This is a genomic window from Streptomyces sp. NPDC057253 (assembly GCF_042669125.1).
GTDB lineage: Bacteria > Actinomycetota > Actinomycetes > Streptomycetales > Streptomycetaceae > Streptomyces.
Window position 1 is genome coordinate 1 of record NZ_JBHUXV010000018.1, and the last position, 112,595, is coordinate 112,595.

Below are 112,595 nucleotides of genomic sequence, written 5' to 3' on the forward strand. Positions count from 1 at the left end.
GCCGGACACACCGTCCGGCACCACGGCGGAGCCTGAGGGAGGCAGCGATGAAATACGACGGATTCCTCGCCCGTGTGCGCGAACGAGGCGAATACAACGACCAGGAAGAAGCCGCGGACGTCACCAACGCCGTGCTGCACGTCCTGGCCCAGCGCATCAGCCCGGGAGAGATCAAGGACCTCGCGTCCCAGCTGCCCGATCCGCTTGGACACGTTCTGAACGAGGCCACGCCTGAACAGGCACGGGGCTTCGGAATCGAGGAGTTCTACCGCCGGGTCGCCGTGCGTACCGGTGCCCGGCCGCGCACGGCTCAGTGGGACGCCAGTGCGGTCCTGACCACCGTCGCCGACGCCGTCACCGGGGGAGAACTGAACCAGATCATCAGCCAACTCCCCTCCGGCTACGCGGTCCTGTTCGGCAAGGCCGACCTCGCGGACTGAACCTCCGAGCTCACAGCAGGAGGTCGAAGACGGCTCGGGCCTCGTCCCAGTGCTGGGTCTGAGGGTTCTTCAGGTCGGGGTGGAGAATCTTGAAGCTCTGGGCAAGGGCCAGACTGAGACCGCCGACGATGTCCGGGTAGGCCGCCTCGGTCTCCTCGTCGGGCGTGCGGTCCAGAGCGGGGTGGGCGGCGATCTGCTCCAGGATCGGCTTGAGTTCGACTTCCTGGTCGATCTTCCGGAAGCGATGAATGCTCTCCTGGAGACCCTTTGTGATCGGCAGGTCACTGGTCCTGATGACATCGCGCCCATTGGCCTTGGCAGTGGCCTGGGCGACGACCAGCAGATCGTAGAGCTTGGCGTCGACGAAGTCGCTGTAGCGCTTGAGATCGTTCTTGTCGACGTCCAGCCCCGCGGCCGCGCGGAAAAACCTCTCGAACCTGGCGATGGACATCACGGTCATGACGGTAACCTCCGGCAGCGGACGCCGGGGTGGCCCCCGGCCCCCTGGGCTTCCTGGTCAGCGTGGCCGACGGGGTGCGCCGGACGCATGCGCATGCCGGGCCCAATCGGCCTCCTCGGATCGCCCTGCCAGGCCCAGGCGTACGACTGGCCAGGGAGTTCGCGGGGACGCGGATCGCGGGAGGCGGCGCCGCGGCCGACGCGACCCGGCAGGGCATCCCGGTTAGGCTCACACCGTGAGGTGGCTGCGGGCCTTCGCGGAGGTCGTGCGATCAGGGCTCACGATCGAGGAGACGCGGCTGGAGCCCCTGCTCGCGCTGCGCACGGCCGCCGGCGTGGCGATCGTCGTCGGTTCGGCGCTGTGGCTGGTCTCCCCTGCGTACGCCGCGTCCGCCGCCCTCGGCGCCTTCTCCGCGGGTGGGGCCACCTTCCAGCGCACCTGGCGTCCGCGCAAGGTGATCGCGCTCGGTGCGGGCGCGGGTCTGGCGCTCAGCACCTTCGTGGGCTACCTGGCGGCAGGACGACTCGTGACGTTCCTTCCCCTGCTGGCCGTATGGGCCTTTGCCGCGGGGATGGCGTGGGCTCTCGGATCGACCGCCGGCATCGTCGCCGCGACGACGGTCGGCAGCATGCTGGTGACCATCACCCTGCCCACGAGTGTCGGGCGCGCCCTGGAGCATGCCGGGGTCATCGCACTGGGGGGCGTGGTGCAGGCCGTACTGATCCTGCTCTTCCCGGTCCGGCGGTGGGGAGCGCATCGTGACGCGCTCGCCGACGCCCTGGCGGCCGTGGCGGACTACGCCCGCAGGCTCCGGCACGACCCCACCGCGCCGTTCGAACCGGAGCCGTTGATGACGGCCCGGGACGCGGCTGCCGTCACCCCGTCACAGGCCCGCACCCGGCCCCCCGTCCTGCACGGCCCCCGGGGCCTCGCCGAGCGCATCGTGCCCGTCGTCGCCGCGCTCGCCGACCCCGACGTCGGCGCCCCGGCAGAGGGTCCCGGGCGGGACCGCGCACGGGAGTTGCTCGCCGCGGCCGCCGAGGTCCTGGACGCGGCCGCCCGTACGGTCCGACGCGGCACTCCCGCCGAGGTGCCGGCCGCGATCGCGGAGGCCCTGCACGTCGACGAGGAGCACGAGGTGCTGGAGGGGCCCGCGCGGCAGGCCGCCGAGCGGCTCGTGGAACTGCTCGGCGAGGCGTCGGAGATCGCCGTGAGCGGCGGCGCACGCGGGAAGACGTCCACCCCGACCGGCCCCGCGGGCGCCCACTTCCTGAGGCGCCCGACCATGTTCCGGCTCCTCCCGGTCGTCGTCCGGGGCGTCCGCCGTGAACTCCGCCGGGACTCGCCCGTGTTCCGGCACGCCGTCCGGCTCGCGGCGGTGGCGACGCTCGGCTATCTGATCGCCTCCCGGCTGCCCCTGCACCACGGCTACTGGGCGCCCATCGCCTCGGTGATGGTGATGCGGCCGGACTTCCACCGCACGTACGCCCGCGCGGTGGCCCGTCTCGCCGGAACCCTGGCGGGGGTCGCGCTCGCCACCGGCATGGTGCGGGCCCTGGGACCGGACGCCCAGGTGTTCGGCGCGCTGGCGGTGGTCTCGGCGGGCCTGTCGTACACGCTGATCCGTACCGGCTACGCCTACTCCCAGTGCTTCACCGCCGCGTACGTCGTCTTCCTGCTCGGCATGGGAGGCCAGGCATGGGAGCAGACGGTCCCGGAACGGGTGGTGCTCACCCTGCTCGGCGGGGCTCTGGCCATGCTGGCGTACGTGGTGTTCCCCGCATGGGAGACCCCCCGGCTGCCGGGCCGGCTGGCGCATTGGCTCGCCGCCAACGGCCGCTACGCGGCAGCGGTGCTCCGCAGCCACGCCGAACCCACCCGGGAACAACGCGCCGACGTGCGCAGGGCCCTGCTGGCGAGCAGGGAGGCACGTGCTGCCTGGAAGGAGGCCTACGAACAGGCACGGCAGGAACCGGTCCGCCCCCGAGGTCTGACGTCGCGCGAGGCGCAGGAGGCGGAGGAAGCGCTCAAGAGGTTCGACCGGGCGGTGATGGTCATGGAGAGCCATGCCCCGCAGGTCGACAGCCGTTCCGCCCCCGAGGCCGAGAGGCTCGCCGAGGCCCTGGAGGCGGACACCGCACAGGCGGCGGCCGACGTGCGCGAGCACAGGAACCCGGACTGGGGGCGCGTGGAGGAGGTGCTCCACACGTGGCAGGGCACCGCAGGGGACCGCAGCCCGGTGCTACGGCGCGGCGCGGAACTGCAGAAGCGGGCTCTGGAGGATCTCGCCACGGCCGTAAGCCGCACCCCCCTGGAACGGGACGTCGGCTCCGCTCGCGAGGAGCAGCGGGTACGGGCGGCCATGGCTGCGGAAGACGAGGGAACAGGACCTCGGAACCAGGGCGGCTGACGACGATAAAGTGCACATCCCTCGTACGGTCCGAAGGCGTAGGAGTTTGCGCTATGCATCACTCGCCCGAAAAGGGCCTGGTTCTACGGGAGTTCCGGACGACGGATGTGGACGAGGCTCGACAGGTCATCCAGGAACGCTTCTACGCCAACTCCATCGACGTGCCCTGCGGAAGCGCCGAGTTCATGGCTCGGTACGACATCGCCACCCTCGGCCCGCTCACCCTCGGACGCATCGCTTTCGGCACGGAGGTGCGCATCGAGTTCGGGGAACTCGGTTCCTACCACGTGGACATACCTCTGGGCGGCCGGCTGGTCTGGCGACAGGGAAGGCACACCGACGCGGTGGCGACCACCGCGACCGCCGCCGTCTTCCAGCCGCACGGCGACACGGTCCTCGATCGAGTGAGCACGGACTGCTCCATGCTGGCCGTGAAGATCGACCCCGAAGCCCTCAACGATCAACTCGAACGCCTTCTCGGCCGACCGCTGCGCACGCCCGTCGCCCTCACTCCGGAACTCGACATCGCGCACGGCGCGGGCCTGAGTTGGGTACGGATGATCCGTTCGGTGTTCGACGAGGTGCAGGCCGGCGGGCTGGTCACGACCCCGATGGTCGCCCGCCCGATCCAGGAGGCCCTGCTGACCGGGCTCCTCCTCGCCACCGGCCACCGCTACCGCGACGAACTCGACCGACCCCACCTCGCCCTGCGCCCCGGCCCCGTCAAGCGCGCTGTCGAGGCCATGCACGGCATGCCGCAACACCCTTTCACGGTAGGGGAGTTGGCTGTGCTCGCCGGGGTGAGCGTGCGGCGGCTCCAAGAGGCCTTCCGGCAGTACGTCGGCATGACCCCGCTGGCCTATCTCACCGACGTCCGCCTCGCCTGCGCCCACGACGAGCTGAGCCGCGGCACACCCGGCGAGGTGAACGTGAGCGAGGTCGCTCATCGTTGGGGCTTCGGCCACCTGGGCCGCTTCGCGTCGCGTTACCAGGCGCGCTTCGGCGAGTTGCCCTCACAGACACTGCGTTCCGGGTGACCACGTCCGCGCCATCGCCCCGCGCTGTGCGGACAGTGACCGCGCTCAGTGGATCGTGCACGGCAGCGAACACCCTCTAGGGTTCCGGGTGTTCGCGCGTCCGCTCTCCGGTGCCCCGCGCGGACATCGGCCGCCCCTGCTCCACCCGTGGGGGCCGGTCACCGCCCGTCGGCACCCCCGAGCCGCGGGCGGGCCGGCAGCGCACACGCGGCCTCCACCCCGCCGCGGAGCACTGCCCGACACCGGAGAAGGTCCGGGCCGGTGTCGCCGCCGGCCCGGACCTTGGCAGCGCCGAGGGCCCACCGATGAGGCAGAACCGGGCTTTCCGCCCGTTGCCGCCCGGTCGGTTGTTGACCCTCACGCGGCGTGAGGCTGCATAGTCGGGGGCGTGGAGGATCACTGGACCGTGGGGCACGTGGCCGCAATGGCCGGTGTGAGTGTTCGTACGCTGCATCACTACGACGCGATCGGGCTGGTGCGTCCGTCGGCGCGGACCGCGGCCGGGTACCGGGCCTACTCGGCGGGCGACGTGGAGCGGCTGCGCGAGGTGTTGGCCTATCGGCGACTGGGCTTCGGGCTGCGGGAGATCGCGGCACTGGTCGGGGACCCGGCCACCGACGCGGTCGCGCACCTGCGCCGACTGCGTGGCCTGCTGCTGGAGCGTCGTGATCGCGCCGACGCCATGGTGGCGGCCATCGACAGGGAACTCGAGGCACGGGCGAAGGGACGGGACGTGACACCGCAGGAGCAACTGGAGCTGCTCGGCGCACAGTTGTACGACGCGATCGGCGGCGCCTACACCGCGACACGGCGTACGGAGCCGCGGATCGCCGCGCAGATCTGGGACGCGCTCGGGGACGCGCAGACGGTGTTGAACGTAGGAGCCGGCACCGGCTCCTACGAGCCACCTGATCGCGACGTGACCGCGGTGGAGCCGTCGGCGGTGATGCGGGGGCAGCGGCCCGCCGGGTCGGCGCCGTGCGTGGCCGCCGCCGCGGAGAACCTGCCCTTCGAGGACCGCTCCTTCGACGCCGCGATGGCCGTCTCGACCGTTCATCACTGGGAGGACCCGACAGCGGGGCTGCGCGAGATGCGGCGCGTCGCCCGCCGCGTGGTCGTGCTCACGTTCGACACCGACGGGCCCGGCTGGCAGGACCGCTTCTGGCTCACCCGCGACTACCTTCCTGAGTTCGCCTCCGTCCTCGAAGGATTCCCTTCGCTGGCCGGGATGTCCGCCGCGATCGGCGCCCGCGCCGAGCCGGTGCCGATCCCGTGGGACTGCGCTGACGGACTGTTCGAGGCGTACTGGCGCCGACCGGGGGCGTATCTGGAGGAACACGTGCGTCGCGCGGCGTCGGTATGGACGAGGGTCGGACCGGAGGCCGAGGAGCGGGCGGTGCGCAGCCTCGGCGACGACCTGGACTCCGGCCGGTGGGCCGAGCGCAACGGCGACCTCGCCGGCCTCGACGCCGCGGATCTCGGCCTCCGCCTGCTCATGGCCTGACCGCGTCGGCCGTACTCGTCGTCACTTCCCGCTGTAGACCGGGAAGACCGTGTGCTCGCCGTACTCCACGTCGCGCAGGCTCCGCAGGGCCTCCATGTCGGCGTCGGAGATCTCGAAGTCGACAGCGGCGTTGGAGCGCATGTGCTCGGGGTTCGCCGTCTTGGGCAGTGACACCGTGCCCAGTTGCAGGGTGTAGCGGATGCACAGCTGCGGGACGGACACGCCGTACTTGTCGGCGATCGCCTGGACCTCTGGGTTCTCCAGGATCGCTCCGTGGGCGATCGGCGAGTACGCCTCGACGAGGATCTGCTTGCTCGCGCAGTAGTCCAGGAGTTCCGAGGGAGTGTTGCCGGCGTGGACGAGGAGTTGGTTCGCGTGCGGCGCCACGGTCGCGGCTTGCAGGATGTTCTCCAGGTCGTGCTGCTCGAAGTTGGACACCCCGATCGAGCGGATCTTGCCGGCCTGATACGCCTCTTCGAGCGCGCGCCATGCCGCGCGGTTGCCCTCGGAGTAGTCACCGCCGCGGAAGTCGTTCCACGGCTGCGGGCTGTGAATGAGCATCAGGTCGATGTAGTCGGTGCCCAGTTTCGCGAGTGACCCGTCGATCGCGGCGACCGCCCGGCCGTAGTCCTTGATCTCCGCGGCGAGTTTGGTCGACAGGAACAGCTCGTCGCGCGGCACGTCGGCGGTGCGCACGCCCTCGCCGACGCCGCGCTCGTTGCCGTAGGCCTGGGCGGTGTCGATGTTGCGGTATCCGATCTCGACGGCGGCCCGGACGGCGTCGGCGGCCTTGTCGTCGTCGATGAACCAGGTGCCGAGCCCCAGCTTGGGGATCTCGACCCCGTTGGACAGCGTGTAGGTCTCGTTCAGGACGGTCATGCGGTTGCTCCGTTCTTCGGCAGCCTGCCGTACACCTCGTCGGTGACGGGTTCGAGCCATTCGTTGCTGACGCCCTCACCGGGGGTGATGAGGGCGACGTGGGAGAACCACGCGTCGGCCTTCGCGCCGTGCCAGTGCTTCGTGCCCGCCGGTACGCGTACCACCGTTCCGGGTTCCATGCTGACGGGATCCTCGCCCTCGGCCTGGTACCAGCCGCTGCCCGCGGTGCACAGCAGGATCTGGTCGCCGCCGCCGTCCCTTCCGTGGTGGATGTGCCAGTTGTTGCGGCAGCCCGGCTCGAAGGAGACATTGCTGACGGGGACGGTTCCCGAGGCGAGCGGCGCCAGGTAGCTCTGGCCGGTGAAGTACTGCGCGAAGGCGTCGTTCTTCTCCCCGAGCGGGAAGATCTGGTCGAATCCGTGGACGGTCATGTCCTGCTTTCTCACTAGCGATTGACGTAGCCCATGTGCTCGGCGTTGTAGCGGTCGCCGCTGACGCCGACCCGTCGGGCGAGTCCGTCGAGGTCCGCGACCTCGTCCGCCGACAGGGCGACAGCGGTCGCGGCGCTGTTCTCCCGGATGCGTGCCGTACGGCGAGTGCCCGGAATCGGCACGATCCATGGCCGCTGCGCGAGGAGCCAGGCCAGGGCGATCTGGCCCGGCGTCGCTCCCTTGCCCGCGGCGAGCCGGCCGACATGGTCGACGAGTGCCTGGTTGGCGGCCAGGTTCGCCGCCTCGAAGCGTGGGACCCGCCGACGGATGTCCCCGTCGGTGAAGGCCGTGGACGTGTCGACGGTCCCGGTGAGGAAGCCCTTGCCGAGGGGGCTGAACGGCACGAACCCGATGCCGAGCTCGGCGAGCGTGGGCAGCACCTCGGCCTCGGGATCCCGTGTCCACAGCGAGTACTCGCTCTGGACCGCGGTCACGGGGTGGACGGCGTGGGCGGCGCGAATGGTGGCCGCGGAGGCCTCGGAGAGCCCGAAGTGCCTGACCTTCCCCTCGGCGATCAGCTCTCCGACCGTGCCGGCGACGTCCTCGATCGGTACATCGGGGTCGACACGGTGCTGGTAGAACAGGTCGATCACATCGGTGCGGAGCCGCTTCAGGGACTCCTGCGCGACGTGGCGGATCTGCTCGGGCCGGCTGTCGAGGCCCACCATGCGGCCGTCCTGGATGTCCCATCCGAACTTGGTGGCGATCACGACCTGGTCGCGGATCGGCTCGAGCGCCTCGCCGAGCAGCTCCTCGTTGACGTAGGGGCCGTAGACCTCGGCGGTGTCGAAGAAGGTCACGCCCTCGTCGGCCGCGGAGCGCAGCACCGCGATCATGTCCTCGCGGCTGCCGGGGTTGGGGCCGTAGCTCTGGGACATGCCCATCACACCGAGCCCGATGGCGGAGACGTCCAGGCCTTGTCCGAGTGTCCTGGTGTGCATGGTCATCCTTCGTGGAGCGTGGTCGTGTGTCCGCTGCGGGGCGGTGCTGCGGTGGCCGTCGCGGCGAGGCTCGCGAGCAGCTGAAGCCGCTCCTGGCTGGGGGAGCCGGGCTCCGCGGTGTAGATGAGCAGGGACAGCCCGGGCTCGGCGGTCAGCTCCATCGCCTCGTAGGTCAGGGTGAGGTCGCCGACCTCGTGGTGGTGGAACGTCTTGGTGCCCGAGCCGTGGCGGCGCACATTGTGTGCTCCCCACCGGGTGCGGAAGGCGTCGTTGCGCGTGGACAGCTCGCCGATCAGGTCGTGCAGCTGCTTGTCCCGGGGATCCCGGCCGGCCTCGGTGCGCAGGATCGACACGGTGATGTCCGCGGCCGCCTCCCAGTCGGGGTAGAAGGTTCTGGCCCGTTCGTCGAGGAAGCAGAAGCGCGCCAGGTTTCCCTGTCCGGGGCCCTCCAGCACCTCGTCGTAGAAGACGCGTCCGAGGGCGTTGGTGGCGAGGATGTCCATCCGTCCGTTGCGCACGAACGCGGGCCCGAGGACGACGGCGTCCAGCGCACGGGTCAGGCTGTCCCTGGGCACCCACTTCTTCGGCCTGCGCCTGCGTACGGGCCGGGCGGCGCCGCTGGCGGCCCGAGCGAGGTCGAAGAGGTGCTCGCGCTCGGCGTCGTCCAGCCGCAGCGCCCGGGCGACCGACTCGAGGACGGCGTCGGAGACGCCGGCCAGGTGGCCGCGCTCGATCTTGGCGTAGTACTCCGGGCTCACGTCCGCGAGCATCGCCACCTCGCCGCGGCGCAGGCCGGCGACCCGCCGGTGTCCGGAGACGGGCAGGCCGGCCTGCTCGGGCGTGAGGTTCGCTCGACGGGACATGAGGAACTCTCGTGCTTCGCTCCTGGTGTCCATGCGCTCCACGCTATGTCTCGGAGCGCTGATGAGGGATGCCCTGCCAGTACGCCCCTCACCGGGGACTCCCTCGCCCGGCAGGGCGGCGATGTCATGGCCTCTGCACCTTCGGAGAGCGATCGATGGACATCGACGCAGGTAGGGAGAGCCCATGATGGAGAACACGGGAACCGGCTGGACCGGCGGGAAGAACGCCTTCGGCGACTTCGCACCGGGGATGGTCCACTACACCGACAGGGTCCTCTTCGACGAGGTCTGGGAGCGCGAGGGTCTGTCCAAGCGCGACCGCAGCCTCGTCACCATCGCGGCTCTGACCGCACTCGGAAAGACGGACCAGCTGCGTTTCCACCTCCGCTTCGCCCGCCAGAACGGCGTCACGGACGAGGAGCTCCAGGAGGCCCTGCTGCACTTGGCGTTCTACTCCGGGTGGCCCAACGGGATGGGTGCGACGGGCGTGCTGAAGGACGTCGTCGAGGAGGAGGACTGAGTACGACCCCGGTTGCGGACGCTGTGTCGGGCGGGAGGCCGGTGGCCGGTGCGTTACCCGGCCAGCTCCTTCGTGATGCGGTCCAGCATGAACGCCGAGGACTCGCGAGCCCGCTCCTCCCAGGCGAAGACACACGCCGTGGCGACGCCGTCGAAGTTCAGCTCCCGCAGGGTGCCGAAGAAGGCGTCCCAGTCGACCTCGCCCTGGCCGATGTCCAGGTGCTGGTGGATGCGGGCCGCGGTGCCGGGCGGGTTGAGGATGTAGCGCAGGCCGCTGGAGCCCTTGTGGTTGAAGGAGTCCGCGATGTGCACGTGCTGGAGCTTGTCACCGGCGTAGCGCATCATCGCCGCGATGTCGGCCGTCGGGTCCGCCCCGGACAGGTGGAAGGAGTGCGGGGCGCAGTACAGGTAGTTGACCCACGGCTTGTTGATCGCGTGGACCAGGTCGACCGCGGGGGTGTTCTCCTCGCAGAAGTCGTCGGGGTGGGCCTCCAGGTTCAGAGCGATGCCTTCGCGCTCGAACAGCGGGAGCAGCTCCTCCAGGGAGCGCCAGAACGCGGCCTCGCTCTCGGCGGCGCGCTCGGGGCGGCCGTTGAACTCCGAGTTCATCAGCGGGCATTCGAGGTCCGCGGTGATCTCGATCATCCGCTTCCAGTAGCGGACGGCGGCCTGCCGCTCGCCCTCGTCGGGTGAGGACCACTTGTACAGCGGCAGCACCGAGGACAGCTTGACGCCGTGCCTGCGCAGGGAGTTCTTCAGCTCGGCGATCCGCCGGTCGTCCGCGCGCGGGTGCAGGAAGAACGGCATGAAGTCGTCGCGCGGCGACAACTCGATGTACTCGTAGCCGAGTTCGGCCACCGTGCGCACCATGTCGTCGATCGGCAGGGCGCGGAACATGTACGGGTCGAGGGCGATCTTCACGCGGTACCTCCGTAGAAGGCGGGACGGGGCTTGAGGTCCGTGGCGACGACGTGGCCGGACTCCAGGGCCTCGACGGTCGCGGCGGTGATGACGGTGGCGGCGTATCCGTCCCAGGCGGACGGCCCCGTGGGCGCGTCCCCGGCGGCGACGCCCGCGATCCACTCCCGGAACTCGGTGTCGAAGGCGTCCCGGAAGCGGCCGACCCAGTCGGTGAGCACCTCGGTGCTGTGCGAGGCGGCGGTCCGCACCCCCACGGCAGCGGGGTCGGGCAGCCGTACGAGGCCCTCCTCGCCGACCGCCTCGCACTGGATGTCGTAGCCGTACTGGCAGTTGACGAAGACCTCCAGGTCGATGCGGACGCCCTTGGCGGTCTCGAAGAGCATGATCTGCGGGTCCTTGAGAGGGGCGAACCGCCTGCTCGTCGCGCGCGGGGTGAGCACCTGGGTGGAGACGATCTCGTCGTCGAGGAGCCAGCGCAGTACGTCCACCTCGTGCACGGCGGTGTCCAGGGCCGCCATGGCGGAGGTGTACGACTCGGGGACGGTCGGGTTGCGGTGGGCGCAGTGCACGATCAGCGGCTCACCGATCCGGCCGGAGTCGATGACCTGCTTCATCTGCCGGTAGCCGGTGTCGTAGCGGCGCATGAAGCCGACTTGGACCAGTCGGCTGCCGCGGGCCTGCTCGGCCTCGACGATCCTGAGGCAGTCCTCGGCGGTGGTGGCGAGGGGCTTCTCGCAGAACACCGGCTTGCCGGCGGCGATCGCGTTCAGCACGTGCTCGGCGTGGGTGGGGCCCCAGGAGGTCACGAGGACGGCGTCGACCTCTTCGGAGGCGATCAGGGCGGCGCCGTCGGGCAGGACCCGGGCGCCGACCGGGGCTGCCGCGTCCTGGGCGCGGGCGGTGTCGATGTCGGTGACGGCGGTGACCCGGGCGCCGGTGACGGTGTGGGTGAGGCGGTGGATGTGCTCCTGGCCGATCCAGCCGGCGCCGATGACGCCTACGCGTACGGTCATGTGATTGCAACCTGTTTCTGAACTAGGAGAAGCGCGTGCGGAGTTCGGCTTCGAGGGTTTCGAGGGAGCGCCCCTTGGTCTCGGGGACGCAGAGCTTCACGAAGGCGATGGCGAGGATGCCCAGCACCGCGAAGAGGAAGAAGGTGTTCGACACGCCCACCCCGTCGACCAGGGAGGGGAAGGCGAGCCCGATGGCGAAGTTGGTCAGCCAGAGCACGACGGCGGCCATGCCCATCCCGAACGCGCGCATCCGCATGGGGAAGATCTCCGAGAGCATCAGCCAGGTCACCGGTGAGATCGCGCCCTGCTGGAAGGCGAGGAAGGTGACGGTCATCGCAAGCACGAGGTAGGCGCGGGCGTCGCCGGACGGCAGGAGCAGCGAGAAGACGCCGATCAGCACCAGCGCGGCGGTGGTGCCGAGCTGTCCCGTCATCAACATCGGGCGGCGGGGCACGCGGCCGAGCAGCCAGATCCCGGCGAAGGTGGCGAGTACGGAGATGACGCCGTTGGCGATGTTGGCGGTCAGTGCGCTGTCGGAGGTGAATCCGGCGTCGGTGAGGATCTGGGTGCCGTAGTACATGATCGTGTTGACACCGGTGACCTGCTGCACGATCGCGATGCCGAAGCCCACGAACATGAGCCTGCGGATCCAGGGCGTGGCCTTGATGTCCGCCCAGCCTCCGAGCTGCTGCTCGGCGTCCTTGACGGCGAGCGCGGCCACCTCTTTGAGCTCGGCCTCGGCCCGCTGCCGGGTCCGGACCTGCTTGAGGACGTCCAGGGCCTCGTTGAAGCGGCTCTTCGAGGCCAGCCACCTGGGACTCTCCGGCATCACCAGGACGCCGAACCAGAGAGCCACGGCTGGCAGGGTCGCCACGACGAGCATCCAGCGCCAGACGCCGCCGGACTCGTCACCCACCCGTGCGATGACGGCGTTGCAGGTGAACGCGGTCAGCTGCCCGGTGACGATCATGAGTTCGTTACGGGTGACCAGTGCGCCCCGCCGCTCCGCGGGGGAGATCTCCGCGAGGTACACGGGCACGGTGACCGACGCACCGCCGACCGCGAGACCGAGCACGAACCTGGCCACGACCATGACCGCGGTGTTCGGGGCGAGCGTGGCGGCCAGCGCGCCGACGAAGAACAGCACCGCCAGCGTGAGGATGCTGCGCCGTCGGCCGCGTGCGTCCGAGAGCCGTCCTCCGAGCACCGCTCCGAGCGCGGCGCCCAGCAGGAGGGAGCTGGTGACCATGCCCTCGGTGAAGGGGGTGAGGCCGAGGTCGTCGGTCATGTAGGGCAGGGCGCCGTTGATGACGCCGGTGTCGTAGCCGAAGAGGAGCCCGCCGAAGGTGGCGACGACCGTGATGAGCCGCAGCCGACGGGACACCACCGCGGGGGGTGCGTGGTCCGTGCGGGGACCGGTGCCGAGCTTGACGTCCATGGCGCCTCCTAACCGAGCTTCGGGCGACGTGTACCCGTCAGCCCGCAGCTAGCCAGGTGCTCACGGGTGCTGATCGCGATGGGCAGCGGCACCTCGGGCGCACACGGATACAGGTCCTGCTCGACGATCACGAACAACTCGGCGTCCAGCCTGGCCAGTTCGGCCACCACGTCGGCCGGGTTCGGGACCCCCGCGGGCGGTGAGACACACACCCCGCGCTTGACGGCCTCCCCGAAGCCCAGGTTCTCGGCGGCGACCTGGGCGAGGATCTCGGGGTCCATCTGCTTGATGTGGACATAGCCGACCCGCTCGCCGAACCGGCGGATCAGATCGAGGTTGTCGCCGCCGCCGTAGGCCACGTGCCCGGTGTCCAGGCACAGGTTGGTGTAGCGGGCGTCGGACTCGTTCAGCAGCCGCTCGATCTGCGGCTGGGTCTGGATGTGGCTGTCGGCGTGCGGGTGGACGACCAGGCGTACGTCGTACTCGTCGAGCAGGAGCCTGCCGAGCCGGTCGGCGTTCTTGCCGAAGCCCGCCCACTGCTCGGCGGTCAACTCCGGGGACTCGGTGAAGGCGCCGGTTTTCTCGTCCCGGTACATGGGCGGTATCAGGACCAGGTGGTGCGCGCCGGCCGCGGCGGTCAGGGCGGCCACCTGGCGGACATGGGCCAGCATCTCGTCCCAGGCCTCGGGCCGGTGCAGAGCGCCGAACGCGGTGCCCCCGGAGACCTTCAGACCCCTGGCGTCCAGCTCCTCCTTCAGCCGCTGCGGGTCGGTGGGCAGATAGCCGTACGGGCCGAGTTCGAGCCACTCGTAGCCGGCCCGTACGAGCTCGTCGAGGAAGCGGGTGTGGGGCACCTGGTGCTCGTCCTCGGGGAACCACACGCCCCAGGAGTCGGGCGCGGAGCCCAGGCAGAGATTGCCGACGGTGGTGCGCAGGGGGGTTGGCGCCGTTGCCATGGTGTGTCCTTCGGGGAGGGGACTCAGTTGGACGTGGGGAAGGTGAAGCCGGCGGTCACCTGCTGGGCCTGTGCGGGCCAGCGCGTGGTGACGACCTTGGGGCGGGTGTAGAAGCGGATGCCCTCGGGGCCGTGGATGGGGGAGTCGCCGATGAGGGAGTCCTTCCAGCCGCCGAAGGAGTAGTAGGACATCGGGACCGGCACCGGCACGTTGATGCCGATCATGCCGACCTTGATCCGGCGCTGGAAGGTGCGGGCGGCTTCGCCGGAGGCGGTGAACAGGGCGGTGCCGTTGCCGTACGGGTTGGCGTTGACCAGGTCGATGGCCTGGTCGAGGGAGTCGGCGCGGACGACGGCGAGGACCGGGCCGAACAGCTCCTGCTGGTACGCCTCCATCTCGGTGGTGACATGGTCCAGGAGGGAGGGGCCGGTGAAGTAGCCCTCCTCGTGTCCGTCGATCTTCAGACCGCGGCCGTCGACGACGACGGTGGCGCCCTGGGCCTGCGCGGTGCCGACGGCGTTCTCGACGCGTTCCTGGGCGGCCCTGGTGACCAGCGGTCCCATGTCGGTGCCCGGGGCGTCACCGGGTCCGACCTTCACCTCGTTCGCCTTGCGCCTGAGGATGTCCACCAGTTCGTCCGCCGCGTCGCCCACGGCGACCGCCACCGACACGGCCATGCAGCGCTCGCCGGCCGAACCGTAGGCCCCGGCGGTGATGTGGTTGGCGGCGAACTCCAGGTCCGCGTCCGGGAGGACGACGGCGTGGTTCTTCGCGCCGCCGAGGGCCTGGACGCGCTTGCCGTGCGCAGTGGCCCGCTCGTGCACGTACTTGGCGATGGGGGTGGAGCCGACGAAGGAGACGGCCTCGATGCCGGGATGGGTGAGGAGGGCGTCGACCGCGTCCTTGCCGCCGTGCACGACGTTGAAGACGCCGTCCGGCAGACCCGCCTTCCGGTACAGCCCGGCGACGAAGTTGGCTGCGGACGGGTCTCGCTCACTGGGCTTGAGGATGAAGGTGTTTCCGGTCGCGAGGGCGATGGGGTGCATCCACAGGGGCACCATGGCGGGGAAGTTGAACGGCGTGATGCCCGCGACGACACCGAGCGGCTGGCGGAAGTTGTGCACGTCCACGCCGCGCGAGACCTGGTCGGAGAAGGCCCCCTTCAGCACGTCGCCGAGACCGCAGGCGAACTCGACGACCTCACGGCCCCGGGTGATCTCGCCGCGGGCGTCGTCGACGGTCTTGCCGTGCTCGGCCGAGATGATCCGGCCCAGCTCCTCCTCGTGCTCGACCAGGAGTTGGCGGAAGGCGAACATCACCTGGGTGCGCTGAGTGAGGGAGGACTCGGACCAGGTCTCGAACGCGGCGGAGGCGGCCTGGACGGCCGCGTCCACGTCCGCGCCGCCGCCGAGGACGACCCGGGCCTGTTCCTGGCCGGTGGCCGGGTTGAACACCGCCTGGGTGTCCGTGCCGGTGACGGGTGCGCCGTTGATCCAGTGGGGAATGGTGTTCACGGGAGCGGTGTCCTTAGAGGTAGTGGCGCTGGGCCTGCTTGTGGGCGGCGTAGGTGTCGTAGGCGGCCTGCGTGCTGTCGAGTGCGGAGACCTCGCTGACCGGGACGTCCCACCAGCCGTGGCCGGGCGGGTTGGGCCCGTACAGGTCGGTCTCGACGTGGACGACGGTGGTGCGGGTGGCGGTCTTCGCCTTCTCCATGGCCGAGCGGAACTCCGCGACACTGGTGGCGTGCAGGACGTCCGCGCCGAGGCTCGAGGCGTTGGCGGCGAGGTCGACGGGCAGGACCTCGCCGTCGAGTAGACCCGAATCGTCGTTGCGGAAGCGGTACTTGGTGCCGAACCGCTGTGAGCCCAAGGACTCCGACAGCGAGCCGATGGAGGCGAAGCCGTGGTTCTGCACGAGGACGACGATGACCTTCAGCCCCTCGGAGACCATGGTCACGATCTCCTGGGCCATCATCAGGTAGGAGCCGTCACCGACGAGCACGACGACTTCACGGGTGGGGTCGGCCATCTTGGTGCCGACGCCGGCCGCGACCTCGTAGCCCATGCAGGAGTAGGCGTACTCGACGTGGTAGGCCTTGGGGTCGCGGGCCCGCCACAGCTGCTGGAGGTCACCCGGCAGGGAACCGGCCGCATTGATGACGACCGCGCGGTCGTCCAGGACGTCGTTGAGCGCGCCCAGGATCTGCGTCTGGGCGGGCAGCCCACCGGCGTTGCGGTCCGGGGCGAAGCAGGTCTCCTCGATCTCCCGGGTGCGGGCGATGAGTTCACGCGTGCGTGCCCGGTACTCCGGAGTCACCTCCCAGCCCTCCAGCGCGGCCGAGAGGGCGTCGATGCCGAGCCGGGCATCGGCCACCAGCGGCTCCGCGGAGTGCTTGACGGCGTCCAGGCGGGCGACGTTGAGGTTGACGAAGGTGACCTCGGGGTCACCGAAGACGGTGTGGCTGGCGGTGGTGAAGTCGGAGTACCGGGTCCCGATACCGAGGACGACGTCGGCTTCACGGGCCAGTTCGTTGGCCGCGTAGGAGCCGGTGGAGCCGATGCCGCCCACTGCGCAGGGGTGGTCCCAGGGCACCGCGCCCTTGCCCGCGTGCGTGTCGGCGACCGGGATGCCGGTGGCGTCGGCGAACGCGCGCAGCGCGGTCTCCGCACCCGAGTACACGGTGCCGCCGCCGGCCACGATCAGCGGCTTTCTCGCGTTCTTGAGGAGGGCCGCGGCCCGCGCGACGGCGGCTGCCTCCGGCGCCGGGCGGCCGACATGCCACACCCGGCGTCGGAAGAAGGAGAGGGGCCAGTCGTACGCTTCGGCCTGCACGTCCTGCGGCAGCGCCAGGGTGACGGCCCCGGTCTCCACCGGGTCGGTCAGCACCCGCATCGCCGCCAGCGCGGCCGGGATCAGCTGCTCGGGCCGCTGGATCCGGTCGAAGTACTTCGATACGGCCCGGAAGGCGTCGTTGACCGTGACGTCGCCGCCCCGGGTGTCCTCCAGCTGCTGGAGCACCGGGTCGGCGGCCCGGGTGGCGAACATGTCCGAGGGCAGCAGCAGCACCGGGATGCGGTTGGTGGTGGCCAGGGCCGCACCCGTGATCATGTTCGTGGAGCCCGGGCCGGTCGAGGCCGTACAGGCGAAGGTCGCCAACCGGTCACGCATCTTCGCGTAGGCGACGGAGGCGTGCACCATGCCCTGCTCGTTGCGGGCGAGGTAGTACGGCAGATCCGCCTCGCCGGTGACGGCGGCCTGGAGCAGGGCCTGGCCGACTCCGGCCACGTTGCCGTGCCCGAAGATGCCCCACACCCCGGGGATCAGACGCTGTTCCTGGCCGTCCCGCTCGCTGTACTGGTGGGCCAGGAACCGCACCAGGGCCTGCGCGGTGGTCAGTCGTACGGTGTTCATCGGCTCTCTCCGAAAGGCAGGCGGTCGTCGACGTCCTGCGTGTCCCAGGTGGCGCGCACCCAGCCGTGGGCGGGGTCGTCGCAGATCAGCCAGGCCTGGTCCGGGCCGGGCCCCGCCATGACGTTGAGGTGGTGGAGGTCGTAGCCGTGCCGGCCGTGCGGGATCAGCACGGTGTCCCCGGAGCGGATCTCGGCGAGCAGGTCGATGGGCCGCTGGTGCGTGCCGTGGACCCGCTGACAACCGAAGCCGTGCTCGCCGCCGGAGATCTCGAAGTTGTAGGTCTCCTCCAGCTGCCACTTGTTGACCTGCCGGGAGCAGGCTCCGGCACCCCGCACTTCGACGGGGACGTCCTCCTTGCGCCCGTACCGAGCCGAGTGACCTCCCTGCTCGATACGGGCGGAGGGCAGCGCGAACGAACCTCCCGTCGCGCTGCTGATCAGGGCCTCCGACGCGCGCGGAACACAGGCGAAGTCGGTGACCGAGGCGAACACGTCTGTCCGACCGACGAGTTCGAAGGAACTGCCGCCCGTGGTGACGGTGCAGGAGCCCGTCAGCGGCAGGACCAGGAACTCGCTCTCCCCGGTGGACAGAACGTGCTCGCCACCCGGAACCAGGGTCAGGACCCTGAGTCCGGAGTATCCCCAGCCCGCCGAGTCCGGCGTGACCAGGAGGCCGTAGGGCCCGTCGGTCGAAGTCCCCTTCGGCACGTACTTGGCGGAGCGGCTCACAGCAGGCTCACCGCCCGGTCCACGGCACCGGCGACATCGCCGTTCGAGGGGTAGAGCAGGGAACGGCCGACGACCAGGCCCTGCGCGGTGGGCTGCTTCAGTGCCTTGCCCCAGGAGGCGAAGGCCGCGTCGGCGTCCTTGACCTCACCGCCGAGCAGCAGTGCCGGGAGGCTGGAGGAGGCGAGGACCCGTTCCATGTCGTCCACGACCGGCAGCTTCAGCCAGGTGTAGGCGGTGCGGCGGCCGAGCCCCGAAGCGATGGTGACCGACGTGACGACGGCGTCGGTGGACAGGTCGTTGCGGATCCTGCCGTCCTCCCAGACCGAGATGAACGGCTCGACCATCGCGATGAGGTGACGGTCGTTGAGTTCGTCGACCGCGCGGGCGGTGTTCTCCAGCACGGACGGGGTGACGGGGTCCTGGAGGGCGATGCGGGTGAGCATCTTGCCGCCGTCGAAGCCCATCGCGGCGACGGTGGCGGCGTCGTAGCCGGTGAAACGGTCGTCGATCTCGAAGACGGAGCCCGCGAGACCGGCGCGGTTCATGGAGCCGAAGACGCTCTTGCCGTCGAGGACGCCCAGCAGGAGCAGGTCTTCGAGGATGTCGGCGGTGGCGAGTACGCCGGTCACGCCGGGGCGGTCCAGTGCGATGCACAGGCGGTCGAGCAGGCGGGAGCGGTCGGCCATGGCCGAGGGGTCGGCGCCGACGCGGTTGGCGCCCCGTGCCGGGTGGTCGGCGGCGACGATCATGGCCTTGCCGTGCTCGCCCATCGGTGAGGCGGCCTTGACGCGTCGCGCGGCGGCGGCCGCGATGGCACCGGGGTCGCTGACCCGGGCGGCCACGATCCGGCTGAGGTGGTCGGACATCTGGTCGTCAGGCCTTTCGTTGCGGGCGGGCGTCGGCGGGGCCGGCAGCTGCCTCGCGGAGCTTGGCGTCGACCTCGGCCTGTCTGGGCATGGCGTCGGAGCAGGACAGCCGGGACGCGACGATGGCGCCGGCGGCGTTGGCGAAGGCGACCGTGCGGTGGGTGTCCCAGCCGGACAGCAGCCCGTGGCAGAGCGCCCCGCCGAAGGCGTCACCGGCGCCCAGGCCGTTGACCACGTCCACCGGGACGGGCGGGATCTCGGCGGTCGAGCCGTCGCGGTCCATGGCCAGGACGCCCTTCGGGCCCTGCTTCACCACGGCCAGCTCCACCCCTGCCGCCAGCAGCGCCTTCGCGGCCGCGTACGGCTCCCGCTCCCCGGTGGCGATCTCGCACTCGTCGAGGTTGCCGACCGCGACCGTGGCGTGCCGGAGCGCCTCCGCGTAGCAGGCACGCGCCGCGGACGGGTCGGCCGTGCCGCTCCAGAACATCGGCCGCCAGTCGAGGTCGAAGACCGTCGGTCCGGACTTCGCCCGGTGTGCCAGCGCGGCCAGGGTCGCCGAACGACTCGGCTCCTCGCTCAGCCCGGTGCCCGTGAACCAGAAGATCGCCGCGTCCCGCACCGCGTCCAGGTCCAGTTCGTCGGGCCGAATGTCCAGGTCAGGGGCCTTCGGCAACCGGTAGAAGTAGAGCGGGAAGTCGTCCGGCGGGAAGATCTCGCAGAACGTCACCGGCGTCGGCGCGATGTCCGAGGTGCCCACGTACCGGCTGTCGACGCCGTACCCCTCAAGGGCGGTGCGCACGAACGCGCCGAACGGGTCGCGCCCCGTCTTGGTGATCACGGCCGCCGAGCGGCCGTACCGCGCCGCTGCCACCGCGACATTCGTCGGGCTGCCGCCGAGGTACTTGCCGAACGAGGTGACCTCCGCCAGCGCCACACCGGTCTGGAGCGGATACACGTCCACTCCCACACGGCCGATGGTCAGCACGTCGAAAGGCATCACGCTGGTGCCCCTTCGCTCCGGAGGATGGGTGGGAGCCCCTGTGAAGGACTCCCTGCCGCGCTCTACTAGCGCGCTCTAGTTCGAGTACGATGACCCCAGTCCAAATGTCCTGTCAATACCTCGTTGCTGGAAGATTTCGAGCTCCCGCCGTGGCGGGAGCGCTGGAAGGGCGGGTTCAGTGGGTGCATCGGGCAAGCAGCGGCCCACGATGGCGGACGTCGCCGAGAAGGCGGGCGTCTCGCGGGCACTTGTCTCGATCGTGTTCCGCGGGGAGGTGGGCGCCGGCGAGGAGACACGACGGCGGGTGCTGCGGGTCGCCGACGAGATCGGCTACCGGCCCGACAGCGCCGCCCGGCTCCTGGCGCGCGGTCGCAGCCGCACCCTCGGCGTGATGTTCACCCTCCAGCAGACGTTCCACACCAACCTCATCGAGGCCATCTACCCGGAGGCCGAACGCCTCGGCTACGAGGTCCTGCTGTCCGGCGCCGCACAGAGCCGCAGCGAGGAGAAGGCCGTCGAGGCGCTGCTCAGCCACCGCTGCGAGTCGGTGATCGTGCTCGGCTCCTTCGCGAAGCCGTCCTTCCTCGGCGAACTGGGGCGGCGCACGGTCGCCGTCTCCGTGAGCCGCCGGGTCCCGCACGCGCACGTGGACTTCGTGCACTCCGCCGAGGCCAAGGGAGTCCACCAGGCGATGGACCACCTCGTAGGGCTGGGACACCGCAGGATCGTCCACATCGACGGCGGCCGGGGGCCGGGTTCGGCGGAACGGCGGCGCGCCTACCGGGCGGCGATGCGCCGGCACGGACTCATGGCCGAGGAGCGGGTCATCCCCGGTGAGCACACGGAAGCCTCCGGCATCGAGACCGGCCGTCTCCTGGTGGCGGAGCACGACGAGGGGCGGCCACTGCCGACCGCGGTCCTGGCCGGCAACGACCGCAGCGCGATGGGCCTGATGATGTCGCTGACCCGGGCCGGCGTCGAGGTCCCCCGTGATCTGTCGGTGGTCGGATACGACGACAGCCACCTCTCCCATCTGATGCCCATCGGCCTGACCACCGTGCGCCAGGACGCGGGGCTCATGGCCCAGCACGCGGTGCGCTTCGCGGTGGAGCGGCTGGAGGACCCCGAACGGGAGCCGCAGGAGGCGGTGTTGGAGCCCGAACTGGTGGTGCGGGGGACCAGCGGGCCGCCGCCGAAGGAATGAGCGGTACTCCGGCGGTGACATGAGGTCGTCAGGTGTCTCCAGGAAAGGTGATGCCGGGAAAGGTGATGCCGCACTGCCGGCGGATCTCGTCCATCGCGCGCAGCGTGTTCACGGAGTCGGTCAGCGGGCGCAGCGGTGACTGGAGAAGGCCCGCGCCGATACAGCGGGCTACCTCCGCGGCTTCGTAGTGCAGCGCCTCGTGCGCGGTGTGCGGCTCGGTGCGGGTCAGGGGGGTGCCGCCACCCGCCGGTGTGAGCACCACCTCGCCCGGCTGGTAGAAGGGGCCGGGCAGGCTCAGTGTGGCGCGGCTGCCGGCGATCGTGGCCGCGGTGGGGGTGTCGCTGAACAGGGTGGTGTGGACGACGCCCTGCCCGCCGTCGGCGGTCCGCAGCAGGGCGGACACCTGGCCCGCGACGCCCCCGGGATGCGGCGCGGCGAAAGCCAGCACTTCCGTGGGGGCTCCGAGGACCCGCACGGCGAGGGACAAGGGGTAGGTGCCGAGGTCGAGGAGCGGGCCACCGGCTTGGTCGGGCCGGAGGATGCGATGGTCACCGCTGAAGTGCTCGCCGTACTCGGCCAGAACGGTATGCACGTCGCCGAGGACGCCGGAGTCGAGGATCTGCCGGACGACATCGAACCTGGGAAGGAAGAAGGTCCACAGGGCCTCGGCGCAGAACAGGCCGCGTTCCGCCGCGAGCCGGGTGATCTCGGTCGCCTGGGAGGCGTTCAGCGCGAGCGGTTTCTCCACCAGTGTGTGCTTGCCGGCGTCGAGGGCGATCCGGGCGCAGCCGAGGTGGGCGGTGTGCTCGGTGGCGACGTAGACCACGTCCACGTCCCGGGCCGCGGCCAACTCCTGGTAGGAACCGTACGCGTGCGCGATGCCGTACCGGTCCGCGAAGTCCTTGGCGCGGGAGGCATCGCGGGAGGCGACGGCGGTGAAGCGCTGGCGGGTGTGACGGCGCACGGAACGCACGAAGCGCTCTGCTATCCAGCCGGTGCCCAGAACGCCCCAGCGCAGTGCGGGAGCCTCCATCGGGTCCGGTGTGCGCGGGGCGGGCAGAGCGGTGGGGAAGACGGGCATGCTCACACCTCCGGAATCTGCACGGCGACGGTCTCGCCCCCGCTCCGCATGGACGTGATGACGGCCTCGGCCACGGCGTTCGCGATCAGTCCCTCCTGGGCGCCGGCCAGCGGCGGGGGACTGGCGGCCGCTACCGCCTCGGTCCAGGCCCGCAGTTCGAGGCGGTAGGCGTCGGCGAACCGAGGGCGCCAGTCGGCCGGGTAGCCGACGGAGCGGGTTCGGGCCGAGTCGGTGACCAGGCGGGCGGGGTGGGCGAGGGCCAGCGTGGCGTGCTCGCAGGCCACCTCGCAGCGGATGTCGTAGCCGTAGCGGGCGTTGAGGAACACCTCGACGGTGGTCAGGGCCCCGTCCGCGGTGCGCAGCAGCATGAGTTGCGGGTCGCGCAGGCCGGTCACCGCCCCTGTGGCGCGCGGCGCGTGCCAAGCGACCTCGGTGATCGGGGAGTTGAGCAGCCAGGCGACAGTGTCGAACTCGTGGACGGCCGACCCGGTGACGCTCGACTCGTCGGTGGCCCCGGGAGCGGAGGAGACGCCGCGGCTGACACAGTGGAGCAGCAGCGGCGCCCCGTGGACACCTGCGCCCAGAGCCTCCTTCAGCTCCAGGTAGGCGGGGTCGAAGCGGCGCATGAAGCCCAGCGAGATCAGCCGGCGACCCGCCCGCAGCTCCTCCTGTGCGACGCGGACGCACTCGCCCAAGGTCGGGGCGAGCGGCTTCTCGCACAGGATGGGCTTGCCGGCCCGTATCGCCGCGATGCACAGCTCGGCGTGGGTGCTGTCGTGCGAGGCGACGACGACGGCGTCGACCTCCGGATCGTCGATCAGGGCGTACGGATCGCCGGTGGCGCGCGCACCGGGGACCTCGCCCGCTACGGCGGCCGCCCGATCCGCGTCGATGTCGGCGACCATGGTGACCACCGCGCCGGGGACATTCCGGTGCAGGTTCCGCACGTGGTCGGCGCCCATGTTGCCCGCGCCGATCACTCCGATTCGTACCGGCCTCAAGCCGGACCTGCCTTTCCTGTTGTGTGTACGGCCGGACGGACCACGGCGTGGCGAGGGACCGCGAAGCCCGGGCTCAAGGGGCCGTAGCAGGTAGGGCGTCGCGTTCACCTCGATGACTCTCTGATCGCCGTGGACCATCCAGATCAGGGCACTTTCGGGTGACGGGCTGATGTGCCCGCTGTCATCAACCCGCAGCGTCGCCCGCGCTCGCCTTCGGTGCGGTCAGGTCCTCCTCCTCCGGGAGCCCCTCCACGTCCACTCCGCGCACCTGCGCCAACTCGTGCTTGAGCGAGGCGAGTTCCGCGCCGCCGGCCATGTGGTTGGTCAGCTCCTCCAGGCCGACCTCGTCGCGGGAGGCGCTGAGCTCCATGGTCCCGAGGCGCAGGACGCTGAAGTGGTCGCCGACCATGTAGGCGTGGTGGGGGTTGTGGGTGATGAAGATGACGCCCAGTCCGCGGTCGCGCGCGGCGGCGATGTACTTGAGCACCACGCCGGACTGCTTGACGCCGAGGGCGGCGGTGGGTTCGTCCAGGATGAGCACCCGGGCGCCGAAGTACACGGCGCGGGCGATGGCCACGCACTGGCGCTGACCGCCCGACAGGGTGCCGATGGGCTGTTCCAGGTTGTCGAGGACGATGCCCATCTCGCGCAGTTCGTGGTCGGCGGTCCTCTTCATCGCCTCGATGTCGAGGCGGCGGATCGGCCAGGGACCCTTGGTCATCTCGGAGCCGAGGAAGAAGTTGCGCCACACCGGCATCAGCGGAACCGTCGCCAGGTCCTGGTAGACGGTGGCGATGCCGGCGTCGAGGGCCTCGCGGGGGGTGGAGAAACGCACGGGGACGCCGTCGACGAGGAACTCGCCCTCGGTGTGCTGGTGCAGCCCCGAGATGATTTTGATCAGCGTCGACTTGCCGGCGCCGTTGTCGCCGAGCACACAGCTGACCCGGCCGGGGGAGACCTGGAGGTCGACGCCGTGCAGCGCCCGGACGTTGCCGTACGACTTGCCGGTGCCCTTCAACTCGACGACAGGCTTGCCGTCCTGGGGTGCCGGGTCCTTCGGTGCGGTCCTGTCGCGCCTGGTCTCGTTGGTGGTTGTCATCGGATCGGTCACCTCCGGGTCGCCGAGCGCTGGATCCACAGATTGATAAGGACGGCCCCGAGGAGCATCACGCCGAGGAACGCCTTGAACCAGTCCGGGTTCCAGCCGGCGTAGACGATGCCCTGCTGGACCATGCCGAACATGAACGCCCCGAAGACCGGGCCGATCGCGGATCCGGCACCGCCGGTCAGCAGACAGCCGCCGATCACCGCGGCCGAGATGTAGATGAGCTCCTGACCGACGCCCTCGCCGGACTGCACGGTGTTGAAGGCGAACAGCTGGTGCATGCCGACGAACCAGGCACCGAAGCCGACCAGCATGAACAGGCTGATCTTCGTGAAGGTGACCGGGACACCGACGGCCCGGGCGCTGTCCTTGTTGCCGCCGACGGCGAAGACCCAGTTGCCGTACCTGGTGCGGAGCAGCACCCAGGTCGCGAGCACGGCGAAGCCGAGCCACCACACCACGGTGACCTTCACGTCGACGCCGCCGATGTCGAAGGACGACGAGAAGAGTGACTTGGCCTGGTCGAAGCCGTCCATGTCGCTGATGTCGTCGGTGGCGACGTTGCCGGTGACCAGTTTGGTGACCGCGAGGTTGACGCCTTGCAGGATCAGGAAGGTGCCCAGGGTGATCAGGAAGCTGGGCAGTCCGGTCCTGACCACCAGCCAGCCGTTGAGGAAGCCGACCGCGAGGGACACGATCAGGGCCGCGATCACACCGACCCAGATGTTCATGCTCAGCTGGTAGGCGAGCATGCTCGCGGTCAGGGCCGAGGTGATCACCGCGACACCGGACGACAGGTCGAACTCGCCGCCGATCATCAGCAGTGCGACCGGCAGCGCCATGATGCCGATGGTCGAGGACTGGTACAGGACGTTCGCCATCGAGCTGCCGTCCCGCACCGGGGGCGCGGTGATCAGGAAGAAGACGAACACGGCGACGGCGCCGAGGAAGACCCCCACCTCGGGGCGGGCGAGGAGGCGGACGGCCAGGGGGCGCTGCCGGGTCCGCCCGTCGGTTTCCTTCGCGGGGCCGGGGGCCGGCGGTGTGGTCACCGCCGGCTCGGCGTGCTGGGCCGTGCTCATCACCGGGTTCCCTTGGCGGCGAAGGCGGCGACGGAGTCGGCGTTGTCCTTGGTGATGAAGGCGGGGCCGGTCAGGACCGGGGCGGTGCTGCCGCCGCTGAAGTTGCCGTTCGTCTTGTACAGCCAGAGGGAGTCGACGGCGAGGTAGCCCTGGAGGTAGGGCTGCTGGTCGACGGCGAACTCGATGGTGCCGTCCTGGACGGCCTTGACGAGGTCCTTGTTGAGGTCGAACGTGGCGATCTTCGCCTTGCTGCCCGCGTCGGAGAGCGACTGGACGGCCGTCAGCGCGATCGGGGCGCCGAGGGTGACGACCTGGTCGATGGAGGAGTCGGCCCTGAGCTTGGCGGTGATGGTCGACTTCACCGACGGCATGTCGGTGCCGTTGACGTACAGGATGTCGGTCTTGCCGCTGAAGCCCTTCTTCAAACCGGCGCAGCGGGCCTCCAGGGCGACCTGGCCCTGTTCCTGGATGACGCAGAGGGCGTGCTTGGCGCCGAGGGTGTTGAGGCGTGCGCCGAAGGCCTGGCCGGCGATGTTCTCGTCCTGGCCGAAGTACTCGAGCATGCCGAGCTTCTTCCAGTCGTCGACACCGGAGTTGAAGCCGACGACGGGGATCCCGGCGGCATTGGCCTTGGCGACGACGTCCTTCATGGCGTCGGGCTTGGCGGCGGTGAGGGCGATGCCGTCGACCTTCTGGTCGATGGCGTTCTGGACCAGGTTGGCCTGGTTTCCGGCGCTGGGGTCGCTGGAGTAGACGAGCTTGATGTTGTCCTTGGCGGCGGCGGCCTGGGCGCCCTTGCGGATGAGGTCCCAGAAGGTGTCGCCGGGAGAGGCGTGGGTGACCATGGCGACGGTCATCCGGGGCGTGCTCGCCTTGCCCGCCGAGACGCCGGCGGCGCTCTCCTCGGACTTCTTGCCGCCGGAGCTGCTGGAACAGCCGGCGGCGAACAGGGTGCCGGCCAGTACGGCGGCGGTGAGAGCGGCGGCTCGGTGGTATCTGTGCATGTCCCTTGCACCTCACTGTGCGCATGGTGGGAATCGGGGTCGCTGCCTTGCTGGTCGGGCGATCGGTTGCGGGGTGACCTGTGCGGCAGAAGAGAAGGTTGTCTGGGGCAGCTGTGGGTGATGCCGCCTTGCTGACCGGCTAGAGCGCGTTACTAGCGCGCGCTAGTGCAGGTACTATGAAATGGCCCCGGGGTGATGTCAATAGCTTTGTCAGGACGTATCGACAAGGTTTCCCGGAGGTCGTGGTCGTGCTGGGGTCGCCGGGGCTTCTCGCGTCCGCGTTTCGGGCGGCCGCCCATGGACGGCCGGACGGGTGGGTGAGGCCGACCGCGGCGGGCGGCCCGCTGCGGGCGGACGGCGTCGAGTCATCGAGCGGCCCGTCCGTATCGCCCTCATCGCCCTCATCGCCTGCGCCGAGCACCACCGGCCGGTCACCGCGCGCGCGTTCGTCGCGGCCGCGAACCGGACCCTGCTGGTCTGCCTCGCTGCCGAGCACCTGCCGGGGGTCACCTTCACCAAGCCGGAAGGAACCCCTCTGGCCTGGCTGGACTGCCGACCCCTCGGCGTCGGCCAGGAAGAGAGCACAACGGGCCTGGTGCCTGTCACCGACCTCGCCGGGCCGGCACGCCAGTTCTCGAGCAGGGCAGGGTGGCACTGTCCTCCGGCCACATCTTCGGAACGCGAACCACCGCAGTACTGGTGCCCTCACGACCAGGTACGAGGTGGACCTGCCGGTGGGCACCTCCGAACACCTGGGCACACGAGCCCGCGTCGCACGTCGACATGGGCCCACCTTGAGGGGCCAAGGCAAGCCGTCGGTACCCTCACCACACCACACGGTGAGTGGACGGGATCGACGGGTCTTGTTCCTACCGGCAGCAAGGATGGCGGCGATGGCTGCGGCGACGAAGAATCACAGGGGCATGCTGGGATCCTTCGAGACCCGCCTGACCACCTGGGTATTTCTGGTTTTCGGACATGGCGACCGGCAGGAGGCGGCGACCGCGGCCGCTGAAGCCGACCAGGCCGTGGCGGAACTGCTCAGGCTTCGCCCGGGAAAGATCCACCGGAAGGCCGAGAACGGCGTGTGGTTCCCCGCTTCGGACGTGCTGGCGTTCCGCTCATGGATGTGGTTCGTCGTCGCAGCCCTGCTCCTGGTCGGTGCTCTGCTGCTGGTCCCGGGTGATGCAACGGCGGAGCGGTTCGTGCGGATCGCGCTGTCTCTGGTCACCGCGGTGCCCAGCGCGCTGTTCGCCTCACGCCAAGTGGGTCACGTCCTGACTCGACGGGCGCTGGGAACCGGAGTGACCGGGCCGGTCACCCTCCTCTGGATCAGACGGTGGCTGAGCAACAGCGCGGTTCTGATCCTCACCCTGGGAATGTGGGTGGTGTGGATGTCGGTCCTGGTTCTCTGATCGCCAGGTCAGTTCGGCAGCAGCTCCGTGAAGTCGCGTACCGGTCGTGAACCGTCCCAGCCGACCGCCGCCCGCCACGCGGAGGTGAAGATCCCACGTGTGATCTCGTTGTCCTGGACGAGCTCGATCATCCCCGGGGCGTCGTCACCGCCGTCCAGGAAGAAGACCTCGCCTCCTGGGGCGAGGTCGTGGAAGCGAACCACCGCTCCGCCCGCCTCACGGCGTGCGACCTCTTCCCTGACGTTCGGCACGATCTTGGCGACGTGGTGGAAGCCGTAACCATGGCGCTCGCGGGCGTCCTTGTAGATGGACGGCTCGTCGTCGAGGGTCTGGACGAGCTCGACCATGAAGTGGCCGGAGAAGGCCAGCGCGAGGGTGAACTCGGCCTTCCCCGGCGCACCGCGGTAGGTGGAGCCCTCGCCGCCGAGCCTGGCGTTCACGAACCAGGGACCGACGCCGAGGTGGTCCGTCCACCAGCGCATCGCGGCGGTGAGGTCGGGGACCGCGTAGGCGACCTGGACGACTGCGTCGGTCGGCTGGCCGAAGGGGAACTCCATGGCGTGCCGCCTGTCTATGCGGAGGGGCGGAGGAAACCGGTGAGGCCGCCGTCCACGAGGAGGGCCGTACCGGTGATGTAGCCGGCCTCGGAGGAGGCCAGGAAGAGCACCGCGGCGGCGAGTTCCTCCGGCTCTCCCTCCCGCAGCAGCGGGGTGCTGAGCCTGAGCCGCTCCCGGAACGCGTCCGCTCCGCCGGGCGGCAGTCCCGTCGTACGGGCGGAGATGTCGGTGTTCATGCCGGCCGGAATGACGATGTTGACCCGGATGCCGTCCTCCACGACCTCGGCGGCGAGGACGCGGGTCAGGTGTTCCAGCGCGGCCTTGCTGCTGCCGTACGCGGCCGTGCCCGCGCTGGCCCGGCGACCGGCCGCCGAGCCGCAGAAGACGACCGCCCCGCCGGGTGCCAGCAGGGGCCTGAGGGCCTGCATGAAGAAGAACGAGCCCTTGACGTTGGTGTCGAACACCCGGTCCCAGGTGGCCTCGTCCATGTCGTCGAGGCGCTTCATGCCCGCGTGCCCCGCGTTGATGTACGCGGCGTCCACCCGGTCGACCTGCGCGGCGACCTCGGCGAGCGCCGCCTTGATGCCGGCCACGGAGGACAGGTCCGCGGAGACGGCGACCGTGCCCTCACCGATCAGCTCGCTCGCGGTCTTCAACTGGTCGGGGTCGCGCGCGATGACGACCACGCGCGCGCCCTCGCGCGCGAAGGCCCGCGCGGTCGCGAGGCCGAGCCCCCGGCTGCCGCCGGTGACGAGGCAGGTCTTGCCGAGGAAGCGCTGCCGCCGGTCCTGGACGGGCACCTCGCCGCTCACGCGTCCACCTCGATGCCGCCGAAGGGGGCCCCGCCGTTGAGGACGCGCTCCTCCGGGGGGACGGGGGCGAGGCTCACGCGGACGTCGATGCAGGTCGGCCGGCGGGCCGCGAGGGCGGCCTCGATCGCCGGGCGCAGCTGGTCCGGTTCCGTGACGTCGACGCCGTCCGCGCCGAGCGCGCGGGCCACCGCGCTGTAGGAGCCGTTCTCCAGGCGGTTGTTGGTGACGCGGTCCTCGCCGAAGAGGAACTGCTGGGTGTGCAAAGTGGCGCCCCAGGCCCGGTTGTTGAGGACGATCACTACGACCGGGAGCCCGGCCCGGACCAGAGTGTCGAACTCGGCGAGGCTGTAGCCCACGGCCCCGTCACCCGTGACGAGGATCGTCGCCTTGTCGGCGGCCGCGTACTGCGCGCCCAGCGCCACACCGAAGTTGCTGCCCATCGCACTGAGGTAGCCGTGCCCGAGGTAGTGGGCCAGCGGCGCGAGCGCGATCGTCTCCGAGAGCCACAGTTCGGTCAGCGCCCCGTCGACCACCACGGTGGCTTGGTCGGGCACGCTCTCGGCGATCGTACGGACCGCGAGGTACGGGTGGATCGCATCGTCCTCGTGCTCCTCGGTCTCGGCGGCGAGCGCGGACCGCCGCTCGGCGGAGATGCCGCGCAGGGCCACGAGCCAGTCCTCGCGCCCGGAAGGCACGGCGCTGTCGCCCAGGCGCGCGTTCAGCAGGCCGACCGTGCCGACCGGGTCGGCCTGGACGCCGAGTTCGACGTCCTGCAACCGACCGAGCTCCCGCCCGTCCGGGTCGATCTGGAAGAGCCGGGCGCTCTTGGGAAGCAGCCGGCCGGTGCCGAACTGCGTGGTCATGCCGAACCGCAGCCCGAGCATCAGGACCAGGTCGGGCCGCTCGCCCTCCGGCACGGTGGCCAGGGTCTGCACGAGACCGACCTGCTGTGCGGAGCCGCTGATCGCGCCGAGGCCCTCCCAGTCGGAGAAGAGGGGCACCCCGGTACGGGCGGCGAACTCGTGCAGCTGCGCACGGGCTTCGGCGGTCACGAAGGACTTGCCGACGAGCGCGACCGGACGCCGAGCGGTGCTGAGCGCGTCGAGAATGCGGTCGACGGCACCGGCGGGGGAGACACCGGTGCCGTCGACCTCGACGCGGTAGTCGTCGACCGAGTCGACGTCCACCGACTGGCGCAGGACGTCCCAGGGAATGTCGAGGAGCACCGGGCCCCTGGGCTCCGACAGCGCGGTCCGGACGGCCTGGGCGACCAGGCGGGGGATCAGCTCGGTGCGGGTGACGCGATGCGCGAACTTGGTCACCGGGGCGGCCATGGCGACCTGGTCGAACCCGGCCTGCTGGTCGTTGACCTGATCCGTCTCCAGCGGACCGGAGCCCGCGATGTACAGCACGGGGGTGCGGTCCAGATGGGCGTTGGCGATCGAGGTCAGCACGTTGGTGAAGCCGCCGCCGGCAGTGACTACGGCGACCCCCAGATCACCGGTGACGCGCGCGTACCCCTCGGCGGCATGTCCGGCGTTCACCTCGTGACGCACGTCGACGACGCGGAGCTTGGCGTCCAGGGAGTCCTGGAGGATGCCGTCGATGTGCGCTCCGGGTAGCCCGAAGGCCACGGTGACTCCGGCTCGCTGAAGGGTCCGAACGACGAGTGCGCTTCCGGTTGCGGTTGCCATGCGAGGGTCCGCCTCTCTGGGCGATTCAGGTTCGACACATGTGGGGGAGGGGCCTGCCTCGTGCCCGGCTCTGTACCGGAGTCTGAGACCCGCCCCGGCCTGGGACAACGGTGGTGTTCGTTGGACGGTCAACGCCTTGATCGGCGTGGATGGACCGCGACCGCGTGGACGGTTCCTTCGCGGTGCGATTCCTGCTCTACGGCATCCTCAGCACGGCCTTGATGACCCGCCCCGAGGCGGTCTCCGTCCACGCTTTGGCGAAGTCGGTGAAGGAGAACTCCTCGATCAGCCGGTCGAAGGGGAACCGGCCCGCCCGCCAGTACTCGACCAGCTGGGGGATCAGGGTGTGGGGGTTCGCCGAGCCGCCGATGATGCCTTGCAGTCGGCGGCCGCCGGCCAGCAGGAAGCCGGTGTCGGGGACCCACGTGCCCGCGGGCGGGGCCACGTAGCCGAGGGTGCCCTCCACGCCCAGGCACGCCGTCGCGGTCGTATAGACGGACGGAACGTTCGCGGTGACGTAGGCGAAGTCGAACCCGTCGGGTTCGATGCGTCGCAGTTCCTCGTCGGTGCCGACGTCACCCGGGACGGCGTCGGTCGCCCCCAGTTCCACGGCGAGGTCGAGCCGGGGGCGGTTGACGTCCACGGCGACGACGCGCCGCGCGCCCGCGAGGCGGGCCGCCATCACGGCCGCGAGCCCCACGCCTCCGGTGCCGAACACCGCGATCGACTGTCCGGGCCGGATCCGGAACGCCTCCAGGACCGACCCCGCGCCCGTGATGACACCGCAGCCGAGCGGTCCCATCAGGTGCAGGGGTACGTCCTTCGGGAGCAGGACCGCGCTGCGGGCCGGTGCCAGCGCGTACGTCGCGAAGGACGACTGTCCGAAGAACATCGCCGCGACCCGCTCGCCGGACCGGGTGACCGGAGAGCTGCCGTCGAGCCGGGCCCCGCCGAACGCGACACGCATCGCCTCGCGGCAGTAGGTGGGCCGCGCGTCGAGACAACGGGGGCACACCCCGCAGGAGTTGCCGGAGAGCACCACGTGGTCGCCGGGCGTCAGGCGCGTGACCCCGGCGCCGACCGCCGTCACCACGCCCGCGCCCTCGTGCCCGAGCACGATCGGCCGGGGCACGGGCAGGCCGCGGCCCTGGTGCGCGTTGATGTCGGTGTGGCAGATGCCGGTGGCCACGATCCGCACGAGGACCTCGTCCGGCCGCGGATCCTCCAGATCGACCTCTTCGAGCGCGGGGACGTCCCGGCCCTCGCGGGACACGGCGGCGGTGATCCTCATGAGCCGGCGACCTTCGGGTCGGACGCGTAGTCCCTCATGAAACGGCGACCTCCGGGTCGTACGCGTAGATCCAGCCGTTCGACCGCAGCGGGTCGGACTCCGCGTAGGCGCGGTCGCGTGCGCGCTGTTCGGGGCCGTCGGGGAGGTGGTTGATGTGTGACCTGCCGTGCGACACCTCCTGGAGGCGTGCCGTGCGGGGGCGGCGCAGTTCCTCGTAGCGGCCCAGTGCCCGGACCGGGTCGCCCGGGTCCGCCGCGAGGCAGAGCGCGAGGGCGGCGGCGTCCTCGATGGCCTGGGCGGCGCCCTGGGCGAAGAACGGGAACATCGGGTGGGCCGCGTCGCCGAGGAGGGTCGCGTTGCCGCGGTTCCAGTGGTCGAGGGGCTCGCGGTCGAGCAGGGCCCAGCGTCCCGGTGTCTCGGCGGCCCGGATCAGCTGCACCAGGCGCTCGTCCCAGCCGGCGAACTCGTCGAGGAGTTCCCTGACCGTGGCGGTTGCCGTCCACGACTCCACGCTGTCGACCCCGGCCGGTGCGAAGGCGACGAGGTTGACGTACTCCTCGCCGGAGACCGGGTAGTGCACGAGGTGGTGGTCGGGGCCGATCCAGAGGGTCTGGGCGCGCCGCCGGGCGAACTCGGGTGCCTTGTCGGCCGGTACGAGGGCCCGGAAGGCGCAGATGCCGGACTCCCGGGTCTGCGTGGGCCCGACGACGGCGCCGCGCACGCGGGAGTGGATGCCGTCGGCGCCGATGAGGACGTCCGGGCGTACCGTCTCGCCGTCCTCGAACCGCAGCACCGCGCGGTCGTCCTCGAACTCGACCGCGACGCAGCGCCTGCCGAGGTGGAGCGAGCGCTCCGGGACCGCCGAGCGCAGGGCGTTCAGCAGATCGGCCCGGTGGGCGGCGTAGGTGTGCTCGCCGTACAGGCTGATGCAGCCCTCTTCCAGGTTCTCCGCGGAGAGCACGGCGCCGTTCTCCCAGCGGCGGAACTCCCAGCCGATCTCCATGCGCACCGCGCGCTCGACGAACCGGTCCAGCACGCCGAGGCGGCGGAGCAGGCGGGCGGCGTTCGGGGCGATCACCAGTCCGGCGCCCACTTCCGTCAGGGCGGCGGCCTGTTCGTAGACCTGGCTCTCGAAGCCCTGGTCGCGCAGGAACCCGGCGGCGGCGAGGCCACCGATGCCGCCGCCGAGGATCGCGATCCTGGGACCGTCTGCTGTGCTCATGGTCTTTCACTCCCGTTGGCCTGGACGACTGGCTGCACGCAAGAGTCCGTCACGATGTGCGTTGATAGAACAGATCTATTCATCCAACGAACATTGTGCGTAGGGTGAGGGGGGTCACGAGCCGCAGAGGAGAGGCCCATGCCTCGCGCCAACGAACCCGGACGGTCAGTCAGCTCCCGGCTGTGGGACCTGCTGTTCGCCTTCGACCCCAACAACACCGAACTGAGCCTGGCCGACCTGGTCCGGCGCACGGGCATGCCGCATGCCACCGCCCGACGCCTCACCCTCGAACTCGTCGAGGTCGGCGCGCTGGAGCGCACCAGCGACAACCGCTTCGCGATCGGCCTTCCGCTGTGGCGCCTGGGGACCCTCGCGCCGCGCGCCGAGACCCTCCGCAGCGCCGCGCAGCCGTTCGTGGAGGACCTGTACACCGCGCTGCGCCAGCATGTGCAGCTCGCCGTCCTCCAGGGCGACCAGGCCGTGATCATCGAACGGCTGTCGGCGGTCAATGCCGTCGGCCTGACCTCCCAGGTCGGCGGCCTGCTGCCGCTGCACTGCTCGGGCGTCGGCAAGGTGCTGCTGAGCCACAGCAGTCCGGGCTTCATCGACGAGGTCCTGGCGGGACGGCTCCAGCGCTTCACGCCCAGGACGATCGTCGACCCCGCCGAGCTCCGCCGCGAACTGGCGTCCTGCCGGTCCACCGGCACGGTCGTCGTCAAGGAGGAGCTGAGCGAGGGGGCCGAGTCGGTCGCGACCCGGATCGTCGACGGCACCGGCAAGGTCGTAGCGGCGCTGTCGGTGGTGGTGGCGGCCGGTTCCATCAAACTCCAGGCGGCGGTTCCCTCGCTGGTCGCGAGCGGTCTGGGGCTGTCCAGGAGCCTCGGCTGGCGGCCGGGCATTCCCATCCGTACCGCATGACCGCCCGCGCGGCGGGGGAACCGGCGCGTCATACCGACGGCTGACGCCGGGAAAGCTGCATATGGCCCAGCCGCCAGCCCTCGTCGGTCGCGAACCACACCCGGGTGGCCACGGCCTGCACGAGGAACGTGGGCAGATCCGGTATGCGCCTGATGCTCATCTTCTGATGGCACGTCACCACGGCCCGCCCCTCCCGCTCCTGACACGTGACGTGGCTGGTCTCGGCCTCGAGGGTGGCCCCCATGGACGCGTTGTGGTCGAGGAAGCTCTCGCGGTCGTGGATGTGGCCGACCGGAGCGTGGACGATCGTGCAGTCGGGCAGCATGAGGGCGCGCTGCTCGTCGTCACCCCGGGTGATGGCGACGAGCCACGCCGCCTCCGCCTCGGCGACCGTGGAGGTGCGCGTTGCCGGGTGCGCGGTGTTGGCGACCGTGGTGGTGCGCGTTGCCAGGTGCGCGGTGTTCATGTGTCGGCTCCTGTCAGTCGTCGAGATGGGACTCGCCCGGACCGCCGCGTCCACCCAGGAGGGTCAGCGCCGCCGCCACGAGAGCGGCCACGCCGCCCAGCACGTACGCGTGGGAGTAGCTGTTGCTGAGCGCGTGGAAGGCGACGTCCTTGAGCGGGTTGAAGGGGATGACCTGACCGTCCGGCGATGTCACGGTGGCGGGCACCGAGTTGGCGCCGAGCGGGCCCGAGGCCACGGCGTGCACGGCCGCCTCCAGTTGCGGTCTCTGGTCCGCGGGCGCATGCGCGGGAGCGGCCTGGAACGCCTCGTACGCCTTGCTCAGTGCGGGATTGGCGGCGACTTCGCGGGCCATCTCCTTGGCGGCCTGGCCCAGCGCTACGGCGCCCGCGATCGCGGGACCGAAGGCGAACCCGAGGTCGCGGAAGGTGCTTGTGGCGCCGCTCGCCATTCCGGCGAGGTGGTTGGGCAGCGAGTTGACCGCGACCGCGCTCATGGCGGCGAAGGCGAGTCCCGATCCGACACCGGCGAGGATCAGCGGCCCGACGATGGACGCCAGTGCCCGGTCGCTCGCCGGGACCGAGGCGAACCACAGCCCGCCGGCACCGATCAGGACCAGGCCGGCGAAGAGGACCCAGCGGGGGTTGAAGCGCTCCAGCAGCCGGTACGTGAGGGGCAGCAGCACGAAGCCGATGCCTCCGAAGAAGAGGTAGGCGACGGAGCTCTTCAGCGGGCTGAACCCCTGGACGCTGGTGAGGCGGATGCTGGTGGAGTACATGATCGCGAGGAAGCCGAACATGCCGACGACGGTGGCCACCGAGTTCACGGCGAACGCCCGGTTCTTGAAGGCGCTCAGCAGCAGGAGCGGTTCGGCCGCGCGTCCCTCCGCGAGGACGAACAGCACGAGGAAGACGCCCGCGGCGACGAACGCGATGACGATCTGCGGGCTTCCCCAGCCGCTCTCAGGGCCCTGGATCACCGCGTACAGCAGGGCGAAGAGGCCGAGCGCGGCGGTGATCTGCCCCGGCCAGTCGAGCGAACGCCCCTCGGGCGAGGCGGAGTTCTGGGCGCACAGCAGCGACAGGAGCACGCTGACCGCGGCGATGGCCAGGACACCGACGTAGGCCCAGCGCCAGTTCCCGGTCCCGTCCCAGCCGGCGTGGATCTTGGCGCCGACGCCTGCCAGCAGCGGGCCGAGGAAGCCGCCGATCGACAGCGCGGCGGCCCAGACCGCCACGCCCCGCGCGCGGGTGGCGGTGGTGTGGGTGCCGGCCGCCACCATGGCGAGGCTCGTCGGGAAGATGGCCGCGGCACCGATGCCGCTGAGGAGCTGGGCGGTGATCAGCAGCGTCACCCGGGTGTCGGCGGAGGTCCCCTCTCCCGGCACCAGGACCGCCAGGGCCGAGCCCACGACGATGAGCGCGGCGCCCCCGATGAGCAGGCGCTTGCGGCCGAAGAGGTCACCGAACACGCCGAAGCCCAGCTCCAGCGCGGCGACGGGGATGAAGAAGGCGTCGACGATCCAGGTGAGCTGTGCCGAGGACGGCGAGAGATCCTGCTGGATCAGCCCGGTGATGAGCGAGGGCACGGACAGGGCCATCTGCGCGAGGCACACGGCGAGCACCACCGCGGCCAGCGTGCCGCGTCCCAGGGTGTATCTGTCACCCTCTCCCCGTGTCGCACGGGGCGAATCGGTCTGTACCATCGACGACTCCTTGCGCGCCAAGCGCTGCTGACGGAACCGGCGTTGGCCGGTCCCTGCTGTTTCTTCGCGGCCGTTCGACCACAGCTGATGCGGGACGCTCGGCGGGATGACGCACCGGCGAGCAGCGACAAGGTAGGAAGTGACGCCCGTCACCCTCAACGGACATGTTCATTGGACGGACAAGCGGCTCCCGTCCGCGTCCGCACGGCGCACGATCCAGAAGGGACGGTCCGTGCGGGCCGAAGCGAGGAGTGATGCGCCATGGCGGGCAGACTGACGGGACGGACGGCCGTCGTGACCGGGGGCAGCGCCGGCATCGGGCAGGAGATCGCCCGCAGGCTCGCGGCGGAGGGCGCGGACATCGCGGTCGCGGACCTCGACCCGGCGCAGGAGACGCGGGAGCTCGTCACGGCGACCGGCCGGAGGTTCTACGGCGACAAGGTCGACGTGTCCGACGAGAGGGCGGTCCAGGAGTTCGCCGGCCGGGTCCGCGCCGAGCTCGGCGGCGCCGACATCCTCGTGAACAACGCGGCCGTCGTCCTGCTCGGGGACATCGACCAGGTGACCTACGACGACTGGCGCCGCACCTTCGCCGTCAACGTGGACGGCCCCTTCCTGGTCTCCAGGGCGTTCCTGCCGCAGCTGAGGGAGTCCGAGGCGGGGCGGATCATCAACATCACGTCGTCCAGTTACTGGACCCCACCGCCGCCCTTCGTCTCGTACGTCGCGGCCAAGGGCGCGCTGAACGGCCTCACCTCGGTCCTCTCCGCCAACCTCGCCGCGCACGGCATCACCGTCAACGGCGTCGCGGCGGGCCTGGTCCGCACGGCCGCGTCCGAGGCCACCACGGACGACGCCTTCTTCGAGCACGTCGTACGGGGCCAGGACATCAAGCGCGTCCAGCTGCCCGCCGACGTCGCGGGCGTGGTGGCATTCCTCGCCTCCGACGACGCCGGGTTCATCACGGGGCAGCTGGTGGTGGCGGACGGGGGGAGCACGCGGCGGTAGGACGGGGGAGGGTTCGGTTCAGCCGCCGGTCCCTCCCCGTGCCTCGTCCGTCCACGAACGGAACACGGCGGCCTGACCGTGGTGGACGCCCTCGGTGTCCACCAGATTCCACATGGTCACGTCCTCGATCCAGAACCTCCGGCCGGACTTGGCGATCCTGAGACCCCGGTAGCCGGACGCATAGCCGTGTTCCGTCACCGATCGCACGAACTTCTCCCGGTCGTCCTGTCCCTCGGCCGCCGCGGACAGCCGGGACGGGAGCCGCACGAACTCCTCCCAGGAGTATTCGAAGCACTGTTGGGCGGTTCTGTTCGCGTAGATGAACAGCGGATCTGCGCCGGTGCCGTGCGCGAGGAGTCCGAAGGACGGGTCCTCGTAGAGCCAGCGGGCCGCGTCACCGCCGGACTCCGCGGGGGACAGTGGGGTGCCGGTCAATCGTTGGTGACTGGAAAGGAGGAGCCGGGCGAAGGCGTCGTCGTTGAAGAGCGTGGTCATCTCGTCCGTAAGGGGAGGTCGGAAGGGAGTGGATCACGGGAAGCGTGGCTGCTGCTCAGTATGCGGCCGCGCACTTCTCCACCTGCATCAGGGCCCTGCTCGCCGACCCGGGTTGGTGCGACCAGGCGCTCTCGCGCTCGTCCTCGGCTTGGCGCGGCCCGAGTCGGGCTATCTCACCGGCGCGACCTACGACGTCAACGGCGGGTCCCACATCCACTGACACGGTCGGAGGGGAGCGGTCGGACGAAGGGCCCGGCGAGAGATGCCTCTCGCCGGGCCCACGGGACCGGTCTCACATGTGGACGACGGGTGCCGCGTCGGGGTCCTGCTCGGGTACTCCGCGCCGGTAGAGGAGGGCGCTGATGACCAGTCCGGCGGCGAAGAAGGCGGCGGACCACCAGTAGGCGGTGGAGTAGCCCTCCAGACCGGCCTGGGCGAGGACCGCCGGGTCCTTGGGGTTCCTGCCGTCGAGGTAGTTGGTGACGGCGGTGGTGGAGAGGGTGTTGAGGAGGGCGGTGCCCAGGGAACCGCCGACCTGCTGCATGGTGTTGACGGCGGCCGAGGCGGCACCGGAGTCCTCGGTGGCCACGCCGGCGACGGCCAGGCTCATGGCGGGCGGCATCACCAGGCCGAGCCCGAGACCCGCGACGATCAGCGGGGGCATGACGTCCGTGGCGTAGACGCTGTTGAGGTCGAGGGCGGTCAGCCAGACCATGCCGGCGGCGGCCAGGCCCATGCCCAGCGGAACGGTCGCCTTGGGGCCGATGCGGGGGATGAGCACGGTCGAGGCGAGAGTGGAGGCCACCATGAGCGCGGCGACCATGGGCAGGAAGGCCAGGCCCGTCTTGATGGGCGTGTACCCGAGACTCTGCTGAAGGTAGTAGGTGAGGAAGAGGAAGACACCGAACATGCCGGCGCCACTGATCTGGACGGCGACGAAGGAGGCGCCGCGGTTGCGGTCGAGCAGGACGCGAAGGGGCAGCAGCGGGTGGGCGGCGCGGGTCTGCCACCAGGTGAAGACGGCGAGCAGGATGCCGCCGGCGAGCAGGTAGCCCCAGGTCTGGGGCGAACTCCAGTCGTGGCTCTCGGCGTTGGAGAAGCCGTAGACGAGGCAGAACAGACCGCCGCCGACCAGGATGGCGCCGGGGATGTCGAGGGTGGCGGACCGGTCGCGGGTGGTCCGGCGCAGCAGCAGGGCTCCGCCGACGAAGGCTACGGCCGCGAAGACGAGGTTGACGTAGAGGGTCCAGCGCCAGTCGAGGTGCTCGGTGAGCAGGCCGCCCAGCAGCAGGCCGATGGCGCCGCCCGCGCCGGCGATGGCGCCGTACACCCCGAAGGCCTTGGCGCGTTCCTTGGCGTCGGTGAAGGTCACGGTGAGCAGGGACAGCGCGGCGGGGGCGAGCAGGGCACCGAACAGGCCCTGCGCGGCACGGGCCACGATGAGCATCTCGAAGTTGGTGGCGGCACCACCGAGGGCGGAGGCACCGGCGAAACCAACGAGGCCGATTAGGAAGGTCATCTTCCGGCCGAACAGGTCGGCTATACGGCCGCCGAGCAGCAACAGGCTGCCGAAGGCCAGGGCGTAGGCGGTGACGACCCACTGCCGGTCGCCGTCGGAGAAGCCGAGGTCCTGCTGGGCGGAGGGCAGGGCGATGTTCACGATGGTGGCGTCCAGGACGACCATGAGCTGGGCCACGCCGATGGCGGCGAGGATCCACCAGCGGTGACGCGGCGGGGCGTCGGAGTGCGGGAGCGTGGACACGGTGGCCGTGCCCTGCGCATCGGTGGAGGTCTGAGACATGACGGGACTCCTGAAGAGGGGTGAGGGAACAGTCGATCGGGGTGCGGGACGGCTGCGTCGTCGGAGCACGTCACGTCGGGGGCCCGGCGGGCGCCGGGTGTCCGGGGGCCGGCCGTGCGGGGTGTCCGGGGACCGGCCGTGCGGGTCGGCGCGGACGGTTGACGAGGATCAGGCGGCCTCGGTGAGGGCGGAGGCGAGGATCAGGCGACCCCGGTGAGAGCGGAGGACGAGGGTCAGGCGGCCTCGGTGAGAATGGCCGGGCGGGCGCCTGCCGTGGCTCCGCGGCAGACGCTGCCGCAGGGCTCGACGGCCGCGGTCGGTTCCGTTGCGGGACCGGCCAGCGCGCGCCGCCGGGCTTCCTGGACCGAGGCGGGGGAGTAGGTCTGCCAGTAGCGGGCCTCACGGTTGAGCCGGCTGATCAGCGGGAGCAGATCGGTCGCGGACGGGACCTCGGGAAGGCCCACGCGGTCGCCCCACCGCGGTCCGAAGGTGCGCCGCAGCACGCTGTGCAGGAGGTGGCGCACCTGCTCCTCGGACAGGTCCGCGCCGGGTGCGCCGGCCGTGGCGCGAGCCTGCGCGTCGACCAGCGCGGTGATCAGCACGCGCGCGTTCTCGTCGGGCACGGGCGTCAGCTGCTCCAGCAGGTCCAGCAGCCGTTGCGCGTCGGCATGGTCGTGGACGTCCTGGTGGAGGCTCTCGTCGAGTCCCAGGAGATGAGCGACGTACGCCCAGTACCGGTACAGGTCGCGCTGCTCGTCGGGACCCGTGCCGATGCCCAGGGCCTCCAGTGCCCGGAACGCGACGAGGGTGAACCCGCGCCAGGTGCGGGCCATGTCGAGCCGGCCGATCGGCAGACCAGCGGCGCCCAGGTCCCACTCCTCGACCGCCCGGGCCCGCATCCGGGCGTGGTGGAGGCGGACCTCGACCGTGGCCAGGTAGCCCGGCCGTCCGCGCAGCAGTCCGCCCGGCCGGACGGTCTGCCGGGCCCACACCCCGGCCTCCGCGAGCCGGCGTGCGGCCAGGTCGGCCGGTCTGCCCTCGGCGACCAGCTGCTGGGCGGTGGCCGGGGACGCGTAGGTGTGGGCGAGGGCGACGGTGACCGAGCAGAGCTGGAACCACATCGGCGCCACGGACAGGCTCGCGAGGTCGCCGCGATGGAGCATCAGGGGGTCGACCCAGGGCGGGGGTGTCTCCAGCTGTCGCAGCAGGGCGGTCACGGCTGTGAGGGGTTTCGCGTCCAGGCTCGCCAGCCCGTTCCTGAGGCCCGCGTCGAGCGTGCGCCGCGCGGGCGAGCCGTAGTGGTCCAGTTCGGCGACGACGGCGTCGGCGAGCGGGTCACCGACGGTGAACAGGGTCACCAGACGATCGGTCCGGCCGTCAGGACGGCGGGCCGCCTCCAGGGCGCCCCTACATTCGCCGGCCTTGTGGGGTGGGGGGTGCGCGGTCATAGGGCTCTCGCTTTCGCGGTGGTACGGCGGGTCCGGCACAGGGCGGAACCGACCGTCCCGGGAGGGCACAAGCGATCTGACACCTGTCAGATTAGCCTTATTCTGACAGGTGTCAAGTAAGGTGTGATGAGGCCCTAAGCTGGGGCCGAGTCCCAGACAGCCGGGGCGATCGGTGAGGAGGCAATGGTGGGAGCCAGAACAGAACCCGCCCGGCGGCCGGGGCGTCCGGGCGCGGACACACGTGCCGTGCCCGACGAGCAGAGCATTCTCCACCGAGGCCTGGAGGCCTTCGCGGAACTGGGCTACGACGGCGGTTCCGCGCGGGAGTTGGCCCGTCGCCTCGGGGTCAGCCACAATTTCATCAACGACCGGTACGGATCGAAGGCGGCCTTCTGGCGCGCGGTCGTCGACTCCGCCCTGCGCGCACAACTGGCGAACCTGCCCGAGGCGGACCCCGCGCTCGACGACGCCGAGCAACTGCGCCTGCTGATCGCGGGCTTCTACCGGAGCGCGGTCGACACACCCCTGGTCGGACGGGTCCTCATCAACGAGTTCTCCCAGGACACCGAGCGCCTTGACTACCTCTACGAGCGGTACATCGAGCCGACCCTCCAGCGCATGCTGCCCAGCATCGAACGGCTGGTCGCCGCCGGCCGCATGGCGCCCATCCCGCTGGACGTCCTCTTCTTCGCCGTCATCCCTCCCGTCTCGGGGATGCTGGACGGCCCCCTGGCCCGCCGCCTGGGCAGGCCGGATCCCTCGGCACAACAACTCACCGCCACGGCGGAGTTGCTGGCCCGTCTGGTGGTCAACGGCCTTCTCGCCACGGGGGCGGAGGAACGCGGAGAGTCCTGAAGCGCCGTGGTGCGGAGTACGTGAGTGGCGTCGACTGGCAGCGGCCTCATGGCCCCCGGCCCGGTTACGGGCGCGCGCCGGCCTCGCCAAAGGAGTCGACCGCCACCCCGTACGCCGCGCCCGCGTCCAGGCGCGGCAGGTCCAGGGCCATCGGCCGTACACCAGTCGGCTGTTGTGGAGCCGGCGCGGCCGGCGGTCGTAGCGGACGTCCGGCCCGACGGTGCGGGCGCGCACCTGAGACAGGGCCGCTCGGTCTCCCGAGCCGAAGCCCCGGACCCCGCTGACCGTGAGACCGCTGTCGGACGGGAGTCGGCCGCCGATCATCCTGACGCGGCGGTCACGGCCTCACAGGCGTTGCCGCGCCGCGCGACGCCTCCGCTGTTCGGCCGGGTCCGCGACCGGTGCCGCCAGCAACAGCCGTTGAGTGTACGGGTGTTCAGGGCTCGTCGTGATCTCTCCCGCCGGGCCGGTTTCCACGATGTCGCCGCGGTGGATGACGCCGACACGGTGGCTGACGTGCCGGATGACCGCGAGGTCGTGCGAGATGAACAGGTAGGCGACGCCCGTGCGGCGCTGGATGTCGACGAGCAGGTCGAGCACCCGGGCCTGGGTGGTGAGGTCGAGCGCGGAGACGGGCTCGTCGCACACGATGAGCCGGGGCGCCGGGGCCAGCGCGCGGGCGATCGCCACCCGCTGGCGCTGACCGCCGCTGAACTCCCGCGGCAGCCGCTGCGCGGCGTCGCCCGGCAGTCCCACCTGGTCGAGGAGCCGCGCCACCCGCTGCCGGGCCTCGCTCGCCGCGGTGCCCTGCACGACGAGCGGTTCGCTGAGGATGTCGCCGATGGTGAGGGCCGGGTTGAGCGAGGAGTACGGGTCCTGGAACACCACCTGGATGTCCCGGGCCAGGGCGCGGCGCTCCTTGCCTCGGGCGTGGGTGATGTCGTGTCCGTCGAAGCGGACCGTACCGCCGCTGGGCGCGACCAGGCCGAGCACGGACCGGCCGATGGTCGTCTTGCCGGAGCCCGACTCGCCCACGACACCCAGGGTTTCGCCCTGCCCCACGGTGAGCGACACACCGTGGAGCACCTCGTGCGGGCGGGCCCGGAAGCCGCGCCCGGGGTAGGTGACGCGCAGCTCGCTCACCTCCAGCAGCTTGGTCATCGCTTCTCCGTTTCGAGCGCGGCGGCGGCCGGCGGGTCGGTACGCAGCGTGCTCTCGTCGAGGATCGAGTCCAGGAGCCGTCGCGTGTACGGGTGTTGGGGCGCGGCGAACAGCTCGCCCGTCGTGCCGGTCTCGACGACCGTGCCCTCCCGCATGACGGCCACCCGGCCGCAGATGTCCGCGACGACGCCGAAGTTGTGGGTCACGAGCAGCACGGCCATGTTCAGTTCCCGCTGGAGGTCGCGCAGAAGGTCGAGGATCTCGGCCTGGACGGTGACATCGAGGGCCGTCGTCGGCTCGTCGGCGATGAGCAGCAGGGGACGGCTGGCGACGGCACCCGCGATCAGGACGCGCTGTGCCATCCCGCCGGAGATCTGGTGCGGGTAGGAGCGGAAGGTGCGCTCGGGTTCGGTGATGCCGACTCGGGCGAGGAGCGCCAGGACCCGTTCGCGGGCCTCGGCCCTCGACATGGGGGTGGCGGCCCGCACGCCCTCGACGAGCTGGGCGCCCACCGTGCAGGACGGATCCAGGTTGGACATCGGCTCCTGGGGGACGTACGCGATGGACGTGCCCCGTACGCTCCGTAGTTCGCGCTCGCTCAGGCCCAGCAGTTCGCGGCCGTCGAGGCGGATCGAACCGCGTGTGACGACCGCCTCCGCGGGCAGCACGCCGAGCGCGGCGAACGCGGTCTGGGTCTTGCCGGAGCCGGACTCGCCGACCAGCCCCAGGGTCTCCCCGGCCGCCACGCTCAGGGTGACGCCGCTGACGACCTCCTTGAGCTCACCGGTCGGGGTCCGGTAGGCGATCGCCAGGTCGTCGACGGTGAGCAGTCCGCCGGCGGCCTCGTGCGCGGCCGGCGGCCGGTAGGAGGTGGCGGTCACGATCCGCACCGGCCGGGGGCGCCCGCCCTCCAGGGCGTCCCGCAGCGCGTTGCCCAGCAGCACCAGCGAGGCGGTGATGATGCCGAGGGCGAGGCTGGGCCACAGGAACTGCAACGGTTCCTCGTAGAGGTTGGTGAATCCCTCGGAGATCATCGCGCCGAAGCTGGGTACCGTGTTCGAGCCGACGCCCAGGAAGGCCAGGCCCGACTGGACGGCGATCGAGGAGCCCGCGAGGAACGCCGTGGCGATGACCACCGGTCCGCGCACCACGGCGAACACGTGGCGGCGCAGGATCCGCCGGTCGGGCAGCCCGGAGACCCGTGCGGCGTCCACGTACAGCTCGTTGCGCACGCCCAGGACGAGATTGCGTACGAGGCGGTGGACGCCGGGGGAGAGCAGCACCCCGAAGATCAGCATGGTGGCCTTGTAGTCGCCCTTGGTCACCGGCATCAGGACGATGAGCAGGAGCAGCCCGGGGAAGGTCATGATCAGGCTGAAGAGCCATTCGGTGACCGAGCGCACCCGCCGCCCGAAGTAGCCCCCGACCAGTCCGGACGTGATGCCGATCGCGAGGGCGATGCTCGCGCCGATGAGCGCGGAGACCACGCTCGTGTTCACGGAGAACAGGAGCCGGGCGTAGATGTCGCGGCCGCTCTTGTCGCCGCCGAGCAGGTAACCGTGCTCGCCGACACCCGCGTTGACCGCGTCCAGATTGGCCTGGTTGGGCCCGTGGTCGGTGAGGACGGGGGCCAGCAGCCCGAGCAGCACCACGACGGTGAGCAGGCTCGCGCTGATCACGGCCTGGGGGTCGGCGAGCAGGCGGCGCAGGGTGGACCGGCGGCGCGTGTCCGCGGTGGGTGTCGTCAACTGACCGTCCTCGCCTTCGGGTTGAGCCAGCCGCCCAGGAGGTCGACGACGAGGTTGACGACCACGACCAGCAGCACGCCGAAGAGGCTGATGCCCATGATGATCGGCACGTCGCCCTGGAGGGAGGCGTTGAACGCGTACTGGCCGAAGCCGGGCAGCGCGAAGATCTGCTCGATGATCAGGGCGCCGCCGAGCATCTGGATGAACTCCAGGGACAGCACCGTCAGGGCCGGGCCCGCCGCGTTGCGCAGGGCGTGGCGCAGCACGATCGAGCGGGTGGGAATGCCCCTGGTGCGCAGGGTGCGGACGTAGTCCTTGCGCAGTTCGCCGATCATCGCGCCGCGGATCTGCGAGGTGAGACTGGCGACCCCGCCCATCATCAGCGCGACCACCGGGATCGCGATGGAACTCGCCCAGCGGGCCGGACTCTCGCCGAAGTCGGTGTAGCCGGTGGCCGGGAACACGTGCAGCCTGATGGCGAAGACGTAGACCAGCGCGATGGCGACCAGCAGGCTCGGGACGAGGTAGCCGATCATCGCGGCGCCCTGCGCGAAACGGTCGACGGCGCCGCCGCGCGCGGCGGCGGCCACCCCGAGGGCGACGCTGATGAGCGAGGTGGCGAGCAGTGCGACGACGACGATCGACAGGGTGACGCCGAGCCGGGCGGTGATGGCCGAGCGGACCGGCTCGCTGGTGAAGTAGGAGGCGCCGAGGTCACCGCGGACGGCGTGCGCGAGCCAGTCGCCGTACTGCACCGCCAGCGGCCGGTCCAGGCCCAACTGTGCCTTCTGGGCGGCGACTTGCCCGGGTGTGGCGCCGTTGCCGAGGACGCTGCTCGCGACGTCGTCGAAGGACGTGCTGAGCAGCAGGAACGTGATCATGGTCACCAGGACCGCGAGCACCAGGCCCGCGGTCAGGCGACGCAGCACATAGAGCGTCATGGGCGGCGGTTCACCCTTCGGACCGCGACGCGCCGGTCACGCCGAACTGCCGGATGGTGGCCATCGTCGAGGAGCCGTCGCCGAGATAGCTGATGCCCTTCTTGGTGGCCCAGTCGGTACCGAGGTAGAAGACGGGCGCCAGCCACGCGTTCTCGACGCCGAACTCGTTGATCTCCCGGTAGATCCCTGCCGCCTTGGCCGGGTCGAGCTCCTTGGACGCCTGGTCGAGGAGGCCGGTGAGCTTCGGGTCGGTGGAGTGGAAGACATTGCGGAAGCCGGCCGCGCTGTAGAAGCTGCGCGTCATGATCGCGTCGGAGGCGAGGCCCTCGACGAGCAGGAACATCGGGTACTTGCCGGACGCGACGGCGGTGGTGGTCTGCTGTGCGGGCACCGGCTCCCAGGTCACCTTGACGCCGATGTCGCCGAGGGCCTGGGTGAAGAGCGGCTCGAAGGACTTGGTGAAGACGAGACTCGGCATGGTCACCGAGAAGCCGTTCGGGTAGCCGGCCTCGGCGAGCAGTTTCCGGGCTCCGGCGACGTCGTAGGGGTACGCCTTGTTGAGGGCCTCGTCGTAGGCCCCGCCCTTCGGGTTGAACAGCTGGTCGGTGGCCTTGCCGGAGCCGCGCAGCACCTGGGTGACCATCTTCTGCCGGTCGAAGGCCATGTTGATCGCCTTGCGCACGCGCAGGTCGCCGAGCGGCTTCAGCTTGGCGCCGGCGCGGTCGGCGAGGACGAGGAAGGCGCCCGCGGTGGCCTGGACGTGCGTGATCTGGAAGCCGGCCGCCTTGAGGGCAGGCAGCTGGGAGACGTCGGCGGTGCCGGCGTTTGTCTCGCCGGCCTTGAGGGCGTTGGCCGAGGCGGTGGGGTCGGTGATCACACGGATCTTGACCGTCTTGAAGGGGTAGGCCTTCTTGTTCCAGTAGTCGTCGCGCCGGTTGAGGACGTACACCGAGCCGTTGACCGTGGCCTTGGTGTCGAGGGTGTACGGGCCGGAGCCGACCGGGTTCAGGGTGGTGCTCTTGTCTCCCATCGTCTTCGGGTCGCCGATCACGCCGGGCGACGTCGACAGGGCGCCGAGCAGGGAGGCCTCGGGCCGGGAGAGCTTGATGACGACCGTCGAGGCGTCGGGTGCCTCGACCGACGCGATGGCGGCCAGCGACAGCTGGCTCTGGCCGGGTGTCGAGCGGATCCGCTCCAGGGTGGCCTTCACCGCGTCGGCGTTCACCGGGTCGCCCGAGCTGAACTTCATGCCCTGACGGAGCTTCAGGGTGAGCGTGCGCCCGTCGGCGGAGTACGACCAGCTCCGCGCGGCTCCGGGATGCAGTTCGCCCTTGTTGTCCTGGAGCAGGAGGGTGTCGAAGATCGAGTCCCAGACGTAGGTCTGCTGGCCTTCGACGAGTTGGGCGGGATCGAACGAGTTCGGGGTGCCGAGGATGGACAGGGCGAGGGTCGCGTCGGTGCCGGTCCCCGACGTGGTGGCCGGGCTGCTGTCGCAGGCGGCCGTCGCCAGCAGGGTGGCGGCGGTGACGGCCACCAGAGCCTGGGACCGTCGACGGGGCCGTGGCCCGGGCCGGGAAGGCGAGAAGCGGATGCGCATGGGCGGATTCCTTCGTCCTGGAACCTGAAGAGCCGAGGCCTTCGTCAGTGCGTCGGTGTGTGGGTGGTGATGCGCGGGGTGCACGAGAGCCGGCCGACGCATCTGTGGGGGTGGATGTGCGGCGGTGCCCCGTGAGGCCGGCATGCGGGTGGTGAGCGGAGGGACGCGGCGGTCGAACCGCCGATGCCTCCCGTCACGCGAACAGTTACCACGTGGTCGGATTTCATTCGGAAGGTAAGCCCCTGAGGGAGGCGCGGGAAGTCGGGGGAGCGTGTTCGTAATCAGAGCGTTACCTGGCGCGAAACGGCCTGTCCCCGCCTCTTGTGTTCGCCGCGTCTGCCGGTCAGACTCCGTGCAGGCGTGAAAATCTAAGATCTGGAAGGTTTTTGGTGTTGTGATGCCGGATCCGGGAAGAGGAAGCCCACGGTGACCCAGGCCAGAGCCCGCGGTCCGTACACCAAGACAGCCGCCAGACGGGCCGAGATCGTCAGAGCGGCCCGCGAGAGCTTCGCGGAGCACGGGTTCACGAAGGCGTCGCTGCGTGACATCGCCGAGCGGGCCGGTATCACCCACGCCGGACTGCTCCATCACTTCCGCAACAAGGACGACCTGTTGGCCGCCGTGCTCGCCGAACGGGACATCGAGGAGCGGCGTTACGCCGAGTCGCGGGTGCCGGACATGGACCATCTCGCGCCCTACCTCGGGGACATGCTGCGCCACCACCAGGAAGCCCCCGAACTGATGCGCCTGTGGATCGAGCTCGCGGCGGCCGCCTCCCGGCCGGAGCACCCCGCGCACGGCTACTTCGCCGAGCGCTACGCCTGGGGCCGCGACCGGTTCGCGCAGGGCATGCGGGGGAAAGCCCGCCGTGGAGAGCTCCACCCGGCACTGGCCCCCGACGAAGCGGCCACCGTGCTCCAAGCCGTGCTGAACGGCTTGCAGTTGCAGTGGCTGCTCGACCAGGATCTCGACATCGTCGGCCCGATCCGGGCGTTCATGCGCGTGACCCTGCCCCAGGCCGCGGAACCGGGGGACGGACCATGAGCGCCGGCACGCCGGTGGTGCGGCTGTACGGCGTGATCGAGGCCCTGGAGAGGGGTGGTTCGGACAGGCGAACTGGCAGCGTTCGCAAGGGCGTTGCGCTCGCCAGGGTGGGCGCGCCTTCGCCGTCCGCCTGAACGCGGCTGTCCGGGAGCGGTGCAGGGTGGGAGTCCGGATCGGCCACCGCGACCACACCGCGTGGTGTCGCGGCCGGGCGGCGCCTGCGCGTTCGACGTGCTGTGGGACCTGATCGGCCCCGAGGCCCTCGCCGAGGTGGACGTCTGCTGGGCCGCCGCTCGACGGGACAAACCCCGGCCGACCGCTTCGCCTTGCTCGTGACCGCCCGCCAGGTCCCGGCGGGCGGCCCGACCAAAACCTGGACCTGACAGGACGCGGCCCTCGCCCTCCCCGACGTCGGTTCAGTCCGTTGCCCGCACCCGGCGAGTGGCGCTGAACCTCCCGCAGGGAAGCGGCTCCACGACCGTGCCGTCGGGGAAGACGATGCGGGCGGTGGAGGCCGGTGGGACGTCGACGGTGATGGTGAGCAGGTCATCCCTCACCCGCCATTCGACGCCGATCGTGCCCTGCGGGGACTCGTGCGTACCCCGGGCCCAGGGCACCGAGGGGTGGGGGACCGGCGCGACCTCGAAGGACTCCCAGGCGATCGCTCCCGGTGTCTGCCGCAGTCCAAGGACGTGGGTGTGCAGGAACCGGATCACGGCGCCCTTGCTGTAGTGGTTCAGGGAGTCGTGCGCGGCGCCCGTGTCGTCGACGCCCTCCCAGTCCTCCCAGACGGTCGTCGCGCCGCGGTCGAGCATGTACCTCCAGGAGGGCGCGGTGCGCTGGAGGAGCAACTCGTAGGCGACGTCGGCATGTCCGCTGTCGGCGAGCACGGGAAGGAGGTCGCCGGTCGAGAGGAAGCCGGTGGTGAGATGGGTCCCGGCCGCGCGGATCAGCTCGACCAGCCGTGCGGCGGCCGCCTCGCGCAGTGCACGAGGGACGAGCCCGAGCGACAGCGCCCGTACATAGCCGGCCTGGGTGTCGCCGGCAGTACGTCCGTCCGGGGCGAGGAACTCGGTGCGCCAGGCGTCGCGGATCCGCTCGGCGGTCGCGGCGTAGCGGTCCGCGTCCCCGGGGCGGTCCAGCACGCGTGCGACGCGGGCCAGGGTCGCCGTCGACCGGTACAGGAACGCCGTGCCGACCTCGCCCTTGTCTGCCAGGAACCAGGCGACCGGGTCGCTCTGGACGGGGTCGATCCGGGTGCCGTCGGCCGCCTTCGTCTTCGGTTCGGTCCATTCGCCCCAGTGGAAGGAGCCGTCCCAGAGGTACCGCTCGTGGGGCAGCGGCTCCGCCGAGCGTTCGGCACGGGAGGGGTGGCGGGCGCTGCGGGCGGTGTTCAGGGCCCACTCCACCCAGCGGACCATCGCCTCCAAGTTCTCGACGAGGACCTCCCGGTCGCCGTAGGACTCGTACAGCTCCCACGGAACGGCGACGACGGCGTCTCCCCACCCCGCCGAACCGGTCATCATGGCGAACTGGTCGTCCAAGTGCTTCTTGATACGGCGTCCGTCGGGCGAGAAGTTGGCGATCCGGCCGTCGGGCAGCTGGTCGTCACGCACGGAGCGGAGCCATTTGCGGCTGAACCCCAGGACGTCGTACAGACGTGTGGCGGTGGAGACGAAGACCTGGTAGTCGCCGGTCCAGGCGAGGCGTTCGCGGGTCGGGCAGTCGGTGGGCACGTCGACGGCGTTGCCCCGGAAGCTCCAATCGGCGATCTCGTGAAGGCGGTTGAGGTCTTCGTGGCCGCAGCCGAAGCTGCCGGTGCGGCGCAGGTCGGAGTGGACGACGCGCATCACGAGGCTCGCAGGGTCGAGCGGGGCGCCCTCGCGGCGGAGGCGTGCGTAGCGGAAGCCGTGCACGGTGTGGCGCGGCTCGAAGGTCTCGCCGTGGCCCGCGGACACGGCTTCGTCGCGCTGCACGAAAGGAATCGGCGCCTGGCCCGGCCGCCTGGCGTCCAGGTGAGCGGTCGTCAGGTCACCGTCGGGTCCCACGTGTTCGCCGTAGTCGATGACCGTGCGGGTCCCGGCCGGGCCCAGATCACTCAGACGGATCCAACCGGACGCGTTCTGGCCGAAGTCGGCGACCCAGAGCCCGTCGTCGACCTGCCGGACGGACTTGGCGGGGCGCGATTCCACGACCCGCACCGGTGGTGCCGGTGACCAGTCGATCGAGGGTGCCTCGACCTGGTCGACGAGGACCGGTTGCCCGGTGCCCGCTCCGACGCGGAAATCCGTGGTCTGCCCGTCCATGAGGTCGGCCCGGGTGATGGCCGACTCCGTGCTCGTCCATGTGCCGTCCGTCCGCACGACTTGCACGTCGCCGTCCTCGTGCACGAGGTGCAGTTCGGCCCGCACACCGGTGACCGTGCCCCAGCCGGCCGGCTGGCGGAAGGCGCCCACCTGGCCCCGGTACCAGCCGTCGGACAGCAGGATCTCGATCCGGTTCTCACCGGGGACCACGGCGGCCGTCACGTCGTGGGCCTGGGCGTGGAGCGTGCGGTCGTACGAGGTGGACCCGGGCGAGAGTTCGGCGGTGCCGGCCCGCTCGCCGTTGACGAAGGCCTCGTACACCCCGAGCGCTGTCGCGTACAGCCGGGCCGAGCGCACCGACGACCGGACGGGGAAGCGGACCGACAGGAGATAGGCGGGGCGCCTGCCGTAGCCGCGATCGACGGACTCGGGGGGACTGATCCAGCGTGCCCGCCAGTCGCTGTGGAGCAGGCCGCTCTCGAAGGCGTGCCACGGGGACCACGGTGAGCGGTCGCCGGTACGCAGGGCCCGGACCCGCCACAGCACCCGGCGGCCTCCGGCCAGCGCGGCCCACGGCCAGGGCAGGAACCGGTGGCCGCCGACGGCGGTGGTCACGGTGGGGAGGGCTTCGCCGTCGACGGTGCACTGCACCTCGTACGCCACCGGATGCGCCGCGTCCGACGGCGGCTTCCACGACAGCCGGGGCGTGGGCCCGGACACGGGGAAGTCGTCACCGCCGTTGTCGATGCCCAGGTCGTACGGTGTGTCGCGCATGCTGTGCCTTCTCGGAACTCGGTGTGGCGGCGGGCTGTTTCTCGGGGATCGGGAAGGTCGATGATCGGGGGCGGGCGGGCTCATCGAACCGACTTGATCTTGAACTTCACGATGAGGCCGCCGAGCAGGGCCAGAACCGCGCCCAGCAGATAGAGCTGCGTGTAGTTCTTCTCGCCGCCGGTGCTCATCCCCAGGGTGATCACGAACGGGGCGATCAGGGGCGCGACGGCACTGGGGATCTTCTGGGCGAAGCCGACGACGGCGAGGTAGCGGCCGGCCTCGGCCCGGTCCGGCAGGACGGCGAACACGATCGCCTGGTCGACGGCGCTGAACAGCGCGATGGCGAACTGCATCAGCACCGCGCCGACGACCAGTTGGGGCAGGGAACGGGCGAAGGCCTCGGTGACGGCCCCGGCCACGAACACCCCGGAGCCGATCAGGGCGAACAGCTTGCGCCGGCCGAGCTTGTCGGAGAGGAAGCCGCCCCCGATCGCCCCGCCGGCCGCGGCCACCACGCCGACGGTCCCGATGACGGCGACGATCCCGGCGACCTCCTTGACCGGCAGGTCGAGCCGCTGCGCGTAGAAGAAGGTGCCGAAGGCGGTGTTGAAGTACAGGCCGACGAAGAAGACGAAGCGGCCGAGCCAGTTCCAGCCGAAGTCCGGGTACTTACGCGGGTCGAAGCCGTAGCTGGCGACCATGTTCCGCACCGTCACCCCGCCGCCGCGCACCAGGACGCGGGAGTCGCCCTCGGGCTTGAGCACGGGGAAGAGCACCACGAGGGCGGCACCCAGGACGCCGGGGACCAGGAACACCAGGAACGTGCTGGAGGCCACGGCGTACGCGAGGCCGATGCCGATCACCGGCGCGATCTGGGTCATGACGCTGGTCAGAGCGGAGATCCGGCCCCGCTGCTCCTCGGGCACCCGGTCCGCCTGGACGTTCTGGATCGCCTGTCCGGCCGTCGACCAGCCGATCATGCCGACCACCCAGGCCAGGCCCAGCAACAGGACCGACGGCGCGAGCGCGACCCCGACGAGCGCAACGGTGCCGAGCAGGGCGCCGCCGACCATGAAAGGGGTGCGGCGGCCGAGCCGGGAGCGCATGCGGTCGCTCCAGAGGCCTATCAGCGGACTGAGGACCAGGTAGGTGACCTGGGCGGAGCCGGTGACGTATCCGAGGCGCTCCTCGTGGCCGGGGGAGAGGTCGTCGATCCGCACCGCGAGGGAGTAGGAGAGCGGGACCATCAGGGCCAGGGAGCCGCCGAAGCTGGCGAGCATCAGCCAGAGGAGGTAGCTCCGGCCGACCGTCTGGAGAGGGGGTGCCTGGATCTCGGGTGTCGTGGGCTGACCTGCGGGGTCCTCGGGGGCGTCGTCCAGCGGGGTCGGCGGCACCACCATGCTGACGTCCCGCTCTTCGTGAGGCATGCGGACTCCTTTGTCCATGGGCGGAGGCGACTGCGGTGACGACCGCAGCGGGCGGTGTGGGGTCCGGTCCGGTCGCGCCTGTCGTCGCTCCATGGGCTGGTGCGGCTTGCGGCGGCTGTGAGGGTCGTCCCTGGGGCACAACCGGTACGCGCCGCGTGCTGCGAGACCCTTGGGGGTGGATCGACCGCAGGGCGGCCGACCCGGAGCCCTGACAGGCGCTCCGGTCGGCCTCCCCGCGCACGGGGCGTGGCGTGGCCGTCAGTCGGCCGAGGACGGGCCGGGCTTGTGGCCGGCGAGGCCGTGCCAGCGCCGGCGCAGGGCGAACGCGGCGGACTTGGGCTTGCGGTCGCGGGTGAAGACACCCTTCTTGTTGCCGTCGACGCGGTGGATGCCCGGCGAGGTCTGGAAGTCGGCGAAGTTCCACACGTGCTCGCCGACGAACTCGGGGATGCGGTCGAAGACGCGGTGGTACATGGCGAGGAAGTCGCTCTGGTACTCCTCGCTCCATGGCGCGTCCCACACGGAGTGCAGGCCCGGCTGGGTGTCGGCACCGTACTCGGACATCATCACGGGCTTGCCGAAGCGCTGGACCCAGCCGCGCAGATCCTGCTCCAGGTACCCCTCGGCGGTCGCGAGGTCGCCGGTGAAGAGGTACCAGCCGTAGTAGCGGTTAATGCTCAGCACGTCGAACAGGTCGCCGATCAGGTCGTTCTGCGGGGTCGCGAACATGACGGCGGAGTAGGTGAGGGGCCGGGTCGGGTCGAGTTTGCGGGCCAGTTCGACCAGCGGTTCGAAGTACTCGCGCGCGCCGTCCTCATTCGAGGCCGGTTCGTTGGCGAGGGACCACATCACCACGCTCGGGTGATTCTTGTCCCGGTCGATGAGTTCCCGCAGATGCTGGGCGTGGACGTCGCGCGTGGTTCCACCGAAGTTCTCCGGCGCGAAGGTCGGTGTCGGCGGCACCCCTGTCAGACCGCCCTGGACCCCCAGGTTGAGTCCGACAGCGGCGGTCTCGTCGATGACGACGATGCCGTGGCGGTCGGCGAAGTCCAGGACCTCCTCGGCGTAGGGGTAGTGGGAGGTGCGGAAGGAGTTGGCTCCGGTCCACTGCATGAGCTGGAAGTCATGGACGAGGTAGGCGTCGTCGTGGCCCTTGCCGCGGACGGGGGTGTCCTCGTGCTTGCCGAAGCCGGTGAAGTAGAACGGCTCGTCGTTGATGAGGAAGTCGGTGCCCCGTACCTCGACGGTCCGTACGCCGACGGACTGGGTGTAACTGTCCAGGGTCTCGCCGTCCACGGCCAGTTCCACGACGAGGTCGTAGAGATAGGCCGCGCCCGGCTGCCAGAGCGTGACGTCCTCGATGCGCAGGACGCCCTCGGGGCCCGCACCCTCCGCGACGGTCCGTCCGGTCTCGTCCAGCACGCGCACCCGGACGGCGACCGAGTCGGCGTGCGCGCCGCCGGTCTCCACGCGGTAGCCGACGGTGCCGGCCGTGCCGTCCCGGCCGGTGACGACGGTGACGTCGTCGACGTACGTGGTCGGTGTGCTGTAGAGGAGGACAGGGCGTGCGATGCCCGCGTAGTTGTAGAAGTCGTGCAGGTACGACTGCCGTTCGCGACCGTCGGGACCGGTCGTGACCGTGCCGGGCGGGATCGTCACGTTCGTGAGCCGGTTGTCGACGGCGACCGTCAGTCGGAACTCCGTGCCGGGGGCGACGAACCCGGTCAGGTCCGCCTCGAACGGCGTGTAGCCGCCGCTGTGTTCGGCCACGAGCAGGTCGTCGACGTAGACCTGGGCGGCGTGGGTGACGGAGCCGAAGCGCAGGACCACGCGTTCGCCGGTCCAGCCGCGCGGTACGCGCACATCCCGCTGGTACCAGACGACGCCAACGTGGTCGCGGATCTCAGGATCCACGAACAGGTCGTTGTAGCTGGCGGGCACGGGGACTTCGAGCGGTGAGTCGAGCCGGGTCGTCCACGGATCGGCGCTGACCCGGGTGTCGAGGGCGAACCGCCACAGGCCGTCGAGGCCGACGAGGTCGCGGGTGGGGGTGGCACGGGGCGAGAGCATGGGAGTCCTAGCGGGAGTTCGGAGCGGTGGGGGCGTCGTACGTCATGCCGTTTCACCGGCGTCCGCGAGGAGCGTGCTGCCGGTCATGAAGGCCGAGAGGTCGCTGGCGCAGAACAGCACCACGCGGGCGATGTCGTCGGGCACGCCGAGCCGGCCGAGCGGCCCGGGTTGCATCACGGACATGATCGTCTCGGAGTCCACGCCGGCCTCCGCGGCGGCCGCCAGGTTTCCCTCGGTCGGCACGAACGTCGGCGCGACGCCCAGTACCCGGATGCCCAAGGGGGCGAACTCCAGGGCGAGTTGGCGGGTCAGCCCGCGTGCCGCGTGCTTGGAGCCGACGTAGGCGGCGAGGCCGGGGGCCGTGCCGCGGAACCCGGCCGTGGAGACGACGTTGACGATGACGCCTCCGTGTCCGGCCTCGCTCATCCGGCGCGCGGCCTCCCGGGAACCGAGGAAGACCCCGCGGGTGTTGACGGCGAAGACCTCGTCGAAGGCCTGGTCTGACATCTCCAGGGCGGGGACGCTGGGGAAGATCCCGGCGTTGTTCACCCAGATGTCGATCCCGCCGAGCTCCCGGACCGCCAGGTCGGCGGCGGCCGACACGCTGTCGGGGTCGGCGACGTCCAGAGGTGCGGCCAGGGCACGGCCCCGGCCCAGGGCGCCGAGTTCCCCGGCTGCGGAGGTGGCGAGTTCGTCCTGGATGTCGGCGACGACCAGGTCGGCTCCGGCTTCGGCGAGCCGCTCGGCGACGGCCCGGCCGAGCCCCTGCCCCGCGCCGGTCACGACGGCACGCCGTCCGGACAGGGAGACGAGTTCGGCCAGGGACTTCGAGGAGACGTCGGGTACGGATACCTGCACGCTGTGTCCTTGGTGTGAGGCGATGGTCAGATCCGGCCGCGGCGGGCGGTCTCGCCCAGCCAGGCCAGTGAGGGCTTGGGGCGACGCTCGAACGTCTCGCGGTCCACCGCGACGAGGCCGAACGTCGGTGTCCAGTGGCCCCACTCGTAGTTGTCGAGCAGGCTCCAGTGCAGATAGCCGCGTACGTCCACTCCGTCGGCGATCGCCTTGCCGAGGTGCTCCAGGGCTTCGCCGGTGTAGGCGATACGGCGGGTGTCGTCGCCGGTGGCGATGCCGTTCTCGGTGATCAGGATCGGCAGCCCGCCGGTGACCTCGGCGGTGTGCCGCACGGCGATGCCCAGGGCGTCGGGCCGGTATGCGGTGCCCACGAGGGTGTTGTCGGGGTGCGGCGGGTAGGGCTCGATGCCGTCCGGGCCGACCCATTGACTGGAGTACGACTGCACGCCCACGAAGTCGTCGCCGCGCGCTCCCTCCAGGTAGAGGTCCTCCCAGACGTGCTCCAGCCCCCGCTTCTTCTCCTCCGAGCCGGGGCGGGCGACGAAGGCGCGGTTGGCCACCGTCCAGCCGACCTTGGCGTCGGTGCGCTCGCGCAGGACGTCCCGGGCGGCGTGGTGGGCGTCGACGAGTCGTGCGCCGATGCCGGGATCGGGGGCGGGCAGGGCCGGTCGTGGGCCCTCGTTGTCGAGGGTGGGGCTCTGCCACTCTCCGTCGGCCTGCGGGTTCTGGAAGGCCCGGGCCATGCCGACCATGATGGCCAGCATGTTCGGCTCGTTCATGGTGACGACCCACTCGACGCCGTCGAGGATCGGCGTCACCGTCTCGACGTAAGTCCGGAACCGGTCCACCGCGCGGTCGCCGAGCCAGCCGCCCTCCTCGGCGAACCAGCGCGGGCTGGTGAAGTGATGCAGGGTCACGACCGGTGTCAGACCGAGCTCGAAGGCCGTCTCGATCATGCGCCGGTAGTGGGCGAGTTCGGCGCGCGAGACCAGGCCGGGGAGCGGCTCGATCCGTGCCCACTCGATCCCGAAGCGGTAGGCGTTGAGCCCGGCGTCCGCGAGCAGCTGCATGTCCTCGCGGTAGCGGTGGTAGCTGTCGCAGGCGTCGCCGCTGCGCTCCATGCCGGGGATGCGTCCTTCGTTCGCCCAGAAGTCGCTGTTGAGGTTGTTGCCCTCGATCTGGTGCGGGGCCGTGGATGCGCCCCAGAGGAATCCGGGAGCGAGTTCGGTCATCGTCGACTGCCTTCCTGAGCGCCGGGGCGATTCCGCGTGTCCTGGTGAGCGGTTCCGTCCGGGCGATGCCAACACTTACCATGTGGTTGGTTTTCGCTGGAACGTAAACCGGGATCAAGGGAGAGGGAAGCCCGCAGGGAGGTTTCGTGACCTGAGCGTTACATGGTGGGGTGTGGGATGGCATGGCGGAGCGGCTCACCGGTGAGGGGCCGGTGCAGCGGGGCATGGGTGAGGCGGGAGGCCGGCGTCAGTGGGACGCCGGCGTCGCTCAGGCGGTGTCGTCCGAGTCGTCCTGGGTGAACAGCAGGCGTACGAAGTCGGTCACCGGTCCCACGATGTCGAGGTCCTGCTGAAGAACCCACTGGAGTTGAAGCCCGTTGAGCATGGCCTGGAAGAGGACGGCGGCACTCTCGGGGGTGACGCCCTCGCGGAGCCGGGCGCGGACTGCCCCCTCGGGGAGTCCATCGACGAACTGGGCCCGGCTGCGTTCGTACCGTTCGACGAAGTAGGTGTGGGCGGGGTGGTCGGGGCGTGAGGCGGCCGCCGCGAGCTCGATCCACAGCCGGATCAGCTCGGGGGCCCGCTGATGACTCTGGATGAGCCCGGCGAGGTAGGGCCCGAGCTGGTCGATCCCCTCGACCTCGTCCAGGCCCTGCCGCCATTCCTCGGAGTCCCGCTGTGCGAGCACCTCGGCGAGGAGTTCGTCCTTGTCGCGGAAGTGGTGCAGGAGACCGGCGTGCGTGATCCCGGCCCGTTCCGCGATGGCGCGCAGGGAGGAGTTGGCGTAGCCGTGCTCGGCGAAGCAGTCACGCGCCGCGCGAACGATCTCCGCCCGGCGGGCCGCCGTCTTGGCGTACGGCCCACGTGTCTTGGCCCGGTCCACGATGCGATCACCCTCCTCGACGAAGCGCCTCAATCATCCCCTGTAGATCGGACTGCGACGTACGCGGCCTCAGGGGGCGTGGCGAGGTCTTCCTCCTCGCCCCGCAGCGGGCAGCGGGCATGCTGCGCACGCATGGCTCCGGTGCCGACGCGTACCCGCGGCCGGGAGCGCCGGAGCGCCGGAGCGTCGGAGCCCTGGAGTCCTGGAGCCCCGGAGAGGACCCTGCTGGAGTCCCTGCGGATCGGCGCGGATGTCCTCGGGTCATGTGGCGTCCACGCCTGAACCCCTGGGGTGCCTCCCCGGTGCGAACGCACCGGGTTCCCGGTTTCGTGTGCAGAAGCCGGATGAAGAACAGCCATCCAAGAAAGCAGGGCCCCGCCATGACCGACACGCTCCCCGTGGTCTTCATCCACGGACTCTGGCTGCACAGCGCCTCCTGGCAGCCGTGGACCGACCTGTTCCGCGAAGAGGGCTACGAACCGTCCGCGCCCGGGTGGCCCGGCGACCCGGACACCGTCGAGGAGGCGCGCCAGAACCCGGAGAGCATCGCCGGCCACGGCATCGACGACGTCGTAGAGCACTACGCGGCCCTGATCGAGGACCTGCCCGTGCGGCCCATCGTGATCGGTCACTCGTTCGGCGGGATGATCGCTCAGAAGCTGCTCGGCCAGGACCGTGCCGCCGCAGCCGTCGCGATCGACGCCGCGCAGATCAAGGGCGTTCTGCCCCTGCCGCTGTCCGCGCTGAAGGCGACGCTCCCGGTCTTCAAGTCCCCGGCCAACCGGCACCGGTCGGTCTCCCTGACCGCGGAGCAGTTCCGGTTCGCGTTCGGCAACGCCATCGCGGAGGAGGAATCGACGGCTCTGTACGAGCGCTGGACCATCCCCGCGCCGGGCAAGCCGCTGTACGAGGCCGCCTCCGCGAACTTCAACCCCCACTCGCCGGCGAAGGTCGACACGAAGAACAGCGGACGAGGCCCGCTGTTGCTCATCTCGGGCGGCAAGGATCACACCGTGCCCGAGGTCGTCACCCGCGCCACCCTCAAGCAGTACCGGCACTCCGAGGCCGTCACCGACATCATCAACTTCCCCGACCGCGGGCACTCGCTGACGATCGACGGCGGCTGGCGCGAGGTCGCGGACACCGTTCTCACCTGGCTGCGCCGGCAGAGCCTCGGGACCGAGCGGACCGAGCGATGAGCGCCCGTCCCCAGCCCGCCGGAACCTCCGGGGCCGACGCGGGTGTGGCCGGTCGGACCGTCGTCGTCACCGGAGCCGGGCGCGGCATCGGGCTGGCCGTCGTCGAGGCCTTTCTCGCGGCCGGGGCCCGCGTCGTCGCGGGATCGAGGGAACGCACCGAAGCCCTCGACGAGCACGTGAAGCAGGGTGCTCGGCTCACCGTCGTGGAGGTCGACCTCGCGACGCCCGACGGTCCGGCCGCGCTGGTCGCCGAGGCCGTCGCGGTCCACGGCGGCGTCGATGTCCTGGTGAACAACGTCGGAGCGGTGCGGCCGCGGGTCGACGGCTTCCTGAGTGTGACGGACGAGGACTGGGACTGGACGTTCACGGTCAACTTCATGGCCGCCGTCCGCGCCACCCGGGCCGCACTGCCGCACCTGCTCGCTACCGGCGAGGGACGTATCGTCACGGTCTCCTCGGTCAACGCCCGGCTGCCGGACCCGCTGGTCATCGACTACAGCGCGGCGAAGGCAGCACTGACGAACTTCTGCAAGGCCCTGTCCAAGGAAGTGGGACCACACGGCGTACGGGTGAACACCATCGGTCCCGGCCCGGTGGAGACGGCCCTGTGGCAGGGTGCGGGCGGTGTCGCCGCCACGGTCGGCCAGGCCCAGGGCGTCGATGCCCGGGACGTGGCCCGTGGCGCGGCGCAGCAGTCGGTGACCGGCCGCTTCACCCGGCCGGCCGAGGTGGCTGATCTCGTGCTCTTCCTCGCCGGTCCCCGAGCGGCCAACATCACCGGCGCCGACTTCGTCATCGACGGCGGCCTAGTCGACTCCCTCTGACCGACCAACCGACCGACACGGAACGGCACGGCACGGCGGGACCGAGCCCGCTGCGCCCACCTCGCGCTGCTGGGAGAGATGAGTGAGATTACGCCTGCCCGGATCCGGCCTGTCCAGATCCCGTGTGCCCAGATCCCGTATGCCCAGATCCCGCCGCCTGACCGCCGCGGTCCTCGCCCTGGCCGTCGGCCTCGGCGCGACCAGCCTCACGGCCGCGGCCGCCGCCAAACCGGCATCGTCGGCCGGCGAGCGGATGCCCGTCGGCTTCAGCGAGCACAAGACCCAGGTCGCCGGAACCGGCATCCACTACGTGATCGGCGGCCACGGCCCGACCCTGGTCCTGATCCACGGCTACCCCCAGACCTGGTACGAGTGGCACGGCATCATGCCCGCGCTCGCCAAGCACTACACCGTCATCGCTCCGGACCTGCCCGGTGCCGGCCACAGCGACGCGCCGGCGTCCGGCTACGACAAGAAGACCATGGCTGCCAAGCTGCACACACTCCTTGTGTCGCTCGGCAAGGACCACGACGTGAACGTCGTCGGCCACGACATCGGCACGATGGTCGCCTATTCCTACGCCGCCCAGTACCCGCACAGCGTCAGCAAACTCGTGCTCAGCGAAGCCCCGATCCCGGACCAGGGCATCTACGAGTTCCCGGCGCTGACGGCCAAGGGCCCCGGGGTGTGGAACTTCGGCTTCTTCTCCCTGCGGACCGGCCTTCCCGAGAGCCTGATCCAGGGCCGCGAGCTGACCTGGACGACCGGCTTCATGCGGGGCATCGCCGTACACAAGGACGCCCTGACCACGGACGAACTCCAGGTCTTCGCCTCCTACCTGCGCGACCGCGCCCACCTTGAAGCGAGCTTCGCGTGGTTCCGGGCGTTCCCACAGGACATCGCCGACAACGCGCGGTTCCGGAAGAAGCCCCTGGCCATGCCCGTCCTCGCGGTCGGCGCCGACGGCAGCCTCGGTTCGTCGGTCGGGAAGCAGGTACGCCGGTACGCCACGCACGTCACCCCGGTCGTCGTCCGCGACTCCGGCCACTGGATCTACGAAGAGCAACCCGAAGAGATGACCGACCTGCTGCTGCGTTTCCTGGGCAGCCACCGATGACAACAGGAGCGAAGTTGACCGGCTTCTTCCCCGCCTTCGGACCGACGCCCGAGCGCGAACCCTTCTGGTTCCTGGGCGGCCAGGCCCGCATCCTGCTTCCGGGCACCGCCACCGACAACCGGCTGAGCCTGATGGAGTTCGCCGACCCGGTCGGCCACGCGCCCCCGCACCACGTCCACGAGGACGAGGAGGAGGTCTGGTTCGTCCTCGACGGCGAGGTGACGTTCTTCGTCGGCGACCAGCGCCACGACCTGGTGCCCGGACAGCTCGCGTACGGCCCGCGCGGGGTGCCGCACAGCTATCTGGTCCGTTCGCCCGAAGGAGCGCGCATAGCGGTGCTGTTCAGCCCTGCCCGCATCGAGGAGTACTTCCGCTCCAACGGCACCCCCGTGGCCGAAGCCGGGGACCTGCCACCGGAGTTCGATCTCGGGGCGGTTGTGGCCTCCGCCGAGGCCTTCCACCTGCGCGTCACAGGACCGCCGCCGTCTCTGTGAGCCCGCCCGTCCCGAAGGAACAGGAAAGACACCGCCCGGAAAGAGCAGGAAGAGGAGGGGGACACTCATGACAAACATCGCGCCCGACCGGTCCCGCGTCGGCGGGCAACGCCCCAGAAAGCTGATGCTGTCGGCGGTGGTGATCGGGACACTCCTCGCAGTCCCGGCATTGTCCGCCGCCACACCCGCCGGCCCGACGTCCGCCACACCCGCCGGCCCGACGTCCGCCGCGAACGCCGGGACGGCGTCCGCCACACCGAGCGCACCCAAGCCGACCGTGGTCCTGGTCCACGGCGCGTTCGCGGACTCGTCGAGCTGGGACGGCGTGACATCGCGGCTCCAGCGCCGGGGCTACCCCGTCATCGGCGTCGCGAACCCGCTCCGGGGCCTGGCCGGCGACTCGGCCTATGTGTCCAGCGTCCTGGACACCATTCCCGGGCCGGTCGTCCTGGTCGGCCACTCCTACGGCGGCGCCGTGATCACCGACGCCGCGGTGGGCCACTCCAACGTCAAGGCCCTGGTATACATCGCCGCGTTCGCTCCCGACCAGGGCGAGTCCGGGCTGGCCATCCTCGGACAGTACCCGGGCAGCACGCTCCCTCCGGCGTTGACGGTCCGGCCGTTCCCGGGCGGCCAGGACGCCTACGTCGATCCCGCGGACTTCCGACAGGTCTTCGCCGCCGACGTACCGGCCGGCAAGGCCCGGCTGATGGCGGCCGGGCAACGGCCGGTGGCGCTGGCCGCGTTCGCGGAGCCCAGCGGCACCCCGGCATGGAAGACCATTCCCTCCTGGTTCCTGGTGGCAGGCGCGGACCGCGCGATCCCGCCCGCTGCCGAACAGGCCATGGCGCGCCGAGCCGGCGCTCGCACCGAGGTGGTCCGCGGAGCCTCGCACGCGGTCCTCGTCTCGCATCCGGACGCCACCGCACATGTCATCGAGGCCGCCGCCCGCGCCACCTCCTGACCCGGCGTCACCCACCACACGAAGGGGAACCGACATGCCGTACATCACCGTCGGCCGGGAGAACTCCACCGACATCGAGCTGTACTACGAGGACCACGGAAGCGGGCAGCCCGTCGTACTGATCCACGGTTATCCGCTCGACGGCCACTCCTGGGAGAAGCAGCTGCCGGCGCTCCTGGAGGCCGGCCACCGGGTCATCACCTACGACCGGCGCGGCTTCGGCCGCTCCTCGCAGCCGACCACGGGCTACGACTACGACAGCTTCGCCGCCGACCTCGACGCGCTGCTGACCGAACTGGACCTCACCGACGCGGTACTCGCCGGGTTCTCCATGGGCACCGGAGAAGTCGGCCGTTACCTGGGCACGTACGGCTCGCAGCGTGTCTCCAAGGCCGTCTTCCTCGCCTCCCTGGAACCCTTCCTGGTCAAGACCGAGGACAACCCCGCGGGCCTCGACCAGTCCGTCTTCGACGGCATCCTGGAGGCGGTCACGAAGGACCGCTACGCCTACTTCACCGGGTTCTACGAGGCGTTCTACAACCTCGACGAGACGCTCGGCAGCCGGATCAGCGAGGAGGCCGTACGGGCGAGCTGGAACGTGGCGGCGGGCGCGTCGGCGTACGCGTCGGTGGCCTGTGTGCCCACCTGGGGCACGGACTTCCGCGCCGACGTCGCCAAGATCGACGTACCGACGCTGATCCTCCACGGCACCGCCGACCGCATCCTGCCGATCGACGCGACCGGGCGGGCCTTCCACGCCCTCCTGCCTGCGGCCGAGTACGTCGAGATCGAGGGCGCCCCGCACGGTCTGCTGTGGACGCACGCCGAGGAGGTGAACGCCGCGCTGCTGGCCTTCCTGGGTCAGTAGTCCCCGCTTCGACCCGAGGGGGCTGGTCACCCGGCCTGAAGCTTCGCCCGCACCTCGGCCGCCCACGGGGGATCGATCTCGGTGAGGATGTCCGCCGCTTGCGCCCATACGGCGCGAGCGGCGGCGTCGTCACCGCTCGCCGCGCAGGTGTCGCCCAGCCGGGTCAGGCTGCCGGCCTCGTTGTAACGGTCGCCGTTCCTGCGGAGCTTGTCGATGGCTCGCCGGTAACAGGTCTGTGCCCGCCTGTAGTTGCCCAGATGGTGATGGGCGTAGGCAAGGGTGTCCCAGGTGTTGGCCTCGTGCGAGCCACCTCGGTCGCTCATCCGTCGGTACAGCGAGAGCGACCGCAAGGCGTCGGTCATCGCCTTGTCGTAGTCGCCGAGCACCCCCTCGTACCAGGCGATCGCGTTCATGGCGTCCGCCTGCCCGCTCAGGTGTCCGGCGAGGCGGTAGAGGTCAAGGGCGTGCCGGGTCTGCCGGATCGCCTCGTCGTGCCTCTCGGTGCGGGTCATCACCCAGCCGAGAGCGCGCCAGGTGTGCGCCTGGCCGAGGTCGTCGCCGAGGGCCTCGAACCGGGACAGGGCCTGGTGCAGGTGGTCTTCGGCCTCGCGGTAGCGGCGCAGCAGTGAGCAGGCGCGGCCGAGGCCGGCGTGGGCCTGCGCGACGCCGACCGGATCGCCGAGCTGCTCGGCCGCGGCGAGAGCGATGCGCTGGAGGTCCGCCCAGTCGTGCCAGTTCCCGAACCGCTCGTGCCCCGGGTCCAGCAGCCGCGCCAGTCGCCAGGCGTGGCCGCCGAGCCCCTCGTCCACCGCCTGCCGCGCCACTGCCGGCAGGACGAGCCGCTCCGTACCGAACCAGCTGAGGGCGGACTCGGCGTCCCGCAAGGTCACCGGAGTCCCCGTCGTCTCCGTCGTCTCCGTCGTCTCCGTCGTCCCCGGCAACGGGGTCGGCGCGGGGAAGACACCCGCCGGATCGAGCAGGGACGCGCTGGCATGCGCGGTGAGCAAATAGTGATCGAGCATGCGGCGCATCGCGTCCCGCCGTTCCTTCTCGCCGTCCTCGGCACGGGCGAGTTCGTTCGCGTACGCGCGCAGGAGGTCGTGGAAGCGGTACCGGCCCGGGGCCTCCTCGGTGAGGAGGTGCGTGCGGGTCAGTTCGGCCAGCAGGGAACGGACCCGGGCGGCCGGACGGTCCGCGAGTGCGCCGGCCGCGTGGGTCCCGATGTCCGGTCCGGGATGCAGGGACAGGAGCCGGAAGAGGCGGGCCGCTTCGCCGCTCAACGTGTGGTACGACCAGCCGAACACCGTCCGGACATCTGTCGTCGCGTCCGGGCCGTCGAAGGCGTCGAGGCTCCCGTTGGCCTCCGTGAGCTCCGCCGCGATGCCGGACAGGGAGAACGTCGGGTTCATCAGGGCGCGGGCCGTGATGATGGACACCGCCAGTGGCAGCCCGCCGCAGAGGGAGATGATCGTGTCGACGGCGGCGGGTTCGGCGGCCACGCGGTCGGCCCCGAGGCGTCGTACGAGCGACTGTCTGGCGTCCTTCGGGGAGAGCAGGTCCAGGGTGAGGGGGTGGGCGCCGCCGACGACCACCAGACTCGTCAGTCGATCGCGGCTGGTGATCAGGACCAGGCAGCCGGCGGAGCCGGGCAGCAGCGGACGTACCTGGTCGGCGTCGCGCGCGTTGTCCAGCAGAACCAGGACGCGTCGGTTCGCGAGGAGGCTCCGGTACAAGGCCGCCTGGGCCTGCGGGCTGTCGGGCATCTGCTTGCGGCTGACCCCCAGGGCCTCAAGGAAACCGCGCACGACTTCCGCCGGGTCCATGGCCGCGCCGTGCAGATCGAATCCCCGCAGATTGACGTAGAGCTGGCCGTCCGGGAACCGGTCCGCCACGCGGTGGGCGAGCTGGACGGCCAAGGTGGTCTTGCCCACTCCTGCCATGCCGCCGATGGCGTTGATCACCATGGTGGCCCCGGGCCCACCGTCGCCCGAGACGGCCGGAAGGCGGCGCAGCATGTGGTCGATCTCGGCCTCACGGCCCGCGAAGTACTTGTACGCGGCCGGGAGTTGAGCAGGCCGGGGCAGTGGCACGAGCAGGTCGTCATGAGCCGGGAAGGCCGGCGTCCGGGGGGCGGCGGCCCGGCCGGTCGAACCATCACTGTCCGAGCCTGCGAGGGGCGCCGGGGGAGTGGGGGCGGACCGTGCACCGAGTACTTCGCGGTGCGCGTCCAGCAGCTCGGAGGACGGCTCGACGCCCAACTCCTCGGCCAGGAGCACCCGGATCCTCTGATACGTCTCCAGGGCCTGGGCCTGCTGGCCTGTGAGCGCCAGCGCCCGGATCAGTCGGCTGTGCAGCGGTTCGTCAAGGGGATGGTCGTCCGCCAGGCCCTGAAGGTGAGCCAGCACCGGTTCCGTACGGCCGCAGCGCAGGCCCGCGTCGGCGGCCTCCTTGACGGTGGCCAGACGCTCACCGTCCAGTCCCGCGAACACGGGGTGGCCGCGGACCTCAGCGGGTATCCCGGCCGCCGCGTGACCGCGCCACAGCGCCAGCGCCCGCCCGTACGACTCGACGGCCCGCACGGGATCGTCCGCCTGGTCGGCGGCACGCGCCCGCGTGCGCAGGTCACGGAAGCGCAGCAGGTCAAGTGTGGTGGCGTCGACGTCCAGCCGGTATCCGCCGCCCTCTCGAAGCAGCCAGCTCCCGGTGGCCATCCGGGGCAGCCCCGGCTCCAGCACGCGGCGCAGCGCCCCCACGTAGCGGCGTACGACATTGACCGCGCTCGGCGGCGGATCCTGCCCCCACAGGGTGTCGACGACGTCCGCGATGCTGACGGGCTGGCCGGCACTGGCCAGCAGCAGCGCCGCGAACGCCTGCTGCTGCGGGGGGCCGAGGCGCAACTCGACATCGGCGCGCCAGGCGCGTACGGGACCCAGCACGGCCAAGTACACCGTCTCCGGCGGGGGTTGGCGATCCTCGCCGGAAAGACCGGTCGTGGGTGTGGCTGATGGTCTCGGCGTTTCGGCCGCGTGTGTCATGTGACGGTCGGCCGAGCACGATGACCGGCGGGCCGCGAGCCGGAGCCCGGACATGCCCTCGCCCAGCTGAACACGTCGAGCACCACGGTCATCGATCCCCCAGTCCCGAGGCCCCGACCCACCCTCACCGCCTGCCGCCCGATGGGCGTGCCGACTGTGTCGTCAGGGACCTTTCCCCAGCTCACAGTACCCCGACCCGCAGGGTGAAGGCGGGTTGTCTCATGCCCACGGCCAGTACAGGGCTGCGGCCGCGGCCGGCCGTCCTAGAATCCGAACCGTGCGCTTCACAGTCCTGGGGCCCGTCAGAGCCTGGCGCGGCGAAACGGAGCTGCAGCCCGGGCCGCCCAAGAGGCGGGCTCTGCTGGCCCTGCTCCTGGCGCGCGCCGGAGAGCCCGTTCCGATCCACGAGATCGTCGACGTGCTCTGGGGCGAGAACGCGTCGGCCGGCTCCGTCAATGCGGTGCACCGTCATGTGGGGGCGCTGCGCCGCCTGTTGGACACGGATCCGTCGGGACACACCACGCCGAGCCGACTCGTGCGCGGCTCCGGAGGGTACCGCCTGATACTCGCTGCGGGGGAACTCGACCTCCAGCGTTTCCGTGCCCTGCGCGACGAGGCGCGTGCGGCCCGGGATCTGGGCGACCCGGCCCGAGCCGCCGCATCACTGATCGAGGCACTCGCCCTGTGGCGCGGCCCCACGGCGTCAGGGATCGCGCCGGAAGTCCGCGCGCATCCCGCGTTCGCGGCGGTGGACCGGGAGCATCCCGCCGCGGTGAAGGAAGCCGCCGCGGCGGCCCTCGAAGCCGGACCGGCACTCGCCCGGCAGATGCTGCCGATCCTCAGACAGACGGCCGCGGCCCACCCCTTGGACGAGGTGCTCCACGCCAGTCTCGTCACAGCGCTCGCGGTGACCGGACACCGGGCCGAGGCGCGCAAGGCCTACCGGGACATCACCACAAGACTCGTCGACGAGCTGAGTCTTGACCCGGGCCCGGAACTTCGGGCCGCCGAGGCGCAGTTGCCGCGCAGCACCGCCTCCACGCCACCGGGCGGGCCGGAGACCGGGAACAGCGCTCGCAGCGGTGCAGAGCCCGAACCGCCCCAACTGCCGTACGGCGAAGTCCCCGACACCGAGGCTTCCACCAAGGGAACAGGTCCAGCAGACGGTACGACGCGGAAGCGCCCCGTCCAACTCCCGCCCGACCTCAGCATGTTCACCGGCCGCAGCGCGGAACTGAGGCGGGTGCACGCACTCCTGTCGCCGTCGGACGACCGGCCGAACACCGTGGTGATCAGCGCGATCGGCGGCATGGCGGGCGTCGGCAAGACCAGCCTGGCGGTGCACTGGGCCCACCAGATCGCCGACCGCTTTCCCGACGGCCAGCTCTACGCCGACCTGCGCGGCTTCGACCGGTCCGGCTCGGTCGCGGATCCCGCGGAGGTGATCCGCGGCTTCCTCGACGCCCTGGGCGTCCCCGCACACCGCATACCGGTCGGCCTCGACGCCCAGGCCGCCCTCTACCGGACACTGCTGGCCGGTCACCGCGTCCTGGTGCTGCTGGACAACGCGCGCGACACGGAACAGGTCCGCCCGCTCCTGCCGGGCTCCGCCGGCTGCCTGATCGTCGTCACGAGCCGCAACCACCTGCACGGACTGGTCGTCGCGGACGGCGCCCATCCCCTCTCGCTGGACCTTCTGACAGCCGCGGAGTCCAGAGAGTTCCTCGTGAGGCGACTCGGCACGAGGCGAGTGGCCGAGGAGCCGGCGGCCGCTGACGAGATCGTCGCACTGTGCGGCTCCCTGCCACTGACCCTGGCCCTCGTCACTGCCCGTGCCGCGGCCCGTCCGGACCGGAGCTTGTCCTCCGTCGCCGGGGAGTTGCGCGAGACCCGCGGCAGCCTCGCCGCCTTCACCCACGACGACGGCGCCCCCGACCCCCGCACGGCGTTCTCGTGGTCCTACGACGCTCTCACCCCGGGTGCGGCACGGCTGTTCCGGCTCCTGGCGCTGCATCCCGGCCCCGACGCGTCCACCGCCACCGCCGCCGTACTGCTGCGCCTGCCGCTCAAGGACACACGCCCCCTGCTCGCCGAACTCGTCGGCGCCCACCTGCTCACCCAGCGGTCGCCGGGCCGCTTCGGCTCCCACGAACTGCTGCGGATCTACGCAGGCGAACTGACGGAGTCGTACGACACTCCCGAGGAGCGGAACGCCGCACGGCACCGCCTGCTCGACCACCTCCTGCACACCGCTCACCGGGCCGACAGCCTGCTCGCACCCCACCGGGAACGTCTCACCCTGAGCTCGCCGGTCGCCCCCGTGGCCAGTCCGACAGCGTTCGACAGCGCCGAAGAGGCGGCAAGTTGGCTGACCGCTCAGAGTCCGGTCCTCCTCGCAGCCGTACTGGAAGCGGCCCGGTCCGGTTTCGGCACCCACTGCTGGCAGCTCGCAGCCACACTGGAACTCTTCCTCGACCGGCACGGCCGGTGGCAGGACCAACTGGTCGTGCAGGAAGCGGCGTTGCACGCGGCCGAGGAACTGGGCGACCTCTCGGGACGCGCTCACGCGCACCGGGCCCTGGGCTTTGTGCACGGTCGCCTGGAACACCCCGCCGAGGCACACGAACACCTGTCCACCGCGCTGGAACTGTTCGCCGCCACCGGCGACGCGCCCGGCCAGGGGCGCGTCCACCGCTACCTGGCCTTCCAGGCCAACCGCCAGGGCCTTCACCACGTGGCCCTCGACCACTACCGCCAGGCGTACGCGCTGTACGAGGCGGCCGGTCATCGCAGCGGACAGGCGGGCATCCACAACGAGGTCGGCTGGACCCGCATTCTGCTCGGCGCGTACGAGGAAGCCCTCGCCGACTGCCGACGGGCGATCGCCATGAACCAGGAACTCGGCGACCGCAACGGAGAGGCCGCCGCATGGGACAGCCTCGGCTACGCCCACCACCACCTCGGGCAGTATCAACAGGCCCTCATCTGCTACGAACACGCGTTGACGGCGTACCGCGAGATCCACGACGACTACCTGGAAGCGGACACTCTCGTGCACATCGGTGACGCGTGGGAGGCCGACGGTTCCCAGGAGCGGGCGGCGGACGCCTGGCGGCAGGCGCTGCGGATCCTCGAGACCATCGCGCACCCGGACGCCGAGCACGTACGCGACAAGCTCCGGACCCTGGCGTCGCACGACGGGACGCCGCGCCGTCAGTCCGCGGTCGAGAGCACCGTTACGTAAGGCTCTGCAGCCGCACTCCTGGCGCGGAGTCGAGGACGGTCACCTTTCGGGCAGGGATTGTTCACAGGTTCTCCTCTAGCGTGCACAGCGTGCCGCCTGCTTCCGCCTCTTCGGTGCGTGGCCCGGCGGCCGCGAACGTGTTCCCGGACCGGCGGCGTCCACGCCGACGCGATCAACAGTTGCCCACCGCCGGCTGCCCGGCGGGCGGGGTTACGCGGACAGCGGTCAGGGCGTCGTAGGAGGCTCAGGAGAGTCGTTCGTGCGGTGGACGCCCGACATGGCGCCGCGCGCGAAGGGAGGAGGAGCTCATGGAGCGGTCCGGGGTTCACCACGCGGCAAGGCCGCCGATGGTCGGCCGGCACGCGGAGCGTGCGGCGATCGGAAGGCTGCTGGAATCGGTCCGCGACGGCTTCAGCGGAGCCCTGGTGCTCACCGGAGACGCGGGAGTGGGCAAATCCCGGCTGTTGGAGTACGCCGCGGAGTCCGCCCAGGACCTGACGGTCGTCAGGCTGGTCGGTGTGGAGGCCGAGACACGACTGGGCTACGGAGCCCTGTACCGGCTCCTGCGGCCCTACCTCGGCCGGTTGCCGGCTCTGCCTCAGCGTCAGCGTGACGCCCTGAACGCCGTGTTCGGGCTGACCGAGGCTGTGCCGTCCGACCGCCATCTGGTCGGGCTGGCCACATTGACGCTGCTGTCGGACGCGGCCCTGGTGTCGCCGATGCTGTGCCTGCTCGACGACGTGCAGTGGCTGGACCGCGAGTCGGCGGAGACCCTGGCGTTCGTCGGCCGGCGCCTGCACGCGGACTGCCTCGGGCTGTTGTTCGCCGGGCGCGACGGTACCGCCGGCCACGACGTCTTCGGCGCACTGCCGGTGCTGCGGCTGGAGGGGCTCTCGGACGCGGAGGCCATGGCCCTGCTGACCGCCGGCGTGAGCGGACACCTGGACCGGTCGGTCGCCGATCAACTCGTCGACGGCACCGGAGGCAACCCGCTCGCGCTCCTGGAACTGGCGGTGACCCTGGGCTCGGAACAGCTGGCCGGGGTCACTCCACTGCCCGAGCCGCTGCCGGTGAACCAGCAGCTGGAGGACCACTTCCGGCGGGCGGCCGCGCTGCTGCCCGCCGACACCCGGACCCTGCTGCTGCTCATGGCCACGACACCGACGGACGACCAGGCGACGCTGTGGCGCGCCGCCGGCACCCTGGGGCTGTCCGTCCGGTCCGCCACGCCCGCGGTCGACGCGGGGATACTGCACCGCGGGACCACCGTCGAATTCCGCCACCCGCTGATCCGGTCGGCCGTCCACTCGGCCGCGTCCGCCGAGGAGCGCCGCACCGTCCAGGTGGCGCTCGCGGCCACCAGCGCCCCCGAGCGCAGGGCCTGGCACCTGGCCGAGGCGACCGAGGGACCGGACGACCACGTGGCCGCGGAGCTCGAAGCCGCCGCCGAACTGGCCCGCACGCGTGGCGGATACTCCGAGCAGGCTCTGGTCCTGACCCGGGCGGCGGAGATGACCGTGCATCCCGGCAAGCGGGCCGAGCGGTTTCTCGCCGCGGCGGCGGCCCACCTCACCTCCGGCAATCTGCCGGCGGTCCAGCCGCTGCTCGAACTCGCCACCCCCGACCTGACCGGGCCGGTCGCCCGGGCCCGCGCGACACGGCTGCGAGCGTCGGCCGAGATGATCGGCTCCCGCCCCCGCGAGGTGCCCGCGATGCTCCTGGAAGCGGTGGCCGACCTGGGCGCCGACGATCCCGGGACGAGCTGGGACCTGCTGAGTGAGGCCACGTACGCCGCGCTCGTCGGCGGCCGGCTGATCACGGGCACGACCCCTCAGGAGGTCGCCAGGGCTGCCGCGGACGCCTGGCACGAAAGGGAGTTGCCGGCCTGGAGCCCCGACCCGCTGATGGCGGCGCTGGCGCGTTCGGTCGCCCATGGCTACGCCGCCGGAGCCCCGGCCCTGGCCGCGGCCCTGGCGCGGCTGCGCACCGCGGACGAGTTCCAGGAGCAGAATCCGCTCAGCGTCATGATCAGCGCCGCGGGCGACGAGTTGTGGGACATCGAAGCCAAGCGGGAGATCCTCGGGAAACTGGTGACGGTGGACCGCCGTCGCGGAGCGCTCCACGGGCTCATCATGGCGTTGCTCGCCCTGTCCACCGTGGAGATCTGGGACGGCCGCTTCGCCGCCGCCGAGAGCTGTTACGACGAGGCGTACGGCTACATGGCCGCGACCGGATACAGCGAGTCGGGAGACTTCCACAAGGCACTGCTGTACGCCTGGACCGGGCAGGAAGCGGAGTTGCGGGCCGCGGTCGCCACGATGCGCGCCTACTCCGAGCACTTGGGGATCGGAATGACGTTCCGGTGGATCGGCCAGGCCCTGAGCATCTTCGAGATCGGCCGTGGGCGGTACCGGGAGGCGCTGGACGCCCTGCTCGCGGTGTTCACCGACCACCCGTTGATCCTGGGCGACATCAATCTCGCCGGAATGGTCGAGGCCGGGCTGCGGGCCGGCGACCGAGAGGCGGCCGCCATGGCCATGGAGCGCATGGAGGAGCGCGCTCCGCTGGCCGGAACCCCGTGGGCGTTGGGCCTGCTCGCGCGCTGCCGGGCCCTGATGACCGACGACGACGGAGCCGAGCAGCTGTACGAGGAATCGATCGCGCAGCTCGGCAAGGTCCCGGTGGCCGTGGAGTTGGCATGGTCGCGCCTGCTGTTCGGCGAGTGGCTGCGCCGCCGCAGGCGTCGTGCCGACGCGAGGGTCCAACTGCGGGCCGCGTACGAGTCCTTCGAGTCCTGGGGAGCCGCGCCTTTCGCCGAGCGGGCGAGGGTGGAGCTGCTGGCCACGGGGGAGAGGGCACGCAAACGAACGGTCGACACCCAGTTCGACCTCACCCCGCAGGAACGTCACGTGGCGACACTCGCGGCGTCCGGGTTGACCAACCCGGAGATCGCCACCCAGTTGTTCGTCACCACGTCCACCATCGAATTCCACTTGAGCAGGGTGTTCCGCAAACTCGGGATCACGTCGCGCAGGCAGATCGGGCGCAGGCTGGGGGAGACGGATTCCGGCGATTGACACGATCGCCGCCGGGGGGGTGCTTCTATCTGTTCGGTCAAGGTCTTTGGGCTTGGTCAGGCTGTTTGTTCGTGCCCGGGTTGGTAGAGGGTGCGGTGTTTGAGCATGGCGTGCAGGACGTCGACGCGGCGTCGTGTGAGGCAGATGAGGGCTGCGTTGTGGCGCTTCTTCTCGGCGCGCTTCCTGTCGTAGTAGGCCCGCGATTCGGGGCTGCTCAGCGAGGCGAACGAGGCCAGGAACAGGGCCCGTTTGAGCATCCTGTTGCCGCCGCGGGGCGGTCCTTCGCCCCGGATGGAGGTTCCCGAACGACGGGTTGTGGGGGTCAGTCCCGCGTAGGAGGCCAGGTGGGCGGCGGTAGGGAATGCGCTGGCGTCGCCGACCTCGGCCAGGATGCGGGCACCGGTCCTGACCGCGACCCCGGGCATGGAGGTCAGGACCTTCGCGAGAGGGTGCGCCTCCAACAGGGCTGCGACGCGGGTCTCCAGGACTTCGCGGCGCTTGAGGAGGACCGCGAGGGCCTCGGCCAGGCCGGAGACGATCTCTCCCGCCGAGGCGGTGCCGGGAACCGTGACGGTCTGCTCGGCCAGGGCGGCGGTGATCTGTCCGGCCAGGGTGTGGGCACTGCGCATCCGCGGAGCCGCCTGGAGCATGACCTGTGCGATCTGTTCGGTGCCGGCCTGGGCCAGCTGGTCCGGGGAGCCGAAGGTCTGCAGCAGGGCCAGGACGGCCGGGTGGCGCAGTCGGGGCCCCAGGACGCCTTCGAGGGCGGGGTGGATGGAGGTGAGCAGTCCGCGCAGCCGGTTGGAGGTGCGGGTGGCGTCCTGGGCGAGGTCGTCGTCGTATCCCAGGACCATGGTCAGTTCGGCTCGCACGCCTTCGGCCGGGTCGATGGGGTGCAGCAGGTGGGGCATGGTGCGGGCGGCATCGGCGATGACATAGGCGTCGCGGGCGTCGGTCTTGCCGGTGCCGGGGTGCAGGTCGGCGAGCCGGCGCATCGACAGGCCCGGGAGATAGGCGACCTGGCATCCACAGGCGCGGGCGACGGTCACCGCCAGGGTGCCGATGGAGGCCGGCTGGTCGACCACGACCAGGACTTTCCCCTTGCGCTCCAGGCGGGCGAACAGCGCCCGCAGCTGGGGCTCGCCGTTGGGCAGCGGCTTGTCGAAAGTGATGCGGCCGTCGGCCAGCAGGGCCGTGCCGTGATGGGTGGACTTGCCCACGTCCAGGGCGCAGAACACGTCGATCGAGGTGAAGTCGTTTCTAATCACCGGGCTTTCCCTCCCCGGAGTCACAACCGGTGGCCAACCCGGGCACCGGAGATCGGCAGCCACATTACGCAGCCCTGCCCGAAGGCGGACACGCTTCCATCAGCGACTATCCGGTGCTGCCAGGACCGGCGACAGCACCCCCCGGATCATCAAGGACAGGGGCAGCGAGTCATACCGGGCCTGGAGGCCACGAGCCCGAACCAGGCTCTACAAGGAAGGTAATGGGCGGGGCGTCGGTGGCGGGGCGGGTCCGGCGTGACCCGCCACGCCGTGCGGGGCAGGGGGGTATTGCCCCGCGCATGGGGCGCCGGCTAACCGGCGATCTTCTGCTTGAGCTGTGCGATCCCGCCCTTGACCTTCTGCTCGGCCTCGCTGCGCTTGAGGTTGCGAGCCTCCTTCGCCTCCGCCTTCCGGATGCGGTCGGCGGCCTCCTCCATGGCCTTGAGCTCGGTGCGTACCGAGTCGGACGGGCGGCGTTCGAGGACGGCGTCGTAGTTCATGGCCAGTACGTCCAGGGCCTGGGGGTCGGATTCCCGGACCTCGGCGAGGATCGCGGTGCCGCCGGGCGGCATGTGCTGCGTGAAGAGGGTGACGGTGCCCGTTGCCTCCTCGGCCCGCTTGTAGTCGTAGCCGCTGCCGATCACCGCTCCGATGCCCTACCTCGTCACGGACACCGGCGTCCGCGACACCGAGGACCTGCGCGCCCCTGGGATTCCCCGTCTTCTCCCGCAGTGTCTGCATCAAGGGCACGGCTAAGGAGACGGTCGGACCGATGTGCGAACCGGTCACCGTCGGCGGTGTCCTCATCCGCCCCGGTGACGTGGTGCGCGCCGACGCCGACGGGGTGGTCGTCGTCCGCCGAGAGGACGCCGCGGAGGTCGCCACCGCGTCGAAGGAGCGGGTCGAGGCAGAGGCTGACCACATCGCCGCGTACCGGGCCGGCAGGACCGTCGCCGACACCTGCGGTCTCGCTCTGCGGCTCGCGGCGAAGGGGCTGGTGATCGAGGACTGCGGCGCGCCGCCGGCCCAGGCTGCCGGAGCACCGACGGCCGGGGCTGAGGTGCCGTGCGTTCGGACGGCTCGGTAGCGTGAACCGCGTGCCGAGTGAGGAAGTGATGCAGGACAGTGCCCATCGTCGGGTGGTGCGGGTCGGTGACACTGTTCGCAGACCCGTCCAGCCGTGGACGCCCACCATCCACGCGCTGCTGCGGCACCTGAGGGAAGTTGGCTTCGACTACGCGCCGCGGCCGCTGGGAATCGACGACGAGGGCCGCGAGGTCCTCACCTACATCGAGGGGGAATGCGGCCCGTCGAACTGGGCCAAGGTGGTGGACGACCAAGGTCTGAGGAACTTCGCCCGGCTGCTGCGCGACCACCACGCCGCCTGCAGCAGTTTTTCAGCTCCGCCGGACGCGACCTGGTCCACGGGCGCGGGCAGCCCAGGCGACGACGACGTCATCTGCCATGGGGACTTCGGCCCCTGGAACGTCGTCTGGCAGGGGAGCCGGCCGGTGGGCATCATCGACTGGGATTTCGCCCGCCCGGCACCACGCTTGCACGACGTGGCCTACGCCCTGGAGTACGTCGCTCCGTTCCGCGACGACGCCGAGTGCCTGCGCTGGCTTCACTACCCGGCGCCACCTGACCGCCGTTCGCGACTCAGGGACTTCTGCGACGCGTACGGCCTCGACTCCCCGGTGGGGATCGTCGACGCCGTCATCGCCAGACAGCAGGACAACGCCGCCCTGGTGCGCCGGTTGGCGGAGCAGGGACACGAGCCGCAGGCCACGTGGGCCGCCGATGGCTTCTTGACCGAACTCGACAACAGGATCGACTGGAGCAGGGCGCACCGGCATCTGTTCGACCAGCCGACCGCCGTCGCCCGTGCCTCTGGCTGTCGGTGTCAGTTCCAAGGCTCCCGGTAGGGGTTTTCGCCCAGCAACTTCGCTGCGGCCATGCAGAGATCTTCGCCGAAGATCTGGTTGCTGCCCCATGCGGAGCCCCACAGGTCGGTCGCGGCCTGGGCCACAGCGCGCCAGGAGTAGTCCTCCTCGCATCGCCACGTGCGGATCTGAGTAGCCATCTCCCGTGTGATCGTCGCCGTATCAACAGTGCTGTGCGTCATGCCGACGACCCTAGAGACGCTTCGGAGAAGGGGGCCACCGCATTACGCCTTCGCCCACCTCGACAACTCGCGCCCACGGACGGTCCGCCGTGACCTCGCCTTCCGCGACGCCGCCCTGGTCGCCAGCCCAGATCACCCGCCGATCGCCTTGAGGGCCTCAAGCAGCCGAGGGCTTGCGGGCGAGCCCTCGTCGGGTGGGCCCGGGGTGCGGTGGAGTTCGCCGTCGATGATCTCGTAGTGGCCGATGGCCTGCAGGGGCGGCGAGTAGACGTGGATGGTTATGGCACCCGCGTCGTGGTCCATCCGGTGGACGCCCGAGCCGGGGAAGGAGAACGACTCGCCTGGGCCGTACCGGCGGGCGCGGCGCGGGCCGCCCACCGGCAGCCCCTCCTGCCAGGCGGTGCCCTCGATCACGTGCACGCCGACACAGGAGCCCTGGTGGTCGTGGTAGCCGGTGTCGCGCGATTCCCACCAGGTGTTCAGCCACGCCTCGGAGTGCTCGTTGCGCCACAGCAGGACGTACGAGCCGGGGCCGGTGCGGTCGAGCGCGGCCGTGTCGACGAAGGCCGCCGCGCGGCGGGCCCGGTCCGCAGCTTCCTCGGGCCGGAACGGCCGCTCGGACGCACCGAGTTCGGCGAGGGCGGGGATGTCGATCGCGGTCGTGTCCATGTCGTCCTTCTGTGAGGCCTGCTAGGGGAGATCGTCGCCGGCGAGCCAGTCCTCGAGCGCGTCGAGATCGCCGTCCGGCGCCTCGCCCGCACCGACGAAAGGGACCGAACGCCGAGTCGCCGTATACGCACGGCGGGTCCCGTCGCCCAGGTCGCCGGCGTGCCCGCGGAGATCGACCGCCTGGGCGGCGCACATGAGCTCGACGGCGGCCAACCGCAAGGCCAGGCCGGCCATGTCGTGCAGGCGGCGGGCCGCGGTGGGGGCCATGGTGATCCGGTCCTCGATGCCGGCCGCGATGGCGCTGGTGGGCTGCTCCAGAGTGACGGGCTGTGCGAGCAGGCGCGCTTCGCCGGCCAGGCTCGCCGCGCCGTTGGCGACGATCGCCAGGCCGTCGTCGGGCGCGGTGGGGTCGGCGCGTAGCCCGGTCGGCAGGCCGGTGAAGGCCGAGTCGAGCAGCTTCTGCACCCGCTCGCCCGCGATGGTGACCGCCTGCGCGAGCCCGAGCCGCGCGTAGTCCAGCGCGATGGCGACCGGAGCGATGTCGTGGTTGCCGGTCGAGATGGCGCGGTCCTCGTCGACGAGCATGATCGGGCTGTCGCCGGAGGAGGCGAGTTCGGTCTCGATGACGCCGCCGCAGTGTGTGAGCGCCTGGCGGGCCGCACCGTGTGTCTGCGGCACCACCTTGAAGGCGAGGGGGTCCTGAATGGCGCGCGGCGGTGTCGTGCCGGTCAGCAGGGCGCCGCCCGACAGCAGTGCGCGCAGGCGGCCGATCGTCTCGTGGGCGCCGGTGTACGGGCGTACCCCCGCGACGGCCGGGTGGACGGCGTCGACGTTCCCGGTGAGGCCCTCCAGTGAGAGCGCCGCCGACACGTCCAGGGCCCGCACCGCCCGGGTCGCCCGTTCCATGGCCAGGCAGGCGATTCCGACCGAGAACGCGTTGCTGTTGACGATGGCGTGCGCTTCCCGTGGGCCGAGTTCTATCGGCTGGTAGCCCCCGGCGACCAGCGCCGCTCCGTCGTCGCCGTGGCCGATGAGCGCCAGGCCGATCTCGGCCATCTGGCTCAGGTCTGCCTGTCCGATCGAGCCGAGCAGGTGGACCCGGGGCGTCACGCCGGTGTCGAGGGCCTGGCAGAACGCGTCGGCGACCTCGGCCCGTACGCCCCCGACGCCGACCGCGAGCCCGGCGGCCCGTACGGCCATGGCGGCCCGCACGAACTCCCCGGGCGCGAGCTGCCCGTGACCCACTCGGTGCGCGCGCAGCAGCAGGCGCTGGAAGGCAGTCTGCCGGTCGGCCGGGATCGCCTCGGTCTTGATCGCGCCGACGCCGGTGGTGAGTCCGTAGACGGTGTCACCGCGGGCCAGTACCGCCTCAAGTGCGGTGCGGGAGACGCCCATTCGTTCGCGGGCGGCACGGCCGAGAACCACGCGGCGGCCGCGGGCCACCGCCACGACGTCGGCCGGAAGAAGCGGGCGGTCGCCCAACACGAGCGCGTCCTCGTCCGGTTCGGCAACGGCTTCCATCGGTTCGGCCACAGAGGTCATGCCCGCGCCTCCGCCAGCAGGGCGAGCATCGCGTCCCGCCGCGCCGCGATCTGCCGTACGGCGTCGGCCGGGTAGTCACCGAGCAGCCCCCGGCCGCCCTTCATACCGGTCGCACCAGCGCGCCGTGCCTCCCGCAGCAGTGCCGGCACCTCGGTCACGCGCGAAAGCTGCGGGAACAACTGCTCGGCCACTGCTTCGTGTACGTCCAGTCCCGCGGCGTCCATCGAGGCGAACGGGCCGATCGCCGCCCAGCGTGCGCCGAGCCCGGCCACGACGGCCCGGTCGACGTCCTCGGCCTCGCAGACGCCCTCCTCGACCAAGGCGTACGCCTCGCGCAGCAGCGCGTACTGCAACCGGTTGGCCACGAAACCCGGGTGGTCGCGGCGGAGCGTGATCGGCTCCTTGCCGATCGCCCGGGAAAGGGAGGCGAGCCGCGCCAAGGTGTCCGGAGCCGTCAGCGGTCCGCCCGTCACCTCGACGAGCGGCACGAGTTCGGCGGGGTTGAACCAGTGCCAGCTGGCGAAGAGTTCGGGGCGCTTGAGGCCTTCGGCGAGATCCGCCAGACGCAGCGAGGAGGTGTTGGTCGCCACGATTCCGTCGTCGGCGACGAGCGCTTCGGCACGGGCCAGCACGGCGCGCTTCGCCACCAGGTCCTCGGCGACCGACTCCACCGCCAGTGCGAACGGCCCGGGTGCGTCGCCGACGAGGACGGTCACCGGCCGTACGGATCCGCCGAGTTGACCTACCCGACGGCCGATCTCGTCCCGGGTCGGCGCGACCGCTTCCCGCCGCCGGACGAGGACGACCGTCTCGATGTCCGCGGCGGCGAGGCGGGCGGCGATGCCGGTGGCCATGGCGCCACCGCCGATGACCAGCACACGACCGAAGGACGAGCTCAACGGGCTCATCGCACTCAACGGGCTCATCGCACTCATCGGGCTCATCCCCAGAATCTCTGCTCGTCGAGATGGGCGAGCAGAATCTCCCCGGCGCCGCGGACGTGGTCGCGCATCACCCTGCGGGCGGCGTCCGGTGTGCGGGCGCGCAGGGCGGCGGCGATGGCCTGGTGCTCGTGGACGTTCATGGTCGTCAGAGCCGTCTCGTCATGGGCGATGACGCGCCAGACCAGGTCGCGGGGGAAGACCTGGGTGAGCCCTGCGATGGACTCGGTCAGGCGGCCGTTGCCGGCGGATCGGTGGATCAGGTCGTGGAAGGCGGTGTTCGCGCCCGTCACGGCCGCGTCCAGTTCCGCGTCGTCGATGCGACCCGCCGCGGCGACGGCTTCGGTGAGCCGCTCCTGCGTCCGCTCCAGCTCGTCCAGTTCCTCGGCGGAGGCCCGCTCGCAGGCCAGTGCGCACGCGAACGCCTCCATCTCGGCGCGGAGTTCGTAGACCTCGACGAGTTCCGCCCGGGAGGGGGTGCGCACCGTCGCACCCCGGTTGGGTGCCAGCTCGACCAGGTTGAGGGCCTGGAGCTGACGCAGCGCCTCGCGGATGGGCATCCGGCTGACCCCGAACCGCGTGGCCAGTTCCTCGTGTTGGAGGCGGGTGCCGAACGGCAGCTTCCCGTCGAGGATGTCGGCGCGCAGCCGGTAGGCGATCTGGTCGGCGAGGCTCGCGACGGCGAGCTGCTCACCCGGGGGCCGGGCGGACGACGGAGGCGGGCACATGCCCGGATACTAGATTGGATCCATGGATCCAATCAATGGTCACTTTGCCGGAAGGCGCGGCGTCCCGGCGCCCACCGGGGCCGAACTCCGGTGCCGTGGTTGGGAGCAGGAGGGCGTACTGCGCTGCTTCCTCAACACCCTCGACCCCGCCGTCGCCGAGGACTCCGCACGGCTCGTCGTCTACGGCGGCCGCGGCCGGGCCGCCCGCTCCTGGGAGGCGTACGACGCGATCGTCGCCGCCCTCGAACGCCTCGGCCCCGACGAGACGTTGATGGTGCAGTCGGGCAAGCCCGTGGCCGTGCTGCCGACCCACCCGGACGCGCCGCGCGTGCTGATCTCGACCGCCATGGTCGTGCCCGCCTGGTCGGACGAAGACGGCTTCCGGCGCCTGGAGGACGCCGGGCTCACCATGTACGGGCAGATGACCGCGGCCGCCTGGTTCTACATCGGCACCCAGGGCGTCCTCGGCTTCACCCACGAGACGTTCGCGGCCATCGCCCGCCGCCACTTCGGCGGCACCCTCGCAGGCCGCCGGGTGGTCACGGCCGGACTCGGCGGAATGGGCGGCGCGCAGGGTCTGGCCATCGCGAACCTGGGCGGCCGGGGTCTCATCGTCGAGGTCGACCCCGAGCGCGCGCGGCGCAGGCTCGACGCGGGCTGGGTCGACCGCATCGCCCCCGACTACGAGACCGCCGTCGCCGACCTCACCGGCTCGACCGACCCCGCCGCCATCGCGCTCGTCGGGAACATCGCCGAGATCCTGCCCCGGCTGGTGGCCGACCAGGTCGCCGTCGACATAGCGACCGACCAGACCGCCGCGCACGACCTCGACGCCGGCTATGTGCCCATCGGATACGGCCCGGACCCGGCACGCGTCCCCGATCTCGCCTACCGCGATGCCGTGGAGGCCTCGTTGCGCGCGCACGCGGACGCCCTGCTGGCGCTGCGCGATCGTGCGTCCGTCGTCTTCGAGTACGGCAACAACCTGCGCGCCCAGGCGGTGACGGCCGGAGCATCCCGGGCCGCCGAACTCCCCGGATTCGTCGCCGAGTACGTACGTCCGATCTTCGCGCGCGGCGTGGGGCCGTACCGCTGGGTCTGCCTCAGTGGCGACCCCGAGGACCTGCGCCGCAGCGAGGACGCCGTACTCGAAGTGGTGCAGTCGCCGTCCCTGGAACGGTGGTTCACGCTGGCCCGTGCCCGGGTCGCGCCGCAGGGGCTGCCCGCCCGGATCTGCTGGCTCGGCCTGGGGGAGCGGCACGAGGTCGGCCTGCGCCTCAACGACCTCGTGCGGCGCGGTGAGATCGGACCGCTGGCCCTGGGCCGGGACCACATGGACCCCGCCGCCGTCGCCTCGCCGTCCCGGGAGACCGAGGGCATGCTCGACGGCAGCGACGCGATCGCCGACTGGCCCGTCCTGGCCGCGCTGCTCAACGCCGCCCAAGGCGCGACCTGGGTGTCCGTCGGTAACGGCGGCGGTGTCGGGGTGGGCCGCAGCATCCACACCGGCCTCACCGTGGTCGCGGACGGCACCGAACTGGCGGAACGCAAGATCCGCCGGGTGTTCTGGACCGACCCCGCGCTGGGCGTGGCCCGTTACGCGGACGCCGGGTACGAGGAGGCCGCCCGCAGGGCTCGGGAGGCGGGACTCGATCTGGGCACGGTCAATCCTGCTGGGTGAGCAGCCGCCGCGGATCGGCGACCCGGAGGGCGTACGCCGCCCAGGCGGCGTGCACCTGGCTGCACGTCGAGATCGAGCAGAGGGGCGCAGGTGGGCGTCGAGCAGGGGCCCCTCGCCCGGGCCGGGGGCAGCCACTCCACGCCGTTCGCGGCGGACAGCGAGACAAGCGCCCGGCCCGGACGGTTGACGTACGTCGACGTCGGTCAGGACGCTCCTCCCACCAAGGCGCGCAGCGCGCTCCGCACATCGTCCGAAGCCAGGACGTCGCGGCTCACCGTCTCCACGTCCACCCCGTGCGGCCGGTCGTCGTCCAGAGGAGGCACGACCTTCCGGATCGCGCTGTGCAGGACCGCAGGCCCGCGTCCCAGGGCGGGCGGTGCCGCCAGATCCACCGCCTGCGTGGCGACCACGGCCTCCACGGCGAGCAGCTGACGCAGACGGGTGAGCATCGTGGTGAGTCGCCGTGCGCCGAGCGCGGCGTTGGTCGAGTCGTCCTCGACGGCGTCCGCGCCGTGCCGGGGGTCGGTGGACACGGGTGTGGACAGCATGCGGATCTCGGCGACGAGGGCCTGCGCCGTCTTGGTCAGCGGTGCGAAGCCGGAGCGCTCCGGGCCGTACGGGGAGAGGTTCGCGGGCAGTCCGCTGACGGCGGGGTCGAGCAGCCGCCGCATGCGCTCGGCGGAGATCGACGCGGTCTGGGTCAGGGCCAGGGCGAGGGTGTCGAAGGCGAGGGCCAGGGCCGGCGTGTGGAAGTTGCCGGACGAGAGGATCTCGCCGGAGTCCGCCAGCACCACCGGATTGTCTCCGCAGCCGTTCAGCTCGGGGTCCAGCGCGGCGTCGGCGAGATCCAGTGCCGTGTACGCGGAGCCGTGCACCTGCGCGGCGCAGCGCAGGCTCACGGGGTCCTGCACCCGCCGCGCCCGGCGGGGATCGCCCAGCTCACCGCCGTCCAGCAGAGCGAGCAGTTCGGCTGCCGCGCGGGACTGGCCGGGAGCGGGGCGCAGGCCCAGCACCCGGGCGTCGAGGGGGCTGGTGTTCGCCCGGAAGCCTTCGTAGGTCAGTGCCGTGACCGCCTGCGCCAGGGTGAGGACGGCGGCTGCCTCGTGCAGGGCGAGTGCTCCCTGCCCGGCGGCCAACGGGCTTGCGCTGCACAGCACATGGCCGTCCTTCGGGCCCAGTACGGCCGGGGTGAGACCGGCCCGGCGCAGTGCCGTGGCGCCGTCGAGCACCTCGCCGCCGAACTCCGCGCTGCCCTCGCCGATGACCACCAGACCGACATGGGCCATCTGGCACAGATCGGAGGCGCCGATCGAGCCGACCTCGGGGATCACCGGATGCACCCGTGCATTGAGCATGTCGACGAGCAGCCGCAAGATCTCCGGCCGCACTCCGCTGCCGCCGCCCGCGATGCCGTTGACGCGCGCGAGCACGGCGGCGCGTACGACGGGGGCGGGCAGCGGATCGCCGACCGCGTTGGCGCGCCCGCGCACCGTACGCACGCTGAACAGCTCCAGTTCGGCGCGCGGCAGTGCGTAGGACGAGCGGGTGCCCAGCCCTGTCGTCAGACCGTACGTCGGCACCTGGCGGTCGACCACGTCGTCCACGACGGCCCGTTCGCGCTCCAGCCGGGGCAACACCTCTCCCGTCAAGGCGACTTGGGCTCCGTGGCACGCGACGGCGACGACATCGTCGTAGGACAACGTTTTCCCGTCGACCGTGATCCCCGTCACGAGAACCGCAGCTTCTGGCCGAGACCGCGCTCCTCGGCCTTCCTCAGCATGGCCGCGCCCAGCGCGATGTCGGACAGGGAGAGGCCGCGGTGCCAGAACAGGTTGGTCTCCTCCGGGCTCTCGCGGCCGGGCTTCTTGCCGACGACGATCTCGCCCAACTCCCCGTGCAGGGTGTCCTTGTTGAGCTTGCCGGAGTCCACGTGCCGGCGCAGTGCGCCGAAGGGGCCGGCGTGTGCCTGGCCCCAGTCGTCCATCACGATCTTGTCCATGATGTCCGTGAGGTCGAACTCGACGGCGCTGTGCACGCCGTAGGGCACGACCAGTGAGCCGGGGGCGATCCATTCGGTCTTCAGCAGTGGCTCCGGGCGTTCCAGGCGGGACGCCTCCACCACGATGTCGGCGCCCTCCACGCAGCTCTTCCAGTCCTCGGTGACGGTCACGGGCCTGCCGAGTTCTCGTTGGAGGCGCTCGGCGAAGGCCTCGCGGCTCTCGGGGCGGCGCGAGTGGACGCGTATCTCGTCGAGGTCGAAGATCCGGTCGAGCAGCCGGACGTTCCAGTACGAGGTGGCGCGGGCGCCGATGTGCCCGAGCACCTTGGCGTCGGGGCGGGCCAGATGACGTGCCCCGAGCGCGGTGAGGGCACCGGTACGCATCTCGGTGATCGCGGTGGCGTCGAGCACGGCCACGGGCATGCCGCTGCGGGGGTCGAAGAGGTTGAGCAGAGCCATCTCGGAGGGCAGGCCCTGCCGGTAGTTGTCGACGTAGTCGCCCACGATCTTGACCCCGGCCAGCGCGAGCGGCGCGATGTAGCCGCGCAGGACGTTGAAGTGGCCGTTGAAGGCGGGATCGGGCATGAGGTGGACGCGCGGTTCGATGACCGTCTCCCCGAGGCCCTGGGCGCGCAGCCCGTCCTCGACGGCGTCGAGGATCTCGAGGTCGGTCAGTTCGAGCTGGTCGATGTCGGAGCCGTTCAGGAAGGTGAACCAGACCGGTTTCAAGGTGTCTCCCTACGTCTGAGCTGGCACTTTGCACGTCATATCGTGCGTGGGACCTGATCGTTCCGAGCGTCCCGGGAGTGATTTCGCACGAACGTAACGCGCCGTTTACAGCTGGGCATTGACTCGCCATTCAGTCACCCATAACTCTGCATGACCATATGCAGTCGGGTAAGGGGCAGCCTTGATCAGATTCGACGCGGTGAGCAAAAACTATCCAAACGGAACCACAGCCGTGGACGATTTGTCCCTGGAGTTGGCCGAGGGCGGCATCACGGTCCTGGTCGGTCCCTCCGGCTGCGGCAAGACCACGACCCTGCGCATGATCAACCGCATGGTGGAGCCGACGGCGGGGACGGTGAGCCTGCGCGGTCAGGACATCCGGGAGGTCCACGCCCCCGAGCTGCGCCGCGGCATCGGATACGTGATCCAGCACGCGGGGCTGTTCCCGCACCGCACCATCCTCGACAACATAGCCACCGTTCCGCTGCTGCTCGGCTGGAGCAAGAAGAAGGCGCGGGCGCGCGCGGCGGAGCTGCTGGAACTGGTGGGGCTGCCGGCCGAGATGGCCAAGCGCTACCCCAACCAGCTCTCCGGCGGGCAGCAGCAACGCGTCGGAGTGGCCCGGGCGTTGGGCGCCGACCCGCCGGTGCTGCTGATGGACGAGCCCTTCAGCGCCGTGGACCCCATCGTGCGGGCCGAGTTGCAGGCGGAGTTCATCCGGCTGCAGAAGGAGCTGCACAAGACGATCGTGTTCGTCACCCACGACATCGACGAGGCGATCAAACTCGGCGACAACATCGCGGTGTTCCGAACCGGCGGCAAGCTGGCCCAGTTCGACACCCCCGAGCGGCTGCTCGCCCATCCCGCCGACGACTTCGTGGCCGGCTTCGTCGGGCAGGACCGGGGCATCCGCCGGCTGTCCTTCGTCAAGGCGGCCGAAGTGCCGCTGCGCGACGGGCCGGTGCTGCCGGCGACCACGCCCGTGGCGCAGGCCCGGGCGACGGACGAGCCGTGGATCCTCGTCGTCGACGACGCCCGGCGACCGCTCGGCTGGGTCGCTGCCGCCGAACTGCCCAACGGCGGCACGCTCGCGGACGCGACGCTGACGCCACTGGGCCACACCTTCAGCCTCGTCGGCGACTCGGCGCGGGCCGCCCTCGACTCGGCTCTTCTGTCGCCCTCCCGGCTCGCGGTGGGCGTGGACGTGGACGGCGCGGTCATCGGCGTCGCCGACGCGTACGAGCTGTCCGCCGTCATAGCCGCCGCCGAGGCCCAGGCCACCGGAGGCAGGACGGGCGGTGGTGAAGCATGAATGACGGTGAGCCGCTGGTCCGTTGGGACTGGATCGGCGACCATGCGGGCGAGCTGGCCGACTACACCGGTGTCCATCTCAGACTGGGCCTGCTTCCGGTGCTGTTCGGGCTGATCATCTCGATTCCCCTCGGCATCCTGTGCCACCGCTGGCGATGGCTGTACCCGCCGGTCCTGACCGTGAACAACATCCTGTACTCGATCCCGTCACTGGCCCTGTTCATGATCTTCGTGAAGTACACCGGGCTGACGGAACGCACCGTGATGATCCCGCTGACGCTCTACACACTGTCGGTCCTGGTGCCCAACGTCGTGGACGGGCTGGCCTCGGTCCCCGAACCGGTCCGGCAGGCGGCCACCGCGATGGGATTCGGTCCGGTACGCCGTGTCGTCCAGGTCGAACTGCCCATCGCCGTACCCGTCGTCATCGCCGGCGTGCGTGTCGCCGCCGTCTCGTCCATCAGTCTCGTCGCCGTGGGACAGCTGATCGGACAGGGCGGGCTCGGGTACTACATCACCCGCGGCCTCCAACTCGACTTCCCCACCCCGATCGTCACCGCGATCGCCCTGATCATGCTGCTCGCGCTCACCACCGACGCCCTGCTCGTCCTGGCGCAGCGGCTGCTCACCCCGTGGTCCCGGAGCAAGGTGACGGCGTCATGAACGATCTCCTGAACCAACTCCGGCTCGTGGGCGACTGGTTGACGTCCTCCAAGCAGTGGCACGGCGCAGAGGGCATCCCCCAGCGGCTGCTGGAACACCTCACCTACAGCGGCCTGTCCCTGCTGTTCGCCGCCCTGATCGGGCTGGCGTTCGGGCTGCTGGTCGGGCACACCGGCCGCGGGGCGTTCGTCGTGGCCAGCGTGGCCAACCTCGCGCGGGCGATCCCCACCTTCGGCCTGGTCGTTCTCGTCGTCACCCTCGCCGGGCTCAGCACGACACCCGTGCTGATCGCCCTGATCGCGCTCGCGGTCCCGCCGATCCTCATCAACACCTTCGAGGGAGTCCGGGGCGTGGACCCCGCCACCAGGGACGCGGCCCGCGGGGTCGGCATGACCGAGTGGGAGGTCCTGGTGAAGGTGGAGGTGCCGATGGCGCTGCCGCTGATCCTCCTCGGACTGCGGGTCGCCGCCATCCAGGTCGTGGCCACCGCGACCGTCGCGGCCTACCCGGGTCTCGGCGGCCTGGGCCGCTTCATCGTCGACGGACTCTCCCGCAACGACTACGAGCTCGTCATCGGCGGCTCCACCGTCGTCGTCGTACTGGCGCTCCTCGTCCAGATCGCCTTCACCGCGCTGCAACGCGCCATCGTCTCGCCGGGCCTGCGGGTCTCGGCGTCCAGATCCTGAGTTTTTTGGGCTTCAGGGCCACTGAGAAAGGAAACACCCATGAGAGGCATGTACCGCGGCGCCGCCTTCGGCCTGATCACCGCACTCTCGCTGACCGCCTGCGGCAGCAGCGACTCCAGCGACAGCAATCCGCTGACGGGCAGCAGCAAGGACAGCGGCGGCAAGTCCCTCGTCGTCGGCTCGGCGAACTTCCCCGAGAACCAACTCCTCGCGGAGATCTACGCCGAGGCCCTGGAGGCCAAGGGCCTGAAGGTGACCCGCAAGTTCGACATCGGAGCCCGTGAGGTCTACTACGACCAGATCGTCAAGGGCGGCATCCAGGTCTTCCCGGAGTACAACGGCGCCCTGCTGGCCGTGGCGGTCGACAAGAACAGCACGGCGACCAGTACCGAGGACATCAACGCCGAGCTGAAGCAGAAACTCCCGTCGTCGGTGGCGATCCTCGACTCCGCCGAGGCCCAGGACAAGGACTCGGTCACGGTCACCGCCGAGACCGCCAAGAAGTACAACCTCAAGACCCTCGCCGACCTCAAGCCGGTCGCGGGCAAGTGGACGATCGGGGCCGGCTCGGAGTTCAAGACCCGCACCCAGGGCTGGGTCGGTCTGAAGAAGATCTACGGCGTCGAGTTCGGGAAGTTCCAGCCGCTCGACGCGGGCGCGCAGAGCACCCTGCTGAAGCTGCTGGAGTCGGACAAGGTGCAGGCCGCCAACATCTACACCACGGACCCGGCCATCGTCGCGGACAAGCTGGTGGTCCTGGAGGACCCGAAGAACCTCTTCTCCTCGCAGAACGTCACGCCCTTGGTCTACAAGTCCGCGGTCAACGACACGGCCAAGGCGGCCCTCAACGCCGTCTCGGCCAAGCTCACCACCGCCGACCTCCAGGACATGATGAAGAAGCTCGTCAACGACAAGGAGGACGCCAGCACTGTCGCGAAGGAGTGGCTGACGAATGCCGGCCTGGTGAGCTGACCGGTTCGCCAACGCATTGGCCGGCAGAGCAGACGAGTGGAGCTGCCGGCACCGACACGCCTTCCGGTGCCGGCACGTCCGCACGACTGCACCGGCGCAGCGTCGCATTTCGTGCTGCACGGGCCCGCGTACCCGGGCGACAGCCCGACGCGGCACCACCCGGCCGCTGTCAGGCCTACTGGAGTGCAGGGGGTCGGACATCGGCCGGGTCCAAGGACAGCGCGGTGCCGACCTACCCGCACAAACGAACCGCACGAGACGGTCGAGCGCACGTGCCGCGGAGGGAATCCGGTCAGCGGACTTCCGTGAGCCTGCCGGTGGCCACGTCGAAGACGAAGCCGCGGACGCGGTCCTTGTGGACGACGAACGGGTCGGCCTTGATCCGGGCGACGGACTGCCGTACGTCCTCCTCCAGGTCGGGGAACGCCTCCGCCGCCCAGGGCGGACGGATCCCGGTGTCCTTCTGGACCGCGTCCTTGAACCCGTCGTCGGTGAAGGTCAACATGCCGCAGTCGGTGTGGTGGATGAGGATGATCTCCTCGGTGCCGAGCAGGCGCTGGCTGATGGCGAGCGAGCGGATCTCGTCCTGGGTGACCACCCCGCCGGCGTTGCGGATGACGTGGGCTTCGCCGTCGTTAAGGCCGAGGATCGCGTAGACGTTCAGCCGGGCGTCCATGCAGGCCACGACGGCGAGTTGGCGGGAGGGCGGCAGCGGGAGCGGGCCGGAGAAGGTCTCGGCGTAGCGGGCGTTGTTGGCGAGCAGCTCATCGGTGACGGACATGACGGACCTCGGTTCTCTCGTACGGTGAAGGGCACAGGCGGGGTGATGGCGCGATGCGGGATCACGAGGCCCGGCGACAGAACCCGTCGAAGAGATACACACGACGCGAGGGCCAGAAGCCCGTCAGCGTGGCGCCCAAGGTCGGCATCCCCCCAGTGAACCCCTCAACCCCAGGCCAGGCAAGGGAATGGATGTTCGGCACCGGGGCCGCGACGGCCGTCGGACCGTCGTAGGACCCGCCGGACTCACCCGCTCGCTCGTCTCGCGGCACCCTTCCGCACAGGGTGCCCCTCGCATCTTGCGGGAACATTGCCGCAGGTGAAGCGCAATGGACCCCCATTGACACCCTTTCCGGCGTGGTCCTAGCGTCCAACCATGAGCGAGCCGCTGACCACCCCCGGCGAAGGTTTCCACCCTCATCTCCACGACACCGCGAGCCACCCGGAAACGCCCCTGCGCGCCCGGCTGCACCACATCCGCGCCGACCAACTCGACGGCGACACCGCCCAGTCCGGAGGCATGCGCAGGTTCGCCGCCGTCAGCGGCAAGACTGTCGGCTCCGAAAGGCTCTGGATGGGGCAGACCCACGTGGCCCCCTCGACCTCGTCCTCCGACCACCACCACGGCGAGTCCGAGACCGCCATCCACGTGCTGAGCGGACACCCAGAGTTCGTCTTCCTCGACGACTCCGACGGAACCCCGCAGGAGATCCGCCTGCGGACCTCTCCCGGCGACTACATCTTCGTTCCCCCGTACGTGCCCCACCGTGAGGAGAACCCGGACCCGGCGGAGGAGGCCGTGGTGGTCATCGCCCGTAGCACGCAGGAGGCGATCGTGGTGAACCTCCCGCACCTGTACGCCCTGGGAGGCGAGGGGGACACCGGCGTCCGGGTGTGAGCCGAGCCCGAGCCTGAGCCCCGGTGCCGGCCGCCCGCGTCGCACGACTCGTCCTGCCCCCTCTCGCCGTGACCGGATCGGTCCGGTTCAGGACCTGATGAGGCCTGTCGTCACTCCGGCCGCACCGTTCAGGCTGGGTGACATGACCCGAGCACTGATCGTCATCGACGTCCAGGAATCCTTCCGCGCCCGCCCGCTGTGGGAGACCATCTCCGATCCGAAGATCGCCGACCAGGTGGACCGACTGGTCCAGCTCGCCCGCCGGGCCGGGGACCTCGTGGTGTGGGTCCTGCACTCGGAGCCCGGCAGCGGCGACGTCTTCGACCCCGCCCTCGGCCAGGTCCGGATCATGGAGGAGCTGGAGCGCCAGGACACGGAACCGCTGATCCACAAGACCTCGCACAACGCCTTCACCACCACCAACCTCCAGCAACTCCTCACCGAGCGCGGCATCCACGAACTCACCGTCTGCGGCATCCGCACCGAGCAGTGCGTGGAGACCACCACCCGGGTCGCGAGCGACCTCGGCTACCGGGTCACCTTCGTCACCGACGCCACCGCGACCAACCCGATCCCGCACCGCGACGCGCCCGCCGACCAGAGCACCGCCGAGCTGCTGGCGGACCCCCGCACCCTCAGCGCCGAGGAGATCATCACGCGTACCGAGTACGCGCTGGCCGGACGCTTCGCCACCATCGCCACGGTCGAGGAACTGGAAGCCGCGGCGGGTCAGCGGGCATGATGACCGGATCGTGAGCCACATCGCCTTCCTCCTGGTGCCGGGAGTCCACCTCCTGGACCTGGCCGGTCCCGCCCAGGTCTTCTCCACGGCTGCCGACTTCGGCCACCCCTACGCCCTCAGCTACCTCGCCGAGCAGCCCCAGGTCCCCACCGCCCAGGGGCTGCCCGTGGTGGCCCGGCTCGACTGGCCCCGGTTGGGCCCCGAGGACCTGATCGTGGTGCCCGGCTGGCGGGCGCCCACCCTGGCCGGCGCTCCCGCCCTCGGTGCTGCCGCCCTGGAGCGGCTCCGGGACCACCACGCCCGGGGCGGCACCGTCGCCAGCGTCTGCGCGGGAGCCGAAGCATTGGGCCGGGCCGGCCTGCTCGACGGCCGCCGCTGCACGACCCACCACGACCTTCAGGACGAACTCGCCCGCCGTTATCCCGCGGCCACCGTCGTCCGCGACGTCCTGTACACCGCCGACGACCGGGTGGTCACGTCGGCAGGCATCGCCAGCGGCATCGACCTGGCCCTCCACCTGATCGCCACCCGCCACGGCCCCGCCCTCGCCGCGCAAGTGGCCCGGGACATGGTGGTCTACGCCCGGCGCAACGGCCACGAGCCACAGGCCAGCGCCATGCTCCGCCACCGGTCCCACCTCGACGACACCGTGCACCGGGCCCAGGATCTCCTCGACGCCCGCTTCGACCAGCCCTTGCCGCTGCCCGACCTGGCCGCGGCCACCGGTGTCAGCGAACGCACCCTCACCCGCCTGTTCACCCGCGCCACCGGCGGCCTGACCCCGCTGCGCTACCAGCAGGCCCTGCGCCTCGAACGCGCCGAGCACCTCATCAGCCACGGCACCACCCTCGACGCCGCCGCCCGCGCCGTCGGCTTCGAGGACCCCCGCATGCTGCGCCGCCTACGAACGCGCAAGCCCTGACCACCGACCGCAGGCCAGCGCCGGGCAGGCCACCCATGAGGGTGAGCTCGATTCAGCTCTCCGCCAGTCGCCGCAGCAGACGCCTGCCGTCGGCCCCGGCGAACCACTCCGCGTGGCCGACGTAGTACTCGTAGGCCAGGCGGGCGTTGTGCGCCGAGCGTGTGATGCCGTGGAAATAGCCGAGTTCGGAGAGCGCGAACTCCGCGTGCACCAGGGGCAGTAGTGCGGGGAGCGCGGTGCTGAAGGGCAGCGCGGTCCAGGCAGCGGGATCCGTACGCGTGTCGACGCGGGGTACTTGGTCTGCGACGGTTCCATGGTGGCGCCGACCCATGAGCTACGGCGCAAGACTTCATGCGATTCGTCCCGCAACTCGTGTGCGCGGTCGACGACCTGTGGCCCTTGCCGCTGATCCGGCGTTCCTGGTTTCCCGGTCAAGCAGGCAGGACGAACGGGGGATGGGCGCCGTTGAGGAAGTAGTCTCCGACGTCGCGGAACTGATGGGCGACGGGCCGGTGCAGGGTGTGCGTGCGCGCGTTGCGCCAGAAGCGGTCGAGGCCCAGCCGGGCGGAGGCGGAGCGGGAGCCGACGACGTCGAGGGCACGGCTGGTGGACTCCTGCGCGGCCTTGGAGGCGGCGGCCTCGGCCATCGCCGCATGGACCGAGATGTCCGCGTACTCGTCGTAGCTGAGGTCCTCGCCGCGTGCCAGTCCGCCGTGGACGGCTGCCAGCGCCTGATCCGTGAGGGCGGCGGCGGAGCGGGTGAGGACCGTCAGTTCCCCATAGGTGGCCTGGACATGCGGGTCCTGGGGAGAGCCGTCCGGCCAGGACGGGCTCCACGAGGAAGGGGACGCATGGGCCGCCCTGCAGTATTCGCGTGCCTCGGCCAGTACACCTTCCGCGAGCCCGAGGAGGAGCTGGACGGAGAGGAGACGCCCGATCGGTGAGGCGAGAGCCGCCGACGGTGACAGCACGTCGTCGTCGGCGGTCAGGGAGCCGAGGACGTCCTGGGCGCTGATCGGCACGGCATTGAACTCCACGCCGCCTCCGGCCGCGAGCCGTTGGCCGAAGGTGTCCGCCTCGTCGATCCGCACCCCGCGATGGGTGGGATCGACGAGGACGGCGACCGGTTCGCCGCTGCCGGCCCGCTCGGCCCGCACCGCGAGGCGGTCGGCGACGAGGACTCGGGTGGCGTAGCTCTGCCGGCCCTCGAGGACGTAGCCCTTCCCTTTCCTGGCGAGGGTCGGCGGGAAGTCCTGAGGGGCGAAACCACCGCCCCAACACCACTGCTCCGCGGCGGATCGCTGTTCGATCCGAGCGGCGAGCTCAGGCTCGGTGAAGCACCGGGCACCCCAGGACAGGAAGTAGTGAGACGCCAGGAGTTGGGCGATCGCTGCGTCGGTGGCCGCGATCGCCCGGACGACCGCGAAGGCGGTGGGCCAGTCCGCGCCGCCTCCGCCGAGTTCGGCCGGTATGAGCAGCGTCAGCAAGCCGGATTCACGGAGTCTGGACACCTCGTCGAAGGTGAGCTTGCCCGCGTGCTCCCTGGCCGCCGCGTCCGTGGCCAGATCGTCCGCCGTCTCTTGGGCCACGCGCAACCAGTGAGCGCGGCCGGGCCCGAACGGGTCGGACGCCGAGGCGGGTGGGGACGGCATGGGGGCAAGGCCCATGGTGGTGGTCTCCTCAAGCGTCTTCGGGGTGATCCTTCTTTTCCTAGTAATCCGATAGGAATTATAGGGACAGCCACACGTCAGCGGGGTGTGGCTGTCCCAAAATCGACCCGGGCAAACCGGGGCAATAGCCTGCAAATTTCGCTGACGTCATATCGCTATGCGAGACAGCCGACGACTTGTGTTGCCTCCCTGAAGGTCGCTGCTGCCAGGACGCCTTCGTGCATCGGCCGTCAGGCCGGTGGCGAAGCGAATCTGGTGATGGCGGCGCAGCGCGTCGCAGACTCAGGTGGGGCAGTGCCGGACAGGGCAGTTCTTTGCCTGCGGCGCGGGGCGCAGGGAGGGTTCCTCCCGGCGGAGCCCGGGTGGTGCTCACACCGGCCGGTCCTGCTGTTCGATGTGCTGCCGGACCATGGAGAGCGTGGCCCCGCCGACGGTTCCGGCGAAGCAGGAACCGGACCAGAGTTTGTTGGCCCGCCAGTAGTGGCGTAGAAGGTCGGGGAACCCCTGACGGAAGGCGGCGGGAGAAGATCCCCCTTCCGCGATCAACATCAAAGCCGCCGCCGGACTGGCGGTGTCAGCCTGCGCAGCGCCGGTAAGACCAGGAGCAATCCCGGCACAGCGCGAAGAAACAGGAAGCCACGGATTCCCGACCCGAAACCCGCGTGGCGGCACAGCAAAGCGCCAGTCGTTGCCCCGGCGTCGCCGTGGTCTCCTGCTGAGTCGGACCGACATCCACGCGCGCCCTCACTCCTGCCGGCCGCGACCCCCACGTGCGCGGGCACGCCACGGCACTTCCCTCTCCTCCCGGACGCCCGGCCGACAACAACCGTGTCGCTTAAGGTCGTTCACCCCGAACGTGTCAGCGGGAGCCCGTTCCGTGGACGCCGTGCCGGTCGATCAGGCTGAGTTCCTCGTCCGTCAGGGGCGGGAACTCCAAGGCCTTGAGGTTGTGGTCCAGTTGCCACGTCGAGCTCGCGCCGATGAGTGCACTGGTCACCTGAGGCTGTCGCAGGGTCCACTGAAGCGCCAGCTGCGCCAGCGACTGGCCTCGCCGCCGGGCGATCTCGTTGAGTGCCGTGGCCCGCTCGCGGTAGGTGTCGTCGATGACGTCGGGCGACAGGAAGGCGCTGTCGCGGGCGCGGGCGCCCTCGGGGATCGTGCCGTCGAGATACTTGTCGGTGAGCAGTCCCTGGGCGAGGGGACTGTAGACCACGAGACCGAAGCCGTCCCGGGCGGCGAGATCGAACAGCCCGTTGAGCTCCGGGGTGCGGTCGAAGATCGAGTAACGCGGCTGGTGGACCAGCAGCGGGACCCCGGCCCGGCGAAGCAACTCCGCGGCCTCGTGCGCCCGTTCAGGGGTGTAGTTGGAGATGCCCGCGTAGAGCGCCTTCCCTGACCGGACCGCCGTCACCAGGGCTCCGACGGTCTCCTCCAACGGGGTGGAGAGGTCGGGGCTGTGGCTGTAGAAGATGTCGACGTAGTCGGTGCCGAGATCGCGCAGGCTGTGATCCAGCGATGCCAGCAGTGACTTGCGGGAACCGCCCTTCAGGTAGGGACTCGGGCCGAGCGGGTTGCCGGCCTTGGTCGACAGGACGAGCTCGTCCCGGTAGGGCATGAGATCCCTGCGCAGCACGGTGCCGAAGAACTTCTCGGCGGCGCGCGCGGGCGGACCGTAGCGGTTGGCGTTGTCGAAGTGGGTGATGCCGAGGTCGAACGCGTGCAGCACGATGTCGCGCTGGGTCGCGTAGGGACGGTCGGTGCCGAACTTCTGCCACAGGCCGAACGAGAAGGCGGGGAGGCGCAGGCCCGAGGCGCCGGCCCTGCGGTAGTCGCCGATCTTCTCGTAGCGGTCGTCGGCCGCTCGGTGGGTAGGAGCGCCGAATGTCATGCGCGGAGGGTCCGTTCAGGCGGGGACAGAAGGCAGGAGAAATACAACCAGGCCGGAAGCGGCAGCGGGCGGGCGGCTCCGCACCGGCGGTGCGGCGGCGGATGGGGCACGTTGACATTCCGATCGATCACTCGGAGACTCGATCACATGCCTGAGGTCCTGCTGCTCACCAGCGAGCGATGCGTCGACCTCGTACTCGTGTCCAGCGCCCAGTGTTGACCTCCCTGGTGCCTTTCGCCGTTCCACTGTCGCGTGCTGTCGCGTCCGCTTTGACCTGAGAGGACGTACGTCCGGCTGCCCCGGGCGTCCGACACCGATCCCCGCGCAGTGCCCCGAGGCGCCCTCCGACGGCCACCACCCCGCACAGCGATCGGAAGCCTGATGAGCTCGGAATTCCTCTGGTACATCCCCAACACCGTCGAGCCGGGGCACCGCGGTGACGACACGACGACCGGCTGGGGCTCCGTCGAGTACTCCACCGACCTCGCCCGCACGGCCGAGGAACACGGATGGGGCGGCGCACTCCTGGGAACCGGCTGGGGGCGCCCGGACACCTTCACCGTCGCCACCGCGCTGGCAGCCCGGACCACCACCTTCAAGCCCCTGATCGCGATCCGCCCCGGCTACTGGCAGCCCGCTCACTTCGCCAGCGCGGCGGCGACCCTCGACCAGCTCAGCCGCGGCCGGGTCCTGGTCAACATCGTCAGCGGACTGGACAACCTCGCTGCGTACGGGGACACCCGCAGCGATCCCGCGCAACGCTACGACCGTACAAGGGAGTTCCTCCATCTCGCACGACGACTGTGGACCGAGGAGGAGGTGACGTTCGACGGCGAGCACTTCCAGGTCGGCCGGTCCACGGTCGCCCCGCGCCCGTACGCGACCGGTACGAGGGCGCATCCCACGCTCTACTTCGGCGGTGCGTCCGAGGCCACCGAGCGGGTGTCGGCGGCGGAGGCGGACGTCCAGCTCTTCTGGGGTGAACCACTCGACGGACTCGCCGAACGGATCGACCGGCTAAAGGAGTTGAGCGAGCAGGTGGGCCGCAGGCACCGGCCGCTGGAGTTCGGGCTGCGGATCACCACGGTGGTGCGCGACACCACGGAGGAGGCGTGGCGTGCGGCCGAGGAGCGGGTCGCCAGGATGGCGGCGGAGGGCGGGAAGGAACTGACCTGGGCGGGGGACCGCAGGACCGCCGTCGGACAGCGACGGCTCTTCGACCTCGCCGCTCGGGGCGAGGTGCTCGACACTTGCCTCTACACCACGCCCGGGAAGTTCGGTGGCGGGGGAGCGGGGACCACCTGGCTGGTGGGCTCCGCCGCCGACGTCGCCACGGCGCTGGAGAACTATCGCAAGCTCGGCATCACCCACTTCGTCCTCTCCGACACCCCCTACAAGCAGGAGATCAGCCGTGTCGGAGACCAGTTGCTGCCCCTGCTGCGCTGAGCGTCACGCAACGGTCAGCTCCGGGTGATGCTTCCTCACCACGGCGGGGTGGGCGCGGACCCAGCCCTTGAGCTCGTTCCAGCCGAACTCCGCGAACAGCGGGTTGTCCGGGTCCTCCGTCACGCCCCGCGCATCCGCCGCGCCGGGGAAGGGGAGCGGGGCGATCCGGGCGTCGAGGCGGGGGTTGTAGAAGAACGGCGCGGAGAAGCGCTCACGTGATCCCGGAGGGGAGACCACCCGGTGGTTGGTCGCCTTCAGGTAGCCGTTGGTCGCGACCTCCAGCAGTTCGCCGAGGTTCACCACGAACGCTCCCGGCAGGTACGGGACGTCGATGAAGCCCTGCCCGTCCGGTGTCTCCACCTGGAGTCCGGGCACCTCGTCGGTCAGCAGCAGGGTCAGGAAGCCGTAGTCCTTGTGCACGCCGACGCCCTGGTCGTCCCCCTGAGGGGCCCGCCCCGGGTAGCGGACCAGTTTGAGGTGGTTGCGCGGGTGGCCGGAGAAAGCGTCGTCGTAGAAGTCCTCGGGGCCGCCGACGGCCGCGAGCAGCTCGTGCAGCAGCCGGTGGGCGACCGCGCTGAGCCGAGCCATCCACTCCAACGAGACCTCTCGCAGAGCGGGCAGGGCCGCGGGCCACTGGTTCGGTCCCTCCAGCCACCAGTACGGCGGCTCGCCCGGGACCGGTACGCGAGCGGGCAGCTCGTTGCTGATGTCGAGCTGGTCGCGCCAGTCCCGCCGGCCCTGGGTGTGCTCGTTGCCGATCCGCGTGTAGCCGCGGAAGTGGGGCGAGTTGAGGTTGTCGAGGGCGAGCCGGTCGGCTTCGGGCAGGGCGAAGAAGGCGCGGGCGGTGCTGAGCAGGCGGGCCTGTTCGGCGGTGGTGATGCTGTGGCCGACCAACTGGAAGAACCCGACGTCTCGGGCGGCCCGGTGGAGCGCGTCACGGTCGGGGGAGGAGAGGTCGATCACCGGGAGGGAGGAGGAGTGGGACATGGGTGGTGTTCCTTGCGGGCGGTGCGGGTTCGGAGGAGGGATGTTCGGGCGTGTGGGCGTGCGGTAGGCCTTGCGACGCCGCTCAGTGGCCTGCCGGCGCAGCCCCGACGCGGTCGGCCAGCTGCTTGATCTCCGCCGGCCCGACCCGGCAGCAGCCGCCCACGAGCGCCGCGCCGGCGCGGCGCCAGGACGGAGCGAGGTCCGCGATCTCGTCCTGGGCACCCAGCCAACTCCGGGACTCGGAGTCCCAGCTGCCGCCACCGTTCGGGTAGACGACGCCGGGCAGCCCGGAGACAAGGGCCAGTGCGGCGCTCGCGTCGGCGGCGGGGGCGCAGTTCACCCCCGTGGCGACGACGGCGTCGCTGCTGCGGGCCAGCGCGAAGGCCTCGGTGAGCGGCTGGCCCGCGCTGGTGGTCGTCCCGCGGATGCTGTACGAGAGCCAGGCCGGGATGCCCAGCCCGTCCAGGGCGATCAGCACCGCTTCGGCCTCCCGCAGGTCGGGAATGGTCTCGACGGCGAAGACGTCGGGGCCGGCCTCGGCCAGCGCCTCCAGCCGGGGACGGTGGAAACGGGTCAGCTCGGCCACGGTGAGGCCGTAGTCACCCCGGTATTCCGAGCCGTCGGCCAGCATCGCGCCGTACGGCCCTACGGATGCCGCGACCCAGCGCCGACCGGGGGAACCGGCCTGGGCGGCGTCGGCGGCCTCGCGGGCCAGCGACACGCTGCGTTGCAGCAGTGCCGTGGTCTCGGTGCGGGAGATGCCCAGGCGGGCGAAACCGTCGTAGGTGGCCTGGTATCCGGCCGTGATGGCGACCTGTGCGCCCGCCGCGTAGTAGGCGCGGTGGACGGCGGCGATCGCCTCGGGGTCGTCGCGGAGCAGGCGGGCGGACCAGAGGGCGCCGCTCAGGTCGTGGCCCTGGGCCTCCAGCTCGTTGGACATGCCGCCGTCCAGGACGAGGGGGCCGGTGGCCAGGGCGTCGCGGAAGGTCGTCGTCACAGCACTCTCGTCACGAAGTCACGGGTACGGGGGTGTTCGGGCGCCGTCAGGACGCGGGAGGGCGGTCCGGATTCCAGGATCTGTCCGTCGTCGAAGAAGACGATCTCGTCGGCGACCTCGCGGGCGAAGCCCAGCTCGTGGGTGACGACGAGCATCGTCATGCCGTCGGCGGCGAGGCCGCGCATGACGTCCAGCACTTCGCCGACCAGTTCCGGATCGAGTGCCGAGGTCGGCTCGTCGAACAGCATGAGCTTCGGCCGCATCGCCAACGCGCGGGCGATGGCGACCCGTTGCTGCTGGCCGCCGGAGAGCTGGGCGGGGTAGGCGTCGCGCCGGTCGGCCAGACCGACCCGGTCGAGAAGCGCCAGCGCCTCGCCGGTGACCTCGGCGCGGGGGCGGCCCGCGCCGACCGGTCCCTCGGCCACGTTGGCGAGTGCCGTCAGATGGGGGAAGAGGTGGAAGCGCTGGAAGACCATGCCGATGTCCCGACGCTGCCGGGCCAGGTCACGGCGGCGCAGCTCGCGCAGCCCGTCCCGGTACGGCTCGTAGCCGATCGGTTCGCCGTCGACCAGGATCCGGCCGCCGTCGGGCCGCTCCAGACGGTTCACGCACCGCAGGAAGGTGGACTTCCCCGACCCGGAGGGCCCGATCACACAGGTGACCGTCCCCCGGGGTACGGACAGGTCGATGCCGCGCAGCACTTCCCGCCCCGCGAAGGACTTCCGGACACCGGTGGCCTCGATCATCATCGGCTGCCGCCCTTCGCGAAGTGCCGTTCGAGGTAGTGCTGGCCGATGTTGAGCAGGGTCGTGACGGCCAGGTACCAGATGCTGGCGACGATCAGCAGCGGGATCGTCTGGTAGGTGCGGGCGTACACGATCTGCACGGAGTACAGCAGTTCCGCGTAGGCCAGCACGCTCACCAGGGAGGTCGTCTTGAGCATGGAGATGGTCTCGTTGCCGACCGGCGGGATGATCACCCGCATCGCCTGGGGCAGCACGATCCGGCGCAGCGTCCTGGCCCGGGGCAGGCCCAGCGCGTCCGCCGCCTCCAGCTGCCCGGGGTCGACCGAGACGATCCCGGCCCGGATGATCTCGGCGAGATAGGCGGCCTCGTTGAGGCCGAGACCCAGCAGGGCCGCGGCGAAGGTCGTGATGACGGAGTTCGCGGGGACGTCACCGATCGCCGGCAGGAGGGGCAGGTGCAGCGACAGCGTCGGGTACAGCGCGGAGATGAAGCCCCAGAACAGCAGCTGAACCAGGAGCGGGGTGCCCCGGAAGAGCCAGATGTACGCCCAACTGACGCTCCGGGCGACGGAGTTGTCCGACAGCCGCATCAGCGCCAGCGCGATGCCGAGCACGAGCCCGATCGCCATGGCGGCCGCGGTGAGCTCCAGGGTGGTCAGCAGCCCCGTCATCACCGTCCGGCTGAACAGCCAGGCGCCGACCGTGTCCCAGCCGAAGCGCTGGTTGGTGATCAGCGACTGGACCAGGCTCGCGGCCAGGAGCACGACGACGAGAGTCAGCACCCACTGGCCCGGCCTGCGACGGCGATAGACCGGCAACTCCTCGCTCATGAAGCCGCGTTGATCTCGAACGTGTCCAGGGCGCCGGACTGAAGGCCCCACTTGGCGAGGACCTGCTCGTAACCACCGCTCGCCTTGAGGTCCTCCAGCGCCGACTTGAGCAGCCCGGTCAGTTCACTGTTCTTCGGTACGGCGATGCCGAACGGCGCGTTGCCGTAGGAGTCCCCGGCGACCTCCAGCTTCCCGCCGGACTGCTTGGCGGCGTACGCGGCGACCGGGGAGTCGGCCAGGGCGGCGTCGGCGCGGCCACTGGTGACGGCGAGGTTCACACCCGTGCCGTCCGGGAAGGTGCTGGCCTTGATCGGCGTCTTGCAGGTCTTTGCGCGAGCCGGCAGGTCCACGAGGGCCTGCGTGGACCCCTTGGCCACGGCGACGGTTCGGCCGCACAGCGAATCGCCGCCGGGCTTCAGCGCCTTGGGATTGCCGGCCGGGACCAGCAGGGACGTGCCCGCGTCGAAGTAGGTGACGAAGTCGACGACCTTCTCCCGCTCGGCGGTGTCGGTGAAGGAGGAGACGCCGAGCTGGTACTTGCCGGACTGGAGGCCGGGCAGGATCGAGTCGAAGGGCACGTTGACGATGGTGACCTTGACGCCGAGGACCGTGCCGATGGCCTTGTCGAGGTCGGCCTCGGCGCCGACGACCGTCTTGTTGTCGGAGGCGAAGAAGTCCATCGGCGGGTAGCTGACATCGCTGGCGATCGTGATCCCGCTCGCCTTCAACGCGGCCGGGACCTTGGCGGCGAGCGCGGCGTTCTTCCTGATCGGGGAGGCGGCGGACGACGTACCGGACGACGAGCCGGAAGAGGCGTCGGCCGGCTGGGAGGGGTCGGCGCAGCCCGCCAGAAGCAGTGTCGCGGAACCGAGCAGTACTAGCGGGCGCAGAGCGGACAAGGCGAACTCCTGTTGAGCCTGAAGTGCGAGGGATGGCTGGAGACTATCCCTGGATGCGAAATAGACAAGTCCAGTTGCACATCATGCACGGACCTTGCAATGAACCTGCAATGTCCCCGCAACGAAGGCGCGAAGCGCCACCCCGGCCCGGCGCTATGCTCGGCCCGCGATGACCACCGACAGCAGCCTGAAACGCGGCCTGGCCGTACTACGACTCTTCGCCGAGCACCCGTCGCAGGACCCGCGCGGCCACACCGCCGCCGAGGTCGCCGCGCTGCTGGGCCGCGAACGGAGCCAGGTCTCCCGCATACTGCGGAGCCTCGAGACGGCCCGGTTCCTGCGCCGTGATCCCGCGTCGCTGCGCTACTCCGTCGCCTGGGAGCTGTACGCGCGGGCCCAGCAGATCACCGAGGCACGTCTGCGCCGGGACGGCCGCACCGCGTTGGAGGGCGTCGCCGCCGACACGGGGGAGTGCGCCTACCTGGGGGTCCTGCGCGGTGCCAGTTCGGTGACGATCCTCGAGTCGATGCCGCCGGAGCTGTCCTCGTTCGTGTCCTGGGTGGGCCGCGCCTATCCCGCCTATTGCAGTGACGCCGGACAGGCCCTGCTGTTCGACGCCGACGACTCCGAGGTCGCCGCCGTCCTCGCCCGCACCGCCTTCGTCCGGCACGGCCCCAACACCCCCGCGGACCTGGACGACTTCCTGACCCGCCTGCACGCGGCCCGAAAGCGGGGCTACTCGATCGTCGACCAGGAGGCCGAACCCGGTCTGTACTCGCTCGCGGCTCCGGTCAGGGACTTCCGCGGGGAGATCGTCGCCGCAGTGCAGGTCGTCGGCCCCCGCCGCCGTCTGGAGCCGGACACGGAGGCCTGTGCGGAGTCGGTGGTCCGCTGGAGCGACTGGCTGACCGCCGCACTGCGCTCGACGGACGAGTCGCCGGACCAGGACTGAGCAGCCGCGGTCCGGCTGGGGTTCAGGCGAGTTTCAGCCGAGGAGGGAGGCAAGCCGCCCCGCCGCGTCACCGATCGCGGTGACGATCTCTTCCCGGTCGTCCCTGGCCGCCGCGTGCGGTACGACCGCGCTGACCGCCGCCACGACGTCCCCGCGCGAGTCCCGTACCGGCGCGGCCACCTCCAGTACGTCCTCGTCGTACTCGCTCTCGCACACCGCGACCCCGCGCCCGGCGTCCGCGGCGACCCGCGCCAGCAGATCGTCCACGGTCCGCGGCGCGTAGGGGCCGCCCGCCCCGATGAAGTCCTCGCCGCCCAGGAGTTGTGCCACCTCCGCCCGCGAGTGGTCGAAGAGCAGCGCCCGTCCCGCCCCGGTGCACCAGACCGGCGTCAGCCGCCCCGCCCGCGCCCAGGCGAACTCGGCCCAGGCCGCCAGCTCGGCCCGCACCGAGAGCACCATCGCACCGCAGAGCACGTCCACGTACGCACACGCCCCGAACCGGACCACCAACTCCCGCAGCAGAGCCCGGCTCTCCACGCCCCACGGCCCGGCCTTTGCCGCGACGGCCAGCAGATCCGCCCCGGCTCGGAACTCGTTGGCGTCCCGTGCGAGGGTCCCGGTGCCGACCAGATCCCGCAGCAACCGCGACGCCTGCCCCTTGTCCAGCCCGCTCTCCTCCGCCAGCCGAACCACCCCGGGCCCCCCTCGACTGTCGAGCTCCCCCCGGACCACCCGCTCCACCAGCCCGAGCCCTCTGGCCAGTGCACCCGTCGCCACGTCCATGCGCCGGATGCTACAGATTCCGGCGTCGGCCGGGGGCACCAGGACTGAGACGGTCCCTGGAGACGGCTTCTGCAGCAGGCTTCAGCGTTATCCGTAGGCCACGATGGCGCGGCCGAGGTGCCGACGGCGGGACGACAGGCGGAACGGACGGTTCCCTTCGCCGTCCCGTGCATCGGGTGGAGGTCCGGGGGAACTCGGCGAGCCTGTTGAACGCCGATCGAAGGGGTGCCCGGACATGTCCAATCCACAGCAACCGGAGCAGCGCCGCAGCGACAAGGGGAGCGGGACCCCCCAGGACAGTGCGGAGCTGAAGGCGCGGGAGGGGCGCGCGCGGGGCGGCCACGCCCATGGGACCGACAAGGGAGACAAAGGCGGAGGCGAGGGCGGGGGTGTACCGCCCGAGCAGCAGCCCCACCATCCGTGACGGAGCGCGCGACACGGACAGCACTCCCGGCCTGCCGGCCGTACGAACCGGGGCGTACGGCCGCGTGAGGCGTCTGCCCGCCCCACGCGAAACCGCGGGGTCACACCGCGCCGTCCGGGTCGGCATCCAGGCGGCCCGTGATGTCACAAGCGGCGTATCAGCGCTCGCATGACTACGTGGCGGCCTCGCGGAGGCCGACTGCGTCATGCCGCCAGAACGGCTCGGCGTAGACCAGCGTCCCCGTCATCCATGGCTCATATTCCGGGAGCCTGATGGCCTGGAAGGCGCCGTCCGGGATACGCAGGGACGGCTTACGGAAGCCCAGGCCACCCCCGGGCGAGAAACCGAAGCGCGAGTAATAGCCCGGATCGCCTTCCACGAAGACGAGGGGAACAGTTCGCTCGGTGAGGATCCCCAGTCCGTGTCGCACCAGGGCCGAGCCGACACCCCGCTTGTGGAACTCAGGCAGCACGGCCAGCGGACTGAGGACTTGCACCTCGACCAGCTGCCGAGGGGCATCGAGCAGGCTGCGGGTGAACATCACATGGCCGACGACCTGCCCGTCGCGCTCGGCGACCAGTGAGAGACCGTTCTCAGGCGTGATGGTGTCCCGCAACGTATCGACCAGGTCGGCCACGACACGGCCATGGTCGCCGAACGCCTGCAGATGAACATCCCGTACGGCTTGCCGGTCGCTCGGAAGTTCTTCGCGAAGGTCCATGCCCGGAGGGTAGGGACCCCTCCGGGTGGCTCGCACACGGTTTTCGAGCCGGAAGGACACACGGCCGGAGTGGCGCGCTGGCTTTCGGGTGTGGGAGGGCGCGTAGGCGGCGCTGCTCGCGATCGCGGCGAGCGCGAGCGCCGACAGGACGATCCCCCGCCACCATCGGGCACGGTGCTCCTCCCGGTGGGGAATGACTCACAGCCCGGCACCTCCCGTCGTGTCGATGACCCGGCCGGTCACCCAGTGCGCGTCGTTGGACGCGAGGAACGCTGCGATGTCGGCCACGTCTTCCGGCTGACCCCCTCGGCCAAGGGCGGCCAGGGATGCCGTATGTGCCTCGGCCTGCGGATTGCCCCTGAGCCAGGCCGCGTTGACATCCGTGTCGACGATCCCGGGGGCTGTCGAGTTGGCCGTGATGCCCCGAGGGCCGACCCACAGCCCGTGGCGCGTTCCGCCGCATCCTTCGCGAGGCGGCGGGCGTCTACCCCGACCCCTCCCACCCGCCCGGCTGTCTGACCATCAGCGCCGCCACCAACGTCGCCGTCCAGGACGCCGAGGTCGCGGCATTCCTGCGCGACCTGCGCAACGCGAACCTGGCCGCCTTCGAAACACGCCTGAAGACCGCACAGCAGCAAGGCGAACTCTCTGCCGCAGCCAATCCAGGCGCTCTGGCCGCGTACTTCGCCGCGGTCATCCAGGGGATGTCACAACGCTCCCGCGACGGCGCAACAACCACAGAGCTCACGGAAACGGCAGAACTGGCACTGGCCGCGTGGCCCCAGCCGCAAGACTGAGCGCCTCGCCGTTGCTGCGAGTGACGGCGGAGGAGGCAAGTCCGCTCGACTGGTGCGTGAGTACGGCGAGGGGTGGACGCAGACCGCCCTCACCGTCCTGCATCAGGCCACGCCTGCGTCCGCGTCAGCCGGCTCGCAGTACATCGAGTGCCGTGAGTGCCACGTGAAGCTCGGTGCGCTGGTCACCTGATTCGAGGTCGCGGTCGAGGAGGCGCTCGATGGTGCGCAGGCGTTGGTACATGGTCTCGCGGGACAGGCCGCCCCGGCGGGCGGCGGTCGTCTTGTTGCCGGCCGCTTCGAGGTAGTGGCGCAGGGTGGTCAGCAAGTCGGTTCCGTGCTGAGCGTCATGGTCGATGAGGCGCCGCAGCTGCCGTTCGGTGTACTCCTGGACACGAGGGTCCTCGCGAAGGGCGTACAGCACCCGGCGGAGGCCGATGTCGGACAGCTCATGGAACGAGCGGTTCCGGGGGAGGGGCTGCCCTGGCGGCGTGGCCTCGGCGACGCGGGCCGCCTCGCGGAAGGACCGGGCGCTGTCGGTGAGGTCGGTGACCTCGCACCCCGCGCTCACGATCGCTTCCGGGGCCAGCCCCTGTACCGCTTCGGACAGGCGCTCCACGAAGGGACGCCAGGGCTGGCCGGTGCGCAGTGCCAGCAGGATGCCGAGGCGGCCGGGGGCCAGTTCGCCGACGAGGGCCGCCACCCCTGCCGTACTCAGCTCCTGCTCAAGACGTGACTCGGTCTCGACCGCCCCCTTCCCTGCCCGCAGGTCCACCAGGGCGGCGACGTAGCTGCCTCGATCCGTTGCCAGGCCCAGGGCAGCGCAACGGGCGTGCGCGTCCTCCGCGGAGCGATAGCGCTGTTCCACGAGGTCGAGGAGGGCGTTGCGGTGTGCGGTGCGTTCCCATGGCGTGGGGTGGATGAGTCGCGCGACGGTCAGTGCCATCGCGGTCCTCCCCAGCAGAGTGACGTCCTCCGGCCCGAACGCCGCTCCTGAGGTGCGCGCCGGAAGCATGACCACTCGCCCCCAGCGCTCGCCCTGGTACTCGACCGGGGCGGTGAGCCAGCCTTCCGGGCCGTGTCTGGTGATGGCGTCGCCGGGGCCGGTCGCCCTGGAGCGTTGTTCCCAGTCGGCGAGTGCCTCCTCCACGGTGAGCCCGGACGGTTCGCAGATCAGCGCCTGGTGCACCAGGTTCTCCAGCACCACCGTCCTTCCGCTCATGTCCGCAGCCGCACGCAAAACGTCCTCCGGACCGGCGCCGCGCAGGGTCAGGGCGGTGAACGCCTCGTGGATGCGTTGAGCGCGGCGCATCGCCTCCGTCTGGTTGCCCAGCAGAAGGGAGTGCACGACCTGCGTGACCTCCAGGAAGTTGACGTCCTTGGCCAGGGTGACCAGCGGGAGGCCGCGCCGCCGGCAGGCGTCGACGAGGGTGTCCGGCGGGCGGTGGTAGCGGCGTACGAGTTCGATGACCAGGGCCGCGGCCCCGACTTCGGCGAGTTCGTCGACGTACCGGCGTACGCCGGCCGCGTCCTGGGGCAGGGGCATCCCGGTGGTCAGGACGAGCTCGCCACCCTTGAGGAACGACGAGGGGTCGGTCAGCTCGGTGATGTGGACCCACCGGACCGGATGGTCCAGATGCGCCGCGCCGCTGACGACCGTCGGTTGTCCGGCAGCCAGCACAGGAAGGGCCAGGACATCGGCGACGGTGAGCGGACGGGTGGGCCCCTGGACGGCCGATGGGTTGTCGTTCACGGTCTCTCCAAGGGCTCCTGCACGGACGTGACCGGCTTTCGGGGAGTGTCCGGTCACTGTGACAAGCGTCCCTGACCTGCGCAAGAGCGGTCGGCGCGTGCTTGGTGTCCGGTGCGTCGTCGGTGAGCCTGACACAACGTCCGGATGCCGTGTGCCGACCGGACAGATCGGGTGTGGGCGCCGCCCTTGCCTGCGGAGATGCTCGGAAGACCTGAGCAGACCGAACACCGAGGCCGGGAGACGAACATGACCGCACTGTCGCCGCACCTTCGCCAGGCCACGCCCGTGGTGGCGGCCCGGGGCGAGGGCGTCCACCTCTTCGACCAGGACGGCCGCCGCTTCCTCGACTTCACCGCCGGCATCGGCGTCACCAGCACCGGTCACTGCCACCCCAAGGTCGTGGCGGCGGCGCAGGAGCAGGTGGGCTCACTGATCCACGGCCAGTACACGACCGTCATGCATGAGCCGCTGCGTCGCCTGGTCGAAAAGCTCGGCGAGGTGCTGCCGGCCGGCCTGGACAGCCTGTTCTTCACCAACTCCGGCAGCGAGGCCGTCGAGTCCGCTCTGCGACTTGCCCGTCAGGCCACAGGCCGCCCGAACGTGATCGTCTGTCACGGCGGCTTCCACGGCCGTACGGTCGCCGCCGCCTCCATGACGACGTCCGGTACTAGATTCCGCTCCGGCTTCTCCCCGCTGATGAGCGGCGTGGTCGTCACCCCCTTCCCGGCGGCCTTCCGCTACGGCTGGGACGAGGAGACCGCGACCCGGTTCGCACTCAAAGAGCTCGACTACACGCTTCAGACGATCTCCTCGCCGGCTGACACGGCCGCGATCATCGTCGAGCCGGTTCTCGGCGAGGGCGGATACGTGCCCGCCAACCGCACGTTCATGCAGGGGCTGCGGGAGCGTGCGGACCGGCACGGCTTCCTTCTGATCCTCGACGAGGTGCAGACCGGCGTCGGCCGCACCGGCCGCTTCTGGGGCCACGACCACTTCGGCGTCGCGCCCGACATCCTGGTCACCGCCAAGGGCCTGGCCAGCGGGTTCCCGCTGTCCGGCATCGCCGCCTCCGAGGAGCTGATGAGCAAGGCGTGGCCCGGCTCGCAGGGCGGTACGTACGGTGCCAACGCCGTCGCCTGCGCCGCGGCCTGCGCCACCCTGGACGTCGTACGCGACGAGAAACTCGTCGAGAACGCCGAGGCGATGGGCAAGCGGCTGCGCCAGGGCCTGGAAGCGGTGGCCGACCGGACGCCAGGTATCGGCGACGTGCGGGGCCTCGGGCTCATGCTGGCCACCGAGTTCGTCACCGAGGACGGCAGCCCCGACCCGGACACGGCCGCCCGCGTTCAGCGCGCCGCCGTCGACGAGGGCCTGCTCCTGCTGCTGTGCGGCGCCTGGAACCAGGTGGTGCGCATGATCCCGGCACTCGTCATCGACGAGACGGCAGTGGACGAGGGCCTCCGGGCATGGGCGAGCGCGGTCGAGGCCGGCACGTCGGGAGCGGCCGGGCGATGACGGGCGCCACCACGGCCGCACCCGGCATGCGGGTGGAGACCGCGTTCAACTCCACCGGTTTCTGAGCCTACGACTCCTCGTACCACTGGCTGTCCGGAGAGGGCGCAACGCGTGTGATGCGATGGCCGCATCAGGTGACGTGCGACAGGTCTTGATCGACCATGTGGCGACGGTGTCATGTTGCGTCATCGAACGGCGGTCACAGCCGACGGAGGCACTCGGTCGCTGTCGGCCGAGGCAGGACAGAAGGCGTGTATGGACGTTCGGCAGCTGGAGTACTTCCTGGCCATTGTCGACCGCGGTGGGTTCAACCGTGCCGCCTCGGCGCTGTACGTGTCGCAGCCGTCGCTGTCGCAGGCGGTGCGGGCACTGGAGCGTGACCTCGGTTCCGAACTCTTTCATCGGATCGGGCGCAGGGCGGTGCTGACGGAGGCCGGAAGGGCCCTGATCGAGCCTGCCCGGGAGGCCGTGCGGAGTCTGCAGACGGCGCGGGCGAGCGTCGCGGCGGTGCACGAGCTACGCGAGGGACGCCTGGACGTGGCATCCGTGCCCTCGCAGGCGGTGGAACCGCTGACGAGTCTGGTGAGTACCTTCAGCCACCGGTACCCCGGCGTCTCCGTCGCCGTCAAAGCGGCGTTCACCGCACGTGACGTCATCGACATGGTCCGCACGGGTGTCGTGGAACTGGGGCTCTTGGCGTCCACCGGGCCGTTCTCCGACAAGGAGGTCGTCTCCTACGCGCTGGAGCGGCAGCGCTTCGTGCTGATGGTGCCGGCCGACGGCCCGTTCGCCGGTCGGACGGCGGTGGACTGCCACGAGCTTGCCGGGCAGCGGCTGATCGTCGGGCAGCCGGGTACGGGGATGCGCGCCTACGTCGACGCGCTGCGGGAACAGGGCATCGAGTTCACCATCGCCGCCGAGACGGAGCACCGGGTGTCGCTCATGCCGCTGGTGCTGGCCGGGGTGGGGCTAGCGGTGATCATGGATTCCTGGCGGGACCTCGCCCGGCGGCTGGGCGCCCGCGTCCTGGACATCGAGCCGGAGACCAGCTTGGACATCGCTCTCGTCAGCCGGCGCGGCAGCCTGTCGCCGGCAGCCGCCGCGTTCGTCACGGCCGCCACCGGTAGAGGACAGGCACCACTGGGCTGATAAGCGCCGCCTATAAGGGATATCCGCTTTGCGTCTTGGACGCCCCACGCACCGCCTTGCTGCAATCGACGGCATGACGACAACCCACCGCATTGCCCTGATCCCCGGCGACGGCATAGGCGCCGAAGTACTGCCCCCAGCACAGCAGGTGCTCGACGTTCTCGGCCGCCGCCACGGCTTCAGCCTTTCCTACACGTCGTACGACTGGTCGTGCGAGCGGTACCTGCGGGAGGGCGCCATGATGCCCACCGACGGGCTCGACCAGCTGCGCGACAAGGACGCGATCCTGCTGGGCGCCGTGGGATACCCGGGAGTGCCCGACCACGTCTCGCTGTGGGGGCTGCTGATCCCGATTCGGCGCAGCTTCCGGCAGTACGTCAACCTCCGGCCCATCCGTGTCTTCGAAGGCGTCGACACTCCGGTGCGCGGCGCACGTGCGGGCGACGTCGACTTCGTCGTCGTCCGGGAGAACGCCGAGGGCGAGTACAGCGAGATCGGCGGACGGCTGAACCAGGGCACGTCCGAGGAGCTGGCCGTCCAGGAAGCGGTGTTCACCCGCGCCGGGGTCACCAGGATCGCCGACTACGCCTTCTCGCTCGCCGCCCGCCGCCGAGGACGGCTCACCTCCGCCACCAAGTCCAACGGCATCATCCACACCATGCCGTTCTGGGACGAGCTGATCGCCGAGCGGGCCGCCGGGCACCCCGGCGTCACCTGGGACCAGGAGCACATCGACGCGCTGGCGGCCAAGTTCGTCCTCGACCCAGCCCGCTTCGACGTCGTCGTCGCCTCCAACCTGTTCGGCGACATCCTGAGCGACCTCGCGGCCGCGGTCGCCGGATCCATCGGCATCGCCCCGTCGGCCAACCTCAACCCCGAGCGGGACTTTCCCTCGATGTTCGAGCCGGTGCACGGCTCCGCGCCCGACATCGCGGGACAGGGCATCGCCAACCCGCTGGGCGCGATCTGGTCCGCGGCCCTGATGCTCGAACATCTCGGCCACGCCGCCGCGGCCCAGGACATCACGGATGCGATCGCGTCGATTCTGGCCAAGAGGGACACCCGTACCCGCGACCTGGGCGGAACCGCGACCACCGCCGAGTTCACCGACAGGCTGATCGAGCTCCTCTGAGTAGTGTCCTGCCACGGTGCGCGGCGGGGACGACGCCACCCGCCGCTCGCCGGGCAGTCCCCGCCTGCTTCCAGGCGGGGTCGGGGGCCTGATCGTCGTCGACGCTCTTCAGAGCGACGCCGGGTGTGCGCGCCGATTCTCGCCGACGGCGTGAACCCATCGGTGGGGTCATGCGCCAGGAGCAGGCGCCTCACCCGCGTCCAGGACCAGTACCGCGACATGCAGGGACGTGCGCTGCAGACCGGATTCCAGGTCGCAGCCGAGGAGACGTTCGATGGTGTGCAGGCGCTGGTAGTACGCCTGCCGGGACATGCCGGCGTGTTTCGCCGCGACCGACTTGTTCCCGGCCGCCGCGAGATAGGCGCGCAGCGCCGGGAGCAGGTCGCCGTTGTTGCGGTCGTCGTGCTCTATGAGGCGCGTCAGTTGCCGTTCCGCGTACCGCTGAAGGCGCGTGTCCGCCCGCAGGACGCCCAGCAGGTCCGGCAGCCGGACGTCGGCGGGGACGTAGAACCATCGCTCCGGAGAGGCCGGGGTGATGGCCTCCGCGGTCTGCTCCGCCTCCTGCCACGACCGGGCGATCCCGCCGAGGTCGGTCACCCCGGGGCCGACGGCGACGACCGCCCGCGGGCCGAGTTCTTCCCGGGCCAGCCGGCCGATCCGCTCGGCGACCGGCTGCCAGGCGCTCGCCTGTGCCAGTGCCATGAGGACGCCGATCCGGCCCGGGGCCGTCTCGCCGACCAGGGCGCGCACGCCCGTGTGCGTCAGCGCCTTCGCGATCCGCTCGTCGAGGTGATCGTCCTCGGTGCCGGTGCGCGGGTGGCGGATGACCACGGCGAAGAGCCGGTGTCCGGAAGTGGGCAGCCCCAGCGCCTCGGTACGGGCCCGCGCGTCGGCGGGAGAGCGGAAACGCCGTTCGTACAGGTCTCGCAGTACGGTGCGGTGGGCCCGGCGCTCCCACCAGGCCTGCCCCGCAAGGCGCGCCATGGTCAGCGCGACCGCCGCGCTCTCCAGCACGAGGACGTGTTCGGGGTCGGGCTCGGCGTTGAGCCGGCCCTCCAGCAGGACCAGCCGCCCCCAGGGCCCGTGGTGGTCCTGCACCGGTGCGACCAGCCACCCCTCCGGGCCGCTCGGCGTGATCCTCTCCGGTGTCGGTGCGGCCCGCGATCGCCTCGACCAGGCCGAGACCACCGGTTCGTACGGCCGACCGAGCAGCTCGCACATGAGGACCCGGTGGGTGAGATCCTCCAGCACCACGGGGGCTCCGGTGAGCTCCGCGGTGGTGTGCACCAGCTCCTCGGGATCCGCGCCCCGCAGCGTCAGGGCGGTGAAGATGTCCTGGATGTCCCTCCCGCGACGCAGCAGGGCCCCTTGGGCGTCGAGGATGAGCGCGTGCACCGTCTGCGTGACGTCGATGAACCGGACGCCCCGGGCCAGCTCGACCAGCGGCACGTCACGAGCGCGGCACGCCGTCACCAGCTCGTGGGGCACCTTCTGGTACCGGTATCCGAGCTCCACGACCAGGCCGGCCGCGCCGACGTCCGCGAGCTGGTCGACGTAGCCGCGCAGCTCGGAGGCGTCCTCGGGATGCGGCATGCCGGTCGTCAGTACCAGCTCGCCGCCCTCCAGGAAGTCCGCGGGGTTGAGGAGCTCGGTGACGTGCACCCAGCGCACCGGGCTGTCCAGCCGTGACTCCCCGGCCAGCACGCGCGGCATCCCTTCGGCGAGCACGGGCAGGAGCAGTACCTCCCTGAGGGTGGGGAAGTGCCCGGTTACGGTGTGTCTGGGCGGCATAGGGGGTCTTTCTTCTGAAGGAATCCGGCTCACCATGGCACCGGCCACACATGGTGACAAGAGGCGGCCCGTCATTCGGGCAGTCCGGTCGTCCGCAGTGACAGACCGTCTCGAGAAGGCCCCAAGCCGGAACAGAGTGTGGGTTGACCTGCGGGTTCCGGCGGGCGGAAAGTGAACGCCATCCCCGGCAGGATCCGAACCGCAAAGGTCCGCACGGTATCCGCAGCGTGCTGGGGCCCGACTGCCACCCAGACCACACCATCGAGAGGAGCGACCTCATGCGCATCCCGAAGCGCGTCGCCGTGATCGGTGCCGGCAGCATGGGCAGCCAGGCCATGTGGCGACTGGCCGCCCGCGGAGCCGAGGTCATCGGCTACGACCGGTACGCACCGGGTCACGACCGCGGCGCGGCCGGGGGCGAGAGCCGCATCTACCGAGCCGTCCACCTCGGTGAGCCCGCGTACATCCCTCTGCTGCGGCTGGCGGACCGGATGTGGGAGCAGCTCCAGAGGGAGACCGGCCTGTCGCTTCGACGCCGCAGCGGCAGCCTGGTGATGGGGGAGG

101 protein-coding genes and 1 pseudogene (1 of these 102 running past the window's edge) are annotated in these 112,595 nt (G+C 70.8%); 38 read left to right on the top strand and 64 right to left on the bottom strand.

Annotated features, from left to right (window positions below):
* Positions 1-47 precede the first annotated feature (47 nt).
* Positions 48-440 (top strand): DUF2267 domain-containing protein, encoded by a 393-nt coding sequence (locus ACFULQ_RS12500; RefSeq protein WP_383541917.1) that lies wholly within the window; start codon positions 48-50, stop codon positions 438-440.
* Positions 441-450: 10 nt separating this feature from the next.
* Here the strand turns inward: ACFULQ_RS12500 and ACFULQ_RS12505 are convergent, their stop codons facing one another.
* Positions 451-900, bottom strand: coding sequence for a DUF1931 family protein (locus ACFULQ_RS12505; RefSeq protein WP_383541920.1), 450 nt, complete (start codon positions 898-900; stop codon positions 451-453).
* A 235-nt stretch (positions 901-1,135) separates the two neighbouring features.
* Between ACFULQ_RS12505 and ACFULQ_RS12510 the strand changes: the two genes are divergently transcribed.
* From ACFULQ_RS12510 to ACFULQ_RS12520, 3 genes are all read left to right on the top strand, one after another.
* The gene (locus ACFULQ_RS12510) at positions 1,136-3,310 is read left to right on the top strand and encodes an FUSC family protein (RefSeq protein ID WP_383541922.1); all 2,175 of its coding nucleotides are present in this window, start codon (positions 1,136-1,138) and stop codon (positions 3,308-3,310) included.
* Between the two features lie 53 nt (positions 3,311-3,363).
* Complete coding sequence (locus ACFULQ_RS12515) at positions 3,364-4,347, top strand: AraC family transcriptional regulator (protein WP_383541924.1); 984 nt, start codon at positions 3,364-3,366, stop codon at positions 4,345-4,347.
* Positions 4,348-4,753: 406 nt separating this feature from the next.
* Entirely contained in the window at positions 4,754-5,851 is a 1,098-nt protein-coding gene (locus ACFULQ_RS12520; RefSeq protein ID WP_383542185.1) for a methyltransferase domain-containing protein, read from the top strand.
* A gap of 21 nt (positions 5,852-5,872) precedes the next feature.
* Here ACFULQ_RS12520 and ACFULQ_RS12525 read toward each other — a convergent pair whose 3' ends face one another.
* The 4 genes from ACFULQ_RS12525 to ACFULQ_RS12540 are packed head-to-tail and all read right to left on the bottom strand — an operon-like array spanning position 5,873 to position 9,058.
* On the bottom strand, positions 5,873-6,730 hold the full coding sequence (locus tag ACFULQ_RS12525; RefSeq protein WP_383541926.1) for an aldo/keto reductase: 858 nt from the start codon (positions 6,728-6,730) through the stop codon (positions 5,873-5,875).
* The gene (locus tag ACFULQ_RS12530) at positions 6,727-7,161 is read right to left on the bottom strand and encodes a cupin domain-containing protein (protein ID WP_383541929.1); all 435 of its coding nucleotides are present in this window, start codon (positions 7,159-7,161) and stop codon (positions 6,727-6,729) included. Before ACFULQ_RS12530 ends, ACFULQ_RS12525 begins: the two co-directional genes overlap by 4 nt.
* Before the next feature lie 14 nt (positions 7,162-7,175).
* On the bottom strand, positions 7,176-8,162 hold the full coding sequence (locus ACFULQ_RS12535; RefSeq protein ID WP_383541932.1) for an aldo/keto reductase: 987 nt from the start codon (positions 8,160-8,162) through the stop codon (positions 7,176-7,178).
* A 2-nt stretch (positions 8,163-8,164) separates the two neighbouring features.
* Positions 8,165-9,058, bottom strand: coding sequence for a helix-turn-helix transcriptional regulator (locus ACFULQ_RS12540; RefSeq protein WP_383541934.1), 894 nt, complete (start codon positions 9,056-9,058; stop codon positions 8,165-8,167).
* A 151-nt stretch (positions 9,059-9,209) separates the two neighbouring features.
* Between ACFULQ_RS12540 and ACFULQ_RS12545 the strand changes: the two genes are divergently transcribed.
* Positions 9,210-9,545: a carboxymuconolactone decarboxylase family protein gene (locus tag ACFULQ_RS12545; protein ID WP_383541936.1), complete on the top strand. Its 336-nt coding sequence runs from the start codon at positions 9,210-9,212 to the stop codon at positions 9,543-9,545.
* Positions 9,546-9,598: 53 nt separating this feature from the next.
* Here the strand turns inward: ACFULQ_RS12545 and ACFULQ_RS12550 are convergent, their stop codons facing one another.
* The 9 genes from ACFULQ_RS12550 to iolC are packed head-to-tail and all read right to left on the bottom strand — an operon-like array spanning position 9,599 to position 19,874.
* Positions 9,599-10,465 carry a sugar phosphate isomerase/epimerase family protein gene (locus tag ACFULQ_RS12550; protein WP_383541939.1) on the bottom strand — a complete coding sequence of 289 codons (867 nt, stop codon included), beginning with the start codon at positions 10,463-10,465 and terminating at the stop codon, positions 9,599-9,601.
* Complete coding sequence (locus tag ACFULQ_RS12555) at positions 10,462-11,478, bottom strand: Gfo/Idh/MocA family protein (protein WP_383541941.1); 1,017 nt, start codon at positions 11,476-11,478, stop codon at positions 10,462-10,464. Before ACFULQ_RS12555 ends, ACFULQ_RS12550 begins: the two co-directional genes overlap by 4 nt.
* A gap of 22 nt (positions 11,479-11,500) precedes the next feature.
* Positions 11,501-12,916, bottom strand: coding sequence for a sugar porter family MFS transporter (locus ACFULQ_RS12560; RefSeq protein WP_383541943.1), 1,416 nt, complete (start codon positions 12,914-12,916; stop codon positions 11,501-11,503).
* Between the two features lie 8 nt (positions 12,917-12,924).
* A complete protein-coding gene (locus ACFULQ_RS12565; RefSeq protein ID WP_383541946.1) occupies positions 12,925-13,872 on the bottom strand; it encodes a TIM barrel protein in 948 nt (315 codons plus the stop codon).
* A gap of 23 nt (positions 13,873-13,895) precedes the next feature.
* A complete protein-coding gene (locus tag ACFULQ_RS12570) occupies positions 13,896-15,386 on the bottom strand; it encodes a CoA-acylating methylmalonate-semialdehyde dehydrogenase (protein WP_383541949.1) in 1,491 nt (496 codons plus the stop codon).
* A 13-nt stretch (positions 15,387-15,399) separates the two neighbouring features.
* Positions 15,400-17,283 carry a 3D-(3,5/4)-trihydroxycyclohexane-1,2-dione acylhydrolase (decyclizing) gene (iolD, locus tag ACFULQ_RS12575; protein WP_383541951.1) on the bottom strand — a complete coding sequence of 628 codons (1,884 nt, stop codon included), beginning with the start codon at positions 17,281-17,283 and terminating at the stop codon, positions 15,400-15,402.
* The gene (locus tag ACFULQ_RS12580; RefSeq protein ID WP_383541954.1) at positions 17,280-18,011 is read right to left on the bottom strand and encodes a 5-deoxy-glucuronate isomerase; all 732 of its coding nucleotides are present in this window, start codon (positions 18,009-18,011) and stop codon (positions 17,280-17,282) included. Before ACFULQ_RS12580 ends, iolD begins: the two co-directional genes overlap by 4 nt.
* Entirely contained in the window at positions 18,008-18,877 is an 870-nt protein-coding gene (locus ACFULQ_RS12585) for an aldolase (protein ID WP_383541957.1), read from the bottom strand. The genes ACFULQ_RS12580 and ACFULQ_RS12585 overlap by 4 nt, the downstream gene beginning before the upstream one ends.
* Before the next feature lie 7 nt (positions 18,878-18,884).
* Positions 18,885-19,874 (bottom strand): 5-dehydro-2-deoxygluconokinase, encoded by a 990-nt coding sequence (gene iolC, locus ACFULQ_RS12590; RefSeq protein WP_383541960.1) that lies wholly within the window; start codon positions 19,872-19,874, stop codon positions 18,885-18,887.
* Positions 19,875-20,085: 211 nt separating this feature from the next.
* Between iolC and ACFULQ_RS12595 the strand changes: the two genes are divergently transcribed.
* Complete coding sequence (locus ACFULQ_RS12595; RefSeq protein ID WP_383541963.1) at positions 20,086-21,081, top strand: LacI family DNA-binding transcriptional regulator; 996 nt, start codon at positions 20,086-20,088, stop codon at positions 21,079-21,081.
* Positions 21,082-21,109: 28 nt separating this feature from the next.
* Here ACFULQ_RS12595 and ACFULQ_RS12600 read toward each other — a convergent pair whose 3' ends face one another.
* From ACFULQ_RS12600 to ACFULQ_RS12620, 5 genes are all read right to left on the bottom strand, one after another.
* Entirely contained in the window at positions 21,110-22,162 is a 1,053-nt protein-coding gene (locus ACFULQ_RS12600; protein ID WP_383541965.1) for a Gfo/Idh/MocA family protein, read from the bottom strand.
* A 2-nt stretch (positions 22,163-22,164) separates the two neighbouring features.
* Positions 22,165-23,163 carry a Gfo/Idh/MocA family oxidoreductase gene (locus ACFULQ_RS12605; RefSeq protein ID WP_383541968.1) on the bottom strand — a complete coding sequence of 333 codons (999 nt, stop codon included), beginning with the start codon at positions 23,161-23,163 and terminating at the stop codon, positions 22,165-22,167.
* 184 nt (positions 23,164-23,347) lie between these two features.
* Entirely contained in the window at positions 23,348-24,262 is a 915-nt protein-coding gene (locus tag ACFULQ_RS12610; protein ID WP_383541971.1) for an ATP-binding cassette domain-containing protein, read from the bottom strand.
* 8 nt (positions 24,263-24,270) lie between these two features.
* Entirely contained in the window at positions 24,271-25,350 is a 1,080-nt protein-coding gene (locus tag ACFULQ_RS12615; protein ID WP_383541974.1) for an ABC transporter permease, read from the bottom strand.
* Entirely contained in the window at positions 25,350-26,354 is a 1,005-nt protein-coding gene (locus ACFULQ_RS12620; protein ID WP_141202684.1) for a sugar ABC transporter substrate-binding protein, read from the bottom strand. Before ACFULQ_RS12620 ends, ACFULQ_RS12615 begins: the two co-directional genes overlap by 1 nt.
* An 893-nt stretch (positions 26,355-27,247) precedes the next feature.
* Here ACFULQ_RS12620 and ACFULQ_RS12625 point away from each other — a divergent pair.
* A complete protein-coding gene (locus ACFULQ_RS12625; protein WP_383541978.1) occupies positions 27,248-27,769 on the top strand; it encodes a hypothetical protein in 522 nt (173 codons plus the stop codon).
* An 8-nt stretch (positions 27,770-27,777) separates the two neighbouring features.
* Here ACFULQ_RS12625 and ACFULQ_RS12630 read toward each other — a convergent pair whose 3' ends face one another.
* The 5 genes from ACFULQ_RS12630 to ACFULQ_RS12650 form a co-directional block, all read right to left on the bottom strand.
* On the bottom strand, positions 27,778-28,326 hold the full coding sequence (locus tag ACFULQ_RS12630; RefSeq protein WP_383541980.1) for a VOC family protein: 549 nt from the start codon (positions 28,324-28,326) through the stop codon (positions 27,778-27,780).
* A gap of 14 nt (positions 28,327-28,340) precedes the next feature.
* A complete protein-coding gene (locus ACFULQ_RS12635; protein WP_383541983.1) occupies positions 28,341-29,138 on the bottom strand; it encodes an SDR family NAD(P)-dependent oxidoreductase in 798 nt (265 codons plus the stop codon).
* Entirely contained in the window at positions 29,135-30,832 is a 1,698-nt protein-coding gene (locus tag ACFULQ_RS12640) for a thiamine pyrophosphate-binding protein (protein WP_383541985.1), read from the bottom strand. Before ACFULQ_RS12640 ends, ACFULQ_RS12635 begins: the two co-directional genes overlap by 4 nt.
* A 196-nt stretch (positions 30,833-31,028) precedes the next feature.
* Complete coding sequence (locus tag ACFULQ_RS12645) at positions 31,029-32,123, bottom strand: NAD(P)-dependent alcohol dehydrogenase (protein WP_383541988.1); 1,095 nt, start codon at positions 32,121-32,123, stop codon at positions 31,029-31,031.
* Between the two features lie 34 nt (positions 32,124-32,157).
* The gene (locus ACFULQ_RS12650; RefSeq protein WP_383541991.1) at positions 32,158-33,345 is read right to left on the bottom strand and encodes an FAD-dependent monooxygenase; all 1,188 of its coding nucleotides are present in this window, start codon (positions 33,343-33,345) and stop codon (positions 32,158-32,160) included.
* A 138-nt stretch (positions 33,346-33,483) separates the two neighbouring features.
* Between ACFULQ_RS12650 and ACFULQ_RS12655 the strand changes: the two genes are divergently transcribed.
* A complete protein-coding gene (locus tag ACFULQ_RS12655; RefSeq protein ID WP_383541994.1) occupies positions 33,484-34,263 on the top strand; it encodes an IclR family transcriptional regulator in 780 nt (259 codons plus the stop codon).
* 28 nt (positions 34,264-34,291) lie between these two features.
* Here the strand turns inward: ACFULQ_RS12655 and ACFULQ_RS12660 are convergent, their stop codons facing one another.
* Positions 34,292-34,729, bottom strand: coding sequence for a nuclear transport factor 2 family protein (locus tag ACFULQ_RS12660; protein ID WP_383541996.1), 438 nt, complete (start codon positions 34,727-34,729; stop codon positions 34,292-34,294).
* Positions 34,730-34,742: 13 nt separating this feature from the next.
* Positions 34,743-36,431: an MFS transporter gene (locus ACFULQ_RS12665; RefSeq protein ID WP_383541998.1), complete on the bottom strand. Its 1,689-nt coding sequence runs from the start codon at positions 36,429-36,431 to the stop codon at positions 34,743-34,745.
* 261 nt (positions 36,432-36,692) lie between these two features.
* Here ACFULQ_RS12665 and ACFULQ_RS12670 point away from each other — a divergent pair, with 261 nt between their 5' ends.
* A complete protein-coding gene (locus ACFULQ_RS12670) occupies positions 36,693-37,439 on the top strand; it encodes an SDR family NAD(P)-dependent oxidoreductase (protein WP_383542000.1) in 747 nt (248 codons plus the stop codon).
* An 18-nt stretch (positions 37,440-37,457) separates the two neighbouring features.
* Here ACFULQ_RS12670 and ACFULQ_RS12675 read toward each other — a convergent pair whose 3' ends face one another.
* The 3 genes from ACFULQ_RS12675 to ACFULQ_RS12685 all read right to left on the bottom strand — a co-directional run bounded on the left by ACFULQ_RS12675 (position 37,458) and on the right by ACFULQ_RS12685 (position 41,183).
* Positions 37,458-37,934 (bottom strand): MEKHLA domain-containing protein, encoded by a 477-nt coding sequence (locus ACFULQ_RS12675; RefSeq protein WP_383542002.1) that lies wholly within the window; start codon positions 37,932-37,934, stop codon positions 37,458-37,460.
* 292 nt (positions 37,935-38,226) lie between these two features.
* A complete protein-coding gene (locus ACFULQ_RS12680) occupies positions 38,227-39,735 on the bottom strand; it encodes an MFS transporter (RefSeq protein ID WP_383542005.1) in 1,509 nt (502 codons plus the stop codon).
* Between the two features lie 233 nt (positions 39,736-39,968).
* Positions 39,969-41,183: an oxygenase MpaB family protein gene (locus ACFULQ_RS12685; protein ID WP_383542007.1), complete on the bottom strand. Its 1,215-nt coding sequence runs from the start codon at positions 41,181-41,183 to the stop codon at positions 39,969-39,971.
* Between the two features lie 246 nt (positions 41,184-41,429).
* Here ACFULQ_RS12685 and ACFULQ_RS12690 point away from each other — a divergent pair, with 246 nt between their 5' ends.
* Positions 41,430-42,038 carry a TetR/AcrR family transcriptional regulator gene (locus tag ACFULQ_RS12690; protein ID WP_383542010.1) on the top strand — a complete coding sequence of 203 codons (609 nt, stop codon included), beginning with the start codon at positions 41,430-41,432 and terminating at the stop codon, positions 42,036-42,038.
* A gap of 345 nt (positions 42,039-42,383) precedes the next feature.
* On the opposite strand, the gene ACFULQ_RS12695 is transcribed toward ACFULQ_RS12690, so the two are convergent.
* From ACFULQ_RS12695 to ACFULQ_RS12710, 4 genes are read right to left on the bottom strand one after another with little or no spacing between them, the layout of a single operon-like run.
* The gene (locus tag ACFULQ_RS12695; protein WP_383542013.1) at positions 42,384-43,199 is read right to left on the bottom strand and encodes an ATP-binding cassette domain-containing protein; all 816 of its coding nucleotides are present in this window, start codon (positions 43,197-43,199) and stop codon (positions 42,384-42,386) included.
* Positions 43,196-44,947 (bottom strand): ATP-binding cassette domain-containing protein, encoded by a 1,752-nt coding sequence (locus ACFULQ_RS12700; RefSeq protein ID WP_383542015.1) that lies wholly within the window; start codon positions 44,945-44,947, stop codon positions 43,196-43,198. The genes ACFULQ_RS12695 and ACFULQ_RS12700 overlap by 4 nt, the downstream gene beginning before the upstream one ends.
* Positions 44,944-45,888, bottom strand: coding sequence for an ABC transporter permease (locus ACFULQ_RS12705; RefSeq protein ID WP_383542017.1), 945 nt, complete (start codon positions 45,886-45,888; stop codon positions 44,944-44,946). Before ACFULQ_RS12705 ends, ACFULQ_RS12700 begins: the two co-directional genes overlap by 4 nt.
* Positions 45,889-45,898: 10 nt before the next feature.
* Positions 45,899-47,485, bottom strand: coding sequence for an ABC transporter substrate-binding protein (locus ACFULQ_RS12710; RefSeq protein ID WP_383542020.1), 1,587 nt, complete (start codon positions 47,483-47,485; stop codon positions 45,899-45,901).
* Between the two features lie 426 nt (positions 47,486-47,911).
* Here ACFULQ_RS12710 and ACFULQ_RS12715 point away from each other — a divergent pair, with 426 nt between their 5' ends.
* On the top strand, positions 47,912-48,529 hold the full coding sequence (locus ACFULQ_RS12715) for a TetR/AcrR family transcriptional regulator (RefSeq protein WP_383542023.1): 618 nt from the start codon (positions 47,912-47,914) through the stop codon (positions 48,527-48,529).
* Positions 48,526-48,663, top strand: coding sequence for a hypothetical protein (locus tag ACFULQ_RS12720; protein ID WP_383542024.1), 138 nt, complete (start codon positions 48,526-48,528; stop codon positions 48,661-48,663). Before ACFULQ_RS12715 ends, ACFULQ_RS12720 begins: the two co-directional genes overlap by 4 nt.
* A gap of 282 nt (positions 48,664-48,945) precedes the next feature.
* Here the strand turns inward: ACFULQ_RS12720 and ACFULQ_RS12725 are convergent, their stop codons facing one another.
* The 6 genes from ACFULQ_RS12725 to ACFULQ_RS12750 all read right to left on the bottom strand — a co-directional run bounded on the left by ACFULQ_RS12725 (position 48,946) and on the right by ACFULQ_RS12750 (position 58,076).
* Positions 48,946-51,609, bottom strand: a complete 2,664-nt coding sequence (locus ACFULQ_RS12725; protein WP_383542027.1) for a family 78 glycoside hydrolase catalytic domain — start codon at positions 51,607-51,609, stop codon at positions 48,946-48,948.
* A gap of 80 nt (positions 51,610-51,689) precedes the next feature.
* A complete protein-coding gene (locus ACFULQ_RS12730; protein ID WP_383542029.1) occupies positions 51,690-53,036 on the bottom strand; it encodes an MFS transporter in 1,347 nt (448 codons plus the stop codon).
* Positions 53,037-53,294: 258 nt separating this feature from the next.
* Positions 53,295-55,106 (bottom strand): beta-glucuronidase, encoded by a 1,812-nt coding sequence (gene uidA, locus ACFULQ_RS12735; protein ID WP_383542031.1) that lies wholly within the window; start codon positions 55,104-55,106, stop codon positions 53,295-53,297.
* Positions 55,107-55,148: 42 nt separating this feature from the next.
* Positions 55,149-55,964 carry an SDR family NAD(P)-dependent oxidoreductase gene (locus tag ACFULQ_RS12740; protein ID WP_383542033.1) on the bottom strand — a complete coding sequence of 272 codons (816 nt, stop codon included), beginning with the start codon at positions 55,962-55,964 and terminating at the stop codon, positions 55,149-55,151.
* Positions 55,965-55,990: 26 nt separating this feature from the next.
* On the bottom strand, positions 55,991-57,193 hold the full coding sequence (locus ACFULQ_RS12745) for a glycoside hydrolase family 1 protein (RefSeq protein WP_383542036.1): 1,203 nt from the start codon (positions 57,191-57,193) through the stop codon (positions 55,991-55,993).
* Positions 57,194-57,461: 268 nt separating this feature from the next.
* Positions 57,462-58,076 (bottom strand): TetR/AcrR family transcriptional regulator, encoded by a 615-nt coding sequence (locus ACFULQ_RS12750; RefSeq protein ID WP_383542188.1) that lies wholly within the window; start codon positions 58,074-58,076, stop codon positions 57,462-57,464.
* Positions 58,077-58,456: 380 nt separating this feature from the next.
* Here ACFULQ_RS12750 and ACFULQ_RS12755 point away from each other — a divergent pair, with 380 nt between their 5' ends.
* The 6 genes from ACFULQ_RS12755 to ACFULQ_RS12780 all read left to right on the top strand — a co-directional run bounded on the left by ACFULQ_RS12755 (position 58,457) and on the right by ACFULQ_RS12780 (position 63,542).
* The gene (locus tag ACFULQ_RS12755; RefSeq protein ID WP_383542038.1) at positions 58,457-59,275 is read left to right on the top strand and encodes an alpha/beta hydrolase; all 819 of its coding nucleotides are present in this window, start codon (positions 58,457-58,459) and stop codon (positions 59,273-59,275) included.
* Positions 59,272-60,099: an SDR family NAD(P)-dependent oxidoreductase gene (locus ACFULQ_RS12760; protein WP_383542041.1), complete on the top strand. Its 828-nt coding sequence runs from the start codon at positions 59,272-59,274 to the stop codon at positions 60,097-60,099. Before ACFULQ_RS12755 ends, ACFULQ_RS12760 begins: the two co-directional genes overlap by 4 nt.
* Before the next feature lie 139 nt (positions 60,100-60,238).
* Positions 60,239-61,216 carry an alpha/beta fold hydrolase gene (locus ACFULQ_RS12765; RefSeq protein WP_383542044.1) on the top strand — a complete coding sequence of 326 codons (978 nt, stop codon included), beginning with the start codon at positions 60,239-60,241 and terminating at the stop codon, positions 61,214-61,216.
* A gap of 14 nt (positions 61,217-61,230) precedes the next feature.
* A complete protein-coding gene (locus ACFULQ_RS12770; protein WP_383542046.1) occupies positions 61,231-61,710 on the top strand; it encodes a cupin domain-containing protein in 480 nt (159 codons plus the stop codon).
* A gap of 124 nt (positions 61,711-61,834) precedes the next feature.
* Positions 61,835-62,674, top strand: a complete 840-nt coding sequence (locus tag ACFULQ_RS12775; protein WP_383542190.1) for an alpha/beta fold hydrolase — start codon at positions 61,835-61,837, stop codon at positions 62,672-62,674.
* A gap of 34 nt (positions 62,675-62,708) precedes the next feature.
* Positions 62,709-63,542 (top strand): alpha/beta fold hydrolase, encoded by an 834-nt coding sequence (locus tag ACFULQ_RS12780; protein ID WP_383542049.1) that lies wholly within the window; start codon positions 62,709-62,711, stop codon positions 63,540-63,542.
* Between the two features lie 26 nt (positions 63,543-63,568).
* Here ACFULQ_RS12780 and ACFULQ_RS12785 read toward each other — a convergent pair whose 3' ends face one another.
* Entirely contained in the window at positions 63,569-66,478 is a 2,910-nt protein-coding gene (locus tag ACFULQ_RS12785) for a BTAD domain-containing putative transcriptional regulator (RefSeq protein ID WP_383542052.1), read from the bottom strand.
* 376 nt (positions 66,479-66,854) lie between these two features.
* On the opposite strand from ACFULQ_RS12785, the gene ACFULQ_RS12790 reads away from it, so the two are divergent.
* Positions 66,855-69,821, top strand: coding sequence for a BTAD domain-containing putative transcriptional regulator (locus ACFULQ_RS12790; RefSeq protein WP_383542055.1), 2,967 nt, complete (start codon positions 66,855-66,857; stop codon positions 69,819-69,821).
* Positions 69,822-70,129: 308 nt separating this feature from the next.
* A complete protein-coding gene (locus ACFULQ_RS12795; RefSeq protein ID WP_383542058.1) occupies positions 70,130-72,898 on the top strand; it encodes an AAA family ATPase in 2,769 nt (922 codons plus the stop codon).
* A 56-nt stretch (positions 72,899-72,954) separates the two neighbouring features.
* Here ACFULQ_RS12795 and ACFULQ_RS12800 read toward each other — a convergent pair whose 3' ends face one another.
* Positions 72,955-74,166, bottom strand: a complete 1,212-nt coding sequence (locus ACFULQ_RS12800) for an IS110 family transposase (protein ID WP_383542061.1) — start codon at positions 74,164-74,166, stop codon at positions 72,955-72,957.
* 311 nt (positions 74,167-74,477) lie between these two features.
* Complete coding sequence (locus ACFULQ_RS12805) at positions 74,478-74,810, bottom strand: hypothetical protein (RefSeq protein ID WP_383542064.1); 333 nt, start codon at positions 74,808-74,810, stop codon at positions 74,478-74,480.
* Between ACFULQ_RS12805 and ACFULQ_RS12810 the strand changes: the two genes are divergently transcribed.
* Positions 74,768-75,253 carry a hypothetical protein gene (locus tag ACFULQ_RS12810; protein WP_383542067.1) on the top strand — a complete coding sequence of 162 codons (486 nt, stop codon included), beginning with the start codon at positions 74,768-74,770 and terminating at the stop codon, positions 75,251-75,253. The genes ACFULQ_RS12805 and ACFULQ_RS12810 overlap by 43 nt on opposite strands.
* A gap of 10 nt (positions 75,254-75,263) precedes the next feature.
* The gene (locus tag ACFULQ_RS12815; protein WP_383542069.1) at positions 75,264-76,091 is read left to right on the top strand and encodes an aminoglycoside phosphotransferase family protein; all 828 of its coding nucleotides are present in this window, start codon (positions 75,264-75,266) and stop codon (positions 76,089-76,091) included.
* Here ACFULQ_RS12815 and ACFULQ_RS12820 read toward each other — a convergent pair.
* From ACFULQ_RS12820 to ACFULQ_RS12840, 5 genes are all read right to left on the bottom strand, one after another.
* A complete protein-coding gene (locus ACFULQ_RS12820) occupies positions 76,070-76,291 on the bottom strand; it encodes a hypothetical protein (protein ID WP_383542072.1) in 222 nt (73 codons plus the stop codon). The two genes, ACFULQ_RS12815 and ACFULQ_RS12820, sit on opposite strands and share 22 nt — an antisense overlap.
* Positions 76,292-76,423: 132 nt before the next feature.
* Entirely contained in the window at positions 76,424-76,960 is a 537-nt protein-coding gene (locus ACFULQ_RS12825; protein WP_383542075.1) for a hypothetical protein, read from the bottom strand.
* A 21-nt stretch (positions 76,961-76,981) separates the two neighbouring features.
* Positions 76,982-78,502: an aromatic amino acid lyase gene (locus tag ACFULQ_RS12830; RefSeq protein ID WP_383542077.1), complete on the bottom strand. Its 1,521-nt coding sequence runs from the start codon at positions 78,500-78,502 to the stop codon at positions 76,982-76,984.
* Positions 78,499-79,446, bottom strand: coding sequence for a 3-hydroxyacyl-CoA dehydrogenase family protein (locus tag ACFULQ_RS12835; protein WP_383542079.1), 948 nt, complete (start codon positions 79,444-79,446; stop codon positions 78,499-78,501). Before ACFULQ_RS12835 ends, ACFULQ_RS12830 begins: the two co-directional genes overlap by 4 nt.
* On the bottom strand, positions 79,443-80,171 hold the full coding sequence (locus tag ACFULQ_RS12840; RefSeq protein WP_383542081.1) for a GntR family transcriptional regulator: 729 nt from the start codon (positions 80,169-80,171) through the stop codon (positions 79,443-79,445). Before ACFULQ_RS12840 ends, ACFULQ_RS12835 begins: the two co-directional genes overlap by 4 nt.
* 22 nt (positions 80,172-80,193) lie before the next feature.
* On the opposite strand from ACFULQ_RS12840, the gene hutU reads away from it, so the two are divergent.
* Positions 80,194-81,852, top strand: coding sequence for a urocanate hydratase (gene hutU, locus ACFULQ_RS12845; RefSeq protein ID WP_383542084.1), 1,659 nt, complete (start codon positions 80,194-80,196; stop codon positions 81,850-81,852).
* Positions 81,853-82,055: 203 nt separating this feature from the next.
* Here hutU and hutH read toward each other — a convergent pair whose 3' ends face one another.
* Together hutH and ACFULQ_RS12855 are read right to left on the bottom strand one after the other, a co-directional pair.
* Entirely contained in the window at positions 82,056-83,582 is a 1,527-nt protein-coding gene (gene hutH, locus ACFULQ_RS12850) for a histidine ammonia-lyase (RefSeq protein WP_383542087.1), read from the bottom strand.
* Entirely contained in the window at positions 83,579-84,580 is a 1,002-nt protein-coding gene (locus ACFULQ_RS12855; protein ID WP_383542089.1) for an ornithine cyclodeaminase family protein, read from the bottom strand. The genes hutH and ACFULQ_RS12855 overlap by 4 nt, the downstream gene beginning before the upstream one ends.
* A gap of 181 nt (positions 84,581-84,761) precedes the next feature.
* Between ACFULQ_RS12855 and ACFULQ_RS12860 the strand changes: the two genes are divergently transcribed.
* From ACFULQ_RS12860 to ACFULQ_RS12875, 4 genes are read left to right on the top strand one after another with little or no spacing between them, the layout of a single operon-like run.
* Positions 84,762-85,892, top strand: coding sequence for an ABC transporter ATP-binding protein (locus ACFULQ_RS12860; RefSeq protein ID WP_383542092.1), 1,131 nt, complete (start codon positions 84,762-84,764; stop codon positions 85,890-85,892).
* Positions 85,889-86,554 (top strand): ABC transporter permease, encoded by a 666-nt coding sequence (locus tag ACFULQ_RS12865; protein ID WP_383542096.1) that lies wholly within the window; start codon positions 85,889-85,891, stop codon positions 86,552-86,554. Before ACFULQ_RS12860 ends, ACFULQ_RS12865 begins: the two co-directional genes overlap by 4 nt.
* Positions 86,551-87,240, top strand: coding sequence for an ABC transporter permease (locus ACFULQ_RS12870; RefSeq protein ID WP_383542099.1), 690 nt, complete (start codon positions 86,551-86,553; stop codon positions 87,238-87,240). Before ACFULQ_RS12865 ends, ACFULQ_RS12870 begins: the two co-directional genes overlap by 4 nt.
* Before the next feature lie 48 nt (positions 87,241-87,288).
* Entirely contained in the window at positions 87,289-88,212 is a 924-nt protein-coding gene (locus tag ACFULQ_RS12875) for an ABC transporter substrate-binding protein (RefSeq protein WP_383542193.1), read from the top strand.
* A 292-nt stretch (positions 88,213-88,504) separates the two neighbouring features.
* On the opposite strand, the gene ACFULQ_RS12880 is transcribed toward ACFULQ_RS12875, so the two are convergent.
* A complete protein-coding gene (locus ACFULQ_RS12880; RefSeq protein WP_225827076.1) occupies positions 88,505-88,993 on the bottom strand; it encodes a carbonic anhydrase in 489 nt (162 codons plus the stop codon).
* Between the two features lie 375 nt (positions 88,994-89,368).
* On the opposite strand from ACFULQ_RS12880, the gene ACFULQ_RS12885 reads away from it, so the two are divergent.
* From ACFULQ_RS12885 to ACFULQ_RS12895, 3 genes are all read left to right on the top strand, one after another.
* Positions 89,369-89,890 (top strand): cupin domain-containing protein, encoded by a 522-nt coding sequence (locus ACFULQ_RS12885; RefSeq protein WP_383542102.1) that lies wholly within the window; start codon positions 89,369-89,371, stop codon positions 89,888-89,890.
* Positions 89,891-90,032: 142 nt separating this feature from the next.
* Entirely contained in the window at positions 90,033-90,632 is a 600-nt protein-coding gene (locus ACFULQ_RS12890) for an isochorismatase family protein (protein WP_383542105.1), read from the top strand.
* A 10-nt stretch (positions 90,633-90,642) separates the two neighbouring features.
* The gene (locus ACFULQ_RS12895) at positions 90,643-91,554 is read left to right on the top strand and encodes a GlxA family transcriptional regulator (protein WP_383542108.1); all 912 of its coding nucleotides are present in this window, start codon (positions 90,643-90,645) and stop codon (positions 91,552-91,554) included.
* A gap of 52 nt (positions 91,555-91,606) precedes the next feature.
* On the opposite strand, the gene ACFULQ_RS12900 is transcribed toward ACFULQ_RS12895, so the two are convergent.
* From ACFULQ_RS12900 to ACFULQ_RS12915, 4 genes are all read right to left on the bottom strand, one after another.
* Complete coding sequence (locus tag ACFULQ_RS12900; RefSeq protein WP_383542110.1) at positions 91,607-91,885, bottom strand: hypothetical protein; 279 nt, start codon at positions 91,883-91,885, stop codon at positions 91,607-91,609.
* Positions 91,886-91,985: 100 nt separating this feature from the next.
* Positions 91,986-93,221, bottom strand: a complete 1,236-nt coding sequence (locus ACFULQ_RS12905; protein WP_383542113.1) for an acyl-CoA dehydrogenase family protein — start codon at positions 93,219-93,221, stop codon at positions 91,986-91,988.
* Between the two features lie 372 nt (positions 93,222-93,593).
* The gene (locus ACFULQ_RS12910; RefSeq protein WP_383542116.1) at positions 93,594-93,773 is read right to left on the bottom strand and encodes a transposase; all 180 of its coding nucleotides are present in this window, start codon (positions 93,771-93,773) and stop codon (positions 93,594-93,596) included.
* A 310-nt stretch (positions 93,774-94,083) separates the two neighbouring features.
* Positions 94,084-95,112 carry an aldo/keto reductase gene (locus ACFULQ_RS12915; protein WP_383542119.1) on the bottom strand — a complete coding sequence of 343 codons (1,029 nt, stop codon included), beginning with the start codon at positions 95,110-95,112 and terminating at the stop codon, positions 94,084-94,086.
* A 381-nt stretch (positions 95,113-95,493) separates the two neighbouring features.
* On the opposite strand from ACFULQ_RS12915, the gene ACFULQ_RS12920 reads away from it, so the two are divergent.
* Positions 95,494-96,558: an LLM class flavin-dependent oxidoreductase gene (locus ACFULQ_RS12920; protein ID WP_383542122.1), complete on the top strand. Its 1,065-nt coding sequence runs from the start codon at positions 95,494-95,496 to the stop codon at positions 96,556-96,558.
* Between the two features lie 3 nt (positions 96,559-96,561).
* Here the strand turns inward: ACFULQ_RS12920 and ACFULQ_RS12925 are convergent, their stop codons facing one another.
* From ACFULQ_RS12925 to ACFULQ_RS12945, 5 genes are all read right to left on the bottom strand, one after another.
* Positions 96,562-97,545: an isopenicillin N synthase family dioxygenase gene (locus ACFULQ_RS12925; RefSeq protein WP_383542125.1), complete on the bottom strand. Its 984-nt coding sequence runs from the start codon at positions 97,543-97,545 to the stop codon at positions 96,562-96,564.
* Positions 97,546-97,627: 82 nt separating this feature from the next.
* Positions 97,628-98,542 carry a homocysteine S-methyltransferase gene (gene mmuM / locus ACFULQ_RS12930; RefSeq protein ID WP_383542128.1) on the bottom strand — a complete coding sequence of 305 codons (915 nt, stop codon included), beginning with the start codon at positions 98,540-98,542 and terminating at the stop codon, positions 97,628-97,630.
* Positions 98,539-99,288 (bottom strand): amino acid ABC transporter ATP-binding protein, encoded by a 750-nt coding sequence (locus ACFULQ_RS12935; protein WP_383542196.1) that lies wholly within the window; start codon positions 99,286-99,288, stop codon positions 98,539-98,541. Before ACFULQ_RS12935 ends, mmuM begins: the two co-directional genes overlap by 4 nt.
* The gene (locus tag ACFULQ_RS12940) at positions 99,288-100,118 is read right to left on the bottom strand and encodes an amino acid ABC transporter permease (protein ID WP_383542131.1); all 831 of its coding nucleotides are present in this window, start codon (positions 100,116-100,118) and stop codon (positions 99,288-99,290) included. Before ACFULQ_RS12940 ends, ACFULQ_RS12935 begins: the two co-directional genes overlap by 1 nt.
* A complete protein-coding gene (locus ACFULQ_RS12945; RefSeq protein WP_383542134.1) occupies positions 100,115-101,017 on the bottom strand; it encodes an ABC transporter substrate-binding protein in 903 nt (300 codons plus the stop codon). Before ACFULQ_RS12945 ends, ACFULQ_RS12940 begins: the two co-directional genes overlap by 4 nt.
* Before the next feature lie 169 nt (positions 101,018-101,186).
* Here ACFULQ_RS12945 and ACFULQ_RS12950 point away from each other — a divergent pair, with 169 nt between their 5' ends.
* The gene (locus tag ACFULQ_RS12950; protein ID WP_383542137.1) at positions 101,187-101,969 is read left to right on the top strand and encodes an IclR family transcriptional regulator; all 783 of its coding nucleotides are present in this window, start codon (positions 101,187-101,189) and stop codon (positions 101,967-101,969) included.
* 33 nt (positions 101,970-102,002) lie between these two features.
* On the opposite strand, the gene ACFULQ_RS12955 is transcribed toward ACFULQ_RS12950, so the two are convergent.
* The gene (locus ACFULQ_RS12955; protein WP_383542140.1) at positions 102,003-102,752 is read right to left on the bottom strand and encodes an IclR family transcriptional regulator C-terminal domain-containing protein; all 750 of its coding nucleotides are present in this window, start codon (positions 102,750-102,752) and stop codon (positions 102,003-102,005) included.
* A 235-nt stretch (positions 102,753-102,987) separates the two neighbouring features.
* Here ACFULQ_RS12955 and ACFULQ_RS12960 point away from each other — a divergent pair, with 235 nt between their 5' ends.
* Positions 102,988-103,176 (top strand): hypothetical protein, encoded by a 189-nt coding sequence (locus ACFULQ_RS12960; protein WP_383542144.1) that lies wholly within the window; start codon positions 102,988-102,990, stop codon positions 103,174-103,176.
* A gap of 172 nt (positions 103,177-103,348) precedes the next feature.
* Here the strand turns inward: ACFULQ_RS12960 and ACFULQ_RS12965 are convergent, their stop codons facing one another.
* Both ACFULQ_RS12965 and ACFULQ_RS12970 read right to left on the bottom strand, forming a co-directional pair.
* A complete protein-coding gene (locus ACFULQ_RS12965) occupies positions 103,349-103,897 on the bottom strand; it encodes a GNAT family N-acetyltransferase (RefSeq protein WP_383542147.1) in 549 nt (182 codons plus the stop codon).
* 198 nt (positions 103,898-104,095) lie between these two features.
* Positions 104,096-104,332 (bottom strand): annotated as a pseudogene (locus ACFULQ_RS12970) (SDR family oxidoreductase); the annotation flags it as partial.
* Between the two features lie 26 nt (positions 104,333-104,358).
* Between ACFULQ_RS12970 and ACFULQ_RS12975 the strand changes: the two are divergent.
* Positions 104,359-104,694 (top strand): TetR family transcriptional regulator C-terminal domain-containing protein, encoded by a 336-nt coding sequence (locus ACFULQ_RS12975; protein ID WP_383542199.1) that lies wholly within the window; start codon positions 104,359-104,361, stop codon positions 104,692-104,694.
* Positions 104,695-104,818: 124 nt separating this feature from the next.
* Here ACFULQ_RS12975 and ACFULQ_RS12980 read toward each other — a convergent pair whose 3' ends face one another.
* Positions 104,819-106,444: a PucR family transcriptional regulator gene (locus ACFULQ_RS12980; protein ID WP_383542150.1), complete on the bottom strand. Its 1,626-nt coding sequence runs from the start codon at positions 106,442-106,444 to the stop codon at positions 104,819-104,821.
* 246 nt (positions 106,445-106,690) lie between these two features.
* On the opposite strand from ACFULQ_RS12980, the gene ACFULQ_RS12985 reads away from it, so the two are divergent.
* The 3 genes from ACFULQ_RS12985 to ACFULQ_RS12995 all read left to right on the top strand — a co-directional run bounded on the left by ACFULQ_RS12985 (position 106,691) and on the right by ACFULQ_RS12995 (position 110,240).
* Positions 106,691-107,959, top strand: coding sequence for an aspartate aminotransferase family protein (locus ACFULQ_RS12985; protein ID WP_383542153.1), 1,269 nt, complete (start codon positions 106,691-106,693; stop codon positions 107,957-107,959).
* A 255-nt stretch (positions 107,960-108,214) separates the two neighbouring features.
* Entirely contained in the window at positions 108,215-109,108 is an 894-nt protein-coding gene (locus tag ACFULQ_RS12990) for a LysR family transcriptional regulator (protein WP_383542155.1), read from the top strand.
* Between the two features lie 73 nt (positions 109,109-109,181).
* Positions 109,182-110,240, top strand: coding sequence for a tartrate dehydrogenase (locus ACFULQ_RS12995; RefSeq protein WP_383542158.1), 1,059 nt, complete (start codon positions 109,182-109,184; stop codon positions 110,238-110,240).
* Between the two features lie 168 nt (positions 110,241-110,408).
* On the opposite strand, the gene ACFULQ_RS13000 is transcribed toward ACFULQ_RS12995, so the two are convergent.
* Entirely contained in the window at positions 110,409-112,031 is a 1,623-nt protein-coding gene (locus ACFULQ_RS13000; protein ID WP_383542160.1) for a PucR family transcriptional regulator, read from the bottom strand.
* Between the two features lie 278 nt (positions 112,032-112,309).
* Here ACFULQ_RS13000 and solA point away from each other — a divergent pair, with 278 nt between their 5' ends.
* Positions 112,310-112,595, top strand: partial view of an N-methyl-L-tryptophan oxidase gene (solA, locus tag ACFULQ_RS13005; RefSeq protein ID WP_383542163.1) — the 5' end (the start) only. The gene runs 851 nt beyond the window's last position; only the first 286 of its 1,137 coding nucleotides appear in the window; its start codon is at positions 112,310-112,312; its stop codon lies off the right edge, out of view.

Coding starts and splice junctions, on each gene's coding strand:
- ACFULQ_RS12825 (WP_383542075.1), bottom strand. CDS start 76,960: ATGGACACGACCGCGATCGACATCCCCGCCCTCGCCGAACTCGGTGCG.
- ACFULQ_RS12775 (WP_383542190.1), top strand. CDS start 61,835: ATGCTGTCGGCGGTGGTGATCGGGACACTCCTCGCAGTCCCGGCATTG.
- ACFULQ_RS12660 (WP_383541996.1), bottom strand. CDS start 34,729: ATGAACACCGCGCACCTGGCAACGCGCACCACCACGGTCGCCAACACC.
- ACFULQ_RS12555 (WP_383541941.1), bottom strand. CDS start 11,478: ATGACCGTACGCGTAGGCGTCATCGGCGCCGGCTGGATCGGCCAGGAG.
- iolC (WP_383541960.1), bottom strand. CDS start 19,874: ATGCCTTTCGACGTGCTGACCATCGGCCGTGTGGGAGTGGACGTGTAT.
- ACFULQ_RS12760 (WP_383542041.1), top strand. CDS start 59,272: ATGAGCGCCCGTCCCCAGCCCGCCGGAACCTCCGGGGCCGACGCGGGT.
- ACFULQ_RS12525 (WP_383541926.1), bottom strand. CDS start 6,730: ATGACCGTCCTGAACGAGACCTACACGCTGTCCAACGGGGTCGAGATC.
- ACFULQ_RS12655 (WP_383541994.1), top strand. CDS start 33,484: ATGCCTCGCGCCAACGAACCCGGACGGTCAGTCAGCTCCCGGCTGTGG.
- ACFULQ_RS12885 (WP_383542102.1), top strand. CDS start 89,369: ATGAGCGAGCCGCTGACCACCCCCGGCGAAGGTTTCCACCCTCATCTC.
- ACFULQ_RS12545 (WP_383541936.1), top strand. CDS start 9,210: ATGATGGAGAACACGGGAACCGGCTGGACCGGCGGGAAGAACGCCTTC.
- ACFULQ_RS12560 (WP_383541943.1), bottom strand. CDS start 12,916: ATGGACGTCAAGCTCGGCACCGGTCCCCGCACGGACCACGCACCCCCC.
- ACFULQ_RS12965 (WP_383542147.1), bottom strand. CDS start 103,897: ATGGACCTTCGCGAAGAACTTCCGAGCGACCGGCAAGCCGTACGGGAT.
- ACFULQ_RS12745 (WP_383542036.1), bottom strand. CDS start 57,193: ATGACCGAACTCGCTCCCGGATTCCTCTGGGGCGCATCCACGGCCCCG.
- ACFULQ_RS12670 (WP_383542000.1), top strand. CDS start 36,693: ATGGCGGGCAGACTGACGGGACGGACGGCCGTCGTGACCGGGGGCAGC.
- ACFULQ_RS12840 (WP_383542081.1), bottom strand. CDS start 80,171: ATGTGCCCGCCTCCGTCGTCCGCCCGGCCCCCGGGTGAGCAGCTCGCC.
- ACFULQ_RS12795 (WP_383542058.1), top strand. CDS start 70,130: ATGGAGCGGTCCGGGGTTCACCACGCGGCAAGGCCGCCGATGGTCGGC.
- ACFULQ_RS12615 (WP_383541974.1), bottom strand. CDS start 25,350: ATGAGCACGGCCCAGCACGCCGAGCCGGCGGTGACCACACCGCCGGCC.
- ACFULQ_RS12890 (WP_383542105.1), top strand. CDS start 90,033: ATGACCCGAGCACTGATCGTCATCGACGTCCAGGAATCCTTCCGCGCC.
- ACFULQ_RS12500 (WP_383541917.1), top strand. CDS start 48: ATGAAATACGACGGATTCCTCGCCCGTGTGCGCGAACGAGGCGAATAC.
- ACFULQ_RS12915 (WP_383542119.1), bottom strand. CDS start 95,112: ATGACATTCGGCGCTCCTACCCACCGAGCGGCCGACGACCGCTACGAG.
- ACFULQ_RS12755 (WP_383542038.1), top strand. CDS start 58,457: ATGACCGACACGCTCCCCGTGGTCTTCATCCACGGACTCTGGCTGCAC.
- ACFULQ_RS12695 (WP_383542013.1), bottom strand. CDS start 43,199: ATGACCAAGCTGCTGGAGGTGAGCGAGCTGCGCGTCACCTACCCCGGG.
- ACFULQ_RS12505 (WP_383541920.1), bottom strand. CDS start 900: ATGACCGTGATGTCCATCGCCAGGTTCGAGAGGTTTTTCCGCGCGGCC.
- ACFULQ_RS12780 (WP_383542049.1), top strand. CDS start 62,709: ATGCCGTACATCACCGTCGGCCGGGAGAACTCCACCGACATCGAGCTG.
- ACFULQ_RS12990 (WP_383542155.1), top strand. CDS start 108,215: ATGGACGTTCGGCAGCTGGAGTACTTCCTGGCCATTGTCGACCGCGGT.
- ACFULQ_RS12650 (WP_383541991.1), bottom strand. CDS start 33,345: ATGAGCACAGCAGACGGTCCCAGGATCGCGATCCTCGGCGGCGGCATC.
- ACFULQ_RS12820 (WP_383542072.1), bottom strand. CDS start 76,291: ATGACGCACAGCACTGTTGATACGGCGACGATCACACGGGAGATGGCT.
- uidA (WP_383542031.1), bottom strand. CDS start 55,106: ATGCTCTCGCCCCGTGCCACCCCCACCCGCGACCTCGTCGGCCTCGAC.
- ACFULQ_RS12910 (WP_383542116.1), bottom strand. CDS start 93,773: ATGTTGATCGCGGAAGGGGGATCTTCTCCCGCCGCCTTCCGTCAGGGG.
- ACFULQ_RS12600 (WP_383541965.1), bottom strand. CDS start 22,162: ATGCCCGTCTTCCCCACCGCTCTGCCCGCCCCGCGCACACCGGACCCG.
- ACFULQ_RS12950 (WP_383542137.1), top strand. CDS start 101,187: ATGACCACCGACAGCAGCCTGAAACGCGGCCTGGCCGTACTACGACTC.
- ACFULQ_RS12675 (WP_383542002.1), bottom strand. CDS start 37,934: ATGACCACGCTCTTCAACGACGACGCCTTCGCCCGGCTCCTCCTTTCC.
- ACFULQ_RS12920 (WP_383542122.1), top strand. CDS start 95,494: ATGAGCTCGGAATTCCTCTGGTACATCCCCAACACCGTCGAGCCGGGG.
- ACFULQ_RS12960 (WP_383542144.1), top strand. CDS start 102,988: ATGTCCAATCCACAGCAACCGGAGCAGCGCCGCAGCGACAAGGGGAGC.
- ACFULQ_RS12870 (WP_383542099.1), top strand. CDS start 86,551: ATGAACGATCTCCTGAACCAACTCCGGCTCGTGGGCGACTGGTTGACG.
- ACFULQ_RS12710 (WP_383542020.1), bottom strand. CDS start 47,485: ATGCGCATCCGCTTCTCGCCTTCCCGGCCCGGGCCACGGCCCCGTCGA.
- ACFULQ_RS12935 (WP_383542196.1), bottom strand. CDS start 99,288: ATGATCGAGGCCACCGGTGTCCGGAAGTCCTTCGCGGGGCGGGAAGTG.
- ACFULQ_RS12515 (WP_383541924.1), top strand. CDS start 3,364: ATGCATCACTCGCCCGAAAAGGGCCTGGTTCTACGGGAGTTCCGGACG.
- ACFULQ_RS12995 (WP_383542158.1), top strand. CDS start 109,182: ATGACGACAACCCACCGCATTGCCCTGATCCCCGGCGACGGCATAGGC.
- ACFULQ_RS12630 (WP_383541980.1), bottom strand. CDS start 28,326: ATGGAGTTCCCCTTCGGCCAGCCGACCGACGCAGTCGTCCAGGTCGCC.
- ACFULQ_RS12730 (WP_383542029.1), bottom strand. CDS start 53,036: ATGCCTCACGAAGAGCGGGACGTCAGCATGGTGGTGCCGCCGACCCCG.
- ACFULQ_RS12900 (WP_383542110.1), bottom strand. CDS start 91,885: ATGGGTCGGCGCCACCATGGAACCGTCGCAGACCAAGTACCCCGCGTC.
- ACFULQ_RS12705 (WP_383542017.1), bottom strand. CDS start 45,888: ATGACGCTCTATGTGCTGCGTCGCCTGACCGCGGGCCTGGTGCTCGCG.
- ACFULQ_RS12625 (WP_383541978.1), top strand. CDS start 27,248: ATGGCTGCGGCGACGAAGAATCACAGGGGCATGCTGGGATCCTTCGAG.
- ACFULQ_RS12940 (WP_383542131.1), bottom strand. CDS start 100,118: ATGAGCGAGGAGTTGCCGGTCTATCGCCGTCGCAGGCCGGGCCAGTGG.
- ACFULQ_RS12905 (WP_383542113.1), bottom strand. CDS start 93,221: ATGGGCCTTGCCCCCATGCCGTCCCCACCCGCCTCGGCGTCCGACCCG.
- ACFULQ_RS12835 (WP_383542079.1), bottom strand. CDS start 79,446: ATGAGCCCGATGAGTGCGATGAGCCCGTTGAGTGCGATGAGCCCGTTG.
- ACFULQ_RS12830 (WP_383542077.1), bottom strand. CDS start 78,502: ATGACCTCTGTGGCCGAACCGATGGAAGCCGTTGCCGAACCGGACGAG.
- ACFULQ_RS12875 (WP_383542193.1), top strand. CDS start 87,289: ATGTACCGCGGCGCCGCCTTCGGCCTGATCACCGCACTCTCGCTGACC.
- ACFULQ_RS12640 (WP_383541985.1), bottom strand. CDS start 30,832: ATGGCAACCGCAACCGGAAGCGCACTCGTCGTTCGGACCCTTCAGCGA.
- ACFULQ_RS12925 (WP_383542125.1), bottom strand. CDS start 97,545: ATGTCCCACTCCTCCTCCCTCCCGGTGATCGACCTCTCCTCCCCCGAC.
- ACFULQ_RS12645 (WP_383541988.1), bottom strand. CDS start 32,123: ATGAGGATCACCGCCGCCGTGTCCCGCGAGGGCCGGGACGTCCCCGCG.
- hutU (WP_383542084.1), top strand. CDS start 80,194: ATGGATCCAATCAATGGTCACTTTGCCGGAAGGCGCGGCGTCCCGGCG.
- ACFULQ_RS12685 (WP_383542007.1), bottom strand. CDS start 41,183: ATGACCGCGCACCCCCCACCCCACAAGGCCGGCGAATGTAGGGGCGCC.
- ACFULQ_RS12535 (WP_383541932.1), bottom strand. CDS start 8,162: ATGCACACCAGGACACTCGGACAAGGCCTGGACGTCTCCGCCATCGGG.
- ACFULQ_RS12720 (WP_383542024.1), top strand. CDS start 48,526: ATGAGCGCCGGCACGCCGGTGGTGCGGCTGTACGGCGTGATCGAGGCC.
- ACFULQ_RS12765 (WP_383542044.1), top strand. CDS start 60,239: ATGCCCAGATCCCGCCGCCTGACCGCCGCGGTCCTCGCCCTGGCCGTC.
- ACFULQ_RS12595 (WP_383541963.1), top strand. CDS start 20,086: ATGGCGGACGTCGCCGAGAAGGCGGGCGTCTCGCGGGCACTTGTCTCG.
- ACFULQ_RS12725 (WP_383542027.1), bottom strand. CDS start 51,609: ATGCGCGACACACCGTACGACCTGGGCATCGACAACGGCGGTGACGAC.
- ACFULQ_RS12880 (WP_225827076.1), bottom strand. CDS start 88,993: ATGTCCGTCACCGATGAGCTGCTCGCCAACAACGCCCGCTACGCCGAG.
- iolD (WP_383541951.1), bottom strand. CDS start 17,283: ATGAACACCGTACGACTGACCACCGCGCAGGCCCTGGTGCGGTTCCTG.
- ACFULQ_RS12865 (WP_383542096.1), top strand. CDS start 85,889: ATGAATGACGGTGAGCCGCTGGTCCGTTGGGACTGGATCGGCGACCAT.
- ACFULQ_RS12620 (WP_141202684.1), bottom strand. CDS start 26,354: ATGCACAGATACCACCGAGCCGCCGCTCTCACCGCCGCCGTACTGGCC.
- ACFULQ_RS12530 (WP_383541929.1), bottom strand. CDS start 7,161: ATGACCGTCCACGGATTCGACCAGATCTTCCCGCTCGGGGAGAAGAAC.
- ACFULQ_RS12610 (WP_383541971.1), bottom strand. CDS start 24,262: ATGACAACCACCAACGAGACCAGGCGCGACAGGACCGCACCGAAGGAC.
- ACFULQ_RS12540 (WP_383541934.1), bottom strand. CDS start 9,058: ATGGACACCAGGAGCGAAGCACGAGAGTTCCTCATGTCCCGTCGAGCG.
- ACFULQ_RS12985 (WP_383542153.1), top strand. CDS start 106,691: ATGACCGCACTGTCGCCGCACCTTCGCCAGGCCACGCCCGTGGTGGCG.
- ACFULQ_RS12955 (WP_383542140.1), bottom strand. CDS start 102,752: ATGGACGTGGCGACGGGTGCACTGGCCAGAGGGCTCGGGCTGGTGGAG.
- ACFULQ_RS12585 (WP_383541957.1), bottom strand. CDS start 18,877: ATGTCCGACCACCTCAGCCGGATCGTGGCCGCCCGGGTCAGCGACCCC.
- ACFULQ_RS12680 (WP_383542005.1), bottom strand. CDS start 39,735: ATGTCTCAGACCTCCACCGATGCGCAGGGCACGGCCACCGTGTCCACG.
- ACFULQ_RS13000 (WP_383542160.1), bottom strand. CDS start 112,031: ATGCCGCCCAGACACACCGTAACCGGGCACTTCCCCACCCTCAGGGAG.
- ACFULQ_RS12565 (WP_383541946.1), bottom strand. CDS start 13,872: ATGGCAACGGCGCCAACCCCCCTGCGCACCACCGTCGGCAATCTCTGC.
- ACFULQ_RS12665 (WP_383541998.1), bottom strand. CDS start 36,431: ATGGTACAGACCGATTCGCCCCGTGCGACACGGGGAGAGGGTGACAGA.